This window comes from Xenorhabdus littoralis (assembly GCF_033949345.1).
In the GTDB taxonomy this organism is placed as follows: domain Bacteria; phylum Pseudomonadota; class Gammaproteobacteria; order Enterobacterales; family Enterobacteriaceae; genus Xenorhabdus; species Xenorhabdus littoralis.
Map to the genome: position 1 here is coordinate 1 of NZ_VCDP01000005.1, position 115,343 is coordinate 115,343.

The 115,343-nt window shown below is 44.6% G+C and carries 114 protein-coding genes, 1 other RNA gene and 2 pseudogenes (1 of these 117 running past the window's edge); 62 read left to right on the forward strand and 55 right to left on the reverse strand.

The annotated features are described in order from the left end of the window. Positions 1–186 precede the first annotated feature (186 nt). From FE394_RS01680 to FE394_RS01720, 10 genes and pseudogenes are all read right to left on the reverse strand, one after another. Positions 187–450, reverse strand: coding sequence for a hypothetical protein (locus tag FE394_RS01680; RefSeq protein ID WP_319924673.1), 264 nt, complete (start codon positions 448–450; stop codon positions 187–189). Positions 451–575: 125 nt separating this feature from the next. Further along, positions 576–959 (reverse strand): hypothetical protein, encoded by a 384-nt coding sequence (locus FE394_RS01685; RefSeq protein ID WP_319924674.1) that lies wholly within the window; start codon positions 957–959, stop codon positions 576–578. A 2-nt stretch (positions 960–961) separates the two neighbouring features. After that, complete coding sequence (locus FE394_RS01690; protein ID WP_319924675.1) at positions 962–2,170, reverse strand: hypothetical protein; 1,209 nt, start codon at positions 2,168–2,170, stop codon at positions 962–964. Between the two features lie 4 nt (positions 2,171–2,174). Continuing rightward, positions 2,175–2,906: an Hcp family type VI secretion system effector gene (locus FE394_RS01695; protein ID WP_319924676.1), complete on the reverse strand. Its 732-nt coding sequence runs from the start codon at positions 2,904–2,906 to the stop codon at positions 2,175–2,177. Positions 2,907–3,298: 392 nt separating this feature from the next. Beyond that, positions 3,299–3,469: pseudogene (locus tag FE394_RS01700) on the reverse strand (primase-helicase zinc-binding domain-containing protein); the annotation flags it as partial. A 485-nt stretch (positions 3,470–3,954) separates the two neighbouring features. Continuing rightward, complete coding sequence (gene dinQ, locus FE394_RS19830) at positions 3,955–4,038, reverse strand: damage-inducible type I toxin DinQ (RefSeq protein ID WP_419836289.1); 84 nt, start codon at positions 4,036–4,038, stop codon at positions 3,955–3,957. Between the two features lie 79 nt (positions 4,039–4,117). Then, complete coding sequence (locus FE394_RS01705) at positions 4,118–4,366, reverse strand: hypothetical protein (RefSeq protein WP_319924677.1); 249 nt, start codon at positions 4,364–4,366, stop codon at positions 4,118–4,120. Next, on the reverse strand, positions 4,363–4,527 hold the full coding sequence (locus FE394_RS01710; protein WP_319924678.1) for a hypothetical protein: 165 nt from the start codon (positions 4,525–4,527) through the stop codon (positions 4,363–4,365). The genes FE394_RS01705 and FE394_RS01710 overlap by 4 nt, the downstream gene beginning before the upstream one ends. A 13-nt stretch (positions 4,528–4,540) precedes the next feature. Then, positions 4,541–4,750 carry a hypothetical protein gene (locus tag FE394_RS01715; protein WP_319924679.1) on the reverse strand — a complete coding sequence of 70 codons (210 nt, stop codon included), beginning with the start codon at positions 4,748–4,750 and terminating at the stop codon, positions 4,541–4,543. A 96-nt stretch (positions 4,751–4,846) separates the two neighbouring features. Continuing rightward, positions 4,847–5,327 (reverse strand): annotated as a pseudogene (locus tag FE394_RS01720) (tyrosine-type recombinase/integrase); the annotation flags it as partial. Positions 5,328–6,302: 975 nt separating this feature from the next. Between FE394_RS01720 and FE394_RS01725 the strand changes: the two are divergent. From FE394_RS01725 to FE394_RS01810, 18 genes are all read left to right on the forward strand, one after another. Then, entirely contained in the window at positions 6,303–6,692 is a 390-nt protein-coding gene (locus tag FE394_RS01725) for a hypothetical protein (RefSeq protein ID WP_319924797.1), read from the forward strand. Positions 6,693–6,885: 193 nt separating this feature from the next. Beyond that, complete coding sequence (locus FE394_RS01730; RefSeq protein WP_319924680.1) at positions 6,886–7,959, forward strand: class I SAM-dependent methyltransferase; 1,074 nt, start codon at positions 6,886–6,888, stop codon at positions 7,957–7,959. Positions 7,960–7,972: 13 nt separating this feature from the next. Further along, complete coding sequence (locus FE394_RS01735) at positions 7,973–8,710, forward strand: beta-ketoacyl synthase chain length factor (RefSeq protein WP_319924681.1); 738 nt, start codon at positions 7,973–7,975, stop codon at positions 8,708–8,710. Position 8,711: 1 nt separating this feature from the next. Next, on the forward strand, positions 8,712–9,503 hold the full coding sequence (locus FE394_RS01740; RefSeq protein ID WP_319924798.1) for a lysophospholipid acyltransferase family protein: 792 nt from the start codon (positions 8,712–8,714) through the stop codon (positions 9,501–9,503). An 18-nt stretch (positions 9,504–9,521) separates the two neighbouring features. Beyond that, positions 9,522–9,779: a phosphopantetheine-binding protein gene (locus tag FE394_RS01745; protein WP_319924799.1), complete on the forward strand. Its 258-nt coding sequence runs from the start codon at positions 9,522–9,524 to the stop codon at positions 9,777–9,779. 11 nt (positions 9,780–9,790) lie between these two features. Next, complete coding sequence (locus FE394_RS01750) at positions 9,791–10,042, forward strand: acyl carrier protein (RefSeq protein ID WP_319924800.1); 252 nt, start codon at positions 9,791–9,793, stop codon at positions 10,040–10,042. 41 nt (positions 10,043–10,083) lie between these two features. Next, positions 10,084–10,662, forward strand: coding sequence for a COG4648 family protein (locus FE394_RS01755; protein ID WP_319924682.1), 579 nt, complete (start codon positions 10,084–10,086; stop codon positions 10,660–10,662). After that, on the forward strand, positions 10,659–12,074 hold the full coding sequence (locus FE394_RS01760) for an AMP-binding protein (protein ID WP_319924683.1): 1,416 nt from the start codon (positions 10,659–10,661) through the stop codon (positions 12,072–12,074). Before FE394_RS01755 ends, FE394_RS01760 begins: the two co-directional genes overlap by 4 nt. Next, positions 12,061–12,420 (forward strand): ApeI family dehydratase, encoded by a 360-nt coding sequence (locus tag FE394_RS01765; RefSeq protein ID WP_319924684.1) that lies wholly within the window; start codon positions 12,061–12,063, stop codon positions 12,418–12,420. Before FE394_RS01760 ends, FE394_RS01765 begins: the two co-directional genes overlap by 14 nt. Beyond that, entirely contained in the window at positions 12,411–14,117 is a 1,707-nt protein-coding gene (locus tag FE394_RS01770; protein ID WP_319924685.1) for a glycosyltransferase family 2 protein, read from the forward strand. The genes FE394_RS01765 and FE394_RS01770 overlap by 10 nt, the downstream gene beginning before the upstream one ends. Before the next feature lie 3 nt (positions 14,118–14,120). After that, positions 14,121–14,543 (forward strand): acyl-CoA thioesterase, encoded by a 423-nt coding sequence (locus FE394_RS01775; RefSeq protein WP_319924686.1) that lies wholly within the window; start codon positions 14,121–14,123, stop codon positions 14,541–14,543. Beyond that, complete coding sequence (locus FE394_RS01780; protein ID WP_419836287.1) at positions 14,540–15,163, forward strand: LolA family protein; 624 nt, start codon at positions 14,540–14,542, stop codon at positions 15,161–15,163. The genes FE394_RS01775 and FE394_RS01780 overlap by 4 nt, the downstream gene beginning before the upstream one ends. Further along, positions 15,135–17,459 (forward strand): MMPL family transporter, encoded by a 2,325-nt coding sequence (locus FE394_RS01785; protein ID WP_319924687.1) that lies wholly within the window; start codon positions 15,135–15,137, stop codon positions 17,457–17,459. The genes FE394_RS01780 and FE394_RS01785 overlap by 29 nt, the downstream gene beginning before the upstream one ends. Next, on the forward strand, positions 17,456–18,028 hold the full coding sequence (locus FE394_RS01790; RefSeq protein WP_319924688.1) for a DUF3261 domain-containing protein: 573 nt from the start codon (positions 17,456–17,458) through the stop codon (positions 18,026–18,028). Before FE394_RS01785 ends, FE394_RS01790 begins: the two co-directional genes overlap by 4 nt. A 3-nt stretch (positions 18,029–18,031) precedes the next feature. Continuing rightward, complete coding sequence (locus tag FE394_RS01795) at positions 18,032–19,198, forward strand: beta-ketoacyl-[acyl-carrier-protein] synthase family protein (protein ID WP_319924689.1); 1,167 nt, start codon at positions 18,032–18,034, stop codon at positions 19,196–19,198. Beyond that, a complete protein-coding gene (locus FE394_RS01800; RefSeq protein WP_319924690.1) occupies positions 19,198–19,716 on the forward strand; it encodes a hotdog family protein in 519 nt (172 codons plus the stop codon). The genes FE394_RS01795 and FE394_RS01800 overlap by 1 nt, the downstream gene beginning before the upstream one ends. A 1-nt stretch (position 19,717) precedes the next feature. Next, positions 19,718–20,449, forward strand: a complete 732-nt coding sequence (locus FE394_RS01805; protein ID WP_319924802.1) for a 3-ketoacyl-ACP reductase FabG2 — start codon at positions 19,718–19,720, stop codon at positions 20,447–20,449. Then, positions 20,446–21,696 (forward strand): beta-ketoacyl-ACP synthase, encoded by a 1,251-nt coding sequence (locus FE394_RS01810; RefSeq protein WP_319924691.1) that lies wholly within the window; start codon positions 20,446–20,448, stop codon positions 21,694–21,696. The genes FE394_RS01805 and FE394_RS01810 overlap by 4 nt, the downstream gene beginning before the upstream one ends. A 307-nt stretch (positions 21,697–22,003) precedes the next feature. Here FE394_RS01810 and FE394_RS01815 read toward each other — a convergent pair whose 3' ends face one another. The 3 genes from FE394_RS01815 to FE394_RS01825 all read right to left on the reverse strand — a co-directional run bounded on the left by FE394_RS01815 (position 22,004) and on the right by FE394_RS01825 (position 25,100). Further along, the gene (locus FE394_RS01815) at positions 22,004–22,135 is read right to left on the reverse strand and encodes a hypothetical protein (protein WP_319924692.1); all 132 of its coding nucleotides are present in this window, start codon (positions 22,133–22,135) and stop codon (positions 22,004–22,006) included. 29 nt (positions 22,136–22,164) lie between these two features. Next, positions 22,165–23,982, reverse strand: coding sequence for an allophanate hydrolase (gene atzF, locus FE394_RS01820; RefSeq protein WP_319924693.1), 1,818 nt, complete (start codon positions 23,980–23,982; stop codon positions 22,165–22,167). A 293-nt stretch (positions 23,983–24,275) separates the two neighbouring features. After that, positions 24,276–25,100 carry an HNH endonuclease gene (locus FE394_RS01825; RefSeq protein WP_319924694.1) on the reverse strand — a complete coding sequence of 275 codons (825 nt, stop codon included), beginning with the start codon at positions 25,098–25,100 and terminating at the stop codon, positions 24,276–24,278. A gap of 474 nt (positions 25,101–25,574) precedes the next feature. Here FE394_RS01825 and FE394_RS01830 point away from each other — a divergent pair, with 474 nt between their 5' ends. From FE394_RS01830 to FE394_RS01845, 4 genes are all read left to right on the forward strand, one after another. Next, on the forward strand, positions 25,575–26,726 hold the full coding sequence (locus FE394_RS01830; protein WP_319924695.1) for an MFS transporter: 1,152 nt from the start codon (positions 25,575–25,577) through the stop codon (positions 26,724–26,726). A gap of 436 nt (positions 26,727–27,162) precedes the next feature. Continuing rightward, positions 27,163–28,530: a DUF6687 family protein gene (locus FE394_RS01835; protein WP_319924696.1), complete on the forward strand. Its 1,368-nt coding sequence runs from the start codon at positions 27,163–27,165 to the stop codon at positions 28,528–28,530. Between the two features lie 47 nt (positions 28,531–28,577). Next, the gene (locus FE394_RS01840; RefSeq protein WP_319924697.1) at positions 28,578–29,039 is read left to right on the forward strand and encodes a GNAT family N-acetyltransferase; all 462 of its coding nucleotides are present in this window, start codon (positions 28,578–28,580) and stop codon (positions 29,037–29,039) included. A 466-nt stretch (positions 29,040–29,505) separates the two neighbouring features. Then, a complete protein-coding gene (locus FE394_RS01845) occupies positions 29,506–30,441 on the forward strand; it encodes a VirK/YbjX family protein (RefSeq protein WP_319924698.1) in 936 nt (311 codons plus the stop codon). A 32-nt stretch (positions 30,442–30,473) separates the two neighbouring features. On the opposite strand, the gene FE394_RS01850 is transcribed toward FE394_RS01845, so the two are convergent. Next, on the reverse strand, positions 30,474–31,070 hold the full coding sequence (locus tag FE394_RS01850; protein ID WP_319924699.1) for a GNAT family N-acetyltransferase: 597 nt from the start codon (positions 31,068–31,070) through the stop codon (positions 30,474–30,476). A gap of 264 nt (positions 31,071–31,334) precedes the next feature. Between FE394_RS01850 and FE394_RS01855 the strand changes: the two genes are divergently transcribed. Further along, positions 31,335–33,356 carry an NADPH-dependent 2,4-dienoyl-CoA reductase gene (locus tag FE394_RS01855; RefSeq protein WP_319924700.1) on the forward strand — a complete coding sequence of 674 codons (2,022 nt, stop codon included), beginning with the start codon at positions 31,335–31,337 and terminating at the stop codon, positions 33,354–33,356. Between the two features lie 65 nt (positions 33,357–33,421). Here FE394_RS01855 and sstT read toward each other — a convergent pair whose 3' ends face one another. Continuing rightward, positions 33,422–34,666 carry a serine/threonine transporter SstT gene (gene sstT / locus FE394_RS01860; RefSeq protein ID WP_319924701.1) on the reverse strand — a complete coding sequence of 415 codons (1,245 nt, stop codon included), beginning with the start codon at positions 34,664–34,666 and terminating at the stop codon, positions 33,422–33,424. A 565-nt stretch (positions 34,667–35,231) separates the two neighbouring features. Between sstT and FE394_RS01865 the strand changes: the two genes are divergently transcribed. The 7 genes from FE394_RS01865 (at position 35,232) to FE394_RS01895 (ending at position 39,526) form a co-directional block, all read left to right on the forward strand. Then, positions 35,232–36,005, forward strand: coding sequence for a 2OG-Fe dioxygenase family protein (locus tag FE394_RS01865; RefSeq protein ID WP_319924702.1), 774 nt, complete (start codon positions 35,232–35,234; stop codon positions 36,003–36,005). Between the two features lie 10 nt (positions 36,006–36,015). Continuing rightward, the gene (locus FE394_RS01870; protein WP_319924703.1) at positions 36,016–36,630 is read left to right on the forward strand and encodes a LysE family translocator; all 615 of its coding nucleotides are present in this window, start codon (positions 36,016–36,018) and stop codon (positions 36,628–36,630) included. Between the two features lie 425 nt (positions 36,631–37,055). Then, a complete protein-coding gene (locus FE394_RS01875; RefSeq protein WP_319924704.1) occupies positions 37,056–37,724 on the forward strand; it encodes a DedA family protein in 669 nt (222 codons plus the stop codon). A 222-nt stretch (positions 37,725–37,946) separates the two neighbouring features. Beyond that, the gene (locus FE394_RS01880; RefSeq protein ID WP_319924705.1) at positions 37,947–38,252 is read left to right on the forward strand and encodes an ElaB/YgaM/YqjD family protein; all 306 of its coding nucleotides are present in this window, start codon (positions 37,947–37,949) and stop codon (positions 38,250–38,252) included. 1 nt (position 38,253) lies between these two features. Then, positions 38,254–38,655: a phage holin family protein gene (locus tag FE394_RS01885; protein ID WP_319924706.1), complete on the forward strand. Its 402-nt coding sequence runs from the start codon at positions 38,254–38,256 to the stop codon at positions 38,653–38,655. Further along, on the forward strand, positions 38,648–38,941 hold the full coding sequence (locus tag FE394_RS01890) for a YqjK-like family protein (RefSeq protein WP_319924707.1): 294 nt from the start codon (positions 38,648–38,650) through the stop codon (positions 38,939–38,941). Before FE394_RS01885 ends, FE394_RS01890 begins: the two co-directional genes overlap by 8 nt. A gap of 189 nt (positions 38,942–39,130) precedes the next feature. Continuing rightward, the gene (locus tag FE394_RS01895; protein WP_319924708.1) at positions 39,131–39,526 is read left to right on the forward strand and encodes a DoxX family protein; all 396 of its coding nucleotides are present in this window, start codon (positions 39,131–39,133) and stop codon (positions 39,524–39,526) included. 70 nt (positions 39,527–39,596) lie between these two features. On the opposite strand, the gene FE394_RS01900 is transcribed toward FE394_RS01895, so the two are convergent. Further along, positions 39,597–40,493 (reverse strand): LysR family transcriptional regulator, encoded by an 897-nt coding sequence (locus FE394_RS01900; RefSeq protein WP_319924709.1) that lies wholly within the window; start codon positions 40,491–40,493, stop codon positions 39,597–39,599. A 178-nt stretch (positions 40,494–40,671) separates the two neighbouring features. On the opposite strand from FE394_RS01900, the gene FE394_RS01905 reads away from it, so the two are divergent. After that, entirely contained in the window at positions 40,672–41,373 is a 702-nt protein-coding gene (locus FE394_RS01905; protein ID WP_319924710.1) for a pirin family protein, read from the forward strand. 64 nt (positions 41,374–41,437) lie between these two features. On the opposite strand, the gene rnpB is transcribed toward FE394_RS01905, so the two are convergent. Continuing rightward, positions 41,438–41,826: RNase P RNA component class A (rnpB, locus tag FE394_RS01910), an RNA gene on the reverse strand. A gap of 49 nt (positions 41,827–41,875) precedes the next feature. Next, positions 41,876–42,775: a 16S rRNA (cytidine(1402)-2'-O)-methyltransferase gene (rsmI, locus tag FE394_RS01915; protein WP_319924711.1), complete on the reverse strand. Its 900-nt coding sequence runs from the start codon at positions 42,773–42,775 to the stop codon at positions 41,876–41,878. Positions 42,776–42,838: 63 nt separating this feature from the next. On the opposite strand from rsmI, the gene FE394_RS01920 reads away from it, so the two are divergent. The 4 genes from FE394_RS01920 to dolP all read left to right on the forward strand — a co-directional run bounded on the left by FE394_RS01920 (position 42,839) and on the right by dolP (position 46,504). Continuing rightward, positions 42,839–44,704 (forward strand): penicillin-binding protein activator, encoded by a 1,866-nt coding sequence (locus FE394_RS01920; RefSeq protein WP_319924712.1) that lies wholly within the window; start codon positions 42,839–42,841, stop codon positions 44,702–44,704. A gap of 8 nt (positions 44,705–44,712) precedes the next feature. Beyond that, positions 44,713–45,081: a YraN family protein gene (locus FE394_RS01925; RefSeq protein ID WP_319924713.1), complete on the forward strand. Its 369-nt coding sequence runs from the start codon at positions 44,713–44,715 to the stop codon at positions 45,079–45,081. 244 nt (positions 45,082–45,325) lie between these two features. Continuing rightward, positions 45,326–45,916, forward strand: coding sequence for a DnaA initiator-associating protein DiaA (gene diaA, locus FE394_RS01930; protein ID WP_319924714.1), 591 nt, complete (start codon positions 45,326–45,328; stop codon positions 45,914–45,916). 12 nt (positions 45,917–45,928) lie between these two features. Then, positions 45,929–46,504, forward strand: a complete 576-nt coding sequence (gene dolP / locus FE394_RS01935) for a division/outer membrane stress-associated lipid-binding lipoprotein (protein WP_319924715.1) — start codon at positions 45,929–45,931, stop codon at positions 46,502–46,504. A gap of 81 nt (positions 46,505–46,585) precedes the next feature. Here dolP and mtgA read toward each other — a convergent pair whose 3' ends face one another. The 3 genes from mtgA to arcB all read right to left on the reverse strand — a co-directional run bounded on the left by mtgA (position 46,586) and on the right by arcB (position 50,497). Next, positions 46,586–47,302: a monofunctional biosynthetic peptidoglycan transglycosylase gene (mtgA, locus tag FE394_RS01940; RefSeq protein WP_319924716.1), complete on the reverse strand. Its 717-nt coding sequence runs from the start codon at positions 47,300–47,302 to the stop codon at positions 46,586–46,588. A 4-nt stretch (positions 47,303–47,306) separates the two neighbouring features. Then, positions 47,307–47,960: an isoprenoid biosynthesis glyoxalase ElbB gene (gene elbB / locus FE394_RS01945; protein WP_319924717.1), complete on the reverse strand. Its 654-nt coding sequence runs from the start codon at positions 47,958–47,960 to the stop codon at positions 47,307–47,309. 236 nt (positions 47,961–48,196) lie between these two features. Next, positions 48,197–50,497, reverse strand: coding sequence for an aerobic respiration two-component sensor histidine kinase ArcB (gene arcB / locus FE394_RS01950; protein WP_319924718.1), 2,301 nt, complete (start codon positions 50,495–50,497; stop codon positions 48,197–48,199). A gap of 746 nt (positions 50,498–51,243) precedes the next feature. On the opposite strand from arcB, the gene gltB reads away from it, so the two are divergent. The 3 genes from gltB to FE394_RS01965 all read left to right on the forward strand — a co-directional run bounded on the left by gltB (position 51,244) and on the right by FE394_RS01965 (position 57,974). Beyond that, on the forward strand, positions 51,244–55,701 hold the full coding sequence (gene gltB, locus FE394_RS01955) for a glutamate synthase large subunit (protein ID WP_319924719.1): 4,458 nt from the start codon (positions 51,244–51,246) through the stop codon (positions 55,699–55,701). A gap of 10 nt (positions 55,702–55,711) precedes the next feature. After that, positions 55,712–57,130 carry a glutamate synthase small subunit gene (locus FE394_RS01960; protein ID WP_319924720.1) on the forward strand — a complete coding sequence of 473 codons (1,419 nt, stop codon included), beginning with the start codon at positions 55,712–55,714 and terminating at the stop codon, positions 57,128–57,130. Between the two features lie 424 nt (positions 57,131–57,554). Next, the gene (locus FE394_RS01965; protein ID WP_319924721.1) at positions 57,555–57,974 is read left to right on the forward strand and encodes a hypothetical protein; all 420 of its coding nucleotides are present in this window, start codon (positions 57,555–57,557) and stop codon (positions 57,972–57,974) included. A 161-nt stretch (positions 57,975–58,135) separates the two neighbouring features. On the opposite strand, the gene sspB is transcribed toward FE394_RS01965, so the two are convergent. The 5 genes from sspB to zapE all read right to left on the reverse strand — a co-directional run bounded on the left by sspB (position 58,136) and on the right by zapE (position 61,998). Continuing rightward, positions 58,136–58,618 carry a ClpXP protease specificity-enhancing factor gene (sspB, locus tag FE394_RS01970; protein WP_319924722.1) on the reverse strand — a complete coding sequence of 161 codons (483 nt, stop codon included), beginning with the start codon at positions 58,616–58,618 and terminating at the stop codon, positions 58,136–58,138. Between the two features lie 3 nt (positions 58,619–58,621). Beyond that, positions 58,622–59,263, reverse strand: coding sequence for a stringent starvation protein SspA (gene sspA, locus FE394_RS01975; RefSeq protein ID WP_319924723.1), 642 nt, complete (start codon positions 59,261–59,263; stop codon positions 58,622–58,624). 454 nt (positions 59,264–59,717) lie between these two features. After that, positions 59,718–60,110, reverse strand: coding sequence for a 30S ribosomal protein S9 (rpsI, locus tag FE394_RS01980; RefSeq protein ID WP_319924724.1), 393 nt, complete (start codon positions 60,108–60,110; stop codon positions 59,718–59,720). A 15-nt stretch (positions 60,111–60,125) separates the two neighbouring features. Next, the gene (gene rplM, locus FE394_RS01985; protein ID WP_086954482.1) at positions 60,126–60,554 is read right to left on the reverse strand and encodes a 50S ribosomal protein L13; all 429 of its coding nucleotides are present in this window, start codon (positions 60,552–60,554) and stop codon (positions 60,126–60,128) included. A 316-nt stretch (positions 60,555–60,870) separates the two neighbouring features. Then, on the reverse strand, positions 60,871–61,998 hold the full coding sequence (zapE, locus tag FE394_RS01990; RefSeq protein ID WP_319924725.1) for a cell division protein ZapE: 1,128 nt from the start codon (positions 61,996–61,998) through the stop codon (positions 60,871–60,873). A gap of 205 nt (positions 61,999–62,203) precedes the next feature. Between zapE and zapG the strand changes: the two genes are divergently transcribed. From zapG to degS, 3 genes are all read left to right on the forward strand, one after another. Then, entirely contained in the window at positions 62,204–62,602 is a 399-nt protein-coding gene (gene zapG / locus FE394_RS01995) for a Z-ring associated protein ZapG (protein ID WP_319924726.1), read from the forward strand. A gap of 254 nt (positions 62,603–62,856) precedes the next feature. Further along, the gene (locus tag FE394_RS02000) at positions 62,857–64,239 is read left to right on the forward strand and encodes a Do family serine endopeptidase (RefSeq protein WP_319924727.1); all 1,383 of its coding nucleotides are present in this window, start codon (positions 62,857–62,859) and stop codon (positions 64,237–64,239) included. 234 nt (positions 64,240–64,473) lie between these two features. Further along, the gene (degS, locus tag FE394_RS02005) at positions 64,474–65,532 is read left to right on the forward strand and encodes an outer membrane-stress sensor serine endopeptidase DegS (protein ID WP_319924728.1); all 1,059 of its coding nucleotides are present in this window, start codon (positions 64,474–64,476) and stop codon (positions 65,530–65,532) included. 62 nt (positions 65,533–65,594) lie between these two features. Here the strand turns inward: degS and murA are convergent, their stop codons facing one another. From murA to mlaF, 7 genes are all read right to left on the reverse strand, one after another. Next, entirely contained in the window at positions 65,595–66,857 is a 1,263-nt protein-coding gene (gene murA / locus FE394_RS02010) for a UDP-N-acetylglucosamine 1-carboxyvinyltransferase (RefSeq protein WP_319924729.1), read from the reverse strand. A gap of 57 nt (positions 66,858–66,914) precedes the next feature. Then, positions 66,915–67,169, reverse strand: a complete 255-nt coding sequence (ibaG, locus tag FE394_RS02015) for a BolA family iron metabolism protein IbaG (protein WP_319924730.1) — start codon at positions 67,167–67,169, stop codon at positions 66,915–66,917. Positions 67,170–67,314: 145 nt separating this feature from the next. Further along, a complete protein-coding gene (mlaB, locus tag FE394_RS02020; RefSeq protein ID WP_419836290.1) occupies positions 67,315–67,620 on the reverse strand; it encodes a lipid asymmetry maintenance protein MlaB in 306 nt (101 codons plus the stop codon). A 79-nt stretch (positions 67,621–67,699) separates the two neighbouring features. Further along, complete coding sequence (gene mlaC / locus FE394_RS02025) at positions 67,700–68,329, reverse strand: phospholipid-binding protein MlaC (protein WP_319924803.1); 630 nt, start codon at positions 68,327–68,329, stop codon at positions 67,700–67,702. 33 nt (positions 68,330–68,362) lie between these two features. Next, complete coding sequence (mlaD, locus tag FE394_RS02030) at positions 68,363–68,875, reverse strand: outer membrane lipid asymmetry maintenance protein MlaD (RefSeq protein WP_319924732.1); 513 nt, start codon at positions 68,873–68,875, stop codon at positions 68,363–68,365. Between the two features lie 4 nt (positions 68,876–68,879). Beyond that, positions 68,880–69,662, reverse strand: a complete 783-nt coding sequence (gene mlaE / locus FE394_RS02035; RefSeq protein WP_319924804.1) for a lipid asymmetry maintenance ABC transporter permease subunit MlaE — start codon at positions 69,660–69,662, stop codon at positions 68,880–68,882. Positions 69,663–69,672: 10 nt separating this feature from the next. Next, positions 69,673–70,476: a phospholipid ABC transporter ATP-binding protein MlaF gene (gene mlaF, locus FE394_RS02040; protein ID WP_319924733.1), complete on the reverse strand. Its 804-nt coding sequence runs from the start codon at positions 70,474–70,476 to the stop codon at positions 69,673–69,675. Between the two features lie 301 nt (positions 70,477–70,777). Here mlaF and FE394_RS02045 point away from each other — a divergent pair, with 301 nt between their 5' ends. The 13 genes from FE394_RS02045 to rnk all read left to right on the forward strand — a co-directional run bounded on the left by FE394_RS02045 (position 70,778) and on the right by rnk (position 81,270). After that, positions 70,778–71,755: a calcium/sodium antiporter gene (locus FE394_RS02045; RefSeq protein ID WP_319924734.1), complete on the forward strand. Its 978-nt coding sequence runs from the start codon at positions 70,778–70,780 to the stop codon at positions 71,753–71,755. A 75-nt stretch (positions 71,756–71,830) separates the two neighbouring features. Further along, positions 71,831–72,799, forward strand: a complete 969-nt coding sequence (kdsD, locus tag FE394_RS02050) for an arabinose-5-phosphate isomerase KdsD (RefSeq protein WP_319924805.1) — start codon at positions 71,831–71,833, stop codon at positions 72,797–72,799. A 19-nt stretch (positions 72,800–72,818) separates the two neighbouring features. After that, positions 72,819–73,382, forward strand: coding sequence for a 3-deoxy-manno-octulosonate-8-phosphatase KdsC (kdsC, locus tag FE394_RS02055; RefSeq protein ID WP_319924735.1), 564 nt, complete (start codon positions 72,819–72,821; stop codon positions 73,380–73,382). Between the two features lie 18 nt (positions 73,383–73,400). Then, positions 73,401–73,994, forward strand: a complete 594-nt coding sequence (gene lptC, locus FE394_RS02060) for an LPS export ABC transporter periplasmic protein LptC (RefSeq protein WP_319924736.1) — start codon at positions 73,401–73,403, stop codon at positions 73,992–73,994. Next, positions 73,975–74,565: a lipopolysaccharide ABC transporter substrate-binding protein LptA gene (gene lptA / locus FE394_RS02065; RefSeq protein ID WP_319924737.1), complete on the forward strand. Its 591-nt coding sequence runs from the start codon at positions 73,975–73,977 to the stop codon at positions 74,563–74,565. The genes lptC and lptA overlap by 20 nt, the downstream gene beginning before the upstream one ends. Before the next feature lie 6 nt (positions 74,566–74,571). Then, positions 74,572–75,297 carry an LPS export ABC transporter ATP-binding protein gene (gene lptB, locus FE394_RS02070; RefSeq protein ID WP_319924738.1) on the forward strand — a complete coding sequence of 242 codons (726 nt, stop codon included), beginning with the start codon at positions 74,572–74,574 and terminating at the stop codon, positions 75,295–75,297. 83 nt (positions 75,298–75,380) lie between these two features. Beyond that, on the forward strand, positions 75,381–76,820 hold the full coding sequence (gene rpoN, locus FE394_RS02075) for an RNA polymerase factor sigma-54 (RefSeq protein WP_319924739.1): 1,440 nt from the start codon (positions 75,381–75,383) through the stop codon (positions 76,818–76,820). Between the two features lie 23 nt (positions 76,821–76,843). Beyond that, positions 76,844–77,131: a ribosome hibernation promoting factor gene (hpf, locus tag FE394_RS02080; protein WP_319924740.1), complete on the forward strand. Its 288-nt coding sequence runs from the start codon at positions 76,844–76,846 to the stop codon at positions 77,129–77,131. A gap of 182 nt (positions 77,132–77,313) precedes the next feature. Then, a complete protein-coding gene (ptsN, locus tag FE394_RS02085) occupies positions 77,314–77,781 on the forward strand; it encodes a PTS IIA-like nitrogen regulatory protein PtsN (RefSeq protein ID WP_319924741.1) in 468 nt (155 codons plus the stop codon). A 30-nt stretch (positions 77,782–77,811) separates the two neighbouring features. Next, positions 77,812–78,663 (forward strand): RNase adapter RapZ, encoded by an 852-nt coding sequence (gene rapZ, locus FE394_RS02090; RefSeq protein ID WP_319924742.1) that lies wholly within the window; start codon positions 77,812–77,814, stop codon positions 78,661–78,663. Positions 78,664–78,701: 38 nt separating this feature from the next. Further along, entirely contained in the window at positions 78,702–78,974 is a 273-nt protein-coding gene (npr, locus tag FE394_RS02095) for a PTS phosphocarrier protein NPr (RefSeq protein ID WP_319924743.1), read from the forward strand. Positions 78,975–79,421: 447 nt separating this feature from the next. Further along, the gene (gene alr / locus FE394_RS02100) at positions 79,422–80,654 is read left to right on the forward strand and encodes an alanine racemase (protein ID WP_319924744.1); all 1,233 of its coding nucleotides are present in this window, start codon (positions 79,422–79,424) and stop codon (positions 80,652–80,654) included. A gap of 205 nt (positions 80,655–80,859) precedes the next feature. After that, on the forward strand, positions 80,860–81,270 hold the full coding sequence (rnk, locus tag FE394_RS02105; RefSeq protein WP_319924745.1) for a nucleoside diphosphate kinase regulator: 411 nt from the start codon (positions 80,860–80,862) through the stop codon (positions 81,268–81,270). Between the two features lie 50 nt (positions 81,271–81,320). On the opposite strand, the gene pmbA is transcribed toward rnk, so the two are convergent. Next, a complete protein-coding gene (pmbA, locus tag FE394_RS02110) occupies positions 81,321–82,664 on the reverse strand; it encodes a metalloprotease PmbA (protein ID WP_319924746.1) in 1,344 nt (447 codons plus the stop codon). Between the two features lie 198 nt (positions 82,665–82,862). On the opposite strand from pmbA, the gene yjgA reads away from it, so the two are divergent. Continuing rightward, positions 82,863–83,399 carry a ribosome biogenesis factor YjgA gene (gene yjgA, locus FE394_RS02115; RefSeq protein ID WP_319924747.1) on the forward strand — a complete coding sequence of 179 codons (537 nt, stop codon included), beginning with the start codon at positions 82,863–82,865 and terminating at the stop codon, positions 83,397–83,399. A gap of 52 nt (positions 83,400–83,451) precedes the next feature. Here the strand turns inward: yjgA and FE394_RS02120 are convergent, their stop codons facing one another. Further along, positions 83,452–83,691 (reverse strand): BBE domain-containing protein, encoded by a 240-nt coding sequence (locus tag FE394_RS02120; RefSeq protein ID WP_319924748.1) that lies wholly within the window; start codon positions 83,689–83,691, stop codon positions 83,452–83,454. A gap of 238 nt (positions 83,692–83,929) precedes the next feature. On the opposite strand from FE394_RS02120, the gene FE394_RS02125 reads away from it, so the two are divergent. From FE394_RS02125 to FE394_RS02145, 5 genes are all read left to right on the forward strand, one after another. Beyond that, complete coding sequence (locus FE394_RS02125; RefSeq protein WP_319924749.1) at positions 83,930–84,883, forward strand: D-2-hydroxyacid dehydrogenase family protein; 954 nt, start codon at positions 83,930–83,932, stop codon at positions 84,881–84,883. Positions 84,884–84,943: 60 nt separating this feature from the next. Continuing rightward, a complete protein-coding gene (locus FE394_RS02130) occupies positions 84,944–85,342 on the forward strand; it encodes a bleomycin resistance protein (protein ID WP_319924806.1) in 399 nt (132 codons plus the stop codon). A 361-nt stretch (positions 85,343–85,703) separates the two neighbouring features. Further along, positions 85,704–86,690, forward strand: a complete 987-nt coding sequence (locus FE394_RS02135; protein WP_319924750.1) for a hypothetical protein — start codon at positions 85,704–85,706, stop codon at positions 86,688–86,690. Then, positions 86,690–87,841 (forward strand): BamA/TamA family outer membrane protein, encoded by a 1,152-nt coding sequence (locus tag FE394_RS02140; protein WP_319924751.1) that lies wholly within the window; start codon positions 86,690–86,692, stop codon positions 87,839–87,841. The genes FE394_RS02135 and FE394_RS02140 overlap by 1 nt, the downstream gene beginning before the upstream one ends. A gap of 8 nt (positions 87,842–87,849) precedes the next feature. After that, positions 87,850–88,974: a DUF4056 domain-containing protein gene (locus tag FE394_RS02145; RefSeq protein WP_319924752.1), complete on the forward strand. Its 1,125-nt coding sequence runs from the start codon at positions 87,850–87,852 to the stop codon at positions 88,972–88,974. A 134-nt stretch (positions 88,975–89,108) separates the two neighbouring features. Here FE394_RS02145 and FE394_RS02150 read toward each other — a convergent pair whose 3' ends face one another. The 11 genes from FE394_RS02150 to FE394_RS02200 all read right to left on the reverse strand — a co-directional run bounded on the left by FE394_RS02150 (position 89,109) and on the right by FE394_RS02200 (position 101,308). Next, complete coding sequence (locus tag FE394_RS02150) at positions 89,109–89,255, reverse strand: hypothetical protein (protein WP_319924753.1); 147 nt, start codon at positions 89,253–89,255, stop codon at positions 89,109–89,111. Further along, positions 89,227–89,736, reverse strand: a complete 510-nt coding sequence (locus tag FE394_RS02155) for a hypothetical protein (protein ID WP_319924754.1) — start codon at positions 89,734–89,736, stop codon at positions 89,227–89,229. The genes FE394_RS02150 and FE394_RS02155 overlap by 29 nt, the downstream gene beginning before the upstream one ends. Before the next feature lie 342 nt (positions 89,737–90,078). Further along, positions 90,079–90,549 (reverse strand): MarR family winged helix-turn-helix transcriptional regulator, encoded by a 471-nt coding sequence (locus tag FE394_RS02160; RefSeq protein WP_319924755.1) that lies wholly within the window; start codon positions 90,547–90,549, stop codon positions 90,079–90,081. A gap of 90 nt (positions 90,550–90,639) precedes the next feature. After that, positions 90,640–91,395, reverse strand: a complete 756-nt coding sequence (locus FE394_RS02165; protein WP_319924756.1) for a maleate cis-trans isomerase family protein — start codon at positions 91,393–91,395, stop codon at positions 90,640–90,642. Beyond that, complete coding sequence (locus FE394_RS02170) at positions 91,392–92,423, reverse strand: carbon-nitrogen hydrolase family protein (RefSeq protein ID WP_319924757.1); 1,032 nt, start codon at positions 92,421–92,423, stop codon at positions 91,392–91,394. Before FE394_RS02170 ends, FE394_RS02165 begins: the two co-directional genes overlap by 4 nt. Positions 92,424–92,476: 53 nt before the next feature. After that, a complete protein-coding gene (locus FE394_RS02175) occupies positions 92,477–93,388 on the reverse strand; it encodes a fumarylacetoacetate hydrolase family protein (protein ID WP_319924758.1) in 912 nt (303 codons plus the stop codon). Positions 93,389–93,390: 2 nt separating this feature from the next. Then, on the reverse strand, positions 93,391–94,548 hold the full coding sequence (locus FE394_RS02180; RefSeq protein WP_319924759.1) for a cupin domain-containing protein: 1,158 nt from the start codon (positions 94,546–94,548) through the stop codon (positions 93,391–93,393). Positions 94,549–94,674: 126 nt separating this feature from the next. Further along, the gene (locus FE394_RS02185) at positions 94,675–96,969 is read right to left on the reverse strand and encodes a bifunctional salicylyl-CoA 5-hydroxylase/oxidoreductase (RefSeq protein ID WP_319924760.1); all 2,295 of its coding nucleotides are present in this window, start codon (positions 96,967–96,969) and stop codon (positions 94,675–94,677) included. 117 nt (positions 96,970–97,086) lie between these two features. Continuing rightward, on the reverse strand, positions 97,087–97,506 hold the full coding sequence (locus FE394_RS02190) for an acyl-CoA thioesterase (protein ID WP_319924761.1): 420 nt from the start codon (positions 97,504–97,506) through the stop codon (positions 97,087–97,089). Between the two features lie 56 nt (positions 97,507–97,562). Then, on the reverse strand, positions 97,563–99,104 hold the full coding sequence (locus tag FE394_RS02195) for an indolepyruvate oxidoreductase subunit beta family protein (protein WP_319924762.1): 1,542 nt from the start codon (positions 99,102–99,104) through the stop codon (positions 97,563–97,565). Between the two features lie 14 nt (positions 99,105–99,118). Then, entirely contained in the window at positions 99,119–101,308 is a 2,190-nt protein-coding gene (locus FE394_RS02200; protein ID WP_319924763.1) for an indolepyruvate ferredoxin oxidoreductase subunit alpha, read from the reverse strand. Between the two features lie 329 nt (positions 101,309–101,637). Here FE394_RS02200 and FE394_RS02205 point away from each other — a divergent pair, with 329 nt between their 5' ends. Continuing rightward, on the forward strand, positions 101,638–102,720 hold the full coding sequence (locus tag FE394_RS02205) for an AraC family transcriptional regulator (protein ID WP_319924764.1): 1,083 nt from the start codon (positions 101,638–101,640) through the stop codon (positions 102,718–102,720). Positions 102,721–103,566: 846 nt separating this feature from the next. Here FE394_RS02205 and FE394_RS02210 read toward each other — a convergent pair. Genes FE394_RS02210 through sigJ form a run of 3 tightly spaced genes read right to left on the reverse strand, consistent with a single transcriptional unit; the run spans position 103,567 to position 107,335 of the window. Beyond that, entirely contained in the window at positions 103,567–105,174 is a 1,608-nt protein-coding gene (locus FE394_RS02210; RefSeq protein WP_319924765.1) for a flavin-containing monooxygenase, read from the reverse strand. A 57-nt stretch (positions 105,175–105,231) separates the two neighbouring features. Beyond that, positions 105,232–106,398, reverse strand: coding sequence for an FAD-dependent monooxygenase (locus tag FE394_RS02215; RefSeq protein ID WP_319924766.1), 1,167 nt, complete (start codon positions 106,396–106,398; stop codon positions 105,232–105,234). A 28-nt stretch (positions 106,399–106,426) separates the two neighbouring features. After that, positions 106,427–107,335 carry an RNA polymerase sigma factor SigJ gene (gene sigJ, locus FE394_RS02220; RefSeq protein ID WP_319924767.1) on the reverse strand — a complete coding sequence of 303 codons (909 nt, stop codon included), beginning with the start codon at positions 107,333–107,335 and terminating at the stop codon, positions 106,427–106,429. 523 nt (positions 107,336–107,858) lie between these two features. Between sigJ and FE394_RS02225 the strand changes: the two genes are divergently transcribed. After that, positions 107,859–108,158 (forward strand): antibiotic biosynthesis monooxygenase family protein, encoded by a 300-nt coding sequence (locus FE394_RS02225; RefSeq protein WP_319924768.1) that lies wholly within the window; start codon positions 107,859–107,861, stop codon positions 108,156–108,158. Between the two features lie 574 nt (positions 108,159–108,732). On the opposite strand, the gene FE394_RS02230 is transcribed toward FE394_RS02225, so the two are convergent. The 6 genes from FE394_RS02230 to FE394_RS02255 all read right to left on the reverse strand — a co-directional run. Continuing rightward, on the reverse strand, positions 108,733–109,830 hold the full coding sequence (locus FE394_RS02230; RefSeq protein ID WP_319924769.1) for a 3-deoxy-7-phosphoheptulonate synthase: 1,098 nt from the start codon (positions 109,828–109,830) through the stop codon (positions 108,733–108,735). A gap of 496 nt (positions 109,831–110,326) precedes the next feature. Next, complete coding sequence (locus FE394_RS02235; RefSeq protein WP_319924770.1) at positions 110,327–111,427, reverse strand: acyl-CoA synthetase family protein; 1,101 nt, start codon at positions 111,425–111,427, stop codon at positions 110,327–110,329. Then, positions 111,381–112,010, reverse strand: a complete 630-nt coding sequence (locus FE394_RS02240; protein ID WP_319924771.1) for a pyridoxine 5'-phosphate oxidase C-terminal domain-containing protein — start codon at positions 112,008–112,010, stop codon at positions 111,381–111,383. Before FE394_RS02240 ends, FE394_RS02235 begins: the two co-directional genes overlap by 47 nt. A 44-nt stretch (positions 112,011–112,054) precedes the next feature. After that, on the reverse strand, positions 112,055–112,906 hold the full coding sequence (locus tag FE394_RS02245) for a PhzF family phenazine biosynthesis protein (RefSeq protein ID WP_319924772.1): 852 nt from the start codon (positions 112,904–112,906) through the stop codon (positions 112,055–112,057). Then, on the reverse strand, positions 112,891–114,807 hold the full coding sequence (locus FE394_RS02250) for an anthranilate synthase family protein (RefSeq protein WP_319924773.1): 1,917 nt from the start codon (positions 114,805–114,807) through the stop codon (positions 112,891–112,893). The genes FE394_RS02245 and FE394_RS02250 overlap by 16 nt, the downstream gene beginning before the upstream one ends. Continuing rightward, on the reverse strand, positions 114,800–115,343 hold the 3' portion of the coding sequence (locus FE394_RS02255; protein ID WP_319924774.1) for an isochorismatase family protein. It continues 86 nt past the right edge of the window; the window shows 544 of its 630 coding nt (coding positions 87–630); the start codon falls outside the window, past its right edge — the gene reads right to left on this strand; its stop codon occupies positions 114,800–114,802. The genes FE394_RS02250 and FE394_RS02255 overlap by 8 nt, the downstream gene beginning before the upstream one ends.

Sequence of the window (115,343 nt, forward strand, 5' to 3'; positions counted from 1 at the left end):
GCTATCGACTCCCAGTGAACAGGCGACATCGACAACCCGTTGCTGATGGAGAACAACCTGCTGAACAGCTTCCAGCTTCAATTCAACGGAATAATGGTGTTTGGTGGGTTTCAATTTCATCGTCATACCTCATTGTCATGTTAATAACATTAGCAGGCTTTTGAGGTGTCCGGATTTAATGTACTACTACAGAACATAGTGGCGCAGTTCATCATTGCTGAGTTTTTTGCTGGTCGGTTGGGCTTTTACCTGACTGCGTTCCTCATCAGCCAATGCTTCATAACGAGCAATTTCAGCATTCAGCGTGTCGGATTCGCTGCGCAGTTCGTCGAACTGTTTGGCTTCATCGGTATTCAGTGAGTGCTTTTCGTCTTCCGCTTTGGTGAGAAGCGAGCGCATTTGTTGGGTTAAATCGGATTTTTGTTGACGTAATTCGAGTGATTTTTTCATGGTATTTTGTAGTTAATTTATTTTTCAATAAATTTTTTAACATCATGAAAAATAATAAGAAATAGTTATTGTCATGTTGAGCAAGCATACAAAAATGGCGATATATATCGCCATTATAATAACAATTATTCTTTTACTTTTATGGTGTAAGTTTTATTAAATTTACCCACTTTTGTAAACATGTTTCCATAAATCCCTCCAGATATTTTGATCTGTATTTCTCCGGGATGTATTGGAGTTCCTTGAATTTGAATACGGCTATAGTCTTTTGCTGTTGCAGGCAGAACAGGTTTTGCATAATCACTAGGACTCCATGTCAAGCCTGAGTTTGAAGGTGTTATTTTGGCTGAAAAACCCATATTTATAACACCCGGTATACTTATCAACTCATTATATGGAACACCTACCTGAGCATCTTTCAAAGAGTTTCCATCAGGATAAATATAGACAGCTTGTCTTGTACAAGCCGAAATTAAAAAAATGGATATAATAAAAAAAATTCTTCTCATACTTATTTTATCGGTCTAAAAACCAATCCTCCAAATGTATGTTTTAAAAAATAATTTAAATTACTATTGGGTTTAATCCATTCACTAACTCCTCCCCAAGTAAACATCTTTAAATTAACTATGTTATTTTCACTGTTTGTATCATCTAAATTTATTATTTTTCCTTTTGAGCCAACTTCGCCTTCCCATACAATCCAATGATTTTTCATTGAAGTATCGCCACGGACTCCATTTAGCATTCCAACAGATATTAAACTTACGACCCTATACCCTTTTTTTATATAGTCGTTTAAAGTTATTATGTCGGTGATATTACTATGGGAAAGACTTATGTTATCAAAGATTTTTTCATAACCTGATTTTTCAAACCATTCGGTTAATTTCCCCCACATTGTAATACCAGATATTTCATAATCAACTTTATCATAACTAAAAATGATATTTTCAGAGTCTCTTAAACTCGCCAATGTTATCCAATCTAAACCTGAAATTGTTGGCTCATCATCATTATGAAAGGATCCGCTAGGATGACGACAACCATCACCTGGCTTAATTTCTAATTGGCCAATTTTAGTTCTTCCATATTGCCATAATTCACGGGCGGATTGCTCATAAACATCGGGTCTATCCATCTGTAAGCAATAAAAAAACGCAGCAGGGCCACATAAACTAGCCCATCCTTGATTCGGATAAGTTCTTTTCGATAATCTGTCCTGAATTTCCGATTCAATTTTACTTTTCTCGAACGGATCTTTTTCATGACCAATGGGGTATTCTTTCGCAATAAAAGGTCGTTCAGGAATAGTGATTTTTAATTCAACGGTATTATCCCCGTCACTGACAGGTTTTGTTTCAACTGTACTTTCAAAATAACAGGCATTTTCCCGTTTTTTCTCCGAACAGGCTTTACCGGAGGTTAATTCACCGAGGGTATACATTTTCTTAAAATGGGTTTGCAGTGCCGGAAATATATTTGAGCCATGTTTGCGGTGAAGCATAATTTGCATGATATAAATCACAGAAAGATCGTCGTCTGTTTCCTGCGTGATATGCTGTTGTGTTTCATAATTACTCTGTACTTTCTCCTGAAAAACATCAAGCAAGATATGGAAATTTCCTTTTGCATCCTTACGATAAATGGCTAAGTCATAAAGCAGGTTTTCAACAGGTACGTTGGATTCTATTTTTGTCTGAACGGTATAGGTTGGCATGGTATTAATCCTTTAAGATATGAAAACTCAGGTTCTTTTTGTCATCCGTGAGATGCCATTGGGTAAACCCCTGCTTATCAGTTGTCCCTGTTTTTATCTGACCATCCGGCAGGCAAACACGATATTTACGCTCAATTAAAAGATTTCCTTCGTCATCCGTACAACGATAGCGCGCATGGTGTCGTGAATTTTTCACCGGTTCTTCGTTAATCAGTGGCTTAATATTAGAGAACCCGGATAAAAGTGGTTTTTCCTCTTCACGTCCCGCTAATTGTGAAATGCTGTAACCCGAAGTCCCTGCGGCGATGTGATTGCATGAAATGGACTTATAATCTAGCATCACAACTTCATGTGGTATCGCACCATTATCATTGATTGAATGCGGATAATTATAGGAAATATCCACAATAGTGGCACTGGTCAGCTTGATTTCATAAAAGAACTCCAGTTGTCCCATCTGGCTTGTCCTGTAATGCACAAAACTGGCATCCAGCAATTCGTTTCCGTCTATTGCCATCGCTAACAGGGGAGAGGATTTATCAATGGGTTTCACAAAACTGACTGGTTGATGATTGACGTTCTGGTCACGGCTCATCGAATGATTCAGGCTCAATACCTGTATTTGATCTTCACGTCCTTTTTGATACCGATTTCCGATAGATTCGGGCGTTGAACAGCCCGCTGAAATTAAACCCTGCTTCTTGCCCTTTAACGACAAGTAAATGATGTGTGACATTCTTGTCTCCTGTAACAGCGCTTCCGATAAATGCGTAATGAAACAGGATATAACAGAATTATTTATCTATACCAGTATGAATAAAAGTCCATCAATGAAATTGTGATTAACTTCTATTCTTAAATAAAATCAGATGATTACATAATTTGAATTTGAGGTAGTACCAAAAAATAAAAACCAGATTGCGCACAGTATTTACTTCTGATTTCGTTTAATTGCCAGAAGCCCCCTAAAAATCTTTTTCACCTCCTCAGTTATGCATCCTCTGCACAATACCCTGAAAGCCTTGCTATATCTGGGTTTGATGCAATTAATATGATATCCACTGACTGTATCATCTGTTCACCCACTTTTTAGATTAATGAAGAGAATGTAGAGTTGATGTATAGTTAACCTTCGGTAATGATGATGGTGTCAGGCATTCCGGTAATTTCAGATACTGGAATAACACTCCCTTTTTTCTGCGTACCGGAAACAAGGCGTTTTTCGCCGTTTGGCTTGATGGTCTGAGCGCCCGTAACAGTACCGTCCAGTGTCTGAGTCACCAGTAATAGAGAACGTTTTTTAACCGAATGAACTAAATAGAAAAAATTTTTGCTGCCACTAAAAATATATTAACTCTGATTCACTTGATTTCAGTTTTTCTTCTACCACAAAGCCGCACCGTTCCTGTATTTTAAAATTTCCTTTATCCTTTCTTCGTGATCCTACTTCTCACGTAAAATAGAATTTTCCCTTTAATATCATTTTGTTGGTTTTTTCCCGTGATCCGTTTTTGATCCAAAACGTGCAGGCGGGTGCGGAGTAGTGCGTTTTACGTCTGGTTTACGTTTATTTCGTGGGGATTGTGTAGTGTGAACGTGGCTCAGGAACGTGATCCAGATTAACCACGGGACGGAGTCAACTTAATTGATAATGGCGCTGTGTGTGTCTGGTTACGTTTGGTGAGAGAGAATAAATTGAATAGAGATGAAGAGAGCTGCGAGCACTGTAAATGTTAAAGGCCACCGGGCGGTTAACCCGATGGCCTTAGCTACGTTTCCGTTATCTATTTCAGAAAGGTACGGATCAGTTCTAAAAACGCAACTAACGCTTTAAGAACGATAATAGCGGTGTCAATAAACGCTTTCATCCGTTTGCTCCTGTTTAAGGAGCGCGATTTTTCCCAACCTTTGCCTTTACACTGCCTGTCCGATTGGTTCTCATCAGTGTTACTCTTCAACTAACATAATCAGTTTAATGCCCCTAGCATAAAATATCAACCTATGCAATGGCGTGAAAATTCTCACACAATGAACGATATTCACCCAATCACAGGCGAATACTTCTTGTTTCAGCCCATCCGATTTAGCGGCCGTGTTGCGTATCGCGCCGGCGTTCTCTGGCGTGCCTGTATTGTAATGGGTATGGGCGGCGGCCAGTTCCCTGACGACATCCAGCGTGTCTAACATCAGGGTCATGACGTTGATTTGCTGGCTGCCCAGACCACGGGCGCAACTATCTCTTGTTTGGCTCCGGCGATGCTTTGGCGAAGCAGGCCTATTTTTTCTATCAGCTTCCGGCCGACTTCAATATTCGCTTCTTTTCCCACACTGGCAACCAGACTTGAGGAGGCCGCCAAGCAGTAATCGCCGTCAGCGATGTGCTGACTGCCCTCTTGCGTTACGCGCTGCTAGACTGCCTCCCGCTGCTGCTATTTCAACTATCGTGCCAATCGGCGGATACTGAAACATGCCTGATTCACCGCCCGCCATCGGCAGCGGAATAGCGCGGCCGAAATGGATCGGAGAGTAGCGGTCAAGAACTTCCGGACTCCTTTTTAACCTTATATCTCTATTTTTCATTTGTGCTCTCCCTTGCAAGGATATTAATAATAGCCATTGAGATAGGGAATGAAATCAATATCCAAACCAGATCACGATTTTTAAAGAATTGAAAAAGGTGAGGGCACCCGTCATATTATGAGCCGAGTTGGATGCCAGAATACCATTCTGAACGTCATATCGCATGATGGCCATGATGTGCTGCCGTAGCCGTTGGGCAATATCATGTTTGCCATAAGCATCAATGGCTTTGACCGGAGCTAAAAGCTGGCTTGCTCTTAACGTGGTAATATCGAGCCTGCCGATATGCGGGAAGATATACTGTTCAAGGCGGCACAGCACTTTTTGGCAGTGGCTGTCACTCCAGAATTTGTTACTGGTATGCCACTTTCGATGGGGGGAGGGTACCTTTTTTCTCTGCTTTGGGATCGATACCCTGAGCCATCAGCTTTTTGGCTTCATCACGTTTAGCACGCGCATCAGCTAAAGATATAGCCGGATAGATCTCAAAAGCGAGCCGGTCTTCTTTCTTATCGGTGGGGCGGCGGTGTTTCATGCGCCTGTATTTAGCACCGCGTGCAGTCACTTCCAGATAGAGAATACTGTTTCATACAGTGATTACCATAGCTACTCTATTTTGTTTAACCATGACCAACATTAAAAAATTCATTAAAGCTTCCGCTTTAAAAAGAACTATTTTATTTATTTTAATGCATCAAAAATATATGAGTTGTTTTTATAAAGTAAATAATATTTAACTATAAAAATAATTTTAACTCTGATTTTACTATTTTTACTGATATACATAGCATTCAAACAGCCTTCAATACCTTCAGGGGGAAGCAGCCTATATCAACGAGTTGGCCTCCGGTATTAGAATCAAATATAAATAAACCAGAGTCACTCCAAACCAAAAATCCAACATGATTTGATCTGAGTTCATGATGATTTCTCATATAATGAGATATATCCCCCTCACTTTCATGCAAGTTTGCTAAAATATAGAAAATCAGGCCCTGACATCGACCAATTTGCCTACCTTCACGAATATTGAAATCACTTTCATACTACAAATCAGATTGAGTAAACTTAAATTTTTTTCATAAAAAACCCCATACCAAATACGGGTAATAAGTATGGCACCCGATGGTTAAGCTGAAATCAGCCACCAAAAACATACAGGTTCTTGAGCTATAAATTAGAATAACCATGGTAACTATTAACGAAAAACTTATCACCTCAGTTACAAAACACCACTCTCTACAACTCGTCACAAAAATAGAAATCACATCCAATATTCAAAAAATGCAAATATAAACATCAAAATTAATCTTTCCCGCCTAATTTGAAACTCATAGATTAAATAAATACAAATACACTATTTCATAGTTAATGAACCCTAAAATGCCTTGAAAAATAGAGATAAAATCGAATGGAATTAAGTGAAATTCTTAATTATGGCCATAATTAAATGATAACGGTGGCAGTGTAGTAAGAATTTATTTAAACTACTGGACGCAAATTCACTATGTCACAAGCTGTACCCGTCGTCTTATCTAACAAGAGAAAAATGATGAAAACTTCACATAAGCTATTAATCAGCCTGGCTTGTATCGTCACGCTCGCAGGCTGTGCGCGCAACGTACCAATATTAACTCCCCAAACAACCATCATGACGCATAACTCCGAGTCTTCCGTGAAAAAAGCCATTTTGGAAGCCGGTAAAAAACGCAAATGGGTCATGACTGAAGTTTCGCCAGGTGTGATTAATGGCTTCCTGAAAAATCGCGATCACGATGTTCAGATACGCATCAACTATACCAACAAAAACTACTCTATTAATTATGTCACCAGTCATAAATTAAGAGAGCACAACGGGAAAATTCACCGCAATTATAACCGTTGGGTCAATAATCTGGATAGAGATATTCAGTTAAATTTAGCGCTACTCGCTAATAAATAAACGTTATTTCAATAGCCTAATCTCAGTAGATTTCAAGAAGTATATCCGATGGATTTCAAGCTACGGTTTGAACGACGACGGGTATAACTTGATAGATGAAGGGTAGCTCTTAATAAGTGACAAGCTCCCGATGAGATAGGCTTTAATCTTTCAATATATTTTCTGACTACAGACATATCGGATATTTGGATATATGACCGCACCCTACAATTATGACAAAGACGAATTCAGTGCACTTGAGGCAATTACTGAGGCTCAACGCATTGCTTTTGCTCCCATGCTATTTCAAACTGCAATCGGGCTACGCGATTGCGGGATTTTATCTTTTCTGGACAAAAATCATAAAAACGGTGCAACCAAAGATGAAATTTGTAGCAGTTCAGAATTAGATAGCTATGGTGTGGGTATTTTGCTGGATATGGGGTTGAGCGGCAGGATTATTATCAAGCAAGATGAGCGTTATTTCCTCAGTAAAATTGGTCATTATTTACTGCATGATAAAATGACCCGCGTCAATATGGACTTTACCCAAGACGTTTGTTACCAAGGGCTATTTCATCTAAAAGAATCCCTTATGAAAAATAAGCCTGCTGGCTTACAAGTATTCGGTGAATGGCCGACAATTTATCCGGCACTGAGTCAATTACCCGAACCTGCTAAAAAAAGTTGGTTTTCCTTTGACCATTTTTATTCTGATTCCGCTTTTAGTGCTGCATTAAAAACCGTTTTTTCGATGAATCCTAAAGTGGTTTATGATGTCGGTGGTAATACAGGAAAATGGGCATTGCGCTGTTGCCAATATGACAGTAAAGTCAGCGTCACTATTCTGGATTTACCCCAGCAAATAAAACTGGCTGAAGAAAATATACGCAGCCAAGGCATGGCTGATCGTATTTTCGGCTATCCTGTAGATATGTTATCGGATAAAGAATTACCCACAGAAGCAGATATCTGGTGGATGAGCCAATTCTTGGATTGTTTTTCCGAAACACAAATTGTAGGCATTCTACGCAAGATCTCAGCAGCCATGAAACCTGATGCACGAATTTGCATCATGGAGCTATTCTGGGACTGCCAGCCTTTTGAAGCAGCGGCTTATAGCCTCAATGCGACCTCGCTTTATTTTACTTGCATGGCAAATGGTAATAGTCGTTTTTACAGCATTAATGATTTTACCCAATTCCTTAATAAAGCTGGGTTGGTGATAGAGAACCAGATTGATCAGTTAGGGCTTGGACACACTTTACTGATCTGCAAAAAGCAGTAACGAACGGTATTTCATGAAATTGACATTGGATATTACAGATTGGCAAGCCATTGCTCCGGGGCTTTCTATGTCTGAAGAGTGGAAAGAATGGTCTGCGACATCATCGGCAATAATTGATGCGTCATGTCCATTGGCAAAATGTACCCAATTACCCATGATGACAGCTCGTCGTCTGAGTTCCGGCAGCCGTCTTGCCGTTGATTGTGGTTTGAGCATCCTGCGCCGCAACCAAGTCGATGCTATTGTCTATACCAGCCGTCATGGTGAGCTGGAGCGCAATTATCAGATATTGCAGAATCTGGCGCAGACAGAGAGCGTTTCACCAACCAATTTTGCGATGTCTGTCCATAACTCTTCGGTGGGCAATCTCACTATTGTGGCTAAAGCACCTCTGGTTTCTTCTTCCGTTTCTGCGGGCATTGACAGCTTTCAGCAAGGATTGTTTGAAGTAGCAACACTTCTCCATGCGGGTTACAACAAAGTCCTGCTCGTCGATTTTGATGGTGAGATACCCCGTTTTTATCACAATGTCATTGATGCCAACACGCCAACCTATCCGTTTGCAGTCGCACTGTTACTGGAACGAGGCTCTCATCTTTGTTGTAAAAAACAAGCTCGCGATGAACAACGTGACTCATCGGAAAATGAGTCTCCTCTTCCTCAAAGCCTTCAGTTTTTGCATAGCTGGTTACGAGGGGAGCAAAATTTCATTGTTTCAGGCGATCATTGCCAATGGAATTGGAACCGATAAGATGGCGAAGAAAGTAACAATCAATATCACTGAGCGGATTAAATGGCTCTGGCGTCTGCTCATGACCGGGTTTTGCTTCGCCCTGTTTGGCGTAGGAGGGTTACTGCTCTCCCTCATTTGGTTTAATTTATTGCTGGTCTTTCAACGCAATGAAGACAAGCGCCGCCATCTTGCTCGTCATAGTATTTCATTCAGTTTTCGCCTGTTCCTTTTTTTGACCAGAAAATTAGGCGTGTTGGATTACCACTTCCATGATCTGGAGAAAATCCGAACGGATAAAGGCTGTTTGATCGTTGCCAACCATCCAACCTTGCTGGATTACGTTATACTGGCATCAACACTGCCGGATGTGGATTGCATCGTCAAATCCGCATTGCTGCGTAATCCTTTTGTCAGTGGTGTGATCCGTTCAGCACGTTATCTCATCAATAGTGATGCGGAAACCTTGCTGCCTGTTTGCCGGGAGCGACTGGCTTCCGGGAGCAATATCTTAATTTTTCCGGAAGGAACACGTACAACGCCCGGTCACCCTATTTCACTTCAGCGCGGTGCTGCCAATATCGCCGTGCGATGTGAGTGTGATTTGCGGATCATTCATATTACTTGCAGCCAAAAGATGTTGGATAAAAAAAGCAAGTGGTATCAAATTCCGCCGAAAAAACCCATTTACACCATAACGATTGGTGATCAGCTCACCAATGAGAATTTTGCTGTCGATATTGAAAACGGACATGCCATCGCTGCCCGCCAGCTCAATCGCCAGCTCACTCAATTACTAACACCATCACATTAATAGACGTCGGATACGATGATGCAAGAATCACACATTGAAATAAAACAATTAATCATAGATACCCTGAATCTGGAAGATCTCACACCTGCTGATATTGAAACCGATGCGCCTTTGTTTGGCGACGGCTTAGGGCTGGACTCCATTGATGCACTGGAGCTGGGTCTGTCAGTCAAAAACCGCTATGGCATCGTGCTGTCCTCAGAAAGCGAAGAAATGAGACAACATTTTTCTTCTGTAGCCACATTAGCGACTTACATCCAGTCCCAGCAAGCATAAGAACAGGTGCCATCATGGAAAAACAAGCCATTTTTCAGGAAGTGTCCCAGCTATTAGTTCAACTGTTTGAACTGTCTCCTGAAGACATTACCCCCGAATCACGACTCTATGAAGATCTGGAACTCGATAGCATTGATGCGGTTGATATGGTCGTTCATTTACAGAAAAAAACCGGACGTAAAATTAAACCAGAGGCGTTTAAATCTGTCCGTACCGTTCAGGATGTTGTGGATGCCGTCGAGCAATTATTGAAAGAAGAGTAATCAGCAAAACAGAAATAAATAACAAACATTTGGGTAGTTCATTGAAGCCACTGATTTTATTACTCCGCATTGCTAATACCGTGATGTTGATCGTCTGGCCTTTTTTGGTATGGGCGATGGTCAATTACGGTCAATTTCATGCAATGTTGATTGTGATTATTCTGTTTTTTGTTTTGCGATTACTGCTGAACAGGCACCAAACCCGCAATCAGCAGAACGCGGGCTGGGATGCCGGATGGATATTATCCATTACAGGAATAATTCTGGGACTGGCCAGTTTATTCCTGCGCGATCACCAATTGCTGATGTACTACCCAGTGGTTGTTAATGCTGTTCTGTTGGCACTGTTTGGTGGTTCATTGCGTTATGGGCCTCCCATCATTGAAAGAATGGCGCGTTTTAAAGAGCCTGATTTACCCCCTGAGGGCGTTGTTTATACACGTAAAGTCACTTACATCTGGTGCCTGTTCTTTCTCTTTAATGGCAGCGTGGCGCTTGGTACTTGCCTGTATAACGATATGAATCTGTGGACATTATGGAACGGAATGGTGAGTTATCTATTCATTGGATTGCTCCTTGCCATTGAATGGCTGGTACGCCAACGGGTAAGAAAAAAATGAGAGCACAGCCCATATCCCAATGGCTATCAGAGAATAATTGCCCCGACCGACTCATCAGTTGGGGAAATCACATCATCAGCCTGAATAAACTTCGGCAGGATGTTACCGCGTTATATTTATATTTTGAAAGTCAACAGGTTGAAAATTCAGCTATTGAAGCACAGAACCCGACTGGGGATTCAGCTCACCGTTGGGCCTTGTGTTTTGAGGACAGCTATTTTTTCTGTGTCGCATTGTTGGCAACGCTTCATGCGGGTAAAACACCTGTTATTCCTGGGCATTGCCGCGAGGCGCAATTACAGGAACAGCAATCGCTGTTTGATGGTGTGTTGACAGATTTACCTCTGGATTTGTCCTGTCCTTGCTGGCAGGTCACGCCATCTCACCAAGAAGTTGATGATATCACAGCAAAAACATCCCTTAACATCGCACTACCGACTATCCCGTCCGATGCCGTGCTGGTGATGTTCACTTCTGGTTCAACGGGCGTTCCTCAGCAAGTAATCAAACCAGTCACCGTCATGGATCTTGAATCCCAATGGCTGGCTGCCTTATGGGGAGATAAACTGCAATCCTGCATTGTCAGGGCTTCAGTCAGTCATCAGCATTTGTATGGCCTGACCTTCCGTATCTGGTTGCCAATGTCACTGGGTTTACCCTTCGAACGCAAACTGGTGGAATTTCCCGAACAACTTACCAATGGCCCACGTTGTGCATTGATCAGCAGTCCTGCTTTTCTGCAACGACTTGATGACAAACTCTCCGCTCCTGATTGTTCTTTTGTCGTTTCTGCGGGCGGGCCGTTGCATTTTGCCCATGCAGAACAAGTCATGCAGTGGCTTAACATTGCCCCTCATGAAATTTATGGTTGTACCGAAACAGGCATCATGGCTTGGCGCAACCGTAAAACGGACAATACTGTCTGGACAAAATTTGCTGGCGTCTCATTCCTTGAAGATCTGGAAAAGAACCTGCGAGTCTGTTCTCCACTACTTGCTGATCCCGCAGGTTTGGTTTTGGATGATCGGCTTGATTTCGATGAGCAAGGTAACTTCACGTTATTGGGTCGTCGTGACCGTCTGGTAAAAATCGAAGAAAAACGTATTTCCCTGTCAGAAATTGAACGCCGTTTGTGTGAAATTCATGAGATCACAGATGCCTCAGCGCTGCTCATCAATCGGGGAAAACGTCATCATATTGGGGCAGTAGTGGTTTTGGATCACGAAGCCTACCAACGTTATCAGCAACAAGGGATACGCAAATTTTCACAAGATTGGCGTCACCTATTGAAGCCTTGGCTGGAATCCGTCGCATTGCCTCGTTACTGGCGAGTCGTCCAAGCTATTCCGTTGAATGCCCAAGGCAAACGCTCATGGCCTGAGTTACAGGAACTATTTAATGAAACCCATTGAAATTCACCGCGAGCAACCGGCTCAAAATGAGGCCATTGTACAACTGTATTTAGATCCTGCTTTAGATTGGTTTCGTGGGCATTTTCCCATTCAGCCACTCTTACCGGGCGTGGCTCAAATAGATTGGGTTATGCATTATGCCCAAACGCTGCTGGCTCCGGGCTGGTCTTTTTCTTCGATTGAAATGGTGAAATTCCAGTTTCCCCTGCAACCGGATGATAAATTACTGTTGAAAATCAAGTGGGAAGAAGAAAAGCAGCTTCTGATTTTCAATTACGGCGTAAAAGTCCCTGACGGAGACGAATACCAGACTGCCAGCCAAGGAAAGATAAAGTTATGTCGCTGAGCATGAACAGTATTACGCCTTGCATAGTCATACCTTGTTATAACCACGGTGCAACCATGCCTGCGGTACTGGAACGATTATCGCCCTATCAGCTTCACTGCTTCATTGTGGATGATGGTAGTGAACCCGATACTCAACACCACCTTGAGGATCTGGCGAAATCCATTCCTCATGTGACTCTTCTCCGCCTTGAACAGAATCAGGGTAAAGGGGGGGCGGTCATGGCCGGAATGCGGGCAGCAGCGGACGCAGGTTATAGCCATGCCTTGCAAGTGGATGCGGATGGGCAGCACTGTCTTGAAGACATCCCCCTGTTTTTAGCCAAAGCACAGCAGTATCCTGACAGATTAATTTCTGGCAACCCGATGTATGATGTATCAGTGCCAAAATCCCGCCTTTATGGGCGCTATATCACTCATTTTTGGGTGTGGCTGGAAACCCTCTCTTTTTCCATCAAAGACAGTATGTGTGGTTTTCGGGTTTATCCGTTGGCCCCTACGTTGCAATTATTGGCTGAAAAGGAGATTGGCCGCCGGATGGATTTTGATATCGAAATCATGGTGCGGCTTTATTGGCAGGGAACAGAAAGTGAATTTGTACCGACAACAGTCACTTATCCTGAAAATGGCCTGTCTCATTTCGATGCGCTGAGAGATAACCTCAGCATCTCATGGATGCATACCCGTCTGTTTTTCGGCATGTTGCCACGCATCCCTTCTCTGCTATGGCGTAAAAATAACCGCAGTCATTGGTCTGATATTAAAGAGCGTAAAGGGCTGCTGGGCATGAAATTTATGCTGGCGGTTTATCGATGGCTCGGACGCAAACCTTTTGAGTGTCTGCTCTATCCTGTCGTGGGCTATTTTTGGGCAACCGGTGGCGCACAACGTCAAGCTTCCCGCCAATATCTTGAGCGGCTGAAAAATACCATGCAGGGCAAAGGAATCACCATTCCGCAACGCCTTGATAGTTACCGCCATTACCTGCGTTTCGGTAGCGCTATGCTGGACAAAATAGCAAGCTGGCGCGGTGATTTGAAATGGGGGAAAGATATCAGGTTTGCGGAGGGTGCCGAACAAACACTATTGGATGGAGACTCAGGCGGTAAATTGCTGCTGGTTTCACATTTGGGCGATATTGAAGTTTGCCGGGCACTGGCACAACGAGCGGGGCAAAAAACCATCAATGCGCTGGTGTTTACTGAACATGCCCAACGCTTCAAGCAGATTACCGAAGAAATCTCACCACAAGCGGGGGTCAATTTACTGCCTGTCACGGATGTAGGGGCAGATACCGCCATCATGCTGAAAGAAAAAATTGATGCCGGCGAATGGGTGGCGATTGTCGGTGATCGGATTGCGATCAATCCTTCACGGGCCAATACCCAACGCGTTGTCTGGAGCGAATTTCTCGGTCATCCCGCACCATTTCCACAAGGGCCATTTATCCTCGCATCGGTATTACGTTGTCCAGTGCTATTGATGTTTGCTCTCCGACAAAATAACCAATTCAAGATTTATTGTGAGCACTTTGCCAACCCTCTGGAACTGCCACGTAAACAAAGAGAACAAGCGTTGCAGCAGACCGTAGATCTCTATGCATCCCGCTTGGAACACTACGCTCTGCAATCCCCGCTTGATTGGTTCAATTTTTTCGATTTTTGGCAATTACCGACCGATCGGACAAAAAAGGAATAAAAAATGCTGACTGATCACCGTTTTACAGCCGAGGTTGAATTAACCGTGCCATTTCATGATGCCGATCCGATGGGCGTTGTTTGGCACGGGAATTACTTCCGCTATTTTGAAATTGCCCGTGAAGCGCTGATGAACCAATTGAATTATGGTTATAGTGAAATGCGTGAGTCAGGGTATGTCTGGCCCGTTGTTGATGCTCGAATCAAATACCGTTCATCTGTCCTGTTCGAACAAAAAATACGCGTCAGGGCCACCATTGAAGAATTTGAAAACCGCCTGAAAATCGCCTATCAGATTTTTAATGCCGCAAGTGGCCAAAAAACAACGATGGGTTATACCATCCAAGTCGCAGTCTCTGAAAAAACACAAGAAATGAGTTTTGTCAGCCCGGACGTTCTCTTCGAATGCATGGGGATCAAACCATGAAAAAATGGCGGTGGATGCTGTTATTCCTGACAGCCGGTTTTCTGGCAATCAATAATGTGGCACATGCCATTACTCTTGATGAACTACAACAGCGGTTCGCGCATCAACCGATTGTCCGGGCTAATTTCACACAGGTGCGCCAAATTCAGGGAATGCCTCAACCTCTGCATTCCAGCGGTGAGATGTTGGTTTCACAGCATAAAGGCTTGTGGTGGCATCAGCAAAAACCATTCCCGCTGACACTGGTACTGGATGACAGCCGTATGGTACAAGTCATGCCGGGACAAGCGCCCCAAGTGATCACTGCGGATTCCAATCCACAACTGTTTCAGTTCAACCATTTGATGCGGGCACTATTTCAGGCAGATCAGGTCGTATTGGAAGAGAATTTCAAAATCGAATTCGACGATCTGGGACAGGAAAAATGGCGTTTGATTCTGACACCCAAAACCTCTCCTTTGGACAAGTTGTTCACAGCGATTACCCTGAATGGTCAAGCTAATCTGAATGCGATTCTACTGACTGACCGTCAAGGAGATCACACTGAACTCTCTTTTACCCAACACCGACTAACGCCAGAGGCGCTGAGCAATGAAGAAGAACAACACTTCAAATTCTGAGCCGCGCCTGCTGGCATTATTCTGGTTACTTATATTCGGTATCCTGCTCATATCACTGGCTGCGTTGTTACCTCAGTCTCGTTTGTCCACCAGCGTACTGGCGTTACTTCCTGCCCAAAGCGCAGGAGATATGCCACCCGCATTACAAGACGAGTTTATGCAACGCCTTGATCGCCAACTGGTGTGGATGGTCAGTCCGGGGAAAAAAGAAGATCCCGCACCTGCCCGATATTGGTTAGAACACCTGCAAAAAACACCGTTTCTGTCCAAGATCAAAGGGCCAATGACGGCAGACCAGCAACAAGCATGGGGACGTTTTTACTATGAACACCGTAATGCGATGCTTGATCCTGCCACCCGTGACAGATTGAAGGATAATGGCAATCAGCAAGCAAACTGGATACTGTCTCAGGTTTATTCCGCATTTTCCGGTGTCAGTGGGCAAGAGCTCAGTCATGATCCCTTAATGCTGGTCAGAGGCTCACAACTGGCGCTCCAGCAAACATCCAGCCAATTGCGGCTTCAGAATGGCTGGTTAGTTGCCAAAGATAATGCCGGAAAAAGCTGGTATCTGCTCCACGGAGAACTCAACAACTCCTCCTTTGATATGCAGCAAGGGCATCATGCCGTTACTGAACTGAATAAGTTACAGCAATCGCTGAAAACGCAGTTTCCTGATGCCGAAGTGATTTCACGGGGAACCCTGTTTTACAGTGATTACGCCACGCAGCAGGCAAAGCACGATATTTCGACATTAGGTAGCGCGACAGTCTTTGGCGTATTTTTGCTTATCTATGGCGTTTTCCGCTCCCTGAAACCGTTGTTGTTGTGTCTCCTGTCAATCAGTATCGGCGCGTTGGCCGGAACTGTGGCGACCTTGGGGATTTTTGGCGAACTGCATTTCATGACGCTGGTAATGAGCATCAGTATCATCGGTATCTCTGCTGACTATGCCATTTACTATCTGACAGAGCGCATGGTTCATGGGCAGGAAGTTACGCCGTGGCAGAGTATGCGGAAAGTTTTACCTGCTTTATTGATGGCCTTAGCGACAACCGTCATTGCCTATTTGATCATGATGTTTGCGCCCTTCCCCGGCTTGCGTCAATTAGCGGTATTTGCCGCCGCCGGACTGACAGCTTCCTGCCTGACTGTCGTTTGCTGGTATCCCTCATTGGCTAAAAACCTGCCGGTACGCCCGATCCCGGCCATGATTACGCTAATGCGCTGGTTGGCTTTGTGGCGACGCAATAAACGGTTTTCTATGGGACTGCCCGCAATCTTGGCGGTTTTTGCCATACTGGGGATCTCCCGTTTGCAGATCAATGATGATATTGCCCAGTTACAAGCTCTGCCACAGGATATCCATCAGCAGGAACAACGCATCGCAGCACTAACCGGACAACGCAGTGATCAAAAATGGTTCGTTGTTTACGGCGATAATGCGGAGCAAACATTGCAACGACTGGAATCCTTTATTCCTAAGCTGGATGCAGAAAAACAACAAGGAAACATCAGCCATTATCAGCGCCTGCCTCTCTCTTCCCTCGCCCAACAGCACAGGGATCTTGAACTGGTCAAGGCTGCCATTCCTAATATTATGGCTCGTCTGACAGACGCAGGACTGACAATCAGGCAGCCGGATATCCTTCCCATGACTGTCATGCCCGATGACTGGCTCAACAGTATCGTCAGTGAAGGTTGGCGCCTGATGTGGATAACGCTGCCGAATGGTCAAAGCGGTGTCCTGCTCCCTGTAAACGGCGTGAAAAACAGTGTGATGATGCGTCAATTGGCTGAAGAACAACAAGGTGTCAGTTGGGTCGATCGCAAACTTGCGTTTGATGAAATGTTCCAATTTTATCGCACTATGCTTGGCTGGCTGCTGGTCGGTTCAATCATGTTGATCGCTGTCAGCTATATTGCGCGGCTGGGCCTGCGCCGGGGCATTGTCAGTATATTGCCGTCACTGCTGTCCCTCGGGTGTGGACTGGCGGTTCTCGGCTTTAGTGGTCATAGCCTCAACCTGTTCTCAATTCTGGCTCTGGTTCTGGTACTGGGTATCGGCATCAACTATACCCTGTTTTTCAGTAACCCACGCGGCACACCGCTGACCTCTTTATTGGCGATCAGCGTGGCAATGTGTACTTCATTGCTTACGCTGGGTATGTTGGTATTCAGTAGTACCCAAGCAATCAGCAGCTTTGGCATCGTGTTATGCAGTGGGATCTTTACCGCATTCCTGCTATCCCCGTTAGCCATGCCTGAACGCCAAAAAAGGAAAAGGAAATCATGATACGGTTATTCATTCTATCCCTGATTTGTCTGCTGGCAGGATGTACGAGCTTCCTGCAAAGTATCCCAAGTCATTCGCCCAGTGCGTGGCTGAAACCGGGTGTCCGTGTTTCACTGCCAGCACCAACCATCACACCAGCGATTAATGAACAGCAACTGCTGACAGCCACAATGAAAGGCAAGCAGCAGTCATTGATTGTGCTGCTTAGTGCCAATGAACAACATCTGTCACTGGCCGGACTCTCTTCATTGGGCATCCGGCTATTTAAACTGGATTATGACCAAAACGGTATTCATGCCGAACAATCCATTGTTCTGCCTGAGCTTCCACCAGCCAATCAAGTATTGGCCGATATCATGCTCAGTTACTGGCCGATTTCCGCCTGGCAACCCCGGTTACCTGCTGGCTGGATGCTCAAAGACAGTGGAAATCTCCGCCAACTGCATGATAAGGATGGAAAATTAATCACGGAAATTCATTATGATACCCCAAATGGCAAACGACGCCCGATCCGCGTTCAACAGTTCATTTTTGGTTATGACATCGCCATTCAGCATCTGGAAGAGTAGGACATGATTTATATTTCAGCCGTGGGTATGCTCAATGCCTTGGGTAATAATGTGGATGAGATTGCACAGAATCTCGTGCTCGGTCAGGCACCCGGTATGTATGAGCGTTCTGGTTGGCTACAACCCGATAAAACCTGCTGTCTGGGAGGTGTTGACGGTGAATTGCCTGCAATTCCTGAATCTCTGTTTAAACACAACTGTCGCAATAACCGTTTACTGCTGGCTGCCTTGATGCAAATAAAGCCACGCGTAGACGAAGCCATCGCCCGACATGGACGGGAACGTATCGCAGTGATTATGGGAACCAGCACGTCTGGCCTTGACGAAGGTGACAAACATGTCAGCCGAACCCATCATCAACAGCCGGATGAGCACTACCACTATTACCAGCAGGAACTGGGCGATCCTTCCCGTTTCCTTGCCAACTATCTCGGCATTGACGGGCCGGCATTTACCATCTCTACCGCTTGTTCATCCAGCTCACGCGCAATTATCAGTGGTCAGCGTCTGATTGAAATGGGCATCGTCGATGTGGCGATTGTTGGTGGGGCAGATACCCTGAGCCGTATGCCCATTAATGGATTCAATAGCCTTGAATCACTTTCTCCTTCACTGTGCGAACCATTCTGTGAAAATCGGCAAGGCATTACCATTGGTGAAGCCTCAACGCTAATGCTTCTGACGCGAGATCCCCAACCTGTTGCACTGCTGGGTGCGGGAGAATCCAGTGACGCATGGCATATGTCAGCCCCTCATCCCGAAGGAAAAGGTGCTATCGAAGCTATCAATATGGCATTGGACAACGCGGGACTCTCTCCGGCAGAAATCGGTTATATCAACCTGCATGGGACCGGCACAAAACTCAATGACCAGATGGAATCCCTCGTCATCAATCAGATTTTTGGTGAAAACACACCATGCAGTTCAACCAAGTATTTAACGGGCCACACGCTGGGAGCGGCGGGCGCATGTGAAGCCGCTCTCTGCTGGTTGTTGCTTACACGTAACCTGCCTCTGCCAGCACAGGATTTTTCACGTTCAGGCGTTGATGCGTCTCTGATGGATTGCGGACTACTCAGCCAACCACAGCCACTGGAAAAACCGATTATGATGTCGAACTCTTTTGCGTTTGGCGGGAACAATACCAGCCTGATATTGGGAGTCGCATAATGACTGACTATTTATCGGTAGACAATTCTTTGCCAACAGAACATTTACCAACAGAACATTTACCAGCAAAAAACTATCTCCCGCATGAAGCGCCGATGGTGTTACTGGAAAAAATTATCAGTGTTTCCGGTGACCATGTTCATTGTCAGGTCACCGTCAGCAAAGATGGCGTTTTATCTCCCTTTCTTAACGGAGAAGGCCACTTGCCGGGCTGGTTTGCCATTGAAATCATGGCGCAGACCATTGGTGTCTGGTCTGGCTGGCATCGCAAAGAAAGAAAAGAAGAAGATTCAGCGTTGGGCATGTTACTGGGCGGGCGGGCTATGCGATGCCAAGTTCCCGTTTTCAGGCAGGGCAGCGTACTGGATATTCATATGAATTTATTACTACAAGATGAAAAATTTGGCAGTTTTGAAGGTGAAATCAGTTGCAGGGATACTGTACTCGTGACAGGCCGCCTGAACACCTACCAACCTAACAAAACAGAACTCACACAACTAATAAACAGGATGGAGTAGCATAATGCGTTCAGTTCTAGTGACCGGTGCCAGCAAAGGGATCGGCAGAGCAATTGCCTGTCGGCTGGCAGCCGATGGTTTTACTGTCATCGTGCATTATCACCGCGATGCTAAAGGTGCGGAAGAAACACTGGAACAGATCCGGGCAAGCGGAGGCAATGGCCGTGTGCTGAACTTTGATGTTTCAGATCGCACAACCTGCCGTGAAGTGCTGGAAAACGATATCGAAACCCACGGTGCTTACTATGGCATCGTCTGTAATGCCGGAATAGCCAGAGACGGCGCTTTTCCGGCATTGGAAGGCAGTGACTGGGACAGTGTCATTCATACTAATCTGGATGGTTTCTACAATGTCATCCACCCCTGCGTCATGCCAATGATCGGCTTGCGTCAGGGTGGACGCATCATCACCCTGTCATCGGTTTCTGGTTTGATGGGTAATCGTGGACAAGTCAATTACAGTGCCGCTAAAGCGGGCATTATCGGGGCAACAAAAGCGCTGGCAATCGAATTGGCGAAAAGAAAAATTACTGTCAATTGCATTGCGCCCGGACTGATTGGCACGGACATGATCCAAATGGAAGAGGCGGCTCTGAAAGAAGCCATGAATATGATCCCGATGAAACGCATGGGACAAACCGATGAAGTTGCCGGGCTGGCCAGCTATCTGATGTCTGATATTGCAGGATATGTGACCCGTCAGGTGATCTCAATCAACGGAGGGATGCTATGAGCCATCAACATAAGGAAACCTCCCGCAGAGTCGTTATCACGGGAATGGGTGGCATCACCGCATTGGGGCACGACTGGCAATCTGTCTCCGCTGGATTGAAAGCCGGTATCAACACCGTTCAACAAATGCCGGCATGGGCAGAATATGACGGGCTTAATACCCATCTCGGCGCGCCTGTCACGGATTTCATTTTACCCGAGCACTATACCCGTAAACGCATTCGCTCCATGGGACGGGTATCCCTGATGTCAACACGTGCCACAGAGTTTGCCTTGGAGATGGCTGGTTTACTTGGCGATCCGGTACTGACCAACGGAGAAACGGGCATTGCCTATGGTTCATCGACCGGCAGTACTAAGCCAGTCAGCGAATTCGCGACCATGCTGACGGAAAAGCATACCAACAACATCACAGGGACGACTTATGTGCAGATGATGCCACATACCACTGCCGTCAATACGGGACTGTTCTTTGGTTTACGTGGCAGGGTGATCCCAACCTCAAGCGCCTGTACATCGGGCAGCCAGGCGATTGGTTATGCATGGGAAGCAATCCGTCATGGCTATCAGACCGTGATGGTAGCGGGTGGTGCCGAAGAGCTATGCCCATCCGAAGCGGCGGTCTTTGATACGCTGTTCGCCACCAGCCAGAAAAACGATCTACCCAAAACCACTCCTTCCCCATTTGATGTTAATCGCGATGGACTGGTAATTGGTGAAGGTGCAGGCACATTGGTCCTTGAAGAACTGGAACATGCTAAAGCACGTGGCGCCAAGATCTACGGCGAAATCATCGGATTTGCAACTAACTGTGATGCATCCCATATCACTCAGCCCAAATCAGAAACCATGCAGATATGTATTGAAATGGCACTGAAATCGGCGGGTTTGCAGCCAGCGGATATTGGTTACATCAGCGCTCACGGAACAGCCACCGATCGGGGAGACGTTGCTGAAAGCCAAGCCACGGCCAATATATTTGGCAACCAGACGCCGATTTCTTCACTGAAAAGCTATTTCGGCCATACACTGGGAGCCTGTGGAGCGCTTGAAGCATGGCTGAGCCTTGAAATGATGAATGAGGGCTGGTTCGCGCCGACCATCAACCTCAATGCAATTGATCCCGCCTGTGGCGAGTTGGATTACATCATGCACCAACCGCGTGAAATCCAGACTGAGTTTATCCAAAGCAATAACTTTGCTTTCGGTGGAATCAATACCTCAATTGTGATCCGTCGCTGGAATTAATTCGGGGTTTTAAAATCGCTGATAATAACGATTAAAGGCCATCGGGTGGTTAACCCGAATGGCCTTATTATGCTCTTCACAAGGTTGGCAACCTCGGTTTTAGCACGACACTTCTCAACTAACTATAATCAGTCTACTGCCTTGAGCTAATTAAATCAGATTTTGCATTAGAATCCACTGTCTTGCGGTAGACAAAAATAACCCATAATCAACGTATTAAATAAATTAGTTAGAATAGTAGGTAGATAAAAATAAAAAACAGAAAAATAAAAAAAATCACTTAGAATCTAATTAAAAAAGAATTCCCCTATTTCATCCAATCACAGGCGAATATTTCTTTTTCAGCCCATTTCAGCCCATCGGATTTAGAAGCCGTGTTGCGTATCGCACTGGCGTTCTCCGGTGTGCCTGTATTGTGATGGGTATGGGCAACGATCAATTTCTCCCCTGTTGGCGATCAATACAGTCTTAAACCTCTTTTTTCTCCTGACTGATAATCCAATTCCGCCAGCCGCCGAATTCAGTAATATCCGTTGCATCTTTCAGTCCATCCGGCTCACAGATAAAACCTTTTACCCAGCGGCCATCCGCCAATTCAAGTGAACCAATACCGAGCGGAGCTGGGATCTCAGCAACAAACTCACCAAAACGTGAAAGGGGGATATCCCAAAGTTCGATGTTGATTGCTGCACCATCAGAAGACCGCACTAATCCCGGTTTAGCTGGCTGCGTATTAGCAAGCGCGTACAGCCGATAACAGCGAGCTGTTTGTGTGTCTTCGATAAACACGGCATTGCGATCGATTAACTGGTTGTTCAGCAGCATCCCCCGAAAGTAGGCTCCAGCCACAGCTAAGCGAACATGCTGATCGGAATCAGGTAATGTTGCTCCTGATTGATAAGATGCCTGTTCGTGAAATGATTGTCCCGTTGCACCGAGTGGTAAGGCAAGGTGCTGCTGCCAACGCAGGCCGAATGATGCGAGCGCGCGATCGTGCCAAGCTAGGGCGAGTAAAGTAATGCCCGCAGGCAAGCCATCGACACGAAAAGGTGCGGGTAAGGCAAGCGCAGAAAGGTCGGCGAGATTAGTGAAATTTGTATAGATACCAAACTCGGAGTTGTAGCGGATCGGTTCTTGTTTAATTTCCTCAATAGTTCTTATCGTCGGTGACGTTGGAACCACAAGAGCATCAAACTTAGCCAGTATGTTCCGGATTTTCCGTGTCAATTCTGCCCGCAGATATTCAGCTTTAAACGCTTCAACGGCACTGTAATTGCTACCACTGGAGATAATTTGGTGCACCACAGGCTCCATGTCTTCCGGACAGTTCAATATGTCTCCCACGACAGTCGTCCGCTCGGCAACCCATGCACTTTGATAGAGTTGTTCAGATAACTGCTTAAAAATAGAAAAATCAATTGGTTGTAAAATAGCTCCGGTGGCTCTCAGCTCATCCAGAGCATTCAGCCATGCGTCTTTGGCAAGAGGATCTCCACAAAAGTGAGGATGTTCAGGTATGGCGAGACGTGGATTTTCTGGCAATTCCGCTGGAGCAACCGCCGGATTGGTACGGGAATAGGCATCATTTTCATCAAACCCACCAGCAAGATTAGCCACCAGAAAAGCATCTTCCACAGTCAGGGCAAAAACTGACAATGTATCGTTGAGTTGGCAAGCGGGAACCACGCCTTGCCGGGAAATCCAGCCTTTGGTCGGCTTTAATCCGACGATATTATTGAAACCGGCAGGCACACGCCCGGAACCGGCTGTATCAGTTCCAAGAGCGAATGGTACGAACCCCCTCGCCACGACGGAAGCAGAACCGGAGCTGGAACCCCCACTGACATAGGCGGCATTAAAACTATTTTTGACTGCGCCAAAAGGGGAACGAGTTCCGGCCAATCCGGTAGCAAACTGATCCAAGTTGGTTTTTCCTATGACGATCGCTCCAGCGGCTTTTAATCTGGCAACCGCAGTAGCATCACCGTCAGCGATATATTCAAAGGCCCGGCAGGCGGCGGTGGTCGGCCAGCCAGCAACGTCAATATTGTCCTTAACCGCAAAAGGTACGCCAAACAGAGGAAATTCGTCAGGATTACTCTGGTAAGACGGCAGAATTTTATCAATCTGGGCTTGTAATTGTTCTGGCGTAGCAAGATAAATCCAGGCGTTATCATCGGGCGCAAAAGAATCCAGGTGCTGTTGCAGTAACATAAAAAGCGCGGCTATATCTTGCTGTATCCGACCTTGCCAGAATTTCAGGGTATAACCCATTATTGGTGTCATGCTGTTAAACTCCAATTGGTATACAGAATGGATTTTATACAGCAATACATATGCCAGAGTTTTAACCTGCTGCTTTTTAATTAATTAGCAGAAGCAAATGCGTCATGGCTTAATGGATTGCACAATGATGGTTCATGCTTTGGGCTATATTTGAACCATAATGGTGCTTATTTTTTGGCGGAATTTTTAAATAAAACTGTTGGTTAGACCAAATACCTCATTCAAAATCCTACTATGCATTTCAAATGCCTATTTGCTCCTATTTAACACACTTAAATTAGGATATTTTATTTTCAGATAATTAAGTTCATCACTCGTTGAGTCAATTGTCGTTTATCTTCTTCCGCATCCAAAATATGCATCTTTTTATGACAATTCGGACATAGGGCCACAGTATTTTCGATAGTATCGGCACCACCTTTTGAAAGCCATACAATGTGATGTGTTTCTAGATAAGGCTCACCTCGTTCGTTACAAAATGGCGCAGGTGATAAGCAAAGCTGACAAATACCTTTTGCTACACGTTTAGCATACTCTGTGATACAAGCATTACGCTCATATCGAACAGAATACTGAATAAAACTCCCTGATTTTTTGCTACCACGCCTAATGCATTGTTTTAGTTCATCATTACTGAGCTTTCTTGCCCTATTTGTTTTTTGCATACACAGTGTATAAATGTCAGATTCTAAGACAATATGTTCACCTTTAATCAACTTTACCGGAAACACATAAACTAAACGATCATTCCCATCAGCATCAGGTTGTTGCTCAGTATAAGGATCATCAACTAATTCAATTTTACCTACGTAGGTATATTCTTTATCCTTGAACACCTCAAAAAGATGAACTTTGACACCATTGCTCTTTGATTCCGCTAAAGTTCGATTTTGAGCAAATGTCAGAGTCTGATCCCCTTTAGTACCCATTCCAATATAATGTAGGGTTTTGCCCTCCCATCGATCGCCATAAATTGACTTTACGTGATTAGAAATAATGACTAAGGTATTGGTTCTATACGCACGACGCATCCCACCTTGTGGACTACAAGCGAAGGTGTTACAAAGCAACTTATTATCAAATTTTTCACCTGGTTTTAAGTTGTCTATTTTGTTCATTCAGGTTTCTCCAGAAATTTTAACGATGATGAAAAACATCATTTGAACAAACGCATATCACATAATGATGTAGATAACATCTTGAAATAGTTAACAAGATAACGATAAATCTAAAATTTATTGTAAGCACTAATTAAATTAATTTATTGATAAATCGTTCACTCCTTACATTGCTTTTACCTAAATATCTGTAATAACTGGTAAGTATTTTCTAAAAAAATGCAAATAATTACTTTTCTGTTATATCTCCTCCCTTCATAAATATTTTCATTCATGAGTATCAGTTTTTCTCGTTGTATCTCTCTATTATAAACGGCTATAGTCCGCACCACTCAAGGTTATCGAGTGACTTACCCACTGCTTAAATCACTAAGATATATTCCAATTCTTGGCATATGTCTCGGGTGCCATTCGGCAAAATCTTGATGAAAAGCAGCGCATTTCTGGTTGATTCTTTATGTGGAGACGACAGTAGTGAAACTGCTGCGCAACAATGACAGTGCATTTGTACCTGTCACAGGCTTGACTGTTTTTGCAATTGCTTCCGGCTATCTAATGAGCTTAATTCCTTTATCAATGGCAAGTTTTAATATTGATACGATTTATGCCAGTTGGTTAGCCAGTGCTTATTATGGCGGTCTGTTGATAGGCTCAGTGATGATTGAACCTGTTATTGCAAAAATTGGCCACCGTCTTTCATTTATTGTTTTTTTGTTGCTTTTATCAGTAACCGTTATTGCATTGCCGTTTTTCCCCAATAAAGAAATATGGCTGTTTATTCGCTGTATTGCCGGTATAGCCGTTGCCGGGATTTTTGTCGTGGTCGAATCTTGGTTGCTGATTGGTGATAATCCTAAAGAACGCGCCAAGCGCCTGAGTTTTTATATGACATCACTCTATGGCGGAACAACCATAGGTCAGTTGTTAATTGGGGCAATTGGTACTCAAGGGATGATCCCTTTCATTGCGATTTCGGCTCTGCTGCTGTTAGCGGTTCTGCCCCCATTACTTATGCGTCACGGGCAACCTCCTGCCCTCAATCATCAAAGTCTGTCACTGAGAAAAATGACTCAATTCAGCAAACCAGCCATTGTCGGATGCATGACATCAGGAGTCGTCATGGGCACAATTTATGGTCTGATGCCTTTATCGATGAGCCAGAGTCATTTCAGTGCTGATCAAGTGGGTGTATTAATGGCTGCCATTATTTTGGGCGGTATGATCATACAACCTATTGTCAGCAAGCTGTCTGTCATCATGAGTAAAACATTCCTATTGGCAATGGTTTCATTGCTGGGCGTGTTTGCTGTGGGAATAACGTATCTCTTTGAACACTACATCGTGATGATTGTGGCACTGGCGCTTTTAGGAATGTCATCTTTTGCGCTGTATCCCATCGCCATCACGCTCGCCTGTGACAAGCTGGATTCCTCCTATATCGTGGCAGCAAGCCAAGTTATGCTGTTGAGCTACAGTATTGGTTCAGCCATTGGCCCATTGGGAGCAGGGCGTTTTATGCTCCAACATAATGGATTGATGAGTTTCTTCTTTATTGTCTTGCTGGCAACCGCAATTTATATGCTGTTGGCGAGTTTGCGCCGTAAAGACAGGGTATTGGCAAGCTAAAAAACAACCTGATACGCCGCCAGTCTGTGGCGTATCACTCCACTAAATCAGTGGTGCATTTTAGCCCCTTTCTATCCCCTCCCTATATTCAATATTCAACAAGTGAAATCCTCCATTACAACTATGGGGCAATGGTGAGTACCTGCATGTCATTGGATAAATACGTTTTTAAATAAAAAAGCCAGATCACATTTACCCGGTTCGCGGAGCAATTTCTTATAAGAATATGATTGGTGTGATTAATTGCCAACATATAATAACCACTTAAAATACAATTAGTTATGACGAAGTTAACATAACTTGTTTCATTATTCTGTTTAGCACTTAATGTCCTTGTTCCATTTATTTCCGGAATGATAGGTTGATGAAGTGAGCTGATTACAGGCTGATATTTTATTGCTGACCCGTCCTAAATAAGGTTGACAGGAGATATTTAATGACAAGTTTCCTTCCACTTCACGACGGCGATAACTTCGTTCAGGTTGACGATGATATTGCCGCCAGACTCAATAGATCTGAATTGCGACTTCTTGCAAATCGCATTATCGCGCTTCATAACAACCAATTCTTCGATCTACAAAACCTAATTGCGGGAGGCGGTGCCATTACACGAAACGGTAATCCATACGACCTACGACGCCAGAATCTTGCCGTGCAGTATTATGATTTCGGTCGTCATGGTGAACTTGAATTACACGAGCCTGATGCTGACAATGCCCGCCTTTCCGTGTTCACACCGAAAGTGACACAGAAAGTGACAACGACAGACTCATCATCACCTATTCAGGAAGTACGGTTATCATCCGACGATCGTCTCGCGTTCTTGCCATTCGAAGAGACGCGCAATGTGCCGAATATAGCCGCCGATGCGATCCATAATATCTCTACTCGGCTGACATTGTCACACTGGCCGGCAAACCGGACTCCCGAACGCTACAAAGCGAATCTGTCTACTGAGAGCGTGATGCACTTTTTGTCTGATAAGCCAGAATATCCGGCTGATGTGCGACATGTGACAACCGACCACTTTGATCTTGACGGGCTGGCATCTGTCTATTCACTGCTCGCACCTGAGCACGCACAGAACCATAAACAACTTCTCATCGACATCGGACAATTCGACGATTTTGCCCGTGGCCATAACTCGAGGGCACGCCGGCTCGCATTCACGCTGAATACAATCGCAGCGCAAACGCCTCCTGCTGAGGGAGCGTCACCACACGACACGTTGCACGTTGCGACACTTTTCTCCAAATTGTTGCCGGCAATGCGTGACTTACTGGATGCTTCTGTGATCCGCGAAGATCTTTGGCGTGACGGCGAGCAAAATCATATGGAAACGGAAACGTTACTTGATAGTCCGAATGTGACAATTGAGCAGTATCCTGAGATCGATCTTGCCGTATTCCGCCTGTCAGCTTCTGATGTGCCCTATTTGCATGTACCGCAACGTTATTTCGGACTCTCACCTATTTCTTTCCACAATCGCACGCCATTATCGACAATCGCACTGGTCACGCAGGACGACATAGTTGTCCATCAACGCTATGAAGGATGGGTTGAGTTACAATCTGCACCACCACGGCCACGTCGTGATCTATCGATTTTAGCGCGGACATTGCAGTCAGCCGAAACGAAAGGTTGCCTCTGGCACTATGACGGAGTGCAGTACATTATGCCGCGTCTTGGGCGCAACGGCTCACAACCAACTAGCTTACCGATAGAGACTATCTTGCATGAGCTGAAACATTTCCTTGCGATTGCGCCACCTGCTTGGTTATCAAGTGTGTACGTAGCACCTTAGGTTATACTTGGAAATTGAATAAATACCGCCAGATATGGAGTTATTAAATGCAAATACAACCAGCCACCGAGGCTGATTTTCCGGCACTACTTCAGATTTGGGAAGCCTCTGTACTTGCCACTCATGATTTTCTACCCAAGTCCATGATTGACGTTTTGCGCCCACAGATCCTCAATGATTATCTGCCGAATCTGACTGTCTATAAGGCGGTAGATGAGCAACATCATATCGTGGGATTTATCAGTACTGATCAGCATCGTGTGGAAATGTTGTTTATCGCACCACAAGCCCGTGGAACAGGGATCGGCAAGAAATTGCTGGAATTCGCCATTAATGAATTACAAATCAATGAATTGGATGTAAACGAACAAAATGAACAAGGTGTCGGATTCTACCAACATATGGGATTTCAGGTTTTTGATCGCTCAGAACTTGATGGGGAAGGCAATCCGTTCCCGCTATTACATATGAAACTGAATATGAATCAGGTCGTTCCTCCTGCTCCCTGATTTCAATTTTTTCTGATCAAACGCAACGACCGCTCTTAAAAAGCCTCAGAATGTTAAAAGGGATTCTGGGGCTTCATAGATAATGAACGCCCTGCCTGCTGTAACCAATTTAAAATTATCTGGTTTCACGTAATTCTCACAGTTCACAAAAAAACCAACTGTTAATTATTGCAAATGATTAAGCTATTAACTCATTCATAAAATAAATATTTAAATATAAATAAGGGCAAATTTAATAAAATTAAAAAGAATAAAAATTAATAAAAATAAAGTTATTTATATAAGAGTAAAATAAATCTAAAGTAATGGTATGTTTTGTAAACATCTGGATAATTTTTTATAAAGAAATGATACAATGGGAATAATATCTACCTAATGGATTTCGGGTTATAGCGCAACCAACAAAGTTGTAGCTTGAAAGACGAAGGGTATAAGTATTTTTTATCTCTGATTGAGCTTATCTTTAATGAATTATCTACAACAACCTGCTTCCTCAGGCGTGAAGCTGTTTACCGATCTTGTCGGAAAGCGGATTACTCCGGGAGAACACTGGCATTCGTCCAGTAATCGTACTAAATTTGCACTGCGCAGTATCCTGACACCTGTTTCTACATTGAAACTCTTGGATGGTCTTGCCAAGACTCCGCGCTATCTGGATATTTTGAAAAAACAGCCCAGTTTGCCTTGCAAATTACATCGCCCATATTTAAGTATTAACTTTAAACGTAAACAGATTGTTTGTGCGCTGAATGAGCATTATAAATTATTATTCAATCAATTAGATTCTGCCATTATTAGCAGAATATTTGATGTTCATGCTTATTTGCTGGCAACCATTCAGGGAAAAAATGAATCATTAATGATATATATTGATTCATTGGATAATTTAAATAAAGAAGGTGAACTTTCTTTATATATCACCACTGCTGAAAATGTCATTCTGGCGAAATGCGCATTCACTTTATTAACGGTTGAAGATAAACAAACTCTGTTTATTGGTGTATTGCAGGGGCCAACCAAAGGAGATAATTCTTTGGATATCATCCGCAACGCAACTAAAGAGTGCTATGGACTCTTTCCCAAACGTTTGTTGATTGAAGCTATCAGCCGTTTTGCCGAACACGTAAATTGTGAACAAATTCTGGCGGTCAGTAACGAGACGCATATCTATCGCAGTATCCGTTATTGGCATAAGAAAAAGAACCAAATGGTGGCCGATTATAATTCCTTCTGGGAATCCCTGAGTGGGGTCAGAAAGGAAAATAATGATTTCCATTTACCCTCAATTATTGAAAGAAAATCTCTGGATGACATTCCCAGTAAAAAACGCGCTGAATATCGCCGTCGTTATCAATTACTGGATGAGCTGGAGTGCAGCATCAAGGCATCCCTTACTGCCTAATCTTTGTCAGGAAGGAATACCCGAGCTGTAACTTAGCGCGGCTTCGCCATTAACCATGCAAGATGCGTCTTAATGGCGGGCCACTCATTGAGGAGAATGCTGTAAACGCAGGTATCCCGTATAGAGCCATCCTTAGCGCGCACATGATGACGCAATATGCCATCCAGTTTTGCCCCCAACCGCTCAATTGCGTTGCGGCTCTGGTGATTCAGAAAATGGGTACGGAACTCAACCGCAACACATCCCAGCTCTTCAAAGGCATACTGCAACAATAAAAATTTTGCTTCTGTATTGATGGCAGTTCGTTGAACTGAGCGCGCATACCATGTCGAACCTATTTCCAGCCGGGGTATATCGGCATCAATATTCATATAGGTCGTCATGCCAACAGCCATACCGGTTGCATTATCAATAACGGCAAAAGGGAGCATACTTTCCTTGTCACGCAGCGCTAAGCGGCGCTCAATCTCCGCATGAATATTTACGGGATCAGGTACGCTGGTGTACCACAATTGATGTAATTGCCCATCCTCAATAGCACGAACAAATTCATCCTGTCTGTCATGTGACAAAGGCACCAGAGTCACACTTTTTCCTGTCAACGTGACCCAGTCAGTTATTTTTTTCATACTTATTTTTACCATCGTTGAAGAATACTCCGGCAGTATGCACAGTTAAAAAATATACGACAATAATAAATAAGAGGCATTCCTATACCCAATGGATTTCATGATGCTTATCACAATCAATTAACAAAGAGATTCCAATCAGGCCGGAACTGTCTAAATTTGATAACTATCTCATCCGACCACTTAGCCATAATCAAGTGAAAGATCTAAGTGATCCGAAAAAATAAAACTTTTTGAGTTACCAAATATTTGATGGAGAATGCAATGAGCAATTACCCTCACCTGCTTGCACCGCTGGATTTGGGCTTTACCACACTAAAAAACCGTGTATTGATGGGGTCAATGCATACGGGACTTGAAGAACACCCTGATGGAACCCAACGTTTAGCCCGGTTTTATGCAGAACGGGCTGCCGGTGGTGTTGCATTGATTGTCACAGGCGGTATCGCACCAAACCCGCAGGGCGTTGTTGCAGTTGGTGCCAGCGTCCTGAATAGTGAAGATGCTCTGCGCCACCATAAACCCATCACAGATGCGGTTCATCAAGCTGGTGGTAAAATTGCCCTGCAAATTCTGCATACCGGACGTTACAGTTATCAGAAAAATCTCGTCGCGCCTTCCGCTATTCAGGCCCCGATTAACCCGTTTGTGCCCCGGGAAATGTCCGAAGAGGATATTCAGCAGACAATCAGGGATTTCGCCCGCTGTGCCCAACTTGCACAACAAGCTGGCTATGATGGCGTTGAAGTCATGGGTTCAGAAGGTTATCTCATCAATCAGTTTCTGGTTTCCCGCACAAATCATCGACAGGATAAATGGGGTGGCTCATTCGAAAACCGTATGCGCTTCGCGCTGGAAATTGTCAAAGCCGTCCGAGCCATCACCGGAGAACGTTTTATCATTATCTATCGTCTTTCGATGCTGGATTTAGTGGAAGACGGCTCTGACTGGCAAGAGATAGAACAACTGGCACTGGAGATTGAAAAAGCCGGCGCATCTATCATTAATACCGGAATTGGCTGGCATGAAGCCCGTATCCCAACGATAGCAACGATGGTGCCCAGAGCCGGGTTCAGTTGGGTAACTCAAAAACTGATGGGGAAAGTCAGTATTCCGTTAATCACAACCAATCGCATCAATGATCCTCATGTTGCCGAGCAAATTCTCAGCGAAGGCTGTGCTGATATGGTTTCTATGGCGCGCCCTTTCCTTGCTGATGCCGAATTTGTGTTGAAAGCCGAGCAAAACAGAGCGGATGAAATCAATACCTGTATCGGTTGCAACCAAGCCTGTCTGGACAGAATATTTATCGGCAAACTGACTTCCTGTCTGGTCAACCCACGCGCCTGCCATGAAACTGAATTCATTGCCGAACCCGTCAAAGCGCCCAAAACCATTGCCGTCATCGGTGCAGGGCCTGCCGGATTATCCTTTGCGGTCACAGCAGCCAGCAGAGGACATCATGTCACGCTTTTTGAGCGAGATGACAAAATTGGCGGGCAATTTAATATCGCCAAACAAATTCCCGGCAAAGAAGAGTTTCATGAAACCTTGCGTTATTTTGATCGCCAATTGGCTCTTAATGGTGTTGACGTTCGCCTCAACCATACCGTAACTGCTGATCAACTTTCATCATTTGATGAAGTTGTCATCGCAACAGGAATTACACCACGCACGCCCAATATTGACGGCATCGATCATGAGAAAGTGCTGACTTACCTTGATGTATTGAAGCACAAACGGCAAGTCGGAAAACGTGTTGCCATTATCGGAGCAGGCGGTATTGGCTTTGATACCGCAGAATACCTGAGCCAAAGCGGACAAAGTACCAGTCTGAGCAGCCATGCATTCAGTCATGAGTGGGGCATCGACCAGACAATTATGCATCGCGGTGGATTGCGTCCTGAAGGCGCTCAGGCAGAGCGCTCCCCGCGAAAAATTTACCTGCTGCAACGCAAGGACTCCAAAGTCGGTGATGGTTTGGGGAAAACCACCGGTTGGGTACATAGAGCCAGCCTGTCAATGCGGGGAGTGGTGATGTTAAACAGCGTTCAATACCTGAAAATTGATGAGCAAGGTCTACACATCCGTCGTGGTGATGAACAACAATGTCTTGAGGTGGATAACATCATTGTTTGCGCAGGACAGGAGCCACTGAAAGAGCTCTTCCAGCCGTTACAGGCAATGGGAAAAAGTGTGCATGTGATTGGCGGAGCTGATATCGCAGCAGAGTTAGATGCCCGCAGGGCAATCGATCAGGGTGCTCGGTTAGCGCTTAAGATTTAATAAATAACAAGCTAAATACAAAACGGTGATCACTAGTATCACCGTTTTTTTATGCCAGCTGACGATTAACGCTGAACCAATTGTTCAGACTCTATACGGGCGTCTTCTGCCTGACAAGTGGCGGCAGTAAACAGTACATCAGTGGAAGAGTTCAATGCAGTTTCAACAGAATCTTGTACTACACCAATGATCATCCCTACTGCAACAACCTGCATGGCTATTTCATTGGAAATACCAAACATGCTACATCCCAACGGAATCAGCAATAAAGAACCACCGACGACCCCCGAAGTTCCACACGCAGCAACCGCAGAAACTATGCTCAACAAAATTGCCGTTGGCAGGTCAACACTGATCCCCAGAGTGTTCACAGCGGCCAATGTCAACACGGTAATGGTAACCGCTGCGCCCCCCATATTGATAATCGCCCCTAAAGGAATAGAAATAGCATAAGTATCTTCATTTAAATTCATACGGCGACACATTTCCATATTAACCGGAATATTAGCTGCAGAGCTGCGGGTAAAGAACGCGGTTACGCCACTCTCTCGCAAGCAAGAAAAAACCAGCGGGTAAGGATTACGACGGATTTTCCAAAAAACAATCAATGGATTAATCACTAAGGCAACAAAAATCATGCAACCCAGCAATACCACCAACAATTGTACATAGTCTAGTAAAGCATCAAATCCTGTTGTAGCAATCGTTGCAGATACTAATCCGAAGATACCAATAGGAGCAAAACGAATAATCACTCGCAAGACTTGTGTCACCGCTTCTGCCAGATCCTGAACCATAGACTTGGTTGATTCCTTTCCATGGCGTAAAGCAATACCCAGCCCTGTTGACCATGCTAATATACCGATATAGTTAGCATTCAATAGTGCATCAATAGGGTTGGCAACTACATTGAGCAATACCCCCTTCAAGACTTCAATAATATTTTCTGGAGGTGATATTTGCATATCATTAACCACCAACTGCAATGTCGATGGGAATAGCATACTGCCAGCAACAGCCACACATGCCGCCAAAAATGTTCCAATGATATAGAGGAACAAGACCGGACGAACACTACTTTTCTGGCCTATTTTATGGCTTGCAATTGAAGACATGACTAACACCCACACTAAAACAGGAGCGGCTGCTTTCAAAGCACCAACAAAAAGTGTTCCTAATATGCCAACTGACTTAGCGGCGGAGGGGACCGACCATGCCAGTAATATTCCGGCAATTAAACCGATTGATATTTGTGTAACCAGACTTCCCCGCATAATATATTGCATAAAGCCTTTTTGTTGTTTTTCCATAGCCCACCCATTTGTTATTTTTGGCTCTATGAGCCTGATGTTTTTGTGTTTGCTTTTTCAGTATAGAAAAATAAAGAAAACGACAAAGAATAATTAATGGCAATATACAGAGAACTCAACATTTGATAACAAAGTGTTCACATTTGTGTGATCAAAACGACAATTCTCACATCACGGGATGCACCATATTAAATGAAATATTACAACGCAATTTAAATATTAATTATTTACATCCATAACTTACATTGACGCGATTATTTTTAAATTTAGGCCAAATAATTAATATAGATAAAAAAACCATAAAAAAAATAACTAACTTTAATAATAACAAGAGAAACATTATGTACTGATTATTATATTTAGTACATTTTATCCCAATATTACAAACGACAGAAATAAACCACAAATAACGGATGAAAACTATCACAAAGTACATTACAACTCATATGAAGTTATTATTTTAAATTTAACAAAAACCCCAAAAAAACAAATTCACATTGCAAAAATTAAGTATTTCATTTATATATAATGAAAATTCCAATAAAAACAAAACAATGGACTAAATATGCTTACTGACATTACCAATTATAACCTCCCCTATCAAGACCCCACGAGTGAAAATATTAAAAAATTCATTCTCAATCAAATAAAACATAAGCACTTCGTATACCTAAAACCAGAGCATTCTCTGGAGTTAATAAAAAAATACACAAATAACAAACCACTCGAAGTTGATAGTTTCATAAATAGCTGGAATGAATTAGAACTTGACCAATATATGGGGGATGGCGGTAAATATAGAAAAAGAAGATATTCAACGTTAAGTTCTGATGTTACTTCAGGAAAAGTAAAACTGGAGGATCATCAACCTCATTTCCAAACAAAACACTACAATAATTTAAATGGTAATATAGCAAGACATTATGAACCTATTAAAAGTGAAATAATTAAAAGTGAAATAATTAAAAGTATCTTCTGTTTATCACATGATTTATTTACAGAACTATCACCAAAAGGTAATTGGCATATAGAAACTCATCAATTTAGAATTGAAGCAACAGACAATCAAGTAGGAAAACCAACTCCAGAGGGAATACATAGGGACGGAGTAGATTATGTTGTCATGCTATGTATAACCAGAATAAATTGCATTGGAGGAGAGAGTACTATTTATGACAAAAACAAAAATAAATTAAGCTCTTTCACCATGAAAAGTCCTTTTGAAATGGTAATACTAAATGACAAAGAGCTATTTCACGGAGTCGGTTCTATCTTTAGAAAAAATAAAGAAAAAAAATCAATAAGAGATATGCTTGTGATAACTTTTAGCAAAAAGTAAGAATAATAAAATGATTGAACTATTTGCCGTTGCGACAATTACTATTTTGGCAGTTATTAGCCCTGGTGCTGATTTTGCTATGATAACAAGAAACAGCTTGATTTATGGTCGTAAATCAGGTTTTTTCTCATCACTGGGAATCTCTGCTGGAGTTTTACTTCATGTTTTTTATACTCTTGTAGGCATCGGCATACTAATAAGTCAAACTCCCAGTCTTTTCCTTCTAATAAAAAATATCGGCGCATTGTATTTAATATACATAGGTTACAAGACTTTTATAAGTAAAAAAAATCCTGTTGATAATAATGACAAACCCGAAATTATAGATAACTTTAGTTCTTTCAAGAACGGTTTTTTTACTAATGCTTTAAATCCAAAAACAACATTATTTGTTCTTAGTGTCTATACACAAGTTGTAAATCCTTCAACTCCCTTATATATACAGATTATGTATGGAATATTTATGTCTTTTTCCCATTTCATATGGTTCAGCTTTGTCGCCTATTTTTTATCTAGCGATAAATTAAGAGCTAAACTACTAAGTAAACAAAACATTATAAATAGGGCTATAGGAATAACACTTGCCATACTTGGATTATGGCTGATGATTTCACAATTAGTGTAATAAAATCATTGTTTATGGCAATCCCTATATGAAACAGAGATGTGCAATCATAACTGCCCTCGCTATATACTTTCAATTTTTAGCCTTGTTGTCTGCGCTCACAAACACAGCCCCATAGATAACTATGGACTGTGTTTCGTTCCTTTGTCTTCGCCCTGTGACTAGAAATCTATTGAATGTAGACTAAACACCTATTTATGAATGTCTTGGAAGTCCCAACTACTTAACAAAATTTTCTGTTTCGCTACTGCTGATTTTGTTAAAGTGTCCCAGTCAATCTTCATACCATCTTGAAGGGATTTCGGGAGCATTTTATGCCGAATGATATTTAATGCTTTGCTTTTTCAAAGCATACAATAGAAATTAACCATAAATGCACCACAAAAGTAAGATGCAATCCTTAACCCGCGTTTTAGGAACATTTGATGGAAATTGTAACAGACCTTATTTATGCACTTTGGAACCAAGATTACGAAACACTCGCTAACCCATCGTTAGTATGGACGATATACATTTTACTATTTACTATCCTGTTTCTGGAAAATGGGATCTTACCTGCCGCATTCTTACCGGGCGATAGCTTATTGATATTAGTTGGTGTCTTAATTGCAAAAGAGGCCATGAGTTTTCCTATAACTTTAGTCATCCTCACCACCGGAGCAAGCCTCGGTTGCTGGATTGGCTATCTTCAGGGACGATGGCTTGGCAATACGAAACTCGTTCAGGGCTGGCTGTCACACCTCCCCGCTCATTATCATCAACGCGCACATAATCTATTCCATCGTCATGGCTTATCCGCCCTGCTGATAGGTCGTTTCCTCGCTTTTATCAGAACGTTACTGCCAACACTGGCTGGCCTCGCGGGACTGAATAATGGGCGCTTTCAAATATTCAACTGGCTCAGCGGGTTCTTGTGGGTAATTATCCTGACAGCATTAGGCTATGCTCTCGGTAAAAGCCTGCTGTTTCGCCAGTATGAAGAATATCTGATGACCTTTTTGGTTTTGTTACCGGTCGGTCTGTTACTCATTGGACTCATTGGCAGCCTGACGGTTATTTGGCGCAAAAAACGCGCCAATAACACTTTATCGTAATTCCTCATTCTCCCTGTGGTATCGTGGAAAAACATACCACAGGGCATGGCTCTCCCGCTCATTTCAGCTTGTTCGTTAAGTCACTCGCTTTATTCACTTCAACCGGTATTTCAGGTTAATTTTCGATATATTGTGACAATTTTTCATCTATTTGCGCTTTAAACTCCTGATAAAAGCGACTATGGTAGAGATTCATCTACCGTATATTTAAGGAGAACAGTGATGCCACAGAAGAAAAACTCTGAAGATTTACGTACTGAGTTACAATCCCTTGCAGATATCCTAGAAGAAGTTCTCAACGAATCCGGCGACAAATCAAAAGCTGAACTGGAAAAACTACGCAGCAAGGCGGAAAAAACGCTGAAAAATGCGCGTGTTACCCTCAGTGATGCTAGCGACAGGCTGGTAGATCAAACCAAAGAAATTGCAGGCCATGCAGACAGTTATGTCCGTGATAATCCGTGGACAGGTGTCGGTATTGGTGCAGCAGTTGGCGTGGTATTGGGTGTTTTACTGTCAAGGCGCTGAAATGACCCAATCATCTCATTCGGAAGGCCCTGGAAAAGGGGTCTTTGATACTTTACGGCGGGTAGCAGCAATTGTTGTCCGCATGGTTGAAACCCGTATCCAGCTCGTTGCTGTTGAGTTGGAAGAGGGTGTCACAATGTTGGTACAGCTACTGCTGATGGTAGGATTTACACTGCTATTCGCCGGTTTTGGCTTAATGTGCTTGTTGGCTCTGATATTCTGGAGCATCGATCCTGTCTACCGCATAACAGCAATGGCCATTACCGCCGGAATCCTACTGATGCTCGCCATGTTTAGTGCTATATGGACAATTAAAAAAGCCCGGAAGCTGTCTTTTCTTAATACGACCCGCGAACAACTGAATATTGATCGCAAAATGCTGGAGGATGACCCTCGTGAATAAATTGCGGCATCAGCAGCTAAAATCGCGAAAGCAGCAACTCTTGACAGAAATTCAACAACAACGGCAATCACTCTCTGATTGCCGCCAGCACTGGTTCGAAATCACACAATATTATGATAAAGGCTGGCAAACTTTACTCGCCTTTAAACCGTATGCCGTTATTGGTTCTGGTATTGTTCTGCTTTATAGCTTGCGCCATCCCAAGAAACTTTATCGCTGGTCACGCCGTATGATTAATATTCTGGGCTTCATAAAAATCGTACGCAATACGCTGCATAAGGATTAGCACAACTGTTATTTCAAAAAAACTGCATGAAACTGTTAATATTCCTTACTATCAACAAATAACACCTCTCTCTAGAATACCGCCATTAGTTAATGATTAACAAATCGTGCCTTTTTGTTCTATTTTTGGCCAATTTAATCTAAACAGACAACTTATTTATCGTTACCCGCGGTATTCATGGAGAAAACAATGAAAAAATTTGAAGATAGTGGTCTATTGATCGCCCGTATTTTAATATCCGTTCTGTTTATCATCGCAGGGTATGGAAAATTGGGGGATGCCTACGCGGGAACACAAGAATTTATGGAAGCCATGAAGGTGCCGGGAATTTTACTGCCACTGACTATCTTACTTGAACTCGGTGGTGGCCTTGCCGTGATGTTCGGCCTGCTGACCCGTACCATGGCAGTATTTACATTTATTTTCTGTATTCTGACAGCAATTCTATTCCACAATGATTTTTCAGATGGCATGAACATGACTATGTTCCTGAAAAACTTCGCCATCGGAGCAGGTTACCTGATGTTGGCGATGATGGGACCAGGAAAATTCAGTATCGACCGTCTCTTGAAGAAAAACTGGTAATCCCTTTTCTTTTAAAAGCGCCAAGTTTTGAAAGCCCCAAGCTGTTTATTTGCAGCAAGGGGCTTTCGCATTATCGCTTCATAAACAATTTAGGGATTTCACGCAGGCACCAGGATTTAGCTTCGCCCATACTATCGCGCCGCCATGCCATGATGATATTGGTTTCATGGCTGTATTCCGAACTAACGACCCGCAATCGGCCTTCAGCAATATCTTGTTCTACCATCGGGTATGGCATGGTTGCCACGCCTAACCCGGCCAACAGTGCCCGGCGTTTGTCCTCCAGCGAACTGACCGTCAGGCGCTGTTGTTTATCCAATAGTTGTACTGTTAGTACAGGACGCTCCCTTGCTGTATCAGCAACCGCGATACCGCGATATTTCACCCGCGTGGCATCAGATAATGGTTCTGGTTCATGGTGGATAGGATGATCCACACTGGCAACATAGACATTGCCAATAGAATAAAGTGGACGCGAATTCACTTCAGAAGAAGCCCTGAAATGTAGATCCGGCGCAATCACAATATCAGCATATCCCGCTTCGAGTCGCTCCCAGGCACCCGCCAATACTTCCGTCATTAACGAAAGCTGTGTATTTGATTTCTTTGCCAATCGATCCACAAGAGGAAAAAGCGATGCAGCCGGAAACAGAGCTTCACACACAATGGTGAGGTGTGTTTCCCAGCCACGGGCAAGCGCTTCCGCATCTGCCGTCAGTTTATCTGCGGCTTCAAGCAGTAATCGTCCTCGCTCCAACAACATCCGGCCAACGTTAGTAAATTTCGTGCGATGCCCCGAGCGATCAAACAATACCACATCCAGTTCTTCTTCCAGTTTTTGCATGGTATAACTCAATGCCGACGGAACTCGCCCTAATTCATCCGCCGCCGCCGCAAAACTTCCCCGCCTGTCTATCGCATCCATGACCCGCAAGGATTCCAATGTAAGCGCCCGCTCTTTGCCCATATATTTCTCAATCAAGAATTTTGAATATAGTGACCAGATTAACTGGCTAACATTTCAACGTCCAGATAATTAAGATCAAATTGAATAGGTTTATCCTCAATATATTTCAGGTTGTAACACTGTCAATCAGGCCGTAATTTGAAAGTTGAAGGGGATATTGGTTAAGGAGATGGCAATCATGATAATAACAAGAGCAGCAAATCAATGTGGCAACGCCGATTATGGCTGGTTACAGGCTCGTTATACTTTTTCATTCGGGCACTATTTTGACCCAAAATTTTTGAACTATCAGGCGCTGCGTGTTCTCAATCAGGAAATTTTGGCACCGAAAGCCGAATTTCAGCCCAAATCTTACCCTCATGTCGATATTCTGAATATTATTTTGCAAGGGGAAGCTCAATATCGTGACAGCGAGGGAAACCACATCCATGCTCAACAAGGTGATTGCCTGCTATTTTCTGCTCGTCAGGGAATTAGTTACAGCGAACACAATCCCAATGACAAAACACCGCTAGTCCGACTGCAACTCTGGCTCAATGCCTGTCCCCAACAAGAGGCACAACCATTACAACGCAGGGTTCTGCCAAATAAGCCATTAACATTACTGGCTTCCCCCACATCGGAAAGCAACAGTATGCACCTGCGCCAACAAGTCTGGATAAGCTATATTGAGCTCAAAAACCGTGACAGCCAGATTTTGCCTTTACGGGGCAAACATGCCTATCTGCAATCTATCAGTGGCAAAGCAAGGATTAACGGTAACGAAAATAGTGATCTTGAGATTAAATGTGGGGATGGTGTATTTATTCAGGAAGAACAAAGAGTAGCATTACAGGCGGATACCCCATTTCGAGGTCTGTTAATTGACTTGGCTGACTGACTGACTGACTGACTGACTGACAAATGAATAAGCCCTATAAAGCATTTGCTTTATAGGGCTAAATTTGTGGAGTTGACCGGTAAGCCGGGTTCTGTCTTGGACAGTCATTCATCTAGGCCAGCACTTACGCACTGGCTCAAGCAACCTACCCGGGTTCGGTACGGGCCGTACCATGTGAACCTCTATTTGGTCTTGCTCCGGGTGGAGTTTACCGTGCCACGAACTGTTACCAGTCGCGCGGTGCGCTCTTACCGCACCCTTTCACCCTTACCTGATCCCAACATTGTTTTTGCAAACAAAACCGGGCCATCGGCGGTTTGCTCTCTGTTGCACTGGTCGTAGGCTTTCACCTCCCAGACGTTATCTGGCACCCTGCCCTATGGAGCCCGGACTTTCCTCCCCTTTACTTCTCCCCAAAGAGAGCGGTAAAGCAGCGACTGTCTAGTCAACTCCGGCGCGGATTATAAGAGGTTTAACAACCAATGTATATATTTTTTGTCTTTCAGGTTGCAGCCTCATCATCTTCAATGTGATCGAGTGTTTGGTTTTGATCGAGTGAATAACGATACAGCGCATTTTTCTTCACACCGTGGATCTCTGCCGCCAGCGCCGCTGCCTTTTTCAATGGCAGCTCTTTTTGCAGCAATGCCAGCGTCCGCAAAGCTTCCGGTGGCAAGCTGTCTTCCGCTGGTTTGCGATAACCTTCCACAATCAGCACCATCTCTCCCCGACGGCGGGTTTCATCTTCCCTGATCCACTCCAGAAGCTCACCAACAGGCATTCCTTGAATGGATTCCCATGTTTTGGTCAGTTCCCGGGCAAGCACAATATAACGATCTGCTCCCCACACTTTCACAATATCTTCTAGACTATCCAGCAAACGGTGTGTCGATTCGTAGAAGATCAGCGTTCGGGGTTCTTGTAACAGTTCACGCAAAACATCCTGACGTCCCTTGCTTTTTGCAGGCAGGAAACCTTCATAACAAAAACGATCAGAAGGCAGGCCCGCCGCAGACAGCGCTGTAATCGCTGCACAAGGCCCCGGTAGCGGGACTACCTTAATACCGGCCTCACGGCAGCGACGGACAAGATGATAGCCCGGATCGTTAATCAAGGGAGTACCCGCATCAGACACCAATGCGATGCTGATTCCTTGTTCCAGTTTCGCAATCAATTGATCTGCTTTCTGCTGTTCATTATGATCATGAAGTGCGAACATGCGCGCATTAATGGCAAAATGTTGAAGCAACAAGCCAGTGTGTCGCGTATCTTCGGCTGCAATCAGATCGACATGTTTAAGAACTTCAAGAGCACGCTGAGTAATATCCCCCAAATTGCCAATAGGGGTTGGGACAACATACAGCGTGGATGTCGTAACCACTGCTCGATTGGTTTGATTCATTGTTTCATCCGAATGACCGATTTAAAATTGAGCATCTTTGAAAAAAACACCACTGGATACAGTATGCTTTCCTCAATTTTTGTGCGTTTCAAAACTGGTTTAGTCTGTACAGCTCTGCTATCGACTATGATTATTGCAGGGTGTACCATGCCAGAACAGCAAGGGCAACCAACTTCTCATCCTCAGGATAAGATCAGCGCAGAGATTAACCGCTATCAAACCATGATTGATGCCGCCCATAATCAACCATCACTGGATGTTATCCGCGCTTATATTGCTCTGGAGCGCTATGAAACAGAAAACCATACCATTGATGAAGCTGGCCGCCAGAAAAATTTTGATGAGACATGGCAATTACTGACGCATCTTTCTCCGCAGCAACTCAGCGAATTAGTGATCAATGCCGATGAATATACCTTGCAGGGCTGGCTTGATTTACTCAATACCTACCAGACCAATAAGCAGGAGCTCGATAAGCTGCGTTCTGCCATCCATGACTGGCAAATCCGCTACGCAAATAATCCAGCTGCGCGCAGTTTACCCACTGAGCTGCAACAAATGCTGCTAAAGCCAAAAGATAACCGTGCCACAATAGGGCTGTTCCTGCCCTTGAGCGGTCAGGCAAAAGTGTTCGGAGAAGCCATTCAACAAGGTTTCCTTGATGCACAAAAAGGATTGCCAAAACCGTCAGTACCGATGAATATCACCGATTCAAGCTATGCCGCAACAAACAGCACGGCTACTGTTGATGAAAATACAGACAATAGCGATGTAATCAGTCGCGATACAGCAAACGCTGGTGTTTCAGAACCAGAGAATACTGATGTGGCCACGGCTGTATCTGCATCCTCCACAATATTCTCAATAACGAATGATCTTCCTATTAATGATCAGGCCGTAAAAGTCTATGACACGAACAGCCAGCCTCTCGCCAATCTGTTGGCACAGGCTGAACAAGATGGCATTACTCTGGTCGTCGGGCCATTGCTGAAACCTAATGTGGAACAACTGGCTCAAATTGAAACTCCATTGAATATTCTGGCTCTCAATGAGCTCGATGCACCACAGCAACCACGAGCAAATATCTGTTATTTTTCACTGTCTCCTGAAGATGAAGCGAAAAATGCCGCCTTGCATATCTGGCAACAACAGAAACACGATCCTCTGGTGTTAATACCGCGTACAGGATTAGGTAATCGGGTAGCCAAAGCCTTTGCTGAGGAATGGCAAAAACTGGGTGGGCAGACAGTATTGCAGCAAACGTTCGGAACGCCGGTTGAAATGAGGCAATCCATGAACCGTGGTGTTGGCATTCGTCTGACTGGTACGTCAGTTATTGCCACAAACTCAGCCAGTGGCCCTGTGGATGCTGTTTATATTGTTGCGACAACCGATGAGCTGACGGTTATCAAGCCAATGATTGATATGGCTATCAGTTCCCGCAAAAGACCCGCACTCTATGCCAGCTCACGCAGTAATAAATCAGGCTCAGGCCCGGATTTCCGACTGGAAATGGAGGGTATGCAATTTAGCGACATTCCATTGTTGACGGGGATAAATGTTCCGTTGATGCAGCAAGCTGCCAAAAAATTTGGCAATGATTATTCTCTGATGCGTCTCTATGCAATGGGGATAGATGCATGGTCACTAGCCAATCAGTTCACGCAAATGCAGCAAAGTGAAGGATTCCGCCTGAATGGTACATCGGGAGAGCTTTCTGTCACGGATAATTGCACCATCTTGCGCCAGTTACCGTGGATGCAGTTCAGTAACGGGCGTATCTCGATCGAAAATCGTATCGATAATACTGATGAGGCGGAAACACCAAATGAGACTGACAGCGTGAATAATCCCGACAGTAAAAACAATGCAGGCGATGTCAGTCATTCTGTTCAGAGTCATCCTGCACATCGTAATGCAGCACAATAAGCCGACAAATGCTCAATCGCTATGCTTTAGGACGTCATTACGAGCTTCAGGCTAAACAGTTTTTGCAAAAACAGGGGCTTGTCTTTGTTGCAGAGAATGTGAAAATTCGTGGCGGGGAAATCGATCTGATTATGCGTGATAAACATACATGGGTATTCGTCGAAGTCCGCTTCCGCCAAAATGCACAATATGGTGATGCCATTGCTACAATTACCCCAAGCAAGTGCAGAAAGATATTGCATACGGCTGCTGTCTGGCTGTACCAACGCAATGAGTGTCTGGAAACAGCATCTTGCCGCTTTGATGTTTGTGCGATAACAGGTCAGAAATTTGAATGGCTGAAAAATGCCTTCACTCAGAATGAGAACCTATTTTGATGGGTTCTCCGTTTGATTGCTATACCCAATGGATTTCAAGCTGCAGCGCGACGGCAAGGGAACGACAAATTCGTCGGAAACGAATTTGCCCAGCCTTTGGCTGACCTCCGGTGAGAGGCAGGAGCCTCTCATTAATCCCCGGAAGCATAGCCAACTATGTGACTGGGGTGAGTAAGCGTAGCCAACAAAACTGCAACTTGAAAGACGACGGGTATAAATATACCCAATACACATAGGTCATAACGTGCTGGATAGAATTAAAGTCTGCTTTACAGAGAGTATTCAAACTCAGATCGCAGCAGCAGAAGCATTACCCGACGCAATATCACGCGCCGCAATGATGATGGTTCAGTCACTGCTGAATGGCAATAAAATTCTTTGCTGTGGTAATGGCGGCTCTGCCGCAACCGCGCAGCGTTTTGCCGCCAGCATGATAAACTGCTTTGAAACAGAGCGGCCAAGCTTACCAGCCCTGTCGCTGAATACTGATAATGTAGTGATGACAGCCATCGCCAATAGTAAGCAACCTAACGAAATTTATGCCAAACAAGTGAGGGCATTGGGACATACCGGAGATGTCTTGCTCGCGATTTCCACACATGGCAACAGTAGGGATATCATCAAGGCGGTGGAGGCGGCTGTCACACGCGATATGACGATCGTCGCGCTGACGGGATACGATGGTGGTGAATTAGCCGGATTGCTGGGGCCTCAGGATGTTGAGATCCGCGTCCCGTCTCACCAGAGCATCAGAATCCAAGAAGTCCATATGTTGACAATCAACTGTCTGTGCGACTTAATCGACAATACGTTATTTCCTCATCAGGACGAATAAGGAGCCGACTAAATGCGGTTATTCTCTCTATTATCAATATGTTTCAGTGTAATGTTATTACAAGGATGTATTGGTGCTGCCGTCGTGGGTTCAGCCGCGATTGCCACAAAAGCAGGTTCAGACCCCCGTACAATCGGGCAACAGGTTGACGACACAACTCTGGAAGCCAGAGTCAGTAATGCCATCATGAAAGATCCACAGATTAAAGCACAAGCCCGCGTAGCAGTGACTGTGTATCAAGGCAAAATTCTTTTAACCGGTCAGAGTCCGAATATGGCTCTGGCTGAGCGCGCAAAACAGATTGCCTCGAAAGTTGAAGGCACCGACGTAGTATATAACGAGATCCGTCAAGGCAATCCCGTGTCATTGGGTACGGCCTCCACAGACACTTGGCTGACAACCAAAGTGCGTTCCAAAATTTTAACCAGTGATGCAGTAAAGTCATCCAGCATCAAAGTGGTGACAGAAAACGGTGAAGTCTTTTTGTTTGGCATTGTCACTAAGCAAGAAGGGGAAGCGGTTGCAAAAATTGCCAGTGAAACCAGCGGTGTCAAACGTGTGACAACAGCATTTACTTATCTCAACTGAAGATCACAATCAACGGCTTAACAAGGTGGCACAGATCAGTGCCACTTTTTCTTTTTCTTTATCAACTCAATTTATCCCAATCTATCCCAATTTATTTTGTTTCAGGAAACTCTCTCCTCCCATCAACTGCATTTGCCGCAGAATCCATTGCTGGCGTTTCAGTACATAGGCAGAAGGAGCATTCGCTTTATAGCGATGGGGATTTGGCAGTACAGCAGCGAGCAATGCCGCTTCAGAGGCCGTCAATCGTTTAGCGGATTTACCGAAGTAATGCCGGGCAGCTTCTTCTACACCAAAAATGCCGTTTCCGAACTCAGCAATATTGAGATAGACAGTCAAAATGCGCTTCTTTGACCACAGTAATTCCAGTACAAAGCTCATTCCTGCTTCCAATCCCTTTCTGACCCAACTACGCCCTTCCCACAAAAATAAATTTTTGGCTGTCTGCTGAGAAATTGTCGATGCACCCCGTATTCGCTTCTTATATTTTTTATTATGTTCCATTGCAGTTTCGATAGCATCAAAGTCGAAACCCCAATGTTTCGGAAATTTTTGATCCTCAGCGGCAATAACGGCTAATGCCATATAAGGTGAAATTTGATTCTGCTCCACCCATGATGATCGAGAAACATAAGATAAATTAATTGACACTAAGGCACTCATTTGTCTCTCTATCATCACCATAGAAAACGGCACTGGCAGAAATGAAAATGCGATTACAGCAACGAACCATAAAACTGTGATAGACACCGCAATTATTTTCAACCAGCGCCACAATATTGAAAAAGAGTTTTTCATCCAGTTACTCAATCATTTCCAATATTTTCCTAACCAACTTATCAATTCCTTTTTCTGCCTGAGACAAAGATTCTGCGAGCATATAAGCGGGTGTTGTTACAATTTTGTTTTCAAAATCAATAACAACGTCATCAACCGGACACTCAATATGTACCCCTCCCATCGCCTCTATTTGGGCCACAGTTTCAGGGTCATTTCCAATAGTGATTTTGACTGGTCTGTCCAATATCTTAGGTACCATCACGGGAGAAATGCACATGAACCCCATTGGTTTGCCTTGTTGATGCATACCCTGCACAATACTTAATAACTCTTTATTTATTTCACAATCTGATCCTTTAAATGCGAAATTACATAAATTTTTAGCTGCTCCAAAGCCCCCGGGAATAATCAACGCATCCAACTCATTAATATCGGCTTTAGATAATGGTTGTATATTTCCGCGTGTTATACGGGCTGATTCTTCCATTATGTGACGGGTTTCGTGTTTTTCCTCTCCATTAAGGTGATTAATTACATGATGTTGTGACTCATCAGGTGAAAAAAAAGACACTTTAGCGCCAAGACGGCTTAAAGAGAGCATTGTCAGAACTGATTCGTGAATCTCACTTCCGTCGTAGACTCCGCATCCACTTAATATAACGGCAACTGATTTCATATTTCTCTCCATTTGTAGTAGATTAATGCTTAACCCCTTAGAGGGTTAAACACCAATCTTCATCACAAATTTTAATGAATCTTGTAACAAAAAATCTTATCTTTGCTATGTTGGTACTTGTGTTCTGTGTGAAAGAATTCTCTAACGACTCGCACCGAAAATAAATCTCAGATAAGCGGGTAAACAAGTTTCCCTGGTGTTGGCGCAGTATTCGCGCACCCCAACTTCGGTTGGGGTTATTTTTTTGTAGCGTCCGACAACCAGTTTCTCAATGTTTCCGTATCGTTTTTCCACTCTGAATTTAACTCATCGACCCATTCCTGAACATTATCCCACCATGCTGGTAAATCAGGTGATTGAATTTGCTGAGCCAACTGCTGTAAATGGCGTAATCCTACAGAACCAGCAGCTCCCTTGATTTTATGTGCTTCTTCCGTAATTCCTTTCTGATCTCTGGCCGTCATATTTAAGTCCAGCAAGGCAAGGTAATTTGGCATCATGGTTTCAAAGAGAGCCAAGTTATCAACAATCATTTTCGGCCCAACCAATTCGATGTATTGGTTAAGCATCTCCGTATCGAGTAACTCTTCGTCTTTCTTCACAATATCAGCCTCCAGTAGTGTGTGTTTCAATTCAGATGACTTGCCCCAATATTTTGCCATCACTGCTTTCAATGCCTTAACGGAAAGCGGTTTATTGAGCACATCATCCATCCCTGCATCAAGATATTCTTTTTTATCCTTTAATACATTAGCGGTCAGGGCAATTAATGGCGGCAAGGATTGAGAGGAATAACTCCGGTGTAATTGGCGGGCAATGTCGAGTCCTGTCATATCCGGCAATTGGATATCCAGCAATACCAAGTCATATTCATCAGGATCAAACATCGCCAGTGCATCATGACCATTCATGGCAACATCAACGGTATTCCCCAACTTCTCCAGCACAGAGCGGGCAACAATGACGTTCAGTTCAATATCTTCAACCAGCAAAACGTTGAGCGCCGGTAATGGCAAGGCATCATCTTGCTTCTCTTTCCCTCCGGGATGTTCATCAATAGCGGGAGCGATAACTGACAAGGTAAAGCAAGAACCTTCACCTACTGTACTTTTCACAGTAATGTCCCCTCCCATGCTTTGAGCAAGGCGTTTCGAAACAGCAAGGCCAATGCCTGTTCCTGTCGCGGGACGCCCACCAGCACTGTCTGTCACTTGGTAATACATAGCGAAGATTTTTTCTAATTCATCAGAGGGAATACCAATACCTGAATCCGTAACTTCAAATAATAAGTGATCTCCTTCTTCACGCCAGATACGGATTCGAATCTCGCCTTTGGGCGTAAATTTCACGGCATTGCTAATCAAATTCCACAGGATTTGTCGCAAGCGGGTTCCATCGGTCAATACTTTGGCAGGCAGTGGCTGTTCTGGTTCCAGCACAAATTTGATACCTTTAGGCTGTGCCAGTAAGCCTGAAACGTTCTCTAAATCAGCCATAAAGCCAGTAAAATCAACCGACTGGTTATCAAGCTGGATTTTACGTCGCTCAATTTTATCTAATTCAATGATATCATTGAAAATATTTCCAAGAGTGATGGCACTGACATGGATCGTCTTCAGGTATTTGCACTGCTCTGGTGTTAATTCGGTATCCATCAGAATTCGGCTCAAACCAACGATGCCATTTAAAGGCGTACGAAGCTCGTGGCTGATTGTAGAGATAAAGGTGGTTTTATCCCTACTGGCATTCTCCAACGCGTCCTGATAACGCTTACGCTCCGTTATATCGCGTCCGAAGCCCATTAGCCCGTGCCGCTTTCCGATGAGATCATAAAAAGGAACTTTTCTGAGCTCAAAACAAGCTTTACGCCCATCGGGATAAACCAGCCACTGCTCGTAAGTCAGCGATACATTGTGACGAAAGACTTTTTCATCGGTTTCCATCACTTTACTGGCAATTTCTTTATCGTAGACATCCCTCGGTGTCAGGCCAATGAGCTGCTTTTCACTTTTTCCGGTCAGTAACTCCATCGCCCGATTGCAGCCGGAAAATTCATTTTCTTCATTGCGGTAGTAAACCAGATCCGGAGAGGCATCCAAAAATGAACGCAATAGTATCGATTGCTGTTCAAGCTCAATCTGGGTTTTCTCACGATGCTCCATTTCTAATTTGAGTTTATCCAGCAAAATCAAATGCGCTTTTTCTGCCTTTTCCCTTTCGCTGATTTCCTGATTCAACTGAGTGATGTTTTCTTTGAGTTGCAGATTCAATGTTGCATCACGCTGACGGGATTCTTCAAGTTGCTCCACCACGATGGAAAGAAAATAAACTGCCCAAGGCGTGATCAATAAACCAAAAAAGATAGAGCGGATTAAATCAATGCTCTGCACTTCGCCATGCAATACAAACGTGACCGCCATTTGCATAGCCATTGCAAGAATAACCAGGGCGGATGCGAGTAATAATGAAAAACGCACCAAGCCTAGCTTCATCATCAAGTCTACATAGTATCGGGCAAGCCCTCGAATCAGCTTCATAACTACTCCCAGAGTAAAAACAATTCCCAGTAAAACGATTTCCAGTAAAGTCACCAGATTGAATCATAATGTAAAAAAAACTCAACTTTGTTGTGGAGTATCATCCTTAATATTTTCCAAGAATAAACAATCACAAAAAAAGAATAATTAGTCACTAAATCTTGCCTTCTCTTTTTTTGACTAAAAATAAACCAAGTCGTTATTCTTATTGAATGCAAAATACGTGTATTTACTCCGCTTTATTTAAAATATTTAGATTAAAACTCCAATTAAATTGAATTTCAAAGCATATGCAAAATAAATAACGCGGTAATTTTAGTGATATAGCTCACAACATTTCAGATGAGAGATCTGGCTCACAAAATACGTTTTTTCATTATTTTCAGTTTAAATTCAAATAAATACAAAAATAATCATCCTGAAAAACATAATTAATCACTATTTGACCTACTCTATTTTTCTCGCTAAGTTGGGAATTCACTGAGAATTACCCGTCGGAGAATCACCCGACTCATATTTATGCAGTGACACTATATTCAGTGACTCTATATTCAGTGACACTATATTCAGTGACACTATGTAGTAACACAACATCATTTTGATTTACCGCTTGTTATTGCAAATAAGACAAGTGGCGTTTGGCTGAGGGCGCAAATCAGACGCCCGTAGAAATAATATATATATCTATTTTTATCTCTCTTCTCGTGAGTGATGTGAGAGCCGGACAGAACGTGGGGAGCTTCACAATGTTGTATGATAATTTGCAGGAAAAAGATAACTGCGGTTTTGGATTAATCGCTCATATTGAAGGTGAGCCAAGCCACAAAGTCGTGCGCACAGCCATACATGCACTGGCTCGGATGCAGCACCGTGGCGCGATCTTGGCTGATGGGAAAACAGGCGACGGCTGTGGCTTATTAATGCAAAAGCCCGATCGCTTTTTTCAGATGGTTGCCAACGAGCAATCATGGAGGCTCGCCAAAAACTATGCAGTAGGTATGCTGTTTTTAAGTCAGGATGCCAACATCGCCCAAGCATGTCGCGATATCGTCGAACAAGAATTACAAAACGAAACGCTCTCTATTGTGGGATGGCGGGAAGTTCCCATTAATCGCGATATTTTGGGTGATATTGCCTTATCGAGCCTGCCTCGTATTGAGCAGGTTTTTATCAATGCACCTGTCGGATGGCGGACACAGGATCTGGAACGCCGCTTGTTCATCGCCCGACGCCGCATAGAAAAACGCATCACTGACAGCGACTTTTATATTTGTAGCCTGTCTAATCTGGTCATGATCTACAAAGGGCTATGCATGGCCGCCGATTTGCCACGTTTTTATCCCGATCTGGCTGATCTGCGAATGGAATCTTCCATCTGCCTGTTCCATCAGCGTTTTTCAACAAATACGGTTCCCCGTTGGCCGCTGGCACAGCCATTTCGTTATCTGGCCCATAATGGGGAAATCAATACCATTACGGGAAACCGCGAATGGGCAAAAGCCAGATCTTATAAATTCCGTACTCCGCTCATTCCTGATTTACATACTGCCGCCCCTTTCGTTAATGAAACCGGTTCTGATTCCAGCTCACTGGACAATATGCTGGAGCTGTTCCTCAACGGCGGTATGGATTTAATCCGCGCAATGCGCCTGCTGGTTCCGCCGGCATGGCAGAATAATCCTGATATGGATGACGATCTGCGCGCATTCTTTGATTTTAACTCCATGCACATGGAGCCGTGGGATGGGCCAGCCGGTATCGTGATGTCCGATGGTCGTTATGCCGCCTGTAATCTGGATCGGAATGGCTTGCGCCCTGCCCGTTATGTGATTACCAAAGATAAGCTGATTACGTGTGCTTCCGAAATCGGTATCTGGGATTACCAGCCAGATGAAGTCGTGGAAAAAGGTCGGGTCGGGCCCGGTGAATTGATGGTCATCGATACCTATGAAGGCCGCATTCTTCATTCCGCCGAAACGGATAATGATTTAAAAATCCGACATCCCTATAAAGAGTGGCTCGAGAAAAACGTAAAATATTTGATCCCGTTTGAAAAATTGCCGGAAGACCAGGTGGGACAGCGAGATTTTGATGATCGGCTGTTGGCAACATACCACAAGCAATTTGCCTACAGTAGTGAAGAGCTGGATCAGATTATCCGTGCCATTGGTGAAAATGCTCAGGAAGCAACTGGCTCAATGGGAGATGATACACCGTTTGCCGTACTTTCCAGCCGACCACGCATTATCTATGACTATTTCCGCCAGCAATTCGCCCAAGTCACTAACCCCCCCATTGACCCACTGCGTGAAGCTCATGTTATGTCACTGGCTACCCGTATTGGACGAGAAATGAATGTCTTTTGTGAAGCGGAAGGACAGGCTCATCGACTGAGCTTTGAATCCCCCGTTTTGCTCTATTCTGATTTCGTTCAGTTGACGACTCAGGAAGAGTCCTACTATCGCGCAGATAGGCTGGATTTAACCTTCAATCCACAGGAAACCAGTCTTAAAAGCGCGGTTTCAATCTTATGTGACCGAGCAGAAAAGTTAGTCCGTAATGGGGCGGTCATGCTGGTATTGTCTGATCGCAATATTTCACCAGAAAGACTGCCAATCCCTGCACCGATGGCTGTCGGTGCCATTCAGCATTGTTTGGTTGAGAAAAACCTGCGTTGTGATGCCAATTTGATCGTAGAAACCGCCAGCGCACGCGATCCACATCATTTTGCGGTACTTCTGGGTTTTGGTGCTACTGCTGTTTATCCGTATCTGGCGTATGAGTCACTGGGAAAAATGGTAGATGATGGCACAATAAATGCGCCATATACCCGCGTCATGCTGAATTATCGTAACGGCATTAATAAAGGGCTGTATAAGATCATGTCCAAAATGGGCATCTCCACGATTTCCTCTTATCGCTGCTCTAAATTATTTGAAGCCGTCGGCTTGCATTCAGAGGTGACGGATATCTGTTTCAATGGTGTAGTCAGTCGCATTGAAGGGGCGGATTTCAGCGATTTTGAACAAGATTTGCGTAATCTTTCTAAACGGGCATGGCTGCATCGCCATACCATCGATCAAGGAGGGCTGCTGAAATATGTTCATGACGGAGAATACCACGCCTATAACCCTGATATTGTCAGCACGTTACAGACTGCGGTTCACAGTGGCAGGTACAGTGATTACCAGAAATATTCCGAATTGGTGAATGGACGACCCACTACAACACTGCGAGACCTGCTCGCTATTGCGCCTAAAGATGATCCCATCGCTATTGAGGACGTAGAGCCCGCAGAATCCCTGTTCAAGCGTTTTGATACCGCAGCCATGTCAATTGGTGCCCTAAGTCCTGAAGCCCACGAAGCGCTCGCTGAAGCGATGAATACGCTGGGTGGTTTTTCCAACTCCGGCGAAGGCGGGGAAGATCCGGCTCGTTATGGGACGAAGAAAGTCTCCCGCATCAAGCAGGTCGCATCGGGACGATTTGGCGTAACACCGGCTTATCTGGCCAGTGCGGATGTCATTCAGATAAAAGTCGCCCAAGGCGCTAAGCCGGGAGAAGGAGGGCAGTTGCCGGGGGATAAGGTCACACCTTATATCGCCAAATTGCGTTACTCCGTGCCGGGTGTAACACTGATTTCTCCACCGCCGCACCATGATATTTATTCTATCGAAGATCTGGCTCAGCTGATTTTCGATCTTAAGCAAGTGAATCCGAAAGCATTAATTTCAGTCAAGCTGGTTTCAGAACCCGGCGTAGGAACTATCGCCACGGGAGTAGCCAAAGCTTACGCTGACCTGATTACCATCGCCGGTTACGATGGCGGAACGGGTGCGAGTCCCCTCTCTTCCGTCAAATATGCCGGTTGTCCGTGGGAGCTGGGTCTTGTGGAAACCCAGCAAGCGTTGGTTGCCAACGGACTGCGCCATAAAATACGCCTCCAAATTGATGGTGGGCTGAAAACAGGTCTGGATATCATCAAGGCCGCGATTTTAGGGGCGGAAAGTTTTGGTTTTGGTACTGGCCCGATGGTTGCTCTCGGCTGTAAATACTTGCGGATCTGTCATTTAAACAACTGTGCTACTGGTGTAGCTACGCAAGATGAAAAACTGCGTCAATCCCATTATCACGGTTTGCCGGAACGAGTCATCAACTACTTCCGCTTCATTGCTCAGGAAACACGTGAATTAATGGCGCAGCTAGGTGTGAGACAACTAACCGACTTAATTGGCCGGACAGACTTGTTGGAAATCCTTGAGGGTATTTCAGCCAAACAGAGCAAGCTCAACCTTGAGCCACTGCTGGAAACAGCAGAACCACATGCGGGAAAAGATCTGCATTGTACAGAAGATAATCCACCTTTTGACCAAGGCGAGCTGAATAAAGCCATCGTGACTCAGGCCATGCCTTATGTCGAAAAATCGCAGAGTAAAAGCTTCTATTTTGATATCCAAAATACAGACCGCTCTGTGGGTGCCTCTCTTTCTGGTGAGATTGCTGCACGATATGGTGATCAGGGGCTGGCAGCAGATCCGATCAAACTGAATTTCACCGGAACGGCTGGGCAAAGTTTTGGGGTCTGGAATGCGGGTGGTGTTGAACTGACCTTAACCGGCGATGCCAATGATTATGTCGGTAAGGGAATGGCAGGGGGTCTTATTGCCATCCGTCCCCCTGTTGGTTCAGCATTCAGAAGTAACGAAGCCACGATTATCGGCAATACCTGCCTTTATGGTGCAACCGGAGGACGGCTCTTTGCCGCCGGACGTGCCGGCGAACGCTTTGCAGTACGTAACTCAGGCACTATCACTGTGATTGAAGGGATCGGCGATAATGGCTGTGAATATATGACTGGCGGGATCGTCTGTGTTCTCGGCAGCACTGGTGTGAATTTCGGCGCAGGCATGACGGGCGGATTCGCTTACGTACTTGATGAATTGGATGATTTCCGCAAACGCGTCAACCCGGAACTGGTGGAAGTTCTCTCAATGGATACCCTCGCCATTCACAAAGAGCACCTGCGGGGATTAATCACCGAACATGTCCGTCTGACTAATTCTCAACACGGCGAAAGCATATTGGAAAATTGGTCACAATGGGTCAATAAATTTGCGCTGGTTAAACCTAAATCCAGTGATGTCAGCGCGTTACTGGGGCATCGTAGCCGTTCCTCCGCAGAATTGCGGGTTCAGGCGCAGTGAGGAGAATGTAATGAGTCAGAATGTTTATCAATTTATCGACTTACAGCGTGTCGATCCGCCCAAAAAGCCATTAAAAATCCGCAAAATAGAATTTGTGGAGATTTATGAGCCATTCTCAGAGATCCAGGCACAAGCGCAGGCAGACCGCTGTCTCGGGTGTGGCAATCCATATTGTGAATGGAAATGTCCCGTCCATAATTACATTCCAAACTGGCTGAAATTAGTCAATGAAGGCCGCATTATCGAGGCCGCAGAATTATCCCATCAGACCAACAGCCTGCCGGAAGTCTGCGGGCGAGTCTGCCCGCAAGATCGCTTGTGTGAAGGTGCCTGTACGCTGAATGACGATTTCGGCGCTGTCACCATCGGTAATATCGAACGCTATATTAACGACACGGCCATCGCGATGGGCTGGAAGCCGGATATGTCACATGTCATCCCGACAGGCAAACGTGTGGCAGTGGTTGGTGCCGGTCCGGCAGGACTGGCTTGTGCGGATGTCCTTATCCGCAACGGTGTACAAGCGGTGGTTTATGATCGTCATCCTGAAATTGGCGGTTTACTCACATTTGGTATTCCAGCTTTCAAACTGGAAAAAGAAGTGATGATCCGCCGCCGTGAAATGTTCTCCGGGATGGGGATCGAATTCCGCTTAAATACGGAAATAGGCAAAGAGATCACACTGACCGAACTCAAACAAGAATTTGATGCCGTATTTCTTGGTGTTGGCACATACCAATCCATCCACGGTGGGCTGGAAAATGAAAATGCCAATGGTGTTTATGACGCTTTGCCTTTTTTAATCGCCAACACCCGCCAGTTGATGAACTACTCAGCTCTGCCAGAACAACCTTATGTTGACATGAAAAGTAAGCGGGTTGTGGTATTAGGGGGCGGAGATACAGCAATGGACTGTGTTCGCACTTCGGTTCGTCAAGGTGCCACCCATGTTGTCTGTGCCTATCGCCGGGATGAAGAAAATATGCCGGGCTCCCGCCGTGAAGTGAAAAATGCCAAAGAGGAAGGAGTCGAATTTCTTTTCAATCTCCAGCCGATTAGCATTGAGATTAACAGTACAGGACAAGTGTGTGGGGTCAGGGTCGCGAAAACACAACTGGGCGCTATGGATGAAAAAGGCCGTCGGCAAGCGGAGATCATTCAGGGTTCCGAATTCGTGATAGAAGCGGATGCCGTAATCATGGCATTTGGGTTTAAACCTCACGCCATGAATTGGCTGGATGAACATCAGATCGATATCGATAAAAAAGGACGCATTATCGCTCCTGAATCCGGTGCCCTACCTTTCCAAACAAGTAATCCCAAGATATTCGCGGGCGGTGATGCCGTGCGGGGTTCAGATCTAGTGGTAACTGCCATTGCTGAAGGCAGAAAAGCAGCTTCCGGCATTCTTGACTATCTGGAAGTCTAATCCTTCATACACCCTTCATACATCCTTCACTTTCATAACTTCTCCGGTTTTTTAGCCGGAGAAAATTGTAGTCAAATTAAATAAAAGCAGTTGTTTTTTATTTTTCTCTTACTACCATATAGGTTGTGTTTTTTTGGTTTATGCGATTATTCTTATATCCCAAAGTCAAATATTCCAATTTAATCTCGCATCCATTACAACAATACAACAATAGTGCAATACCGTAACACAGCAATAAGGTTTATTTTTTTCGGAAATAAAGTTTTCAGTGTAACTGATTAAATAGACGTGAATTAAAAGACCATTAAAGTAATAATAACAGGTAGAAACACATATGCGCTTACCCACACAGATACTCTTTTTCTCTTTCATATCCTTGATAAGCCTGCCATCAATTGCCGGGCTATATACTCCTGACAGAATTATGCGCCAGGTACATGAAAGGGGAATCAATTCTGTGGTGGCTGAGTTAAGTGAAGAGCGAGAGATGGATAAAATTATCCATCACATTTCAACCGGTGACAGCCAATGGCTGCGAGTTGCCTTCAAATTATCCCCGAATATTCATCCCAAATTCTCTGAAAAAACCATTAGCGCCCTATCATTCGCTTTGATTAACAATCCAGTCGAAGTATTGTCGTTGGCAGAAAATCATCGGACTTTATCATCCGCTAATATCTGCACTATTCCCTCAACAATACATAACTTTCAACAACAGAAATCGTTTTTCGGGCAAGTGATGAACAGCCTGAATGCAGCGAGAAAAGCTAATACAGGGAAAAGCAAGAATGGGATCGATATGTGTATGTGGGAATTTGAGAAAAATCACAGTGTCTATTTTTAACACCGGAAATAGACACTATAAAAAATAAAGGAGAATGATATCTCCTCTATTTTCATATTGTTACTATCCCTTTAATTTTTCAAGTTGCTGCTCTGTCGGCCGCAACTCGAAAATCTATTAAATATAGAATATGGGATATGGATATATCGTTAACTGCGCAGTTATTTTACGACGCGTAAGGCTGGGCGACCTTTCGGTGGCTTAGGTGGCTCATCATCTGGTGAATCATCGGCACGAGAAGCTTTGCGATCACGGATAAGCACTAAATTATCCGCTACTGGCAAATCTGTTTCCTCTGACTCAACATCCCCTTCATAGGCAAGCTCTGGCTCAAACATCATTCCTGCGCCATTTTCACGGGCATAAACCGCAATCACCGCCGCCATCGGGACAGTAACCTGACGTGCAACACCACCAAAACGGGCATTGAATCTCACTTCATCGTTGGTCAACTCCAGATTGCCAACCGCCCTCGGTGAGATATTCAGGATTATCTGCCCATTTTGTGCATATTCCATCGGGACGTTTACCCCATACAGGCTAACATCCGCAACGATATGCGGGGTCAATTCATTATCCAACAGCCATTCGTAATGTGCCCTCAATAGATAAGGGCGGCGTGGAGACATTTGGATCATCTCCATAAATTAGCTCCGTGATTGTAAGCGCATTTCACGTTCAGCTTCCGTCAGTGAAGCCAAAAATGCGTCGCGTTCAAACACACGCTGCATATAAATCTGAAGCTCTTTCGCACCCGGGCCAGACAATTCGACACCCAAGACAGGCAAACGCCACAGCAGCGGACACAGGTAACAATCCACTAAACTGAATTCGTCACTCATGAAGAATGGCATTTCTCTGAAAATAGGTGCAACAGCCAGCAATTCTTCAGCAAGCTGTTTCCGTGCAGCGTTCGCTTCCTGAATATTTCCTTCCTGGATTTTGTACATCAAGGAATACCAATCTTTTTCAATTCTATGCATCATCAGGCGGCTGGAGCCACGTGCGACAGGATACACAGGCATGAGTGGCGGATGCGGGAAACGCTCATCCAGATATTCCATAATGATGCGAGAATCGTACAGAGTCAGCTCACGATCAACGAGAGTTGGAACCGATTGGTAAGGGTTAAGATCAATTAAATCCTGAGGCAAATTACCTGCTTCAACGTGTTCAATCTCAACGCTGACCCCCTTTTCCGCCAGTACAATTCGCACTTGATGGCTAAAAATGTCGGTCGGGCCGGAAAACAGAGTCATTACCGAACGTTTGTTGGCAGCGACAGCCATGAAAACCTCCAAGTTTATCTAACAAAAGGAACGAACAGCCCTTAAATAAACAGCGGCCATTCTCGCTCATATTCTCATCCTGCTTCGCACTTATTATCCGAGGCTATCCTCTTCTATTTTTCAAGTGCGTGCTTAGTTGGCGGCAACGAGAAGTCTATCAGAGATATCTTTTACCTCTGCCAAATCAGGCAAATTCATGGATAAGGCAAAAAATTGTCACTAGTCTATCAGATTTTGCCCATTTTGTGAGGAAGTACATTGAGAATTAATGATGAAATATCGAAGTATGAAAATTTGTTTCTTTAATATGCTATTTTTTCGCAAGAAATAGCGGGTTATCAAAGATTGAAAGATTGAAAGATTGAAAGATTGAAAGATTGAAAGTGATAAAAAAACCCGCCATAGAAATGGCGGGTTTTCAACTTTAATCCACTGCCACAATAGTGGCAACAAATTAACGTTTGGAGAACTGTGGACGACGACGTGCTTTACGCAGACCCACTTTCTTACGTTCAACTTCACGAGCATCGCGAGTAACGAAGCCAGCTTTGCGAAGTTCAGGACGCATAGTCTCGTCATAAGCCATCAGTGCACGGGTAATACCGTGACGGATTGCGCCTGCCTGACCAGAAATACCACCACCTTTAACAGTGATGTACAAATCCAGTTTGCCCAGCATTTCAACCAGCTCAAGTGGTTGACGAACAACCATGCGCGCAGTTTCACGACCGAAGTAAACTTCGAGGCTGCGTTGGTTGATTACGATGTTACCGCTACCTGGCTTAATGAAGACACGAGCGGTGGAGCTTTTGCGGCGACCAGTGCCGTAGTATTGATTTTCAGCCATTGCCTATAATCCCGATTAAATGTCCAGAACTTGTGGTTGCTGTGCCGCGTGGTTGTGCTCGCTGCCCGCGTAAACTTTCATTTTACGGTACATTGCACGACCCAGTGGCCCTTTTGGCAGCATGCCTTTAACCGCGATTTCAATGACACGCTCAGGACGGCGGGCAATCATCTCTTCAAAGGTCGCTTGCTTGATACCACCGATGTGGCCAGTGTGATGATAATAGATTTTGTCAGCACGTTTGTTGCCAGTTACAGCAACTTTTTCTGCGTTAACAATAATGATGTAATCACCAGTATCAACGTGCGGAGTATATTCCGCTTTATGCTTGCCGCGCAGGCGACGAGCTATTTCAGTTGCAAGACGGCCTAAAGTTTTGCCATCTGCGTCAACAACATACCAGTCGCGTTTTACGGTTTCTGGTTTAGCTGTAAAAGTTTTCATTAAAGCTTACCCAATTATAAGTTACACGTTGGTGAACACTCGATGTTCAGAAACTGTTTTTGAGGTTCACACGGCTCATGTCCAGCAAACCTACCCCTTCGAATAGCCTATGCCGGCACTAATGCAAGTTTTTGGGAAAAAAATCTTGCTGTAACGTGGGGTCGCAAGATTATAGAGAAGTCATCGTAAAAAATCGACCCCAAATTCAATAATTATCCCATTGGTTGATATTATCCTCATTCCCGGGGATAAATATCCTGTCATCATTCAAGTTGCAGCCTGAAAGATGGTGGGTAGACGAAAGATATAAGTATAATCAGGGCAGGTGCGGAAGTTTCAGGTACTCTTCACTTTGCATTTCCTGCAATCGGGACAAGCAACGCCGATATTCAAACGTCAGTAATTCCCCCTGATAAATCTGTTCCATCGGTACTGCGGCATTGATGATGAGTTTCACTTGACGCTCATAGAACTCATCAACCAGAGCAATAAAACGCCGTGCTGAACTTTCATTCAATGCCGTCATAATCGGCATATCATGCAGCAAAACGGAATGATAAAGTTTCGACAATGCAATGTAATCCAAATGGCTGCGGGGATCTTCACACAACGTTTTAAAATTGATGGCTAACACCCCATCAACGCTGCTGATTGCCGGCATACTGCGATGATTAATCTCCAATACCGGATTCCGTTCACCTTCCTGCCCTGCCAGACGCAGAAACATCTGATGCATCTCCTGCCGGCTTTCTGCCGACAATGGCGTCAGGTAAAGATGAGCTTGCGTGAGTGTCCGCAACCGATAATCGATACCTGCATCAACATTCATTACATCACAGTATTTTTTGATTTGTTCGATGGCAGGCAAAAACCGGGCACGCTGCAATCCATTTCGGTATAGCTCATCAGGTGGAATATTGGAAGTTGCCACCAATGAGATTCCCCGCGCAAATAAAGCTTCCAGCAAAGTACCGAGGATCATGGCATCCGTAATGTCAGAAACAAAAAACTCATCGAAACAAAGTATATCTGTCTGTGCCTTGAAGCCATCAGCCACAGCTTCCAAAGGATTCTCATTCCCTTGTAAAGTGGTTAATTCTTCATGAACCCGTAACATGAACCGATGAAAATGAAGGCGCAGTTTCCGCTCTGTGGGCAGACTCCGGAAAAACATATCCATCAGCCATGTTTTTCCCCGTCCAACACCTCCCCACATGTACAACCCCTGAACAGGCCGACGCTGTTCAGGAGTTTGCTGTCCAAACAACTTTCCTAACATTCCTTTCAGTCCTCCGGGCTGCTGAACATGCTCAGCACGGGCGTTGATGAGATCGCGATGGATAATATCCAGACGTGCAACGGTGTTGCGTTGTACATCATCAGCTTGGTACTGGCCGTCAGATAGCGCAGATTGATAGAGAGATGAAGGTGTAATCGATGACATTGAAGTGACAATCCTCAAAAATTTTTTATTCTCAGAAAATAATTAACTGCCTACCCTTGCAAACTTGTATAAAATTAACACATTAGGCATCATGCAAATTAATTAAATAATAATCAATATTCCACTCAGACTAAATTAACGGTTATAGTGATAGTAATGACATTGCAGAACATTGCAGAACAATGATGTTACTAAAGGAGTTGCCATGACTTGGGAATATGCACTGATCGGATTAATCATTGGTTTTATCGTCGGCGCACTGGCTGTCCGCTTTGGCAGCTCAAAGCTACGACAGCAAAATGCGTTACAGACCGAACTGGAGAAGAACCGAACTGAACTGGAAGAATACCGCAAAGAGTTGGTCGGCCATTTCGCCCGTAGCGCAGAATTACTTGACAACATGGCGCGCGATTATCGCCAGTTGTATCAGCATATGGCTAAAAGTTCCAACGAACTGATGCCTGACATGCCAGTACAGGATAACCCCTTCAATTATCGCCTGAGCGAAACCAAGAAAAGTAAAGTAACAACCAACACGCCTCCACGGGATTATTCTGAAGGCGCTTCTGGCCTGTTTCGCCCCATTCAAGATAAAAAACAGTAAATCCCTTTGCCGTGGCAGCAATAGATGTCACGGCTCATTAACAGTGGATTCAAGTAAATACCTGTAAAGAATTCCTTTAAAGCTACATTATTAATGAACTTTACTGAATAATCAGTAGTCATAACAGCATCGAAACTATTATGCTTAGAACCTATCCAAATAAGCGTAATGTCTGGGAAAAACACACTTTCCAACAGGATAGGTCTCTTAAGTACAATACCCTTTCTGGCCTAAGTATTAAGAGAACGTATTCAATGAAAAGAAAAAACACATTGCTCAGCGCACTCGCAATTAGTATTGGACTGTCTTTGGCTTCAGTTCCTATGGTAAGTAATGCAGCCTTACCTGCTGCAATGGCATCTCAAGAATTACCCAGTCTCGCTCCCATGCTAGAAAAAGTGCTTCCTTCTGTTGTCACTGTGCATGTTTCTGGTACAGAAGTGCAAACCCAACAACTTCAATTACCGGAAGATTTCCAATTCTTCTTTGGGCCTGCACTTCCTCCGCAAGAACAGAGAAGCCGCCCATTCAAGGGGCTAGGCTCTGGCGTTATCATCAATGCAGATAAAGGTTATGTTCTGACTAATAATCATGTCATTGATAATGCGAATAAAATACGTGTTCAATTAAACGATGGTCGTGAATACTCGGCAAAACTCATTGGACGTGACCCGCAGACTGACATCGCACTTTTACAACTGAACAATGCCAAAAACCTGACCGCCATCAACTTCGCTGATTCCGATAAATTGCACATCGGGGATTATGCCGTTGCAATTGGTAACCCATTTGGATTGGGACAAACCGTCACATCGGGGATCATTTCCGCGTTGGGTCGCAGTGGCCTGAATTTAGAAGGCTTGGAAAACTTTATCCAGACCGATGCCTCTATTAACCGGGGTAACTCTGGTGGTGCATTGATTAACCTGAAAGGGGAATTGGTCGGTATTAACACCGCTATCATCGCACCGGGCGGCGGTAACGTCGGTATCGGTTTTGCCATCCCAAGTAACATGGCTAAAAACCTTGCCTCACAGCTCATTACCAATGGGGAAGTCAAACGCGGCATACTCGGCATCAAAGGTACTGAGATGACAGCCGATATTGCTCAGGCACTCAACATTGATGCACAGCAAGGGGCATTTGTCAGCGAAGTTATTCCTAAAACAGCGGCAGCGAAAGCCGGTATTAAGCCCGGGGATGTGCTGGTTTCCTTTGACGGCAAGAAAATTAACAGCTTCGCTGAATTGCGGGCGAAGGTAGGCACAACAGCACCAGGGAAAGAGGTCAAAATTGGCCTGCTGCGTAAAGGAAGACCTCTCGAAGTCAGCGTGATATTAGAGAACAACGAGGAGCAAGCAACCAAAGCAGAAAAACTGAGCATTGCCATGCAGGGTGCAACGTTGAGTAATGGTACAGAGAAAAGCACCCAAGGCATAAAAGTGGATGCAATTGCTCTGAATTCACCTGCTGCAATGTCTGGTTTGCAGAAAAATGACCTTATTGTCGGTGCCAATAATGTCCGTGTGCGGAGTATCAAAGAACTGAGCAAAGTTCTTGAAGATAAGTCGTCTATTGTCGCACTGAACATTTTACGTGGTGACAGTAATGTTTATCTGTTACTAAATAACAATTGATCAATTAAGTATAAAAACGCGGCCTATACCCAATGAATTTCAGGAGGCAGCGCGACGGCAAAGGAGCTAATCCCCAAACTCTATGTTTATAGCGATGTAACTGGAGTAAGTGACCGGAGCCAGCAAAGCCGCAACTTGCAAGACTATGGGTATATTACAGACACAGTACGATACTGTGTCTGTTCACTTCTATGCTATTCTTCTTTCAATCGTCATTTATTACTGAATAATGTCATGCTGATCAAGTTATTACGCTCTATACTGATAGGTTTATTAATTGCAGGCATTTTGTTGATTGCCATCCCTTCGCTGCGGCCCAGTGGCTTAGAAAATATCCTGAGCAATAATGACAGCGATAAAGTTTACAGTTACAGCCAAGGAGTTCGGCGGGCAGCACCAGCGGTAGTCAATATCTATAGCAGCAGCATGGGTAGTTTTTCCCATGAAAGCCGGGAACTCCATCCCTTGGGTTCTGGCGTCATTATGAGTGAGCAGGGTTATATTCTCACGAATAAACACGTCATCAATAAAGCCGGCTCTATTATTGTCGCACTACAAGACGGCCGTTTTTATGAGGCTCTGGTCGTCGGCTCAGATGGCCCGACCGATTTGTCTGTCTTAAAAATTAACGCGACAAACCTTCCCGTCATCCCGATCAATACTAAGCGAATAGCTCATGTCGGAGATGTCGTGTTGGCAATCGGTAATCCATACAATTTAGGGCAAACCATCACCCAAGGTATTATCAGCGCAACAGGACGCGTTGGCCTCAGCCCGACCCGTCGCCAGAATTTCCTGCAAACAGATGCATCAATAAATCAGGGCAACTCTGGCGGGGCTTTAGTCAATACGTTGGGAGAATTGGTCGGTATCAATACGCTGACATTTGATAAATCAGAATTTGGTACAACTCCTGAAGGGCTGGGATTTGCCATTCCAACAAAACTGGCGACGACAATCATGAAAAAATTGATCCGTGACGGACGGGTCATCAGGGGATATATAGGCATTACCGCAAGAGAACTCCCCCATATCCGCTCATCGGGCAGTAATATCAATCAGATTCAGGGCATGAGAGTTTTTCAAATTGCACCGGATGGCCCTGCCGAAAAAGCCGGTATTAAGGTGGGAGATATTATTACCAACGTCAATCATAAACCCGCCATTTCACCCACTGAAACGATGGATCAAGTGGCTGAGATCCGGCCGGGCAGCGTTGTTCCTGTCACTGTGCTGCGTGATAGTACTTCCCTCACGCTTGAGGTTACGATTGATGAGTTTGATGGTTACTAAAACTATTTCTCACGATGTTAATTTCCCTCGCCCATATGGGCGAGGGAAGAAATTAATTTTGCTTAGTTAGTTGACTTAATACGTTCAATACTCGCACCAAGACCACGCAGCTTATCTTCAATGTGCTCGTAACCCCGGTCAATATGATAGATACGGTCTACCACTGTGGTTCCTTCGGCAATACAGCCTGCCAATACTAAACTTGCAGAGGCCCGCAGATCAGTCGCCATCACTTGAGCGCCAGATAATTTCTCAACACCGTGACACAGCACCGTATTGCTCTCAATTTCTGCTCTTCCGCCCATACGAATCAGCTCAGGAATGTGCATGAAGCGATTTTCAAAGATGGTTTCAGTAATCATGCCTGCACCATCCGCAACCATATTCAACAGACTGAATTGCGCCTGCATGTCCGTCGGGAAACCCGGATGTGGTGCTGTGCGGAATGTCACCGCTTTAGGTCTCTGTCCGTGCATATCAAGGCTAATCCAGTCTTCGCCTACCTTGATATCCGCTCCCGCTTCACGCAATTTAGCTAAAACAGCATCAAGTGTATCCGGTTTCGCATGGTGACAAATCACTTTGCCACGGGAAATCGCTGCCGCCACTAAGAAAGTGCCTGTTTCGATACGATCAGGCAGTACACGATGAACACCACCGCCCAGACGCTCAACACCTTCAATGACAATACGATCCGAGCCTGCTCCGCTGATTTTGGCCCCCAATGTGTTGAGGAAATTAGCGGTATCTTCAATTTCAGGCTCACGCGCGGCGTTTTCAATAATAGTCGTGCCTTCAGCCAGGGTCGCTGCGGTCATGATAGTGACTGTCGCCCCGACACTGACTTTATCCATGACGATACTTGCACCTTTCAGGCGACCCTCTACCGATGCTTTGACATAACCTTCATCCAGCACAATTTTCGCACCAAGCTGCTCCAGTCCGGAAATATGGAGATCGACAGGACGGGCACCGATGGCACAACCACCCGGCAAAGAAACCTGTCCCTGACCGAAACGTGCCACCAATGGCCCCAATGCCCAGATGGAAGCCCGCATCGTTTTAACTAATTCATAAGGGGCGCAATATTCGTTGACGCCACTGGCATCAACAAAAACAGAACCATTGCGTTCCACTTTTGTTCCCAAACGATTGAGCAGCTTGATAGTCGTCTCAATGTCTTTCAATTCAGGAACATTCTGTAATTCAACAGGTTCTTCCGCCAACAGCGCTGCGAACATAATTGGTAATGCGGCATTTTTTGCCCCGGAGATAGTAACCTCTCCCGATAGGCTGGTAGGCCCTTTCACACGAAATTTATCCATCTGTCATGATTCTCTTGTTTAATTCAAAGTGTGCTGTTCGCGGCGAGACAAACAGCCTCAAAATCCCTGAAGCTTGCGATCACGCTGCCACTGTGCTGGTGTATAGGCCTTGATTGACAAAGCATGAATGCGATTATCCGCAATGTATTCCATCAGCGGTGCGTAAACAGCTTGCTGTTGTTTGACACGGCTCAGGCCATCAAAAATTTCACCAACCACAATTACCTGAAAATGGCTGCCATCACCGCTAACGATAGCTTCATCAAGTGCCAGATTTTTCATCAGCACTTGTTTAATTTCATCAATATCCATAAATTGCTCACAATCGTCGTTAGAAAATAATATTAGAAAATAATAGTAGACGCCTATCCTAATGGAATCCAGACGACTCTTAAACCAAGAAAAACGCCCTTGTAAGGCATCGTCTTACAAGGGCGCGGATTATCTAACGGTGGAACTACGCTTTAGGCTGACTATCGTCTAAGAGATTTTGCAAGCCGTATAAGTCTATCAGTGTCTTAAGACGTTCTCCCACGCCTGAAAGTGTCAATGTCCTGCCACTTTGTTGCCACTCTCCTTTCAGCCGGACAAACAGAGCCAGTCCGGTAGTATCCACACGATTAAGCTGAGATACCTCAATATTATCGACTCCCGCCAGTGCACTCTCTTTTTGTTGCCAAAGAGGAAGTAAGCTGTCGCGATCCAATGTGCCTTTCAGAAACAACGTATTGTCAACTTTCTCCCAACTTACTGTTTCCTTAATCGCTGTTTCCTTAATCGCTGTTTCTTTGTCGGCTATTTCTTCGCTGACTATGTTGCTATCAACAGGACTTTTTTCCATATCACTTTTTCTTTTCTAATGTGATAGGCGCTTTCGCACTGAGAGCCAATTGTTCAGTCAATCCATCAATACCTTTCTGGCGCAGGATATCCACCCATTCATTTTGCTTGGTCGTGATCATACTCACGCCTTCTGCAATCATGTCGTAAGCCTGCCAGTGACCCGTTTTGGTGTTTTTACGCCATTGAAAATCCAAACGAACGGGGGGCTGCCCATTAGAGTCAGTAATGGTGACGCGGATAGCCACTATCGTTTTATCGTCTAATGGCTGTTCTGGTGCGATCTGGTAATTCTGACCATGATACATAGCCAGCGCCTGACCATATGCCTGCTCCAGATAGGACTCAAACGCCTTGAAATAAGCGTCACGCTGCGCAGGTGTCGCTTCTTTGTAGTAAGGCCCCAGAACCAAAGCACCGGCATATTTGATCTGCACATAAGGCAGCAGTTCCTGACGAACAATTTGGCGCAAGACTTCTGGATTCGCCTGAATCTGAGGTTGATCATTCGTCAAGCGGGTGAAGGTTTTTTCCGCCGCATCTTTCATCAGTGCGTAAGGGTCGGTTTGATCTGTAGCGCCGGCCAATGGCGCAACCACCAGCAACGCAACCATAAGTAATCGCTTAAACATCATTTTTATTTCTCCTAAGCAGTGGATTGCTGGTTAGTATGCTTGCCCGGGTGCAGACGCGGATTTTTCCTGGCTTCCGCCGCTACTCTTATACAAGAACTGACCAATCAAGTCTTCAAGTACCATAGCAGGCTTGGTGTCTTCAATGCGATCGCCATCTTTTAAGATGGAAGTCCCCAAATCAGGATCATCAAACCCGAGATTAAGTGCAATATATTGCTCACCCAGCAGTCCTGACGTTCGGATGGAAAGCGAGCTGGTACTTGAAATATTGTCGTATTGTTTGAAAATATCCAATTCAACCTGAGGTGTATAAGTTTTGTGATCAAGCCAGATTTTTTCCACGCGTCCAATCACTACTCCCCCCACTTTCACGGGTGAACGCACTTTCAGCCCACCCACATTATCAAATGCAGCATATATACGATAAGTTTGCTGGCTGCCGAAGGATCGGATATCCGCAACTTTCAGGCATAAAAAAATGATTGCCGCTAACGCAATCAAGATAAAAGCTCCAACCCAAATTTCATTTTTCTTGCTTTGCATCGACTTAGTTCCCAAACATCAGTGCTGTCAGCACAAAATCCAAACCCAATACCGCCAATGACGCATGAACTACTGTACGCGTCGTCGCCCTGCTGATCCCTTCTGACGTTGGGATAGCGTCATAACCATTGAACAGTGCAACCCATGTGACCGTGATGGCAAAAGCAACACTCTTGAGAAAACAATTGAGTAAATCTTTTTGCCAATCTACCGCAGATTGCATGGATGACCAGAAAAAGCCCGCATCAATGCCTTTCCAATCCACCCCGACTATTGCACCGCCCAAAATCCCAACAGCGACAAAGATCAAAGACAATAAAGGCATACTAATAAAGCCCGCCCAGAAACGAGGGGCAATAACACGGCGTAACGGATCAACCGCCATCATTTCCAAACTGGAAATCTGTTCTGTCGCTTTCATCAAACCAATTTCAGCGGTCAAAGCTGACCCTGCCCGCCCTGCAAACAGCAGAGCGGTCACCACCGGCCCCAGCTCACGCAGCAGTGATAACGCAACCATCATGCCGAGGCTGCCTTCTGCACTAAATGTTGTTAAAACCAGATAGCCCTGCAATGACAGAACCATTCCGATAAACAGCCCTGATACCACAATGATTAACAGTGATTGGACACCTACACTATAAAGCTGCTGACGCAAGAGTATCCATTGCTTGGCAGGCTCCGGCTTACCTATGATTGCATTGAACAGCATGAAGCCCGCGCGACCGAATGAAGCCGCAGCTTCAATTGTCCGCCTGCCCATCGCAGCCAATGCACGTGTTAACATCAACATTCCATTATCCTAATAACTCAGTTTTATAATCCCCGGCAGGGAAACGGAAAGGTACTGGCCCATCAGCGATACCATCAAGAAACTGTCGTACCCGCTGATCCTGATTCGCTCTCAACTGTTCCGGCGTACCTTCTGCAATAACTTTCTGCTCAGCCACAATATAGGCATAATCAGCAATACTCAGCACTTCAGGCACATCGTGGGAAACCACAACACACGTAACACCCAGCGCATGATTAAGTTCATCGATCAACTTAACTAAGATCCCCATTGTGATAGGGTCTTGACCAACAAACGGCTCATCAAACATGATTAAATCAGGATCGAGTGCAATGGCCCTTGCCAGTGCCGCTCGCCTTGCCATACCGCCGGATAATTCCGATGGCATCAATTGCGCAGCACCACGCAACCCTACCGCTTCCAATTTCATCATCACGGTAGTATGAATCAACTCTTCAGGCAGTTGGGTATGCTCACGCAAGGGAAAAGCCACATTGTCAAAAACGTTCAAATCTGTGAACAATGCGCCTGACTGAAATAACATGCTCATTTTCTTGCGGGCAGCATAAAGTTGCGGACGGGACAATGCCGGAATATTATCACCATCAAACCAGATTTCACCGCGCTCAGGACGAATTTGCCCCCCAATCAAACGCAGCAGGGTCGTTTTTCCTATACCGGAAGGTCCCATGATGGCGGTAACTTTTCCTTTCGGGACAGTCAGATTAATATCAGCAAAAATCGGGCGCTGGCCTCGGGTAAAATACATTCCGCAGATCTCAATGAGATTTGCTGTTTGTTGACTCATTATTGATAGCCTCTAACCGTTAATCGAACTGTCTTAACTACGATAACCCGTCTATACCCGCCGTCTTTCAAGTGACTGCTTTATTAGCTGCATTTTGAAATCTATTGGGTATATATTTAAATAATCCGTGGTGCATACTACAAAAAAACTGCCCAATTTGCGTTAGCAAAGTTCCGACAAATTTTACTTTTTACCTCTCGACCGTCAGAATGTATAAGTTTAGCTGAATAAACATTTCATGTTTAAAAATCAACCTTTATTAGCATTATGCTCGGAATAAATTTTATTTAAGGGACACTCCATGTTTCTGACTATTGTACTGCTCATTACTGGTTTGATTTTACTGGTGTATGCTTCCGACAGATTAGTTTATGGTGCTGCGGTTTTTGCCCGCTCCCTGAAAATCCCCCCCTTTATTATCGGCCTGATAATCATGGGGATCGGAACATCACTTCCAGAACTGATGGTATCTATCACAGCAACTTTAGACGGTTCGCCGGACATGGCCGTGGGCAATGCAATTGGTTCCAATATTACTAATCTGCTGCTGATTACAGGAGCGGCAGCGTTCATTAGACCTATTACCGTAAAATCAGAAATCCTGCGGCATGAAGTCCCTTGGATGTTGTTGATTACCGCATTTGCAGGATATCTGTTATCCAATAACTACCTGAGTCGTCTGGATGGGAGTCTCCTGTTGCTTTCTGCTCTCTTGTTTATCGCCCTGATGATCAAGATGACAGCTTTATCCCAACATAATGGTGTGGACAGTTACACTCAGGAACGAAATTCAGAATTACCGGTCGAAGGCAACAATGGGATTGCTCTTCTCTGGGTCGTCTTGGGATTAATTATCCTGCCCATTGCCACCCGCATGGTGATTGATAATGCAGCCGCCATCGCGCGTATTTATGGTATAAGTGAACTGGTCATTGGACTGACAATCCTTGCCGTGGGCACCAGTCTGCCAGAACTCGCAACGGCCATTGCTGCCGCGATAAAAGGTGAGAATGACATGGCAATGGGAAACATCGTCGGCTCAAATGTTTTCAATGCGACTCTCGTTCTGGGTATCCCTGCCATACTTTCTCCCAGCGCCATTTCACCGAATGCGTTTTCCCGGGATTTTTGGGTCATGATGGCAGCTAGTGTACTATTCACGATATTCTGTCTGGGAAGAAAACATCGATTGAACCGATTAAACGGCATCCTGTTATTAGGCTGTTTTATCACTTATTTTGTCGTACTTTTTATTTCTAATTATTACGGTACTGAATAACAGCACCGAATGACAGTATTTAGCCATTACCGATTAAGTGGGAAAAGAGTGGAAAAAGAAGGATGGAAAGTAGAAATGCCTAAAATCGATTTTCAGCAAGCAGGTAAACAAGTATTACACATCGAACTCGACGGGCTGACAAGTCTCGAACAGTACATCAATGATGATTTTAGCCAAGCCTGCGAACTCATGTTCAGTTGTGAAGGAAGAGTCATTGTTATGGGGATGGGCAAATCCGGTCATATCGGACGAAAAATTGCCGCGACATTTGCCAGTACCGGGACTCCTTCTTTCTTTGTCCATCCGGGCGAGGCCAGTCATGGCGATCTTGGCATGGTGACCCCCAAAGACATCGTGCTGGCAATCTCTAATTCTGGTGAATCGAATGAAATTCTGGCTCTGATTCCCGTGCTCAAGCGCCAGAAAGTCGCCTTAATCTGCATGACAAATAATCGCAGCAGCAGCATGGGAAAAGCAGCCGATATCCATTTATGCATTAAAACTTCACAAGAAGCCTGCCCATTGGGACTGGCACCGACGACCAGTACAACCGCAACGCTCGTCATGGGGGATGCCCTGGCCATTGCCCTCTTGCAGGCCCGGGGTTTTACTGCCGAAGATTTCGCACTCTCCCATCCCGGAGGCGCACTCGGGCGTAAGCTTCTCTTGCTGACCAGTGACTTGATGAGCACCGGTGATGACATTCCCCACGTTCCCAAAACTGCAACACTGCGTGAAGCTTTATTGGAAATCACCCGTAAAAAACTGGGAATGACAGTCATCTGTGATGATGACATGCAAATTAACGGAATTTTTACTGATGGGGATTTGCGCCGTGTTTTCGATATGGGTATCGATTTAAACAATGCAAAAATTTCTGATGTCATGACCGCAGGCGGCATTCGTATCAAACCCAATACGCTGGCTGTTGATGCCCTGAACCTGATGCAATCACGTCATATTACGTCCCTGCTGGTGACAGAAGGGGACAAATTACTTGGTGTATTACATATGCACGACCTTTTACAGGCCGGAGTTGTATAAACCTTAAGAGAATTTCTTAATGAATCAAAAAGAGTATCTGGATACCTGTTACGGGCCTGTTGACAAAGATATTATCGAAAAAGCCAGTAAAATCCGTCTGCTGATTTGTGATGTGGATGGCGTTATGTCTGACGGACTGATCTATATGGGCAATAAAGGTGAGGAACTGAAAGCATTTAATGTTCGTGATGGTTATGGCATTCGTTGCTTAATCACTTCCGGTATTGAAGTTGCCATCATTACCGGACGGAAAGCAAAACTGCTGGAAAACCGCGCAGAAACATTAGGTATTACATATCTTTACCAAGGTCAGAGCGATAAGATTTTGGCGTATCAGGAACTGTTGGATAAACTAGCGTTACAGCCAGATCAAGTCGCTTATATTGGTGATGACCTTATTGACTGGCCTGTTATGGCAAAAGTTGGATTATCTGTTGCAGTTGCTGATGCCCATCCAATACTGTTGCCAAAAGCAGACTACATAACTCGGATTGCCGGTGGTCGTGGTGCAGTCAGGGAGCTTTGTGATTTGGTGCTCTTCGCGCAGAATAAGCTGGAAGATGCCAAAGGGTTATCCATCTAAATTAATATTGAAAAAAGAATGAGAAAACTTCAATCCTGGCTGATCGCAATACTGGTACTGATCGCACTCGCGCTGATTGGCTGGAATTTATCGAATGTAAACGACGATACCTCATCGCCCATTGTGGATGACGGTTATCCCACTTATCAGACACAAAAAGCCATTAATTTCGTCTATGATCCGGAAGGTAAGTTGGTTTACAAACTGGTCGCTGATGATGTCAAAAGCTATACAGAGACAAAAATAACTTGGTTTACCAAACCTGTATTGACAACATTTGCTCCCGACAGCACAACCGGAGCCACAGAACCGACATGGACAGTGCGAGCCAATAAAGCCAAACTGACCAATGATCAAATGCTCTATTTGTATGGGGATGTCCAATTAGACAGCCTGAACGATGCGTCACAATTGCAGAAGATCACGACAGACAATGCGACCGTCAACCTCACAACGCAAGATATCGCATCCGATGATCAGGTCACTATTACTGGCATCGATCTGAAATCTGTTGGTATGAAAATGCGCGGCAATCTGAGAGACAAAACTGCTGAATTGATTGAAAAGGTGACCACTCGCTATGAGATTCCACATGAACAACCTAATCCGTAATACCGTTATTGCCAGTACATTATTTAGTACATTGTTTGCCGTCAGCCTTCCCGCGCTGGCCTTGAAAGAAGATTCAAAGAAACCCATAACCATCGACTCCTCAAGACAGTCTCTGGATTTAACAGGAAACGTTGCCACATTTACGGATAATGTTATCGTAAAGCAAGGTTCGATTGATATTCGGGCTGATAAAGTCGTTGTTACGCGTCCGGAAGGGGACTCGAAGAAAACCGTTATCGAAGCCTACGGCAATCCGGCCACTTTCTATCAAATGCTGGATGACGGGAAACCCATTAAAGGGCATTCATCCAAAATGCGCTATGAAATGGATAAAGAACTGATCACACTGACGGATAATGCCTATCTTGAACAACTAGACAGTAATATCAAGGGCGATAGGATCACTTACCTTGTTCCGACCCAGCAAATGGAAGCCTTTAGTGATAAAGGTAAACGTGTTACTACCGTTCTGTTACCTTCCCAGCTTCAGGAAAAAGGCTCGAGCGCTCAGGGTACTGATACCCACAAAGCTGACGTTCAAAAAACTGACGTACAAAAGAAGAGTAAATAACGAGTTATGGCAATACTAAACGCAGAAAATCTGGCAAAAACATATAAGGGCCGTAAGGTCGTTGAAGACGTCAGTCTGAAAGTGAATTCAGGAGAGATTGTCGGATTGCTCGGTCCCAATGGCGCAGGCAAGACGACGACTTTCTACATGGTAGTCGGTATTGTCCCGCGTGATGCAGGCACCATTACCATTAATGAAGAAGACATCAGCCTGTTGCCCCTGCATGAACGTGCCCGCCGTGGCATAGGCTACCTGCCGCAGGAAGCCTCTATTTTCCGTCGCCTGAGTGTATTCGACAATTTGATGGCTGTTCTTGAAATCCGTAAAGATCTGAATCAGGAACAACGGAAAATACGGGCAGAAGAGCTGATGGAAGAGTTCCACATCGCTCACCTGCGTGACAATCTTGGACAATCGCTTTCCGGTGGTGAACGCCGTCGTGTAGAAATCGCCCGGGCGCTGGCAGCCGATCCGAAGTTCATCTTATTGGATGAACCTTTTGCCGGCGTTGACCCGATATCTGTACTGGATATCAAAAAGATCATTCAACATCTGCGGGATTGCGGGTTAGGTGTACTTATCACTGACCACAATGTCCGTGAAACATTGGATGTCTGTGAACGCGCCTATATCGTCAGTCAGGGTCACTTGATTGCTCATGGCACTCCTGATGACATACTGAACAACGAACAGGTCAAACGCGTCTATCTGGGTGAAGGCTTCCGCCTTTAATGCTCATTTTTCTGTCAGGCGCAATTCAAGGAACCATTCCAGCCAGATTATTCCGGCTAGGTTAAGGAAAAAGCGGTAACACTATGAAGCAAAGTTTGCAACTCAGGATCAGTCAACAATTGACGATGACGCCCCAGCTCCAGCAAGCTATCCGTTTGTTGCAACTTTCTACACTTGAGCTTCAGCAGGAGATCCAACTGGCCCTGGAAACCAACCCGCTGCTTGAACAGGATGAACTGCATCATGAAGTGGAGAATCAGGAACTTCCTCATACCGAGACGGAAATGATGGATACCCGTGAAGCGCTTGAACAGAAAAATATGCCTGATGAGTTGCCACTGGATACCAGTTGGGATGAAATCTATACCGCTGGCTCATCTTCGGGAACCGGCGGTGATTACAGCGCAGATGATTTTCCCGTTTATCAGGGAGAAACCACGCAGAGTCTGCAAGACTACCTGATGTGGCAAGCCGGATTGACGCCGTTTACCGAAACAGACGCTGCCATTGCCACCTCGATCATTGATGCAATTGATGATACTGGCTACCTGACCGTTTCTACCGAAGAGATCCTCGCCAGCATGGGTGATGATGAGTTAATTTTGGAAGAAGTCGAAGCCGTCCTCAAGCGCATACAACATTTTGATCCCATTGGCGTTGCTACCCGTGATTTACGTGAATGCTTGCTTATCCAGCTTTCAATGCTGCCAGCAGAAACCCCTCACCTGAACGACGCCAGACTCGTTGTAAACAAATACCTTGAGCTACTGGGAAACCGGGACTTCCGTAATTTATTACGTCAGAGCAAATTAAAAGAAAACGCGCTGAAAGCAGCAATTGATATCATTCAATCACTGGAGCCAAAACCGGGATTGGTCGTCAATACCGGTGAATCCGAATATGTTATTCCGGATGTATTGACGCAGAAAATCAATGAAAGCTGGCAAGTCAGACTAAATACCGATAGCATCCCCCGCCTGCGTATCAACCAGCACTATGCAGAATTGGGGCAACAGGCTCATAATGAAAGTGACAGTCTGTTTATTCGCAATAACTTGCAAGATGCCAAGTGGCTGATAAAAAGCCTCGAAAGCCGTAACGAAACGTTATTGAAAGTGGCCAGCTGCATTGTTGAACACCAGCAAGACTTTTTTGAAGATGGTGAGGAGCATATGAAACCACTGGTACTGGCTGATATCGCCTATCAGGTTGACATGCATGAATCCACCATTTCCCGTGTGACGACACAGAAATATCTGTATAGCCCACGAGGGATTTTTGAACTTAAATACTTTTTCTCCAGTCACGTCAGTACCGATAGCGGAGGTGAAGCTTCTTCTACCGCGATACGTGCTCTGGTGAAAAAACTGGTCGCGGCAGAAAACCCGGCCAAGCCACTGAGTGACAGTAAATTAACCAGTATACTGACTGAACAAGGCATTCAAGTGGCGCGTCGAACTGTCGCAAAATATAGAGAGTCGTTATCCATCCCGCCCTCAAACCAACGTAAAAAACTGGTTTGAACAACACAGAGAAGGAAAACACTATGCAACTCAATGTTACAGGCCACAATATTGAAATTACAGATGCACTGCGCAACATCGTGAATACCAAATGCAGCAAGCTGGATCAATATTTCGACAAAATTAATCTCATTCAGGTCATCCTCCGGGTGGAAAAAGTGCAGAAAATCGCCGAAGCCACAGTGCATGTGAATGGCGGTGAGTTGCATGCAACCTCAGAGCATGAAGACATGTATGCGGCAATTGATGGACTGGCAGATAAACTTGCACGTCAATTGACCAAACACAAAAGTAAATTGAGACAACATTAACAGCTTTCAGACAACGGGGCCGTCATAGAATCAATACTGTTCTATACCCGATGGATTTCAAGAGGCGGCATAGCCGATAAAGCGGTATCTTGAAAAATAAAGGGTATATCCAGAAGCGGTTCATCAATACCGGATGCCTCAATCAGGCATCCGGTATAACAAGGCCCTAAGTGAATAAAGAAATGAACAACGAAACAGATTTACCACTAAGTTCAGTACTTTCACCCGAATGTACACGTAACAACGTGCCCTGTTCGAGTAAAAAGCGTGCCTTAGAGATTATCAGCGAGCTGGCATCAAAGCAGCTTGGATTACCGGAAAATATCGTATTCGAAGCCATTCTTTCCCGCGAAAAAGTGGGCACAACCGGCATTGGCAACGGGATTGCGATCCCCCACGGAAAATTGGATAAAGAGTGCTCTGGTAATGCTGTGGGCGTATTTCTACATTTGGAACAACCCATTTCCTTTGATGCCATTGATAATCAACCTGTTGACTTGCTGTTCGCTTTATTGGTGCCATCAGACCAGTGTCAAATCCATTTACACTCACTATCATTAATTGCAAAGCGCCTTGCCGATAAGAGCCTCTGCCGTCGTCTGCGCTCCGCACAGAGTGACGAAGAGTTATATAGAATAATTACTGAATAAATAGCGAAAAACATTTAGGGGAGTCGCCTCATGGTGCTGATGATAGTCAGCGGTCGTTCAGGCTCGGGGAAATCCGTTGCTCTGCGCGCGTTGGAAGATATGGGTTTCTATTGTGTGGATAACCTGCCTGTTGTGTTGCTGCCAGAATTGGCAAACTCACTGGCTGAACGCGATATCTCAGCGGCGGTCAGTATAGATGTCAGAAACATGCCGGAATCGCCGGAGATTTTTGAAGAAGCGCTGACACGATTACCTGACAGCTTTTCGCCACAGCTACTGTTCCTTGATGCGGATCGCAATACCCTGATCCGCCGCTATAGCGATACTCGTCGTCTGCATCCACTATCAAGCAAAAACCTCTCACTGGAAAGTGCGATTGACCAAGAAAGTGATTTACTGGAACCTCTGCGTTCACGTGCAGACCTGATCATCGACACTTCTGAGATGTCCGTCCATGAATTGGCGGAGATGCTCAGGACGAGATTGCTGGGCAAACGCGAGCGTGAGCTGACCATGGTATTTGAATCTTTTGGTTTCAAACATGGCATCCCGATTGACGCAGACTATGTTTTCGATGTGCGTTTCCTGCCAAACCCGCACTGGGATCCTAAATTACGTCCAATGACAGGTTTAGATCGTCCCGTTGCTGCGTTTTTGGATCGCCATACGGAAGTGCATAATTTTATTTATCAGACCCGCAGTTATCTTGAACTTTGGTTGCCGATGCTGGAAACCAACAACCGCAGTTATCTGACTGTCGCTATCGGTTGTACGGGCGGTAAGCACCGTTCTGTCTATGTAGCGGAACAACTGGCAGATTACTTCCGTTCCCGTGGAAAAAACGTGCAATCACGTCACCGCACACTGGAAAAACGCAAATAACCAAATCTAAAATAATTTCAATAACGCAGGCCATAACCGTGACAGTCAAACAGAGACTTGAGATCAAAAACCGGCTCGGAATACATGCCCGGCCTGCGATGAAATTGCATGATCTGGTGCAGCAATTCCAATCGCAAGTCATTCTACGCAACAGTAGCAATATTCAGGCTGAAGCCAGTAGCGTGATCGCCATGCTGATGCTGGATTCAGAACAAGGCAGTTATATTGAGGCCGAAGCTACAGGGCCGGATGAGCAACAAGCATTAGCGGCCATTATCGAACTTTTCAATTCAGGGTTTGACGAGGAATAACATCCCCATTCTCATAATCCATTTCCCCAACGACATAACATACTGAAAAGTGTTCTTTTCAGCATTTAGCATCGCCATATTCCTTGTCTCAATCTCACCATACCCCTCCAAACCCTGTGATCATTATTGATAAACCATCCCCCTCTTCTTTACCCAAACAGATCACTCACAATTCAGTAACACACTCATAAATAGAGATTAACACTGCCAAAAGATAAAAAAACATTCATATATTTTGTTTGTTAATTTTCCACCAACAATAAAAATTGCCGTCTTACATTATTAATTAAGTTAAACATTCTGACTATTTATAAATAATGTCAAATATACAATAAATGTTTATCTTCAATAAGTTAACAGTATGAAACCAATCACAAAAAAACTTATCATTAAAGGGTATTTACACAGTTCATTTCACGCACAAATCCTAAACTGGAGATTTATTTCATGCGTTTTAATAAAACTACACTGGCAATTATTCTTGGATTGAGTCTGTCCCACAGCATTGCTCAAGCAGCACCAACACTACATTTGGATAACACCCAATCTGAAATTGTTGCAAAAACCAATAATGCTTGGGTTGAAGTCAATACCACTACGTTTGAAAACAATATCCATACACTGAAAACACACCTGAATAAAGACACTAAAATGTGCGCTATCCTGAAAGGCGATGGCTATGGTCATGGTATTGGTCTATTGATGCCATCTATCATTAAAACTGACGTGTCTTGTGTGGGGATCACCAGTAACGAAGAAGCTCGTATCGTGCGTGAAAGCGGCTTCAAAGGACAGCTCATGCGCGTTCGTGCAGCAGCTGCAAATGAAGTTGAAGGTACTCTGTCCTATAACATGGAAGAAGTGATTGGCGATCTGGAACACGCGAAAACCCTCGACGCCATGGCTAAAAAACACGGTAAAACCATTCGCGTCCATTTGGTTCTGAACACCGGTCTCATGAGCCGCAATGGACTGGAAATGAAAACGGAGCAAGGTAAGCAGGAAGCGCTGGAAATCGCTAAACTGTCTAACCTGAAAATGGTTGGTATCATGAGCCACCATGCTCTGACCGATCTGGATGCGATCCGCGAAAGTGTCAAAAACTTCAAAGAACAAGCTGACTGGTACCTCAAAGCAGCCAACCTGAAACGTGAAGACGTTACTCTGCACGCATCAAGCTCTTTTGCATCGTTGAGCATCCCTGAAGCACAATTCGACATGGTTCGGGTGGGTAGTGCCCTTTACGGCATCCTGACAACTACTTACCCGGAGTTCAAACCACTGATTAAAATGAAAACCCGCGTTGCTTCTGTTAAGCCATACCCTAAAGGCAACGGTGTAGGCTACGACAACACTTTCATCCTGAAACGTGACTCTAAACTGGCTAACCTGCCGGTCGGTTACTCTGATGGCTTCAGCTCCAGCCTGTCAAACAAAGCTTACGTGCTGATTAATGGTTACCGTGCGCCAGTTGTTGGTCTTGTGTCCATGAACACCGTCATGGTAGATGTCACCGACCTGCCAGAAGTGAAAAGTGGCGATGAAGTCGTTATCTTCGGTAAACAAGGCAAAGACGAAATCACCCAGTCTGACATTCAGAAATGGGGCGGAATGCACGTTGTTGAATTCTCTTCTATCTGGGGAGAAACCAACCCACGTATCGTTACAACCGACGCATAATCTGCGGCTCAAAATGATAGAGGGCAGCGCTTCTATATCCGATGGATAAGCCTTGTTCCATTAACAACGCAAAACAGTTCGTGATCATGATCTCTTTATTTTCACGACAGAACAGCCTAATATCATTTTAATTAATTTGAAAATAACACCCCCCTCCTTGCGATGCGGGGTGTTATTTTGTATTGAGCCTAATTTGGAGCGTGGTATGAAAAAACCTAAAATTATTATCAGCGAACTGGATGCAGAACGTTTAGATTCTCTGTTGGAACAGCCCGCATTTGCTAACACCAGCATCGCGGATGCCTTGAATGAAGAGCTGGATCGGGCAGAAATCGTGCCTCCTGTCGATATACCAGCCGACGTTGTCACAATGAACAGTGAAATTCGCTTTATTGATCTCGGCAGCAATGAAGAACGTATACGTACTCTGGTTTATCCTGCATCCCTGAAAGACAGCACCAAACAACTGTCAGTTATGGCACCTTTGGGTGCTGCACTTCTGGGGCTGCGGGTGAAAGATGAAATAATCTGGGAATTGCCGAACGGCGAAAAAACCCGCATAAAAGTATTAGAAATAATTTACCAACCAGAAGCAGCAGGTGAATATCACCGCTAATTTCCAGCCAGCTCAGTAATACCGAACTGGCTGCTGATAATTGAGTATCCCTATTGACCGGCGATACTCATTTCCGGCAGTAACACCGAACCACACTGAATATTGCTGCGTGTTTCAATATCATTACCAATTGTCACCATATTCGCCCACATATCTTTCAAATTACCTGCGATAGTGATCTCACTGACCGGATATTGGATCTCGCCATTTTCGACCCAAAAACCGGATGCGCCACGGGAATAATCCCCGGTGGTCGCACTGACGCCTTGTCCCATCAGTTCAGTAACAATCAGGCCAGTCCCCATTTCGCGCAACAAGCCGTTAAAATCCAGCCCCTGACCTGCAATATTCCAGTTATGAATTCCGCCCGCATGACCAGTATTCACCATTCCCAGTTTACGGGCAGAATAGGAAGTCAGCAGCCAAGTCTGCAAGATACCATCTTTAATAATCTCACATGGCGTTGTGCGTACACCTTCGCTGTCAAATGGTGTCGAAGCCAACCCACGCAGTAAATGAGGCTGCTCTTCGATGGTCAGCCATGAAGGCAAGATCTGTTTGCCCAGACTATCCAATAAGAAAGACGATTTACGATAAATACTGCTACCGCTGATCGCACCCACCAAATGACCAAACAATCCCGTCGCCACTTCCGCAGAAAAGATAACAGGGGCTTTCATCGTTGATAATTTGCGTGCGCCCAGACGGGAAAGTGTGCGGCGGGCACACTCCTGCCCAACCCACTCAGGGGATTGCAGATCGTCAAAATGGCGGCCGATTGTATAAGCATAATCGCGCTCCATATTACCGTCCTGCTCGGCAATCACACAGCTCGACATAGAATGACGGCTTGAACAATAGCTTTGCAGCATACCGTGGCTATTGCCAAATACCCGGATACCATAATGGCTGTTGAAACTACCGCCTTCGGTATTAGTAATGCGTTCATCTGCCTGCAATGAGGCTTGTTCAGCACGGGCAGCCAGTTCAATGGCCTTGTTTGCGTCCAGATCAGCAGGATGGAAAAGATCCAGCTCCGGTGCATCGAATGCCAGCAATTCTTTATCGGCAGGGCCGGCATAAGGATCTGGAGATGTATAGCGGGCAATATCAATGGCAGCCTGAACAGTACGGGCGATTGCCTCAGGACTCAAATCCGTAGAGGACGCACTGCCTTTGCGCTGCTGATGATAAACCGTAATTCCCAGTGCGCCATCGCTGTTAAACTCAACATTTTCGACTTCACTGAAGCGAGTGCTGACGCTAATTCCCGTGGTTTTATTTACTGCGACTTCCGCAGCATCACAACCGGCCTTCGCTAATTCCAGGGCATGGGCAACCGCATCTTCCAGTTGCTTGCGTTGCTCCGCAATTTGTTGATTAGTGACTATCATTAATTAACCATAATCCAATGAATTAAAGAGAGAAATTGTCAGGAAAAATGCCTCAGTTCAGTTCATGACATGAATGCCGAGTGGTAATCAGGCAATTTTCCCAGTTACAATACACAATATTAGGATGTTAACACCCACCGGACGATAGGTCATGTTCCAAAACACACCTCATCCGGCCTTTTTAGAAGGAAAACGATTATGACAAAGCAGCCTGAAGATTGGCTTGACAATTATCCTGCTGAAGAGGAAGAAGAAGAGATAATCTGGGTCAGTAAAAGCGAAATCAAGCGAGATGCTGAAATACTGAAAAAATTGGGAACTGAGCTGGTTGAACTCAGCAAAAACCAACTGGAGCGTATCCCGCTGGATGAAGATTTACTGGCAGCCATTGAACTGGCACAGAAAATCAAACGTGAAGGCCGCCGCCGCCAATTGCAGTTAATCGGAAAACTATTGCGCTCCCGTGATCCTGAACCGATCACCACTGCGCTGGATAAGCTGAAAAACCGCCATAACCAGCAAATCACTATTTTGCATAAGCTGGAAGAACTGCGCGACAAACTGGTTGAAAGTGATGATGCTCTTGAAGAAGTTATAGCACTGTATCCACATACGGATCGCCAGCAACTTCGCTCACTGGTACGCAACGCTAAAAAAGAGAAAGCAGCGAATAAACCACCAAAATCTTACCGCCAGATTTTCCAATATCTGAAAGAGTTATCCGGGACAGTGTGATACGACTAATGCGGTAAGCGAACAACAAACCGCCCTGAAAAGGGCGGTTCATTCAATCATCATATGGTTTTATCGGAATCGACATCTCATGCCGGAATACATTACCTTTATCAAAAATATTTTTTACTTCAATTAATTCCTTTGAAATATCTTTCCCGTAATAAAGTTCCATCCATCTGGGATCTACACTCTGATGTGAACTATCCAGACATTTCATATCAATATCTGGATAGTTTATATAACATCCCTGAAACGGCGTATCATCACCACTATATTGTTCATAAGGTTTCATTCCGTATTTATAGAAACATTCTGTATAAAGATGCCTAATCCAATTTATGCATGCGTCAGCATAATTCGGATCTTTCCAATAGATTTGGCACTGCCACTTAAGGCTGGATTAACACAATAAGTGCAATGTGCGCCCCGTATAGGCTTCGATGGGTGTTAATCCAGCGATACCCCACTACATGATGCAATTTTCACTTTGTTAATCCGACTCATTCAAATATGTACAAAGGATGTCTCAAATGCCATTAGTTATTATTCCTGATGATTATCAACAAGCTACAAAACAAATCCAGATTTTATATCAGAACAGTGACTTTGAGGTGGTTTGCCTCGGCGCCCTTGACCGTGATCCTAGAGCGGAAGAACTGTTATCCAAGGCTGATGCCCTGATACTTATCCGTGAAAGAACCCTTATTGATGAAAAATTCTTGTCTAAGACCCCTAATTTAAAACTGATCAGCCAGACAGGGAAAGTCGCTTACAATATCGATCTGCAACTGTGTAAACAACGGGGAATTGCTGTCGTTGAAGGGGCTGGTTCACCTGTCGCCGCGGCAGAATTAGCCTGGCTGTTAATTCAGAGTTCCATACGCAGATTTGTCCCTTCTGTAGAAGCCATGAAAAAAGGCCAGTGGCAGACTGAACTTGGCGATACCGTAGCAGGCAAGACTCTGGGAATAATCGGCTATGGCAAGATAGGCCGGCTTGTTGCCAAATACGCACAAGCATTCGATATGAAAGTGCAGGTTTGGGGATCAACTCGTGCCCAAGAGCAAGCCCGCCAAGAAGGTTTGATTGTTCCAAGCTGCCGCGAAGCGTTTTTCCAGACTTCCGATGTCGTCACCCTACACCAGCGATTAGTAAAAGAAACCACCGGAGGCATCACATTTGCTGATCTTACCCAAATGAAATCCACCGCAGTATTCGTGAATACAGCACGTTCTGGTCTGGTAGAAGCAAGGGCATTGGAAAAAGCGCTCGACTTAGGTACACCCGGTTTTGCCGCATTAGATGTATTTGATATTGAACCGATTTGGGATAACAATCACTCTTTATTAAAACGAGATAACGTGCTTTGCAGCCCACATATCGGCTACGTCACCAAAAGCTGTTATGACATTTATTTTGAAAGCGCATTTAAAAATGTTGAGAGATATTTTTGCGGTGATGAGAGCCATGTGATCAATAAATAATCATTTAGGGGAAATAGCGTGAACGCTAATACCACAACAGAACCAGCATACTGGAATCGCATGGTACCAGAACTTACCGTGACCGATTTCTCTTCATCTCTCGATTTTTATCAACGAATATTGGGATTCGAAGTATTAATTCAGCGAAAAGATCCCGATTTTGTCTATTTGGGTCTGGGAGAAGCACAATTAATGCTGGAAGCATTTCATGACAGCGACTGGAATATCGGGGAGCTTAGTAAACCTTTCGGTCGTGGGATCAATTTGCAGATTGAAGTCGATGATATCGCACCACTTATAGCCAACCTGGAAAATAACGGAATCGAACTTTATCGCCCATTGGAAGATAATTATTACTGCATAGGCGATACCCACGTTTGTCAGAAAGAATTTCTGGTTCAAGACCCGGATGGTTATTTACTCCGATTCAGTCAATATATCGACCACGAACAGCGTTAACAGAAATTCATTAGAAAACTTTCCGTTAAGTATAAAAATCAAACGCAGCAATACTGCTCCGTTATATATCCATATAACGGAGTAATCCGCCATTTTTCTACAATCATAATACACGAGATAAAAATTACCCTGTAAATAATCACAAAATAAAATGATGATTTTTGTTAACATATAAGGAAGAGGAAACCAATTTATTTTGGTGAGAAAACAAACGAAAACTCCAAATTGTGCGATAAACCATCTCCAAGCATAATTCGTTAATGCTTGTCTAAAACACCTATGCTAATCTACGCCGCTTTTCATCCTCTTACTGTTGATTTGATAGACAATTACCCGTCAAGAATAGGAAGCAAATTTATTTATGAACGTAACTAACACCAGCAAATTGTTAGCCGCAACTCTATGTCTTGCGACTTCATATAGCTATGCAGATAGTGAACGCCCACTTTTCTCATTAACCATGACAGAATCTGGAGTTCCGCAAACGAATAATGACGGTAGCTTATCCCGATCTGCTAAATCTGAATCTCGCATTCTGCCCATCTGGGGAGATAAAGCACGAGCGAAAGGCTACGACCTGCCAGAGCCATTTGGTGCCAGTTATAGTTATATGAATATGCGACAGGATATTGTTGTAGATAGCATTAAGTTTCAATTCACTAATCCAAAGTTTGGAAATTGGGAAAAAGGGATCATTATTGATGCTGGCGATACTCGCCAAAAAAGCGAAACCCATCTACTTAAGCTTGATTCCTGGGTATTTCCCTTCCTGAACGTTTATGGTGTCTATGGAAAAACCAAAGGTAAATCCAAGACAAATTTAGATAACATTGCCGTTTTTGAAGAAGCTAATTATGTTCAAAATATTCCTTTCGAGCTGAACTTCAAAGGAAAAACTTTTGGCGGTGGAGCAACTTTGGCGGGTGGCTATAATCAATTCTTTGCCACATTGGATGCTAATTATACCCGCACTAATCTGGATATTTTAGATGGTGATATTAGTGCTTTCGTTCTAACACCTCGTATTGGTTATGAATTTGTATTTAACCCATTAATTGCTGGTCAAGGTAATACAAAAGTTCAAGTATGGGTAGGCGCTATGTATCAAGACATAACTCAACGCTTTAAAGGTGATGTTGGTGGACTTGATTTACCACCTGAGCTTTCAATGTTTGAGGTGATTAAGCCTATGACAGACATCAAATTTGACGTCAAACAACATCTCGCTCATAAATGGAGCAATACTGCGGGCGTACGCTTCGAAGTCACCCGTAATTTCAACGTAATATCTGAAGTGGGTTTCGGTAACCGAAATACCTTCTTTGTTTCCGGCGAGTTCCGTTTTTAATGTTTGGCTTTAAGACTTGCAAAAGGCTGGTGATATCCAGCCTTCTTATTTTTACTGCTTCAGCCACACACGCTGATATTTTGCCCGATCGACAAAAAATCGATGGCTGGTTAAACGAGTTGGGCGGCAGCAATCATTTTGATACCCGAAAGAAAATTGACTGGGGTGTATTACCCGGCCCTTTTTATACACCTGAGATGGGCGTGGGGATTGGCGTTGCGGTCGTTGGTTTATATCGTCCCGATAGCTCAGATCATATCAGCCAGACATCTTCTCTGGGGCTTAGTGGCTTTGGATCGTCTACCGGCGCATTTGGCCTGAATTTTACCAATTACAATTTCCTTGCCAATGACCAATGGCGGTTATTTGTTTCCGGTACAGTGAATAACACTCCGACTTATTATTGGGGCAAAGGCTATAGCGCGGGTAAAGATAAAAATAATAAAGAGAAATATAACTCACAGGTATTTGATATTCATCCCCGTCTGCTCTATCGCGTCGCTGATGCCACCTATATGGGATTAGGCTGGAATTTTTCATCCGTCAATGCCAGTGATCCGGATGCCGGAGCAAAACGGTATTTCGAACAATCCGTCGGGGGGCGTTCAATTGTCAGTTCCGGTGTAAGTGCCTACTTTAGTTACGATACCCGGGATTTCCTGCCCAATGCCCATCACGGCCAGACGTTTGAGATTACCTATACCTATTTTTCCCCGGAGTTAGGGGGAGACTATCGCTTCCATACCACTCAGTTACAATATTCTATCTACCATCCGTTATCCGAAAAAACAGTACTGGCGTTTGATAACTATGCCCGTTTCAGCGGAGGTGATGTGCCGTGGAACCAATTATCACTGCTCGGCAACGGTCAGCGGATGCGCGGATATTATGAAGGCCGTTATCGTGACAACAATATTTTCACGACACAACTGGAGCTAAGGCACAAACTTGACTGGCGGCATGGTATTGTCGGCTGGGTTGGTACGGGAACATTAGGAGATTCACCTTCAAAATTGGGGACGAAGCATTGGCTCCCGTCTGTCGGTGTAGGCTATCGTTTTGAATTTAAACCACGTATGAATGTCAGATTAGATTTTGGTGTTGGCAAAGACAGCACCGGGTTCTACTTTCAGGTAGGGGAAGCATTTTGAGACGGTTAATGACACTATGTCTCTGTTTTTTATTGATGGCATGTCAGAGTAAATCAGCCGCTGCTGATCCTGTACAACCTGTACTTCGCAGTGATACTCATGAACAATCACAGGAAGATTGGCCTGCATTGATGCCGATGTCCCCGCCCGAGGGCTTAAGGGCCTGTTGTGTTTTCGGTTATAACATCAAGACCCAGCTAGGGGTAGTTCCTGTTCCTTTCTATGATATCGACAATATTGTTGAAGCTGAAAAACTGGGAGAGCATCACTACAATGACAGCTTCCTCGGCGCGAGTGCGGCATTGTTAGGAGTCAGCAGTGAAAAAATCGGTCTGCTCTACACTCACAAAGGCGGATTTGTTGATATCTCCCATGTAAGGGATACCGCAGATTACACGCTCTATTTTTTCAGCCAGATCTATGCTCACCTCGGTCAAGAACGGGATTTAACGCTGGATAATGAACTTGCCGCCCGTAAAATTCACTTTTTCGCCTTTACGCCACCAGAAGATCCAGCAGAACGTTATACCTTGAGTGCCTATTTAGCTGCCAGACTGGCTTTCCAGCTTGCCGTCTGGCATGAAATTGCCCAATGGTATGGCTATTATTCTGTTCCCGGTTTTCCAGAAAGTGTTTCTGCGTTTTCTCCGGAAGATCTCTATTCAAATCTGCTGGGTGCCCGGTTGGCAATGACACTGATTTTGCAAGGCCATGCTTCTTCGGTAACTCAGTTTTCGACTTCAATGGAAAACATCTTACCTGCCACTTTGAATGAATTAGGGGCTTATAGTCGGTCAGGTACAAAAGAGATGTTTGATAGTGTCGATGGATTATGGTGGAACAGTTATCAGCGTATTCCCCAGAAATTTTTATTGCTGATCCGAAATTATGATATCGGGAGCAATCGCTATCCGTTAATGCCTTCGGGTAAAGAAAGCCGTCCATTACGCCTGTCTCTGCCTGAGCATTATCAGCATTTTTCGTTGGATAAACTGGCTGAGCTTCAATTATGGCCGACCAATGAAATGAAAAACTTACCTGTTCCGGAACAATATTGGACAGCGAAAGATTTTCAGATGCTGACGGAAAATGCCCAGCATGAAGATGAAAAGCAGAAATTATTGATTAAATAATTTGTTTATATTCAATAGGTTTCAAGTTGCAGTGAAGCGGCAAGGGAATCAATTCCCGTTTGTGAACACAGCCGACAGAGCTGCAACTTGAAAAAAATTATGCAGATTGGGAAAGTGAGTACTATCACTGATCGTTAAAGGAGCTTAAATACAATTTCACCTTTGCGTTCAGCCTCTTTTTTAGCTGCAATGAATTTTTGAACCATCTGGATCTTACCTTGGCGAATGGCCTCAAAATCAATTTTTTCTTTGTTATGAGTTTCCTTGCATTCGTATCGCATAACTGCCTCCATCATTGATATATTCTAGATTGTACTGCCTAGTAAATCGCTTAACATACCTAGGGTAGATTTTACTGAGTTGTTCATTCTCTGCTGAAAAGTACAATATGTCGACGCTTTCATTTTGTGCAACCTTAACCATGAAGTCAACTAATGTACTGTAAAGGTAGTTTAGTTCGCCCAAGCTTAGCGTAATGGAACCTTCTGGTTTTGAGAAAATGTTCGTCAAATCTTTAGTTTCTTGCTCTATATTATAGAAGCTAACAACCTGCACATGCATAGTTTTCAGACGTTCACCTAACATGTTATACATGGTTTCTGCTGCAATAGGGTCCATAGAAGGAGGACAAAAAAGCATTCTCAATTTTATGAATCTTGCTGAGTTTTCAGAAAATATGAATTCAACATCAAGATAATTAATACCGTTAAATGTACCTAACAATCTACCTAAATTGTCAGTAACTAATATATGCTGATGCATGTAGCCTAATATCCTATAATTTATAATAGTTATCTAACGACACTCGTTGTCCCACGTTTTACCCAAAACCAGCTGAAACACGCCTGTCATACTTGGGTCATCGTGTATTTCATACTGTGTCAAACCAACCTGCGAGCAAAATAAGTAATTTTGACACGATGATTACTTATTCCTCATAAAACTACCTGATAACATTGCTCTACTTATATTAAGCCTGGGGCTATCATAGGTGATATCTGTGGAGCAATAGATTTTCTGGCAAAATATGGAGATCCATTTGCTTAAGTTAATGCTTAAATTGAATCAAAGGAGACAAAAAATATGTCTCCTTACAAAAGCAGGTTACTTATTAAATTCCCCTAACGCCTTACGTATTGGCGTATGTCGCTTAATCAATTCTTGCAAAACCTCTTTCAATAACTGACTTTTGCCATTGCCCAATGACTCCAGTACATTTTTTTCATGAGATTCAGCTTCAGTCAGCAATCCATCCACTACTTTCTGCCCCGATTCCGTCAGACGTACTAATGTAATACGGCGATCTCCACCGCCATTGGAAAAACGTGCTACATGCCCCTGCGATTCCAGACGCTGCAAAACACGTGTGATGGTAGGTTGTTTACTGACCGTTTTTTGCGCCAGAAGGCTGATACCAATCGGGCCGCTTCCCGCCAATGTCGATAATACCCGCCACTCCAGCACTGACAGCCCCTGCGCTTCAACGATATCATGGAATTCAGAAGAAACCAGCATCCATGCCTGCCCGAGTAAGGCAGGCAAGTAATTGTCAACGAACACTTTTGAATCTGGCATAAGTTGAACAACCTTTTTTCTCAGGAAAGTTTTTGTCTTCCAATTCTAAAAGGTTCATCCGTGAAAAACATCTCTACGATAGGCATAAGATCAATATTTTCCTGATAACAGTGAGCCAAATCTCGGAACGTATGTATTCAGTCCAAGCTGTTTCAGTATCATGTAGGTGGTCGCCACGGATGAGGAAATAACAGGCAATCCCACACGATCTTCAATCAGTGGAACCGATGCCAGCGAAGGCATTTGTACACAGGCCGAAGCGACAATAACATCAACATTGCTGTTCAGTCGTTTAGTTATCTCCACTGGCGCAAGAGGATCTTGCCGTCCGACATCAAGGTTGTCAGGGATTTCCAGCGAAATGCTGTCAATCACCTCAATCCCCTCATTTTCAATGTAATCAATCACTAGTTGGGTCAATGGTTTCATATAAGGCGTCAATATGGAGATACGTTTGGCACCCAAAGCATGAAGCCCGTCCACCAGCGCCCCCGCGCTGGTAACAACCGGAGCCGGATAACCATTCTCCAGCGTCCGCAGATAGAGGCGTTTTTCAGAAATTCGGTGATATCCCTTTCCCATACTCATGATTGCCACCAAACAGGCATACCCCAGCACATCCAGCGCCGCATCCGACAGTTCAAGCGCGCAACGATCACTATCTGCATCCATTGCCGTCAGTGCTTCCTTTGTGACCGTTTTCATTCTCATACGACTGGAATGAAAGGTAAAACGTTCAGGCGCAATCACTTCACGGGCATGCAAAATAGCGGGGATCTCTGTTTCCATCGTCGTGTTTGAAGAAGGCACTATTTGCCCTACCCGAAAATAACGCTTTTCACTCATAGCAGATTCTCCTGTATGGGATCATCCCAATCAGCACGTGTATTCAATTCCGTCTGATCCAAAGGATGATCCACAAACCGGATCGCATTGATCGGACGGCGATTCACTTTCAGATCGAAGATATCAAAGCGATTGTAATGCCCTGTTATATCGTGCATCTGACGGGGCTGAATGCAGAGATTCAGATCGATATCCGCATAAACGATCCCTTCCACATCAATGAGAGAATGACCAATCTCACGACCATCCGGCCCGATAATCCCTGTAAACGCGCTATTGGGACGTGCCAGCATCTCCTCTGCCTCTGGATGGCTCGCAGCCATGGCTTTCACGATTTCCCGGGAGAGAGTGGAACAGGAAACGACGGTAAAAACTTTGCCCTCAAAACAATGAGCTGCCGCTCGCAAACGGATCGCCTCGGCCATGTCATAATCCGGTGGCGCAACAGGCAGGGAAATATAACTGGCAACATGCACCAGTTCCCCTTGGGACAACAAAGAAAAACGAGCCAATGTATTGGTATTCTCGCCACAAGCCAGCGTCCCCAATGGGCCAATGCTGGTATCGTGTACCTTTAATGAAGACGCATCGCCATTCGCCCATGTCAGTTTCTCTGCCCATGTCGGCACAAGCTTGCGGTGCCTTCCCAAAATACGACCTTCATCAGAGATAGTGACCAACGTGTTGTAAAGCGTGGCGATACCATTGGGATTGCGCTCATTCACCCCGACCACAACGTTGATATGATGCCGTGCCGCTGCCTGTGCAATTTTGTGTATCTCCGGCCCCGGGACTTCAATGGCCGACTTGCACAGTTTTTCAAACCACGGGCTGCCCTGTACGGGATTCATCACCCAGTTCCAATAGGGATAACCGGACACAAAGACTTCGGGAAATGCCACCAGACCGGCACCGTTATCTGCTGCCTCGCGGATTAGCTGACAAACGAGATCAACTGTCGCTTCCGTGTCCAGAAAGATTGGAGCAGCCTGTACCGCAGCCGCCTTGAATTTAGGGAGATTCAGCATATCAGGCTCCTATTTCTTTACTGATTTATTTACTGATTTATTTACCTCTTTATTTACACGGCGATGACGGGATGACGCAATTCACCTATCCTTTCGAGATAAGCTTCAAGGATATCCCCCGGCCACAACCATTCTTGTGGATCACGCCCCGCACCGACGCCGGACGGTGTTCCCGTGGCGATAATATCCCCCGGCTCCAGTGTGATGCCTTTGCTGATATCCGCAATCAGGGTATTGATCCTGAACAGCATGTAGCGGGTATTCGAGTTTTGCTTGATCACACCATTAACTTTCAGGTTCAAATCGAGGTTATGAGGGTCAGGAATTTCATCAGCCGTGACAATACAAGGGCCGAAAGGCGCATAGGTGTCCTGTCCTTTGGAATAGATCCACTGCCCGGCACGTCGGCAGTCACGGGCGCTCATGTCGATAAGCAGGCTATAGCCGAAGACATATTTCAGCGCATCCGCTTCCGATACCCCTTTAGCGCGAGTCCCGATAATCACCGCCAATTCCACTTCCCAATCCAATTGTTGGGTAATTTCACTGTTATGCTCGATCGCATCATCAGGACCAATCACCGTGGTTGGCGGCTTGGAAAAAATGACCGGTTCTTTCGGCAGATCTTTTGCCGTATCCAGAGATCGGCTGGATTCAGCGACATGTTCAATATAATTCAGGCCAATGCCAAAAATGTTCTTTCGTGGACGAGGAATCGGGGCAAGGATTTTTACATTCGGCAATGGCAGTGAAATCCCTACCGGCCACAGACCCTTGAATGAATCCAGCATCGCTGTTGTGCTGCTTACAGCCAATGGTCCCAGATCGATAAAATCCAGCATATTGTCAGGTAATGTACTCCCGACATAGTCGGCCAGTTTAGCCAAATCCACGACATGGTTTTTTACTATCGCCCCTAATCGTGCGGTAGCGGTTGCTTCTTTACGGTAAGTGATTAAACGCATTTTTATCCCCCCACTTGTTGATGCCCATCGTTATCTGTCAGGGCTTCTTCGTAATACAACTGCAATGCCTGTATCACCGGCAAATCGTTGAAACAGAACAGACAAGCATCTTCCGTTTGTGAAGTATTCACATGTTCATGGAATGACCACGAAGGAACGCAGAAAATATCCCGCTCTTGCCAGTCAAATCGCTGGCCTCCAATCACGGAATAACCCTCTCCTTTCGCGACCTGATACATAAAACTCCCCGTATGCCGATGTGCCTTGCCAACAAAACCGGGACGCAACAACTGCATACTGGCACCCAGCGTCGGCATGACATGTCCTCCTGTCAGCGGATTGGTGTAATACATCAGAATGTCATCAAAAGGCGAGCCGTCTGACACACGGGCATAACGCTGCAAAGCCTCATAAGTTGGCTCCCACTGATATCTGAACAACGGAGAGTACGGTTTATTCCAGCCGACATTTTGTGGGCGCAGAGCAGGAGCACCCCAGAGCGCAACAGAAGAGTCCACGGGTTCGGTCACAACCTGGCGCAGCTCAGAATGCACCTTGTAAAAGCCCGCCTCCAGCACATTGACCAACGGCATATCCAGACCATCCTGCCAGATACACTGAGAACCATCAGGATCAACGCCGTGTTCATGCCATGTGCCATTGGGAGTCAGGACGAAGTCATTCTTTTCCAGCATCATCTTCTGTCCATCGACGATGGTGTAAGCGCCGCGTCCTTCCATGATAAAACGCAACGCGGAGGAAGAGTGGGCATGAGCCGAGGCAGCTTCACCCGGACGCATTGTCTGGAGACCGGAATAGAGTAATCCCACGGCGGTAGATAATTCCGGCTTGCCAGAGTTGTTCAGATACACTACCCGGCGCCCCGCTTTTTCTGGTGTCACCAGATCTGCTGATTTAATAACGTGTTCACGTAAATCGCGATAACGCCAAAGCACAGGAACAGAGTCTGATTGTGGTTGCCAAGGCTCGATTTTATTGGCGATTGTCCAAAGCGCTCCCGCCCTGTATTTTTCCAACTCCTTGTAATACGCCAGTAATTCAGGGCTATCCTCGACATTGGCCCGGCCAGCCGTGTCTTCTCTATGTTGATCATGAGCATAATGTTGATCATGAGCTTTATCGTTTTCTGGTTGAGGCATAAATATCTCCTATACGAATAAATGTACGGATACAGTTGAAACCTGTTCACTTGAAAGCTGTTTATTTGAAAGCTGTTTATTTGAAAGCTGTTTATTTGAAATCTACCGGGCGTATGTTTGGGCTAACTAGCGTTCGAGTTGTGCTTTACCGTAAAGATAAGGTTTTGGCCAATCAATCGTTGTCCAGCCATATTTGGCACATTCATGCAGTAACCAAGCCGGATCAGACAGGAAGGGACGTGACAAAGCACAGAGATCAGCACGTCCGGAAGCAATAATGCCGTTGATTTGATCGGCATCTGTAATTGAGCCGACGGCAATAACAGGGACTTTGCCTTCATTGCGAATGCAGTCAGCCATCGGGGTTTGATACATCCGCCCATAAACGGGCTGTTGTTCAGCAGAGACTTCACCTGTTGAGCAATCCACTATATCCGCCCCGGCTTCGTGGAAATACCGGGCAATGGCAACCGCTTCATCCACGGTAGTTCCGCCCTCAACCCAATCAGTGGCCGAAATACGCACGGATATCGGCAGAATAGCCGGCCAGACATCACGCACGGCCTTAAAGACCGCTAACGGAAAGCGAAGCCGATTTTCCAGTGAACCACCATATTCGTCATCACGCAGGTTAGTCAGCGGTGAAATGAAGCTGGACAGCAGATAACCGTGGGCAGCCTGAATTTCCAGCCAGTCAAAACCTGCTTCAACGGCACGGTGCGTCGCCGCCACGAACTGTTCAATAACTTCATTCATCTGTGCTTTGGTGATGGCAGCGGGCACGGGTGAAATACCGGACAGATAAGGCACAGCCGAGGCAGAAACCAGAGGCCAGTTTCCCTTATCCAGCGGATGATCAGATTGTTCCCAGCCAACTTGACTCGATCCCCGCCGACCCGCATGTCCCAATTGAATTCCTATCAAAGCATCGGAGTTCTGATGAACAAAATCAGTGATTTTCTTCCAGGCCTGAACCTGTTGATCATTCCATAAGCCTGTACACGAGGGAGTAACACGCGCCTGCGGTGAAACCGCCGTCATTTCAGCAATGATCAGACCAGCGCCTCCCAGTGCCCTGCTGCCAAGGTGAACCTGATGGAATTGCCCCGGAACACCTTCTACAGCGCTATACAGCAGAGTAGGGGAAACCACGACCCGATTTTTCAGGATCACCCCACGTACTTTATAAGGTGTCAGCAAGGGTGGGATCGTAGGAAAAGCACCGTCGGATTGCTGATTAAACCCGCGTTCATAATTTTCCAGCCATGCCTTATCCCGCAATCGCAGGTTTTCATGGGAAATGCGCTGTGAGCGGGTCAGCAATGAATAAGCGAACTGTTCAGGCGAGAAGTCTTCGTAACGCACCACATTTTCAAACCATTCCGTTGAATTACGCGCTGCATTCTGTATTTTAAGCACTTCCACGTTACGCACGAGCTGATAATGGGATAAACCTGCCACCAAATCCCCTTGATGGGCTTTCAGGCTGTTAGTCAGTTCAATCGCGTCTTCCAATGCCAGTTTTGTGCCGGAACCAATGGAAAAATGAGCGGTGTGGGCAGCATCTCCCATTAATACGATCGGGATATTTTTGCTGTTATCCCCTTCCGGCCTGATCCAATTAACCCAGTTCGAACAAATCACCCGGGGGAAACCTATCCAAATGGCAGCACCACGCAAATGTGTCGCATTGGAGATCAACCTGTGCCCATCCAGCCACGGCTCGAATAATTTTTCACAATATGCGATGCCCTCTTCCTGTGACATTTTGTCGATGCCGGCCGCCAGCCACGTTGCTTCCGGGGTTTCGACAATAAAAGTCGATAGACCTTCCTGAAATTGATAAGCGTGAACCTGAAACCAGCCATGTTCTGTTTCAACAAACAGAAATGTAAAAGCATCAAATACCTTATGAGTTCCCAGCCAGACAAAACGACACTGGCGTTGATCGATATCAGGCTTAAACACATCGGCATAACATGTCCGGATCTTGCTGTTGATCCCATCTGAAGCGATCAGTAAATCCGCATGATATTGGCGGGCAACCTCCTGCGCGTCCTCGACTTGGGTTTCGAACACCAGCTCAACGCCAACCTCCTGACAACGATCTTGCAGAATGTTCAGTAATTTTTTGCGGCCAATACCGATAAATCCGTGGCCGCTACTGCGATTTACCGTCCCTTTGAAGTGGATATCGATATCATCCCAATGGCTGAACGCTCCCCCGATAGTGCTGGCTGATACGGGATCTGCCACACTCAGGTTTTCCAGCGTCGCATCCGAAAACACGACGCCCCAGCCGAACGTGTCATACGGGCGGTTGCGTTCGATCACCACGACGCGGTTATTGGGGTCCTGCAACTTCATCAGCAGACCGAAATATAACCCAGCCGGTCCACCACCAATACAGACTATATTCATGCTGCTTCTTCTCCTGTTACACGCTGCCTGTCACACGATAATGAGGTCAAAGCATATTTCGATCGGTTAAGGCTTATGTTCGGTTAAGGCATATGTTCGGTTAGGGCATATGTTCGGTTAAGGCATATGTTCGGTTAAGGAATAGTAAAGCTCATCAGGGATAAGAATTGCCTTATGGGTATCCAATGAAGTCGTGACATAGGTCTGGGTAACTTTCATCCTCAGTTCTCCATTCTTGCTGATACAGCTCTGGTTCAATGTCAGTGATTTTCTGCCAATTCTCTCAACGTTCAATTTCAGCCAGACCTCATCTCCCATTTTGCTGATCGACTTAAATTCAGCTTCCAAATGAACCGTTGGCAAGCCAAAGCGATGTCTGGCGATGTAATTGGCATATCCCACCGAAGTTAATTCATCGAACCACTCTTCCACCAAGTTGTTGAACATCACGAAATATTGGGGATAAAAGACAATCCCCGCAGGATCACATTCAGAAAATCGAATTTTATGGGGTTGTTCAAATCGAAGCAGACTCATCACTAGCTCCTTAAGATCGTTTTTTTAATCGAGAGACATTTTAATCAAGAGACATTTTAATCAAGAGAAAGATGTCGTATGCACTCACGTAATTGGTTGCCATGTTCATCTGCCAGCGCGGCTTCACGCAGTTGGCTCAGGTTGGCGGGCGTCAAGTACGGCAAGTGATGATCCACAATCTCCATCAGGGTCTGGAAATTACGCAATCCACGTATGTGAGTATCACCATAGCCCTTGATCAATCGCTGACATTGGGCAATTTCCAGAGCCAGATCCGGATTGCGTTTTGCTGCTGTCACAATCCGCCGTAACCAACCTTCAATCCGTTCTGTTTCACAGTGAAAACGCAGGGTACGACGACGTATGCGACGCCAGCTCGCCAGCATATGCAGCAATAAATATCCGGGAATGGAACTGGTGGTAATCACACGTCCACGGCTAAGTAATTTCGCCAGCATCCGGTTGACGAAATGAGGACGAGACAGCCAGCGCCCAATAAAGACGGGTAAGGTATCGCACACCTCTTCCAGGCGCGGATGCAAGAATTCATTAATTTCGACGAGTTGATCGTTTCTCACCCGCACCTCTTTACGAACACGCTCAAACCGACTGGCACGGATCTTTAAATCGGCTATCCGAATGATGTCTTCATAAGTCATCCACAACGCCAGATGGCGAGCCGTTTCACGCAGTAATCGCTCATCACCGTTTTTTTGCTGATTAATCAAACCCTGCAAGCGATCGAGGTACAAACTGGCATAAGCCGGATCTTGGTAATCAATCAGACGCCTGACACCTTCGAGCACAATGTCATGGATACGGGATGGCATTTGTTGCTGGATACGCAGCAAAAGAGCACTCACTTTGTTTTGTGAAGTGGGTATTTTTTGCCTGATACGGGTTGTTGACGTCGCTTCTAATTCCGCAACCTCCACCTCTGATTGAACCCGACTCAACCCTAATTCAAAGGCTTGCAGGCTGGGTTTTATCCCCACTCCTCCCTTGATGATCGTCTCCTCAAACTCAATACGGCTGAATGGCAAAGCGCCAGTCCCACAAAGAGCCCCAAACAATACCGCACTGATCACGCTGCCACTTTTCTCAGCCATCTGTGCCATATCAAAATGGACAAAACGCCGGGCAGCTTGTCGGGATTGCCGGACTAAGACTCTGCTATCCACACGCCCATCCCCCATCGCCGATTTTTCCCCTATGGAAAACACTCTATGGGTTGATGCGATCAGCGTAGTACGATCTGAGGTAACAAAACCACGCTGGACAGCACGTCCGGCTTCCATCAATTCAGAAGCCAGCACAATATCCACATCGCCAGCAGCGGGCATCAAAGCCAGCACAGGTGCGGGATTCTCTGGATTATCGGCTCCCGGAAACAATTCGACATAATAAATGGTTGCTCCAGTCCGCTGTGCAACCCCGGGGACAGACGTCGTCTGAGCAAAATAACCATGCTCTTCTCCTAAACTGACTATCCAGTCTGCCAGTACGCCCCCGCCTTCCCCCCCCATCGCCAGAATCGCAATTTTGATGGGTTGCAGGGTTGGTATTTGAATGGGTGATATTTTTATAGGTAATCGCATCAACATGAGTTCCCCTAAAAGTCATATTGTTTGCGGCGCTTGGTATCACGGCCTTGCAGATAACCGATGATCCTTTTGCGAATATGATGACTTAACCGTTCCCAACGACTGGGATTGGTAATAATCCGCGCCCTGAAAAATGAAGGACACAACACCGCAACATGAGAAACTTCTCCGCACAATCCACACCCCACACAACTATTCAATACTGTTGCCACCGGATCGGTGCGCAATGGATCCGGGTTCGGTTTAATCGACAAAGAAGGACAGCCAGACAAACGAATACAAGAGTGATCTCCCGTACAAGTATCAGGATCGATACCAAAACGCTCATGGACAACTCTTTGTCCGGCGGCAAGCGCATCCTTGAGTTTTTTCTTCTCACGACGTTGTTTATTCAACATGCATTCACTCTGCGCGACGACAACTTTTGGCCCCTTTTCACCGGTTGTCAGTGCCTCACGCAAGGTATGGGTCATCGCTTTCAGGTCATACGTGCGCCTGATTATTCGTACCCATTTCACGCCAACGCCCCTGACCGCTTTTTCGATGTCATGCCCCGTACTGCGGCTGGGATTCAACGCAGCGGAGGATAAAATATCCTGTCCTCCTGTCGCAGAGGTGTAACTGTTGTCTACAATGATGGTCAGATTGTCACTGCGATTAAAAACGCTATTGGCAATGCCACTCGTCAAACCGTTATGCCAAAACCCGCCATCACCCATGACAGAAATTGCCCGTTTATTGGCAACTAGCGCACTGAGTGCAGCCGCGCCCGCTGCGCCCAATCCATAACCCATCGTGGTATTGCCCAAATTAAACGGGGGTAAGATGGCAAACAGATGACAACCAATATCCGCACTGACATGGTGTTGCCCCAACTCCCGCTCCAGCAGCTTCATCGCTGTAAAAATCGGACGTTCCGGACAACCGGTACAAAATCCGGGAGGGCGGGTATGAACAGCCTCGACCAGAGATTCTTTTTCCTCAATCGGTATTTCCTCAATCGGTAAGGTCGGTAAAGTAACGGCAGGAATGCGCACCTGACAGGCGGCAACAGAAACTTCGGCTTCAATCTTGTTGTAACGTTCGAGGAATGCCCGGAGTCCCGCCAATACCGTTGCCGTGTTGTACTCACCCGCCATAGGCAGCAAATCTTTACCGTGCAAACGAGTGGTTATGTCACGCTGACGCAAAATATTAGCGATATTCTGCTCAATAAAGTTAGGTTGCCCTTCTTCCAGCACCAAAATCGCCTGCTTACCATGACAAAAACGCTCAAACTCCTCATCGATTAACGGATAAGCCACATTCATGACATACAGAGGTATCCGGCTCTTGCCAAAAACATCCGCCAATCCCAGCAAATTCAAAGCACGGATCACGGTGTTATAGCATCCGCCTTGCAGGGCAAGGCCAATGTCATCAGCATATTCAGCAAAAAATTCATTCAATCCACGCTCTTGAACAAAACGCACGGCAGCAGGCCAGCGATCCTGAATTTTCTCTTTTTCATGCAGAAAACTGGCAGGGGGCAACACAATGCGGCGGATATCTCGCATTGGATTTTCCAGCGCATCTTTGATCATGAAAGATGGCGCACGATTTTCCGCACAAATAAACTGACCGTGTACATGGCAGGCGCGAATACGCATCTGCAACATAACTGGCGTATGGCTGGCTTCCGACAGCTCAAATCCCGTTTTCACGGCCTGCACCATTGAGGGCAGATTAGGGCGCGGATCGAGTAACCAAATCTGGGATTTCATGGCGAAAGCATGGCTACGTTCCTGCATGATAGAAGAACCCTCACCATAATCTTCGCCGACAATAATCAGTGCTCCTCCGAGAACGCCGCCGGAGGCCAGATTCGCCAACGCATCCGAGGCAACATTCGTGCCGGCAGTCGCCTTAAATGTGACTGCACCACGCATCGGATAATTAACGGAGGCTGCAAGAGTTGCAGCAGCAGTGGCTTCACTGGCACTGTTTTCAAAGCGGATGCCATATTCAGACAAAATATCCTGAGCATCGGCCAATACATCCATCAAATGTGAAATCGGTGCGCCCTGATAGCCAGCCACATAAGCAACGCCTGATTCCAACAGGGCTTTTGCCACCGCAAGTATCCCTTCGCCGCTGAAAACTTCGCCCTGACCCAGACGCAATTTTTTCACTTCTTCGACAAATGATCGCTCAGCCATGCTCACCTCTGTAATCTCTGCCCATTTTTTTCAGTTGCTTTCTATGTAATTCGGGAAGGCATCAATGGTCAATGCATGATTTGTCATGTAATTGTTATTTATGCAGTGTTTGGATAAAGCGTGCAGCAGACGGACAAATCATCAGGAAAAACAGGCAGGAAATGAGATCACTTACGGTCAATAAGCCTAATTAATACTGAATAGTGTCTTTCATGAATATATGCACAATCATATATATTTCATTTAGACATAATGTGGATACTGTTAGCAGGAAAATGGATAAGGCTAATCTGTTCTTGTCATATTTTTGACTGGAGGTATCTGAAACGATGAGCGATTCGAGATCTCAATACTATTCCGGAGCAATACGTTCTGGATCAAGCTATTCTGGATTAAAGTACGCTGATTCAAAATGCGCAGATCCTAAATATGCAGTAACGAAAATTGAGTCCCATCTCAATTCCACAGAACATTTACTCTTTTTATCCAACGATCTTGATGAAGTTAAATCTATGGTCGGAAGAGTCATGCAGCCCCATCAGCTGAATATACTGGGCAGCAGTCAGAAGCTGGATGCCAGAATGCACTATATTCCGCTGGGAGATTTATCCATGAGCCGGCTGCGTTACGGTGCCAATGTCGAAATCAATCCGGGGGAACTGGAAAGTTTTTTCCTCGTCCAGATGCCTCTTTCTGGCTATGCCTATATTGAAAGCGGTGGTCAACACATTGACTCTACGCCCGATATGGCATCTGTTCTCAGTCCGAACCAGCACACCGCCATGCGCTGGAATACCGATAATGATCAGTTTATGGTCAGGATCTCTCGTTCCCTGCTGGAAAGAACACTTATCGGACAATTAGGGCATCCGCTGGATAACCCGCTGGTCTTTGAATTGGGCTTTGAATGGCAACGCTGTCAGGCATGGCGCTGCTTGATGCCTTATTTGCTGGAATGCACCACCCAAGTACCGGATATTTTGCAACATAAACTGATTATCAACCAAATGGAACAACTGCTTTCCGTGACTTTACTGTCTACACATCAGCATAATTACACAGAATCTTCCTCCAACCGCCGGGGTTCCATTCGCCCACGGCATGTACGGCGAGTGCAGGAGTATTTGCAGGCCCATGCCCATGAACCGATTACGGTAGAACAGCTCGCTCAGGTAGCAGGAGTCAGCCTGCGCAGCCTCTATTCCGGCTTCAAAGAATTTCTGCATATCAGCCCGATGCAATATTTACGCGACCTGCGCATGGAACATGTCCACACGGAACTGCTGGCAGGAGAGGCCACCAGCGTCACGGGCGTCGCCCTGCGTTGGGGATTCGCTCATATGGGACGTTTCAGCGCGGAATATAAAACCCGCTACGGCGAGACACCGAGTGAAAGCCTGAAGCGTGGATGAATTCAATTAATCTCCCAACAAAACGCCATTCTATCCTGTGATTAACCTCACAAATATTTAACATAAGCTGATTGCTTTATTTACTCCCCAGGCCAGTATCGCTCTTAAATTGGGCAGGATCTCCCCATCAATACGATGCCATGAAGCATCGGCAATCTGTTTTGCCAGTATAAGATGAAGAATTTATAGGAAAATCTTCTAATATCACATTATTATCTCCTCCGGGAAATTCAGAGTATCGTCTCTGGTTAAATTCAAAAAATGATGGATATATCAATTACAGTCTCAAATTGGACGATTATAAAATTAAAAAAGCATTCCAAAATAAAGAAAAAGTGGATTGAATTTTCTAATGGCAAAATTAAATATGAGAAAAAACAATCCAACTATAAACATATAAAAATAACTCTAAGGAATGACATATATGAAAACACTAAAACTCATTATAATCAACCTGTTGATCCTACTTTTAGTGGGATATGGTGAGATATTATATTCTCAGTTCAACAATTATTTATTCCAAAAGGAAACCATTGGGTTAAATACCCTGACGGAGAAATAGAGAACAGCACAGACGCAGCCAATTATTATAAAATTGAAAGGAGCGTTGTTCCCGAGAAATAATAATTAATCAAAAAGTTATAGATTCTGCTCACCTCATTCGAACCGGAGTGAGTAAATAACTTTCCAAAATAGCGCCACACCTTATGCACTCATAATTATATGTATAATAATGAGTTGTAAGAATCCATGTGTCGCATAATTATGAATTGTTATTTATCATCTCATGCCTGTAAATTTCCATTTATTCCTTTAGACTGAGATACAAGCTTTGTCAGCATTAATCTAATGCTTATTATTAAAGCCAGAGAAATTATTACTGCGTTCATGCTCAAAAACTGCAATATATTCCTTAAGGCCGCCGAAATAAAAGAGAACACGGGGTGGCGTGCCATGTCGATTTGTTCCGAATATCCAGGATTTCACCTGAGAAAAAACAGTATGATTTGCCAATTGTTCGCAATGTTTTGACCACTCTGAAAGTGTTTGGGGTGTCACTTCAATAACTGTCTTTTGGTGACTTTCAGACTGCGAAATAATATCACCGATGAAATTTACCTGCGCTTCAATGCCTGCTGCAAGATTAGAAAATATTCCCTGAGGGCCAAGGAGAGTGAAGAAATTTGGAAAGCCCGGAGTAAAAACACCTAAATAAGCCGCAGGATTTTCTCCCCATGTGTCAAGGAGAGTATCTTTATTACGTCCGACTACTTTGAAGTTCCGGTAGGCACCTTCAACTGCGTCAAATCCTGTAGCAAAAATAAGAATATCAATTTCATGTTCAACGCCATCAGAGGTAAGAAGACCTTTTTCGGTTGCCTGTATTATTTGCGTATCTAACAAGCTAACTAATTCAACATTAGGTTGATTATAAACTTCATAGTATCCATCCACCGATACAGGTCGTTTAGCGTAATATTCTGTCGGTGTAAGACGACGTGCCGTATCAGGGTTTTTAACAATATCTTTGAGCTTTTCAGTTATAAACTCACAGGCTGCACGGTTGGAATCCAGATTGACAGCAAGATCATTGAAGGTACCAAACATAAAACCGAATCCTCCACCTTCATTCCAGGCACGTTCAAAGACAGCCTTCTGCTCTTCTAAGGAGACATCAACCGCCCCTGTATTGGGTTCGTCGAAGCCACATGCCAGACGGGTTTTCCGCCATTCTTTCCATATTTCTTCAAAATTTGAGAAATAATTTTCCACTTCATTTTTTGTCAGGCGACGTTGCCCCGCCGGAACAATATATTGAGCTGAACGCTGAAACACAGTCAAATGGGATGCAACCTGACTGGCTGCAACGATAAGCTGTGCTCCCGTTGAACCCGTCCCTAATACCCCGATACGGAGCCCATCCATTTTCAGGTTATCTGGCCAACGTGCAGTATGTACAATTTGCCCTTTAAATTTATCAAGATCTTTGATTTTTGGAAGAACGGGTTCAGATAATACGCCAACAGCACTGACCAGATATCGACTTGTAACAATATCTCCGTCGGTAATTTTAACCTGCCAGATGTTTTTGGCCTCATCATAGATAGCTTCGCTGACACCTGTTTCAAAACGGAACAGTTGAAAAATATTGTTCCGGCTTGCAACATTCTCCAAATAATCCCGCATCTGCTCGCCAGTTTGATATCGGGCATATATATCCCAATTTGGCGAAACCTCTCTATCAAAGGAGTAGCGATAAGCAAAGCTATCGGTATCTGCCTGAACACCAGGATAACGATTCCAATACCAAGTACCGCCGACATTTTTACCTTTTTCAAGACCAAGTACTTTTAACCCTAACTCGTTATGAATTTTGTGGGCCGCAAAAAGACCAGAAAGACCTGCACCGATGACAATAGCATCGAATTGGGGAAGAGAAGATTGTTCACTCATTTCAGAACTCCAGTTCTATAGATTCATTTATGGATTATTATTATTGAAATAGCAGAGTCAGTCCGAATACATCTTTGTCGTTTTAGCTTTGTAATGGGTCGCTGTGGTGACAAGTTCTTGAACGCGCTCTTGTTGATTAAGAGACTGACTAGCAAGTTCACGCAAGTTCATTTCCCGGTTTGCCATTACAATTCTGGATACAGCAGGTATGCGTACATGTTCATATTTCGCTATTGCAGATTCGAAGTCAGGGGTTTCATATAAAGCAGAGGCAAGGGCTCCGGCATCAATGATAGATTGCGTTGCCCCATTTGCGCCGACTGGAAACATGGGATGGGCAGCATCACCTATTAGAACGCACTGGTTATAGCTCCATTTATCCAGCGGATTTCTGTCCACCATCGCGGTTCGCATAAGTGTTTTACTTGTGGTTATTAATGTTTGTAGATTTAACCAATCAAAATGCCATTCTTTAATAAGGTCGAGCAGGAAATCTGTCGCCTGAAAGCGATTGACTGTTGTATCAAATGGCTTATCAAGTGATATAGGAACAAGGATAACCCAATTAATAAGGCTCTCCCCACGCAGATCATGAGATTTGGAAACAGGATATGCAATGAGACGAACCCCATCTTCACTATTCGCGATAATCATTGTCCGGCCATCCAGAAACTTTGGCATGGGAGTAATTCCCCGCCATAACATCATATTACCGGAATTGAGTTGCATAGAATCTGGAAATAAGTTTTGTCGCACTACCGAATGTATACCATCAGCACCCACGATAAGGTTTTTTGCCCACTCCGTTTTATGTAAAACATCAGTAGAAAACTTCGTGCCAAAGTTAAAGGTTGTTCTTGTTTTAGCTATAGAAAATATTAGGTTAAGCAGTTTGGAACGAGATATAGACATCTGAGGAGTATCAAAACCCGCTTCTATTCCCCTTGCTTCTTCGAAAAGAAGAGTTCCTAAATGGTCAACATAGCGGTGTGCTCTGGTTTGTATCCCACAAGAATCCAACTTTTCAGCCAGCCCCAAACGATATAAGACTGATACCGCTTCAGGTTGAATATTCAAGCCAAACCCATCTTCAGAAAACCTCATCCGCTGTTCATAAATGTCACATCCTATGCCAGATGAAGAAAGCAGGGCAGCAAGAGTTACCCCTCCGATTCCAGCACCAACAATGACGACTTTACCCGCACGATCAGTTATCGTTGTCATAATAATTAACCTCTTTTGAATCAATTGGCTAATGCCAAACAGTCAATTTTTCCGGGTTACGCATAACCCAGATATCTTTAATCCGTCCTTCTTTTATATAAGTAGAGATCACAGTAACAGTATGACCCGCTACTTTGCCGACAAGCCCTGGCTCACCATTAACATACTCTTCTTCGATCTGAAGGTTATGTTGGCGTTCGAATGCTGAAAGGAAAAAATTGATAATTGCATCCCGGCCATATAGTGGTTCGGTAGCTGCGCTGGTAAGGCCTCCACTATCAGTAATGGCGCAGGCTCTTTCATCTAAAATTGTGACCAGCTCCCTAATATTGCCTGTGAGCCACGCAGCGCGGAAAGCACTATTAACACGCCGATGCTCCTCTGAAGAGTACGCAAAATGACATTCCTGATTAACTCGCTTTCGTCCAGATGACGCCAATTGACGACATGCTTGTGGTGTTCTATTAACAATCTCACTGATTTCACCAAAAGAATATTGAAAGACATCATGGAGAATAAAACTGACACGTTCAGCGGGGGTCATCTTATCCAGAACTATCATCAACGCCATAGAAACCGAATGTTCCAAGATAAGATCATCAACAGGATCGGTTGCTTCAGATGATTCAACAGCAGATACCCAGCACTGGTCTTGTGAGACAGGTTCAGGCAGCCACTCACCGATATAGATTTCACGTTTTGACTTGGCCGACTTAAGTTGATCAAAACAAATCCGTGTGAGTGTTGTTCGCTGCCAGGCTATAGGGGATACAATTTGCCCGCGTTCTGTTTGAGTAAGTCTGTGCCACCGTAGATAGGTTTCCTGTACAGCATCTTCAGCATCGGGAATAGTACCTAAAAATCTATACGCCAGCGATTCAAGTTTGGAGCGATTGGAATAAACTTGAGCCGGATTTTTTTCCTTAAATTTACTCATTTGTTTCTTCTTACTCATTCTATTTTTCTTAACTCAATACTGAGGAAAATAATTTAAACTTAAATAAATTTCCATAATAATGATAGTTTACAGTCCCACGCAATACACGGGCTGTAAACTATCATTTTGAAGCGATATTTAAATATTGCTCTCTTTTGATCTCATAACCAAAATAAATAATCCTGATGCTAAATTACTTCTCTTAGGAACAAGGAAGACTTTTGTAAAAAATACAGAAAATAATAAGTCATTAATTATTCCTACAGTGTATACAATAAAATATCCTGTATGTATATATGAAGTACTAATAATTTATTAGCCTATTTTAAAAAGTGTTCTAAACTTTAATAGCGATAATTAGTGTGTAAATGTCAGTTTCCAAACTTAAAAACAAATATTTTTTCGAATGGCCTGACATATTGCACTGCTGAATCGTCTTTGTACTAGATCTAACAAGGTGCAAGTTAGTCAGTTTCTGCCTGCAAAAAGCCGGCATAATTATTACTCATTAAGGAGAACTGTAATGTCTGAAGTTACATTCATCAATGTCGTTGAAGTCGATCCAAGTAAGCAAGCTGAAGTCATCAAGCTGTTGCAAGAGGGAACAGAGAAGGTCATTAGTAAGCGGCCAGGCTTCATTTCAGTTACCTTGTTAGCAAGCAAGGATGGTAGCCGAGTCGTAAATATTGCGAAATGGAAAAGCATTGCGGATGTTCAGGCAACTCAGGCTGACCCAGCATCAGCAGAATACGCAAAACGGACCATGGAGCTCGCTAAGGCTAATCCGGGAATTTATGACATTGTTGGGCATTATTCTGATTGAATTTGAGTTGTATTCCCTGACTCTAGTGCCTAATACCTGTCAATTTATCAGACAGGTAAATAATAGGCTAATTCACTGAGTATAAATAGAAAAGAGATAAAAAACATGCAGGGATCTGGTTTTAATCAGATCCCTGCGTTTGAATACACTTTATTTATTATAAAATAATGAAAATAAATAATTTTAGGTGAGTTCACATAATAAGTGCAGCATAGTTAATCAGGAAGTAAACATTTTTGTATCCCGTATAAATAATTCACTCACGTTTTTCCATTTCATGTTTTTCTGGAGTGATTATTTAATTGGTTTACAACAAAATTGATTTCTTGCTCAGTTACCTTTCTAAGGGAAGTAGGCGAACAAAGTAAGTATTTGTTTTTAACCTTTTTCTGATAATTTCATGTTCTGCGAATTCTAGACCCATTATCGAAGTTAATCATTTTAAAACTAACGCCTATTCTCATTTCATTAGTGTTCTCCCTTAATTGATTGAATACATCGAGATTAGAACAACGGAAGCTTTGCAAATAGGATGCGTTCATAGGGGTTGGTATAATCACCCAGCGAATTCTCTCTAGCTGCCCATTGCTATAGTTTGCGTTTCATTTTCCTTTTTCTTAATCCTCTTACATGTCAGCGTATTGTTCAGTGTTTGGTGAATTTGATGCAATAATCTCTCGGTTACTTCCCAACTAATACAACCATCAGTAACAGAAACACCATACGCCATCTCACTGCGAAGTTGGTTTGGTGGCTGATTCCCTTCATTAAGATTACTTTCAATCATTAAACCAATGATGGCACTATTTCCATTGCATACTTGTGAAACAACAGATTCTACTACGATAGGTTGACAACCGTAATTTTTATGTGAGTTACCATGACTACAATCCACGATAATTGCAGGTTTAAGCCCGGCATTCATCATCTCACTTTCACACTTAGCAATATCAGCCGGACTATAATTAGGTATTACGCCACCGCGTAGAACAATATGTCCGTTTGGGTTCCCTTTTGTTTGTAATAAGCAAGCTAATCCTGTTTGACTAATACTGATAAAACGATGGGGCATTGCAGCCGCATGTATCGCATTAATTGCCGACAATAAACATCCATTGGTGCTGTTTTTAAAACCAACAGGCATGGAGAGACCTGACGCGACTTCACGGTGGGTTTGAGATTCCGATGTACGAGCACCAATCGCTGACCAACTAAATATATCTTCTAAGTACGGAGGATTATTCGGATCGAGTACTTCTGTCGCCAACGGTAACCCCAATTTTGCCAATTCAACTGATAGAGAGCGTGCAACTTTTAGACCTTTTTCAATGTTAAATGAGTTATCCATATCAGGATCATTAATTAACCCTTTCCACCCAACAGTTGTGCGCGGTTTCTCAAAATAGACCCGCATGACAAGATAGAGCCTATCACTCACTTGATCTGATAATGCTTTGAGATGACGGGCATACTCAATAGCTGCTTTTGGATCATGTATTGAGCAAGGCCCACATATTACTAATAAGCGAGGATCGCGTCCTGTAATAATATCTGTAATCGTTTTTCTAAAATGCTCTATCTCAGCTTTTTGTTGGGCAGGAAGGGGAAATTCCGCTTTAAGTTGCTCTGGTGTTATCATAATATGCTCATCAAACATAATGATATTATTCATCTTATTTTCACCTTTTTTATTATCGTGATCCTGTTTTAATGTGATTTAATCATTCTCCTATCGTATTTTTTAAATAAAGAGATTGATTTCATTATTTACAAATCAGTTATTTCCTGATGTAGAACCGATACTATTTACTCTCATTTAAATCAAGGAGATATCATTCATTTCTTTTATATCGTGTTTTCTTTATTGCGTATGATAATTAAATAAACCTTCCTAATGTTGAGCGTTTACAACCTTGTCCGGTGTCACGCAAGAAAAGGTTTATTCCATTGTTTGAGATGCTATTTAACAATGTAACTATCAACAAAATCTTTTATAATCTCTTTCCAAGAAATTTAATTCACTCACCTGAAAATTAACAATAGCGCTTATTGTTTATAAAATAACCAATTCAAGGGCGCTATCCATTAGCAATGTGACGGTTCAATATTTTTGTTGGAATAACAAATTATTACTCAAATGATTCTATATTCATGCTTAGCCCCCGATTCTAATAAATTCCAGTTGCCTCAGTAACAATATCTGCCAGCCTGTCTCCCATTTGCCCGTCCCCGGATAAGCGAATTGCGGTATCTCTTTCTAAGATTCGCGGATAAAAGGCATAATGGCTGAGGTGAGAAACAACAACAGTTCCCCGCTGACCATATTCAACCGTTTCCAGAGTACTGTGATCAACCACATCATAAGTAATAAATGGCGTAAAACTGTTATATTCCACCCGGTCACTGTCTGCTTTAATCAGCAACGACCGTGATACCCCCAATGCAGAAGTACTGCCGTAGCTCGCACTAAATTCACATTCAGGTAATATCTCACTAGCAATAAACTTCACTTCATCAAGATTGATGTCTGTTCCGTCTAATGTAATCTGTGCTAACGAACGTTTCATATAAGCAACCAACTCCGTTCGTTTCACTAGCTCACGCAATACAGGCGGCGTCGTCACGAGAAAACGGATATCCTGATTAAGCAGCGTATTTTCAATTTGATCGACCAGATGGGAAAAATAGCGGCGAACACAAGCCATATCGCCTTCACTGATTGAGCGCTTAACCCAGCGTGGATCAATATCAATTGTAAAACAAAGGCCGCCCAGCTTTTGAGCACGCACTTTATTGATAGCACCTACGATATGCGGTCCAGAAGGGACGGCTGCCAGTGTATTACCAACGGGTCGGCCTGGACGATCTTTATACGATGACATCCGCCAATCAATGAGGGTTTGAATCCACGCATCATAGGCCACAACATATTTTGGTGTTCCGGTTGTGCCACCACTTTCATACACAGAAACCTGTTGATCATGCTTCAACCCACGTGGCAGAAGATGCTGAATTGGAACAGTGCGAAGACGCGCCGAAATATCCGGGAATTTCCGTAAGTCATTAAACGTGGTAACGTCATGAATAGGATTAAACGGTAATTCCTGACGCATCGCCAACCAAAAATCTGTTCCCGTTTCTTCAGAAAAATGCCACTTCATGACCTCCTGAACAAAACGGTTGGGATCCTGACTGGCTTGCGCAGCAGTAAGCATCTCAATTTCATGGCTGTAATCGTTCATTTTTCCATCCATTTTCGGTGCGCTCATAAACCAGTCTCTTATGTATACGGGACGCATCAACTGCCCAGAATTCACAACGTTCTATCATGAACTGATAGATAACAAAGCGCTCAGGTCGCGGTAGTTTACTTTTTCCGTCATATTTAGCGACTTCATGGAATAAGGCAGAGATATCTGTGAGAGGATCACTTTGATAAGACACCGTTGATACAGGGTCATAAGCCGGATCCCGCGCATTCCACACCGCATCAGCCACCTCATCGGGCGCTAATACTGCTGACCCTGAAAGACTTAACTGGCGTCCTAACTCACGCCAATAGATATGGCAGCCGGCAGAGCCTGTTGAGTCAATATCCCGGCCTTTACGGCTGGAGCTATGCGTCGCAAATAACAGCACATCACCATCAAAACGGACGGGAAACATCGTGCGCATCGAAATATCCCCCTCAGCACTGCGTGTCGCAAGAGTATAGGCATCGGGCTCACGTACATCACCACTACGTGCCCGTGCCAGCCATTCCTTCATCACTGTTTCTGGTGAGAGAGGAGGGTTATCATAATGCGGAAAAGGCACATCTAACTGTCCAGTCAATGACTCGAGTCTCTTCATCTTTCGATTCCTTTAATACCTTTTAATCCGAGCCGGCACTTTCATTAAAAACGCGCACTGCATGCTGAGAAATAACAAACCTGCCCCGATAATTCAGTATGAGAAGCGAGGCCATTTTCAGATTTCACTTCGCCATACATCACACAACGGCGATTAAGTAATATGCCTTGTTCAATAACCACCTTTTCGTTCATCTGTCGCTGCCCGTGTTTAATTAGGTGCTGTACTATCGGACCCACAACAGAGCCGGTTCCGGCATCTTCTGTCACACCATAGGCAGGAGAGAACATCCGGTTTTCGACTTGTTTTCCTTGCCAGGAAAAGCAATTCACCGCTAAATCATCAAAATTGGCTAAAGCACGATGATCGGGTTGAAGCCCATGTAATGTTGAAATACTGTCTACCGCGACCAATACATGCCGTGCTCCCGCATCATAGATTTCAACAGGCAGTTCCGCTTTTTCCAGACCCAGCGCCGTCAACAATTTCTTTTCTTCAACAAAAGGTTTAGAACTCGCCAAGGGCACGGTAATTTTTACTTCACTCAGCACCTCGCTGTGATGTTCCACTGAAACAGGTACGGCTCCAATATTCGTGTGGAAAACGAAGTGATTTAGTCCATGACGGCGGGAAAATGCACTTGCCGTTCCCATCAGAGGATGCCCTGCAAACGGTAACTCATTAACCGGTGTAAAAATTCTCACCCGTGCATGTCCATCTTCAGTTCTTTCACTGATAAATGTGGTTTCTGAGAGCTGTAGTTGACGGGCAATCGCCTGCATTACCGGTGCAGATAACGCTTCACTATCGTGAAATACAGCAACAGGATTCCCTTCCAGCGGCGTATGGGTGAATGCGTTCATTACGGTATAATCAATTACTATACTGTTAGGCATTTTTTTCTGCTTCCTGAACATTGCGTTTGCAAAAGAGGTTTAACAAAACGGTCTAAAATCTCAGGACCATCAACGGTCAGAAAAGACTCCAGATGGAATTGAACAGATGAGAACTTGGCACTGCGAATTGCATGTACTTGTTTATCATCATCAAAGTAAAAAGTTATTCCCGTTTTATGCAGCCTGCTGACAGTTGACTCATCTGCCTTGGCACAAAAGGTATTGTAAAAACCGACACGTTCTTGTCGGTCACCAAGCCAAATCGTTTTCTGGATACCTTGATTGGGGGGCGATAAGCGAACAATCGGCAGTCCCAATAATGCAGAGAGAATTTGATGGCTAAGGCACACCGCAAAAAAAGGGTATTCAGCCGCAATCATGCGCTGGATGACACTGCGCATATCTGTAACACGCAGGTCGTTCTCATCCAGCGGGTTGCCTGGCCCGGGGCCGGCAACAACAAGGTCATAAGGCCTAAAATCGACATCGCTGTGGACTTTCTCAACGAATGCCGTAGCACCAAGAGATATGAACAACGTTTTAAACATCGACGTGAACGTATCATTACCATTCAGAATCAAGACCCGTTTTCCTTCGAAATGAGGTAAACAACGTATACGTTCGTCAGGGGCTGTTAGCCAGAAATGAGACACCTTTGAATTCCGGTTTATCAATGCCTCAGATATGGCCGGAATATCACTTAAGTTTTTAATCTTATTTTTATGCACGCTCACGTTCAGAGGCAGATTTGTCTCTGGTAACATGGCGCTGTATAGCGATTGGACTTTACTGCGGGTTTCATTTGCTTCCTCAACGGGATTAGAATCCCGCACTATTGTTGCCCCCACACCGATTTCAACGTGTCCCTGAGACGTGATTTCTGCAGTGCGAATTGCAATAGCTGAATCAAGCGATATCTGATCAGAGGAATTACTGACTAGCGCAATCACCCCACTGTAATAACGGCGTCCTTCTGGCTCATAACGCATGACGACATCACATGCGCTCTGCACCGGGCTGCCTATCACTGTCGGTGCGGGTAAGGTCTCACGCAGAATATCAGCAATCCCGGCATGACTTTCCCCGCGTAAAACGTATTCCGTGTGTGCGACATGGCTGAGTTGCTTCAATTTCAGTTCACTCACTTGTGCCCCTTTTTCACACAACTGAGACATCACTTTCAGCTCTTCATCTACCACCATGAAAAGTTCGTTGGTTTCTTTTTGGCAAGCAAGAAAGGTTAATAATGACTCAACCGTTGGCCCATCAACGGGATACGGATATGTGCCACTGATGGGGTTCATACTCACTTCACCTTCATTCAGTGACGCATGTAATTCTGGAGAGACCCCAATAAATGCCTGTTCACCCGTATTGATTAAAAAGACCCAGTAAGCAGAAAATTCCGTTTTCAGTAAGCGGCGATAAAGACTTAATAAATGTACAGGTTCATACTTTGAAATCGTTGCGCGCAGCTTACGGTGTAGAACAAAGTTAGAACCTGCGCCTTGGCCGATTTCATTTTCAATCAGGCGTGTTACTCTCTGGCCAAACTGCTTGTCATCCAGATTGAAATGGACATTATCTACAGCAAAAGAAGCTTCAGGTAATTGTTCTACCAGTGATGAAACTGAAACTTGCTGACGCGCAATGATAGGTAAACTCAGAATCGGCATCCCATCATCAACGGCTGAATAACCCCGTTCAATCACTTGTCGAAAAGGCAGCAATAGCAACTTTTCTTTATAAAGCGGATCACGGCTGACAGCCTGTTCAATGGTATCGGTTTTTTCTAAATATAATTGAAAAATCTCAACCTCCCCTGAATTGACCGTTGGGCGATACAACAATGCAAAAGGTTGTTCAGGTGAAGAAATAATAGAAGACAAGAGATTACTCATAATCCACCACGTCCGCAGAGGTCAGTACTTGTGCACAATTGTCCGCCATATAACTGACCGCATTTTGGTGCCCTGCCTGAGTGAAATCAGCAAGGGCATCGGCCACAATAAAAGGACGAATACCATGGCTAAAGGCATCAATACTCGTAGCCTGAATACCAACGGAGGCATAGATACCCGTAATAATGAGTGAATCACACTGACGTTCACGTAACCTGTCAGCAAACTCGGATTGATAAAAAGCGCTATAACGCCACTTTGTCAGTATGACATCCTCTGGACTCGGAAAAAGTTCATCAATAATTCGCCGATCATCCTCCGTTGTACGCATACCCGGTCCCCATAAATCAACCAGTAACCCCCGCTGCTCCAGTGTCATTCGCCCAGGCTGGGCACTATAAAAAACAGGAATGCGATTATTTCTCGCCCAACGTAATATTTTCGCTGTAGAATTAATCAAATTGATTGCTGGTTTATCCGGTAAAGCCTGTACAAAGTAACGCTGCATATCATGAATTAATAAAGCACAGGTTTCT

What these genes read in the sequence shown, in the direction of transcription:
- FE394_RS01900 (WP_319924709.1), bottom strand. Translation starts at nt 40,493, where the DNA reads ATGGGCAAAGAGCGGGCGCTTACATTGGAATCCTTGCGGGTCATGGAT.
- FE394_RS02190 (WP_319924761.1), bottom strand. Translation starts at nt 97,506, where the DNA reads ATGAGTCTGCTTCGATTTGAACAACCCCATAAAATTCGATTTTCTGAA.
- FE394_RS02175 (WP_319924758.1), bottom strand. Translation starts at nt 93,388, where the DNA reads ATGCGTTTAATCACTTACCGTAAAGAAGCAACCGCTACCGCACGATTA.
- FE394_RS01965 (WP_319924721.1), top strand. Translation starts at nt 57,555, where the DNA reads ATGCGCCAGGTACATGAAAGGGGAATCAATTCTGTGGTGGCTGAGTTA.
- FE394_RS01690 (WP_319924675.1), bottom strand. Translation starts at nt 2,170, where the DNA reads ATGCCAACCTATACCGTTCAGACAAAAATAGAATCCAACGTACCTGTT.
- zapG (WP_319924726.1), top strand. Translation starts at nt 62,204, where the DNA reads ATGACTTGGGAATATGCACTGATCGGATTAATCATTGGTTTTATCGTC.
- FE394_RS01715 (WP_319924679.1), bottom strand. Translation starts at nt 4,750, where the DNA reads ATGAAAAATAGAGATATAAGGTTAAAAAGGAGTCCGGAAGTTCTTGAC.
- FE394_RS02245 (WP_319924772.1), bottom strand. Translation starts at nt 112,906, where the DNA reads ATGCCTAACAGTATAGTAATTGATTATACCGTAATGAACGCATTCACC.
- mlaD (WP_319924732.1), bottom strand. Translation starts at nt 68,875, where the DNA reads ATGCAAAGCAAGAAAAATGAAATTTGGGTTGGAGCTTTTATCTTGATT.
- FE394_RS02170 (WP_319924757.1), bottom strand. Translation starts at nt 92,423, where the DNA reads ATGCTGAATCTCCCTAAATTCAAGGCGGCTGCGGTACAGGCTGCTCCA.
- FE394_RS01855 (WP_319924700.1), top strand. Translation starts at nt 31,335, where the DNA reads ATGAGCAATTACCCTCACCTGCTTGCACCGCTGGATTTGGGCTTTACC.
- FE394_RS01735 (WP_319924681.1), top strand. Translation starts at nt 7,973, where the DNA reads ATGAAATTGACATTGGATATTACAGATTGGCAAGCCATTGCTCCGGGG.
- elbB (WP_319924717.1), bottom strand. Translation starts at nt 47,960, where the DNA reads ATGAAATCAGTTGCCGTTATATTAAGTGGATGCGGAGTCTACGACGGA.
- pmbA (WP_319924746.1), bottom strand. Translation starts at nt 82,664, where the DNA reads ATGATAGTCACTAATCAACAAATTGCGGAGCAACGCAAGCAACTGGAA.
- FE394_RS01765 (WP_319924684.1), top strand. Translation starts at nt 12,061, where the DNA reads ATGAAACCCATTGAAATTCACCGCGAGCAACCGGCTCAAAATGAGGCC.
- FE394_RS02225 (WP_319924768.1), top strand. Translation starts at nt 107,859, where the DNA reads ATGTCTGAAGTTACATTCATCAATGTCGTTGAAGTCGATCCAAGTAAG.
- rnk (WP_319924745.1), top strand. Translation starts at nt 80,860, where the DNA reads ATGAAAAAACCTAAAATTATTATCAGCGAACTGGATGCAGAACGTTTA.
- FE394_RS01685 (WP_319924674.1), bottom strand. Translation starts at nt 959, where the DNA reads ATGAGAAGAATTTTTTTTATTATATCCATTTTTTTAATTTCGGCTTGT.
- FE394_RS02045 (WP_319924734.1), top strand. Translation starts at nt 70,778, where the DNA reads ATGTTTCTGACTATTGTACTGCTCATTACTGGTTTGATTTTACTGGTG.
- dolP (WP_319924715.1), top strand. Translation starts at nt 45,929, where the DNA reads ATGCGGTTATTCTCTCTATTATCAATATGTTTCAGTGTAATGTTATTA.
- kdsC (WP_319924735.1), top strand. Translation starts at nt 72,819, where the DNA reads ATGAATCAAAAAGAGTATCTGGATACCTGTTACGGGCCTGTTGACAAA.
- FE394_RS02000 (WP_319924727.1), top strand. Translation starts at nt 62,857, where the DNA reads ATGAAAAGAAAAAACACATTGCTCAGCGCACTCGCAATTAGTATTGGA.
- FE394_RS01725 (WP_319924797.1), top strand. Translation starts at nt 6,303, where the DNA reads ATGAAAACTTCACATAAGCTATTAATCAGCCTGGCTTGTATCGTCACG.
- rplM (WP_086954482.1), bottom strand. Translation starts at nt 60,554, where the DNA reads ATGAAAACTTTTACAGCTAAACCAGAAACCGTAAAACGCGACTGGTAT.
- mlaE (WP_319924804.1), bottom strand. Translation starts at nt 69,662, where the DNA reads ATGTTAACACGTGCATTGGCTGCGATGGGCAGGCGGACAATTGAAGCT.
- FE394_RS01870 (WP_319924703.1), top strand. Translation starts at nt 36,016, where the DNA reads ATGATTGAACTATTTGCCGTTGCGACAATTACTATTTTGGCAGTTATT.
- FE394_RS01880 (WP_319924705.1), top strand. Translation starts at nt 37,947, where the DNA reads ATGCCACAGAAGAAAAACTCTGAAGATTTACGTACTGAGTTACAATCC.
- FE394_RS01740 (WP_319924798.1), top strand. Translation starts at nt 8,712, where the DNA reads ATGGCGAAGAAAGTAACAATCAATATCACTGAGCGGATTAAATGGCTC.
- FE394_RS01800 (WP_319924690.1), top strand. Translation starts at nt 19,198, where the DNA reads ATGACTGACTATTTATCGGTAGACAATTCTTTGCCAACAGAACATTTA.
- ibaG (WP_319924730.1), bottom strand. Translation starts at nt 67,169, where the DNA reads ATGGATATTGATGAAATTAAACAAGTGCTGATGAAAAATCTGGCACTT.
- FE394_RS02160 (WP_319924755.1), bottom strand. Translation starts at nt 90,549, where the DNA reads ATGCCAGATTCAAAAGTGTTCGTTGACAATTACTTGCCTGCCTTACTC.
- FE394_RS01695 (WP_319924676.1), bottom strand. Translation starts at nt 2,906, where the DNA reads ATGTCACACATCATTTACTTGTCGTTAAAGGGCAAGAAGCAGGGTTTA.
- FE394_RS01775 (WP_319924686.1), top strand. Translation starts at nt 14,121, where the DNA reads ATGCTGACTGATCACCGTTTTACAGCCGAGGTTGAATTAACCGTGCCA.
- rapZ (WP_319924742.1), top strand. Translation starts at nt 77,812, where the DNA reads ATGGTGCTGATGATAGTCAGCGGTCGTTCAGGCTCGGGGAAATCCGTT.
- FE394_RS02165 (WP_319924756.1), bottom strand. Translation starts at nt 91,395, where the DNA reads ATGAGTGAAAAGCGTTATTTTCGGGTAGGGCAAATAGTGCCTTCTTCA.
- FE394_RS01810 (WP_319924691.1), top strand. Translation starts at nt 20,446, where the DNA reads ATGAGCCATCAACATAAGGAAACCTCCCGCAGAGTCGTTATCACGGGA.
- FE394_RS01850 (WP_319924699.1), bottom strand. Translation starts at nt 31,070, where the DNA reads ATGAAAAAAATAACTGACTGGGTCACGTTGACAGGAAAAAGTGTGACT.
- FE394_RS01960 (WP_319924720.1), top strand. Translation starts at nt 55,712, where the DNA reads ATGAGTCAGAATGTTTATCAATTTATCGACTTACAGCGTGTCGATCCG.
- yjgA (WP_319924747.1), top strand. Translation starts at nt 82,863, where the DNA reads ATGACAAAGCAGCCTGAAGATTGGCTTGACAATTATCCTGCTGAAGAG.
- FE394_RS01680 (WP_319924673.1), bottom strand. Translation starts at nt 450, where the DNA reads ATGAAAAAATCACTCGAATTACGTCAACAAAAATCCGATTTAACCCAA.
- FE394_RS01705 (WP_319924677.1), bottom strand. Translation starts at nt 4,366, where the DNA reads ATGACCCTGATGTTAGACACGCTGGATGTCGTCAGGGAACTGGCCGCC.
- FE394_RS01825 (WP_319924694.1), bottom strand. Translation starts at nt 25,100, where the DNA reads ATGAACAAAATAGACAACTTAAAACCAGGTGAAAAATTTGATAATAAG.
- FE394_RS02230 (WP_319924769.1), bottom strand. Translation starts at nt 109,830, where the DNA reads ATGAATAATATCATTATGTTTGATGAGCATATTATGATAACACCAGAG.
- FE394_RS01785 (WP_319924687.1), top strand. Translation starts at nt 15,135, where the DNA reads ATGAAGAAGAACAACACTTCAAATTCTGAGCCGCGCCTGCTGGCATTA.
- FE394_RS02195 (WP_319924762.1), bottom strand. Translation starts at nt 99,104, where the DNA reads ATGCGATTACCTATAAAAATATCACCCATTCAAATACCAACCCTGCAA.
- kdsD (WP_319924805.1), top strand. Translation starts at nt 71,831, where the DNA reads ATGCCTAAAATCGATTTTCAGCAAGCAGGTAAACAAGTATTACACATC.
- FE394_RS02130 (WP_319924806.1), top strand. Translation starts at nt 84,944, where the DNA reads ATGGTACCAGAACTTACCGTGACCGATTTCTCTTCATCTCTCGATTTT.
- hpf (WP_319924740.1), top strand. Translation starts at nt 76,844, where the DNA reads ATGCAACTCAATGTTACAGGCCACAATATTGAAATTACAGATGCACTG.
- zapE (WP_319924725.1), bottom strand. Translation starts at nt 61,998, where the DNA reads ATGTCATCGATTACACCTTCATCTCTCTATCAATCTGCGCTATCTGAC.
- FE394_RS01835 (WP_319924696.1), top strand. Translation starts at nt 27,163, where the DNA reads ATGACAAGTTTCCTTCCACTTCACGACGGCGATAACTTCGTTCAGGTT.
- gltB (WP_319924719.1), top strand. Translation starts at nt 51,244, where the DNA reads ATGTTGTATGATAATTTGCAGGAAAAAGATAACTGCGGTTTTGGATTA.
- FE394_RS02180 (WP_319924759.1), bottom strand. Translation starts at nt 94,548, where the DNA reads ATGCCTCAACCAGAAAACGATAAAGCTCATGATCAACATTATGCTCAT.
- FE394_RS02205 (WP_319924764.1), top strand. Translation starts at nt 101,638, where the DNA reads ATGAGCGATTCGAGATCTCAATACTATTCCGGAGCAATACGTTCTGGA.
- FE394_RS01790 (WP_319924688.1), top strand. Translation starts at nt 17,456, where the DNA reads ATGATACGGTTATTCATTCTATCCCTGATTTGTCTGCTGGCAGGATGT.
- FE394_RS01885 (WP_319924706.1), top strand. Translation starts at nt 38,254, where the DNA reads ATGACCCAATCATCTCATTCGGAAGGCCCTGGAAAAGGGGTCTTTGAT.
- FE394_RS01730 (WP_319924680.1), top strand. Translation starts at nt 6,886, where the DNA reads ATGACCGCACCCTACAATTATGACAAAGACGAATTCAGTGCACTTGAG.
- mtgA (WP_319924716.1), bottom strand. Translation starts at nt 47,302, where the DNA reads ATGAAAAACTCTTTTTCAATATTGTGGCGCTGGTTGAAAATAATTGCG.
- lptB (WP_319924738.1), top strand. Translation starts at nt 74,572, where the DNA reads ATGGCAATACTAAACGCAGAAAATCTGGCAAAAACATATAAGGGCCGT.
- FE394_RS01845 (WP_319924698.1), top strand. Translation starts at nt 29,506, where the DNA reads ATGAATTATCTACAACAACCTGCTTCCTCAGGCGTGAAGCTGTTTACC.
- FE394_RS02210 (WP_319924765.1), bottom strand. Translation starts at nt 105,174, where the DNA reads ATGAGTGAACAATCTTCTCTTCCCCAATTCGATGCTATTGTCATCGGT.
- atzF (WP_319924693.1), bottom strand. Translation starts at nt 23,982, where the DNA reads ATGACACCAATAATGGGTTATACCCTGAAATTCTGGCAAGGTCGGATA.
- FE394_RS02120 (WP_319924748.1), bottom strand. Translation starts at nt 83,691, where the DNA reads ATGAAACCTTATGAACAATATAGTGGTGATGATACGCCGTTTCAGGGA.
- mlaF (WP_319924733.1), bottom strand. Translation starts at nt 70,476, where the DNA reads ATGAGTCAACAAACAGCAAATCTCATTGAGATCTGCGGAATGTATTTT.
- sspA (WP_319924723.1), bottom strand. Translation starts at nt 59,263, where the DNA reads ATGGCTGTCGCTGCCAACAAACGTTCGGTAATGACTCTGTTTTCCGGC.
- FE394_RS02215 (WP_319924766.1), bottom strand. Translation starts at nt 106,398, where the DNA reads ATGACAACGATAACTGATCGTGCGGGTAAAGTCGTCATTGTTGGTGCT.
- FE394_RS01865 (WP_319924702.1), top strand. Translation starts at nt 35,232, where the DNA reads ATGCTTACTGACATTACCAATTATAACCTCCCCTATCAAGACCCCACG.
- FE394_RS02135 (WP_319924750.1), top strand. Translation starts at nt 85,704, where the DNA reads ATGAACGTAACTAACACCAGCAAATTGTTAGCCGCAACTCTATGTCTT.
- sigJ (WP_319924767.1), bottom strand. Translation starts at nt 107,335, where the DNA reads ATGAGTAAATTTAAGGAAAAAAATCCGGCTCAAGTTTATTCCAATCGC.
- FE394_RS02140 (WP_319924751.1), top strand. Translation starts at nt 86,690, where the DNA reads ATGTTTGGCTTTAAGACTTGCAAAAGGCTGGTGATATCCAGCCTTCTT.
- FE394_RS01905 (WP_319924710.1), top strand. Translation starts at nt 40,672, where the DNA reads ATGATAATAACAAGAGCAGCAAATCAATGTGGCAACGCCGATTATGGC.
- FE394_RS01760 (WP_319924683.1), top strand. Translation starts at nt 10,659, where the DNA reads ATGAGAGCACAGCCCATATCCCAATGGCTATCAGAGAATAATTGCCCC.
- FE394_RS02240 (WP_319924771.1), bottom strand. Translation starts at nt 112,010, where the DNA reads ATGAAGAGACTCGAGTCATTGACTGGACAGTTAGATGTGCCTTTTCCG.
- degS (WP_319924728.1), top strand. Translation starts at nt 64,474, where the DNA reads ATGCTGATCAAGTTATTACGCTCTATACTGATAGGTTTATTAATTGCA.
- murA (WP_319924729.1), bottom strand. Translation starts at nt 66,857, where the DNA reads ATGGATAAATTTCGTGTGAAAGGGCCTACCAGCCTATCGGGAGAGGTT.
- mlaC (WP_319924803.1), bottom strand. Translation starts at nt 68,329, where the DNA reads ATGTTTAAGCGATTACTTATGGTTGCGTTGCTGGTGGTTGCGCCATTG.
- FE394_RS01895 (WP_319924708.1), top strand. Translation starts at nt 39,131, where the DNA reads ATGAAAAAATTTGAAGATAGTGGTCTATTGATCGCCCGTATTTTAATA.
- rsmI (WP_319924711.1), bottom strand. Translation starts at nt 42,775, where the DNA reads ATGAATCAAACCAATCGAGCAGTGGTTACGACATCCACGCTGTATGTT.
- FE394_RS02125 (WP_319924749.1), top strand. Translation starts at nt 83,930, where the DNA reads ATGCCATTAGTTATTATTCCTGATGATTATCAACAAGCTACAAAACAA.
- FE394_RS01780 (WP_419836287.1), top strand. Translation starts at nt 14,540, where the DNA reads ATGAAAAAATGGCGGTGGATGCTGTTATTCCTGACAGCCGGTTTTCTG.
- ptsN (WP_319924741.1), top strand. Translation starts at nt 77,314, where the DNA reads ATGAACAACGAAACAGATTTACCACTAAGTTCAGTACTTTCACCCGAA.
- FE394_RS01745 (WP_319924799.1), top strand. Translation starts at nt 9,522, where the DNA reads ATGCAAGAATCACACATTGAAATAAAACAATTAATCATAGATACCCTG.
- lptA (WP_319924737.1), top strand. Translation starts at nt 73,975, where the DNA reads ATGAACAACCTAATCCGTAATACCGTTATTGCCAGTACATTATTTAGT.
- FE394_RS02200 (WP_319924763.1), bottom strand. Translation starts at nt 101,308, where the DNA reads ATGGCTGAGCGATCATTTGTCGAAGAAGTGAAAAAATTGCGTCTGGGT.
- FE394_RS01920 (WP_319924712.1), top strand. Translation starts at nt 42,839, where the DNA reads ATGCTTTCCTCAATTTTTGTGCGTTTCAAAACTGGTTTAGTCTGTACA.
- lptC (WP_319924736.1), top strand. Translation starts at nt 73,401, where the DNA reads ATGAGAAAACTTCAATCCTGGCTGATCGCAATACTGGTACTGATCGCA.
- FE394_RS01875 (WP_319924704.1), top strand. Translation starts at nt 37,056, where the DNA reads ATGGAAATTGTAACAGACCTTATTTATGCACTTTGGAACCAAGATTAC.
- FE394_RS02155 (WP_319924754.1), bottom strand. Translation starts at nt 89,736, where the DNA reads ATGCATCAGCATATATTAGTTACTGACAATTTAGGTAGATTGTTAGGT.
- FE394_RS01840 (WP_319924697.1), top strand. Translation starts at nt 28,578, where the DNA reads ATGCAAATACAACCAGCCACCGAGGCTGATTTTCCGGCACTACTTCAG.
- rpsI (WP_319924724.1), bottom strand. Translation starts at nt 60,110, where the DNA reads ATGGCTGAAAATCAATACTACGGCACTGGTCGCCGCAAAAGCTCCACC.
- FE394_RS01925 (WP_319924713.1), top strand. Translation starts at nt 44,713, where the DNA reads ATGCTCAATCGCTATGCTTTAGGACGTCATTACGAGCTTCAGGCTAAA.
- sstT (WP_319924701.1), bottom strand. Translation starts at nt 34,666, where the DNA reads ATGGAAAAACAACAAAAAGGCTTTATGCAATATATTATGCGGGGAAGT.
- FE394_RS02145 (WP_319924752.1), top strand. Translation starts at nt 87,850, where the DNA reads ATGACACTATGTCTCTGTTTTTTATTGATGGCATGTCAGAGTAAATCA.
- FE394_RS01770 (WP_319924685.1), top strand. Translation starts at nt 12,411, where the DNA reads ATGTCGCTGAGCATGAACAGTATTACGCCTTGCATAGTCATACCTTGT.
- alr (WP_319924744.1), top strand. Translation starts at nt 79,422, where the DNA reads ATGCGTTTTAATAAAACTACACTGGCAATTATTCTTGGATTGAGTCTG.
- dinQ (WP_419836289.1), bottom strand. Translation starts at nt 4,038, where the DNA reads ATGAAAGCGTTTATTGACACCGCTATTATCGTTCTTAAAGCGTTAGTT.
- FE394_RS02150 (WP_319924753.1), bottom strand. Translation starts at nt 89,255, where the DNA reads ATGCGATACGAATGCAAGGAAACTCATAACAAAGAAAAAATTGATTTT.
- rpoN (WP_319924739.1), top strand. Translation starts at nt 75,381, where the DNA reads ATGAAGCAAAGTTTGCAACTCAGGATCAGTCAACAATTGACGATGACG.
- FE394_RS01795 (WP_319924689.1), top strand. Translation starts at nt 18,032, where the DNA reads ATGATTTATATTTCAGCCGTGGGTATGCTCAATGCCTTGGGTAATAAT.
- sspB (WP_319924722.1), bottom strand. Translation starts at nt 58,618, where the DNA reads ATGGAGATGATCCAAATGTCTCCACGCCGCCCTTATCTATTGAGGGCA.
- arcB (WP_319924718.1), bottom strand. Translation starts at nt 50,497, where the DNA reads ATGAAGCTGATTCGAGGGCTTGCCCGATACTATGTAGACTTGATGATG.
- FE394_RS02250 (WP_319924773.1), bottom strand. Translation starts at nt 114,807, where the DNA reads ATGAGTAATCTCTTGTCTTCTATTATTTCTTCACCTGAACAACCTTTT.
- FE394_RS02185 (WP_319924760.1), bottom strand. Translation starts at nt 96,969, where the DNA reads ATGAATATAGTCTGTATTGGTGGTGGACCGGCTGGGTTATATTTCGGT.
- FE394_RS02235 (WP_319924770.1), bottom strand. Translation starts at nt 111,427, where the DNA reads ATGAGCGCACCGAAAATGGATGGAAAAATGAACGATTACAGCCATGAA.